This is a genomic window from Pseudonocardia halophobica (assembly GCF_027922425.1).
GTDB classification, from domain to species: domain Bacteria; phylum Actinomycetota; class Actinomycetes; order Mycobacteriales; family Pseudonocardiaceae; genus Pseudonocardia; species Pseudonocardia halophobica.
In genome coordinates this window covers 1-113,430 of sequence record NZ_BSFQ01000007.1, presented here as the reverse complement: position 1 = coordinate 113,430, position 113,430 = coordinate 1, and the positions used below count along the sequence as shown (strand labels likewise).

Sequence of the window (113,430 nt, the reverse complement as noted above, 5' to 3'; positions counted from 1 at the left end):
AGCCACGCGAGCGCGACGGCCAGCGGGGTGGCACCGAGCCGGTCGGCCACGGCGTCCAGGGCACCGGACTGCAGCGGGGAGAAGCCGCCGAGGGGGAAGTACGGCACGAACGCGATGCCCTGCTCCGCGGTGAGGTCGACGAGGGCGTCGTCCGCGCGGCGGGCCACGTTGTAGAGGTTCTGCACGCAGACGACGGGCGCGATCGCCTGTGCCTCGGCCAGCTGCGCGGCCGTCACCGTGCTGAGCCCGAGGTGCCGGATCAGCCCCTGCTGCTGCAGCTCGGCCAGCGCCTCGAACTGCTCGGCGATCGACCCGGGCTCCGGTGCCTCGACCCCGCCCATCCGCAGGTTGACGACGTCGAGCCGGTCGAGGCCGAGCCGGCGCAGGTTGTCGTGGACCTGGTCGCGCAGCTCGGCGGGGGTGCGGGCGTGCGGCCAGCCGCCCTGCTCGTCGCGCCGGGCGCCGACCTTGGTGACGATGTGCAGGTCCGCCGGGTACGGCGCCAGCGCCTCGCGGATCAGCTCGTTGGTGACGTGCGGGCCGTAGTAGTCGGCCGTGTCGATGTGGGTGATGCCGAGGTCGACGGCGGCGCGCAGCACCGCGATCGCCTCGTCCCGGTCCTTCGGCGGCCCGAAGACCCCGGGGCCCGCGAGCTGCATGGCCCCGTAGCCGACGCGGGTCAGATCCAGGTCGCCGGTGCGGTAGGTCCCGCCGGGCAGCGTGGGCAGTGGCATGACGTCCTTCCCGCCCGCCGGCCTGTTGCGGCGGGCGATCTCCACCGTGCCGCAGCCCGCCCACGCGCGGAACGCCCTGCTGTTCCTGGGAGTGGCGGGACCAGGCTCGGGTCCCTGACCCGGGCGTACGGTGATCGCGTGGCCCGACCGACCCCGCTGGGGGAGTACCTGCGGGCACGCCGCGAGCTCACCGACCCCGCCGACGCGGGGCTGCAGGTCGCCGGCGTGCGCCGGACCCCGGGCATGCGCCGCGAGGAGGTCGCGACGCTCGCCGGGATCAGCGCCGACTACTACCTGCGGCTCGAACAGGGGCGCGACCGCAACCCGTCGCCGCAGGTGCTCGAGGCGCTCGCCCGCGTGTTCGGGCTCGACGCGGCCGCCACGCGCTACCTGCTGGGCCTCGCCGGCCCGCAGCCGGTCCGGCGGTCCCGGCCGCGCCGCGAGGTCGTGCCGACCGGGATCCGGCAGCTGCTCGACGCGCTGAACCTGCCGGCCTTCGTCGAGAGCCGGATGTTCGACGTCCTCGCCGCCAACCGGCTCGCGACCGCGTTGTCCCCGAACATCCGCGCGGGTGAGAACCGGTTGCGGTCGGTCTTCCTCGACGAGGCGGAGCGGGACCTGCTGCCGGACTGGGAGCAGGCGATCGGCGGCATGGTCGCGGCCTTCCGCGCGTCGATCGGGACGGACGTCGACGATCCGCGGATCGTCCGGCTCGTCGGGGAGCTCTCCCTGGCGAGCGAGCCGTTCCGCCGGCTGTGGGCGCGCCACGACGTCACGGCGCTGGCCGGGGGCCCGGTGCGGATGCTCCACCCGCAGGTCGGGATGCTGGAGCTGCGCCGCGAGAAGCTGCCGATCGGTGACTCGGGCGGGCAGCTGCTCGTGATCCACCACGCCGAGCCGGGGTCGGAGACCGCCCGCTCGCTCGCACTCCTCGGGTCGCTGGCCGCGACGCCCGGCGCGGCCGCTCCCATCGAGGAGCAGGGCTGACGTTCCCGGGCCCGGCTCAGCCGGCCGGCGTGGCGAGGCGACCCGCCGCGCGCCCGAGCGCGAGGAACAGTTCGGTCGCCGCGTGCACCAGCTGGTCCCGGTCGACGGGGATCTCGCCGTCAATCCAGCGCGTGAGCAGCTCGCTGAACCCACCGACCAGGAACGCGGCGACGATCCGGTGCTCGGAGCGCGGCTCCTTCCCGGCCGCCTCCAGGGCGACCAGCCCGGCGATGTCCGACGACGACTCCCGCCGCCGGCGCTGCAGCCGCTCGTGGCCGCGGCCCTCGACGTACAGCACGCGGGCCCGGCGCCGGTCGGAGTCGACGAACTCGGCGGTGCTCGCCACCGTGGCCCGCACCCGGGCGACCGGATCGTCGCCGCCCGCCGCCACGGCCGCGTCGACCGTCGTGTGCAGCTCGGCGACGACCCGGTCGAACACGGCGACGACCAGGGCGCCGATGTCGTCGAAGCTCTCGTAGAAGTACCGCGCGTTCAGGCGCGCCCCCGCGCACACGCCGCGGACCGTGGTGGCTGCGAGCCCCTGGGTGCCCAGCAGTTCCAGCCCGGCGTCGAGCAGCAGGGAGCGCCGTTCGGCCACGCGATCGGCCGCCGGCACGCCCGCCCACCGCGGGGGTCTGGTCGTCTCGTCAAGTCTTGGCAACGCGCGTGACCATACCTTACGGTTCTGGTCACAACCGTTACCAGGAGGTGGCAGCGTGGCCACGGAACGCTCCGTCGACGTCGGCGGCGTCGCTCTGCACGTCGTGGAGGACGGCCCGCCGGACGGCCCCGTCGTCGTCCTGTCCCACGGGTTCCCCGAGCTCGCGTACTCCTGGCGGCACCAGATCCCGGCGCTCGCCGAGGCCGGGTACCGGGTGCTCGCCCCCGACCAGCGTGGCTACGGCCGCAGCTCCCGCCCCGGGGCGATCGCCGACTACGACATCGCGCACCTGACCGGCGACCTGATCGCCCTGCTGGACGACGCCGGCGTGGAGAAGGCGACGTTCGTGGGCCACGACTGGGGTTCGATGGTCGTCTGGCAGACGGCGCTGCTGCACCCCGAGCGGGTCGACGGCGTCTGCGGGATGAGCGTGCCCTTCGCGCCCCGCCCACCCGCGCCGCCGACGGCGTTGTGGCGCAAGGCCTTCGAGGGCCACTTCTTCTACATCCTCTACTTCCAGGAGCCCGGCCCGGCGGACGCGGAGCTCTCCGCGGACGCGACCACGACGATGCGCAGGCTGCTGTGCGGGGTCCGCAGCGAGGGCGGCGGGATGACCTCCGCGGACGACGGCCGCGGGTTCGTCGAGCGGTTCCCGGAGCCCGAGCGCCTCCCGGACTGGCTCAGCCAGGAGGAGCTCGACTTCTACGCTGCCGAGTTCACCCGCACCGGGTTCACCGGCGGCCTGAACTGGTACCGCAACTTCGACCGCAACTGGGAGCTCACGCCGCAGCTCGAGGGCTCGAAGGTCGAGGTCCCGAGCTACTTCGTCGGCGGGGCGCTCGACCCCGTGCTCACCATGAGCCCGCCCGACCGGCAGGACGCGTGGCTCTCCGACCACCGCGGCACCGTGATCGTGCCCGACGCCGGGCACTGGGTGCAGCAGGAGAAGCCGGCCGAGGTCAACGCCGCAGTGCTCGACTTCCTGGGGGGAATCCGTTGAAGCCCGTGAAGCCTCTGAACTTCGGGGTGTTCTACGCCCCGTTCCACCCGTTCGGCCAGGACCCGACGCTGGCCCTGGAGTACGACCTCGAGCGGATCGAGGCGCTCGACCGCTTCGGCTTCGACGAGGCCTGGGTCGGCGAGCACCACTCCGGCGGCTACGAGCTGATCGGCAGCCCGGAGATCTTCATCGCCGCCGCCGCGCAGCGCACCCGGAACATCAAGCTGGGCACCGGCGTCGTCTCGATGCCGTACCACCACCCGTGGCTGCTGGCGGACCGGATCGCGCTGCTGGACCACCTCACCCGCGGCCGGCTGATCTTCGGTACCGGGCCCGGCGCCCTGCCGACGGACGCCTACGTCATGGGCATCGACCCCGTCGACCAGCGGCGCCGCCACGAGGAGGCGCTCGAGGCCGTGCTCGCGCTGTTCCGCAGCGAGGACCCGGTGACCCGCGAGTCGGACTGGTTCACCATGCGCGAGGCGCGGCTCCAGGTGCGGCCCTACCAGTACCCGCACCCGGAGGTCGCGGTGGCGGCGATGGTGTCGCCGTCCGGGCCGCGGCTGGCCGGGCGCTACGGCGCCTCCCTGCTGTCGCTGTCGATGTCCGCCGCGGCCGAGGGCTTCGCCGCGATCGGCAACGCGTGGAGCGTCGTCGAGGAGCAGGCCGCGGCGGCAGGGCAGCCGGTGCCGGACCGCTCGACCTGGCGCGTGCTCGGCCAGCTGCACCTCGCCCCGACCCGCGAGCAGGCGATCGAGGACTGCACCTACGGGCTGCGGGACTTCGCCAACTACTTCGGCGGCGGCGGCGCGGGCTTCGTCCCGCTGTCCGACGGCGGCGACCCGGCCTCGATCACGGACCGGGACTTCGTGGAGCAGTACGCGGCGAGCGGGCGCGCCATGATCGGCACCCCGGACGACGCGATCGCCTACATCGAGAAGCTGCTCGACCAGTCCGGCGGCTTCGGCACCTTCCTCCAGCTCGGCCACGACTGGGCTTCGCCCACCGCGACGATCGAGTCCTACCGGCTGTTCGCGCGGCACGTGATCCCGCACTTCAAGGGCCGGCTGTCCGCGCCCAAGGCCTCCCACGACTGGGCCGTGGCCAAGAAGGAGGAGATCTTCGGCCGGGCGGGCGAGGCCGTGGTCAACGCGATCAAGACCCACGCCGCCGAGACCGGCGCGACCAAGCGGGGGGCCTGATGCGCGCCGGGGTGCTGAACGCCGGGAAGATCCACGTCCGCGACGACGTCCCGGACCCGGTCCCCGGTCCCGGCGAGGTCCTCGTCGAGGTCGCGGCCTGCGGGATCTGCGGGTCGGACCTGCACTTCGCCCAGCACGGCGCGGAGATGCTGGCGCTGGGCACGCAGATCGAGGGGATGGCCCGCCCGAGCCGCCGCGAGCTCGACCTGGACCGGGACGTCTACATGGGCCACGAGTTCGCAGGCCGAGTCCTGGAAGCCGGGCCGGACACGACGGCCCGGCCCGCGGGCACGCTCGTCACGGCGTTCCCAATCCTCCCGCGCGCCAACGGGGACATCGACACGATCGTCTACTCCAACACGATCCACGGCGGGTACGGCGAGAAGCTGCTGCTCGCCGCGCCGCTGCTGCTGGAGGTGCCCAACGGGCTGCCCGCCCACCACGCCGCGCTCACCGAGCCGATGGCCGTTGGGCTGCACGCGGTGGTCCGGTCCGGCATCGAGGCCGGTCAGCGGGCCGTCGTGGTCGGTTGCGGGCCCGTCGGGCTGGCGGTGATCGCCGCCCTGCGCGTCCGGGGCGTCGAGTCGATCGTGGCCGCCGACTTCTCGACGGCCCGGCGGACGCTCGCCGCGACGATGGGCGCCACCGAGGTCGTCGACCCGCGGCAGGAGACGGTGTGGGACCGGGCGGGCGCGGCCACGCCGCTGGTCGTCTTCGAGGCGGTCGGTGTCCCGGGCGTGCTCGACGACATCATGCGCTGCGCCCCGGCCCGCTCCCGAGTCGTCGTGGTCGGGGTGTGCATGGGCGCCGACACCGTCCACCCGTACTTCGGCATCTCCAAGGAGCTGTCGGTCGACTTCGTCCTCGGCTACACGCCGGAGGAGTTCGCCGCGTCCCTGCGGTCGATCGCCGAGGGCGAGATCGACGTGGCCCCGCTCGTCACCGCCCGGGTGGGGCTCGACCGCCTGTCCTGGGCGTTCGACGCGCTGGGCGACCCCGAGGAGCACTGCAAGATCGTCGTGGAGCCGTGAGATGACCGACTGGACCGCCGTCGCCGCGCAGCTGGCCGAGGAGTTCGCGCCGCGGGCCGCCGAGATCGACCGGGAGGGCCGCTTCCCGGTGGAGAACGTCGAGCGCATGAAGGAGGTCGGCTACCTCTCCTCGGTGGTGCCGACCGAGCTCGGCGGGGGAGGGGCGGACCTGGCGACGTTCGCCGCCTGCCAGAAGATCATCGCCGGGGCCTGCGCCTCCACCGCGCTCGCCACGAACATGCACCTGTTCGGCGTCGGCGCCGCGGCCGAGGGCTGGCACGGCGGCGAACGCGGTGCCGAGCCGATCTTCGGCATGGTCACGGCGGGCACGGTCGTCGGCGGCAGCCTCACCGACGCCGCCACCGGGCTCAATGTGCGCACCTCGTCGACTCCGGCCCGCCCGGTCCCGGGCGGCTACCGGGTGACCGGCCGCAAGTCGTTCTGCTCGCTGGCCCCGGTGCTCAACTTCTTCTGGGGCACCGCGGCCGACACCGAGACCGGGCGCCTGCTGCTGTTCGGGCTCCCGCGGGACACGCCCGGGCTGTCGTTCGTCGATACGTGGGACACGATGGCCATGCGCGGCACCGGCTCCTGGGACGTCGTGTTCGACGACGTGTTCGTGCCCGACACCGCGGTGCAGCGCGGGACCGACCCCGCGAGCCCGGCGGTGTGGGACGCCGCGCAGGAGCGGATCTTCGCCTGGTTCGCCGTCTCGGTCGCCTCGGTCTACCTCGGGATCGCCCGCGCCGCGGCCCGGTTCGCCTACGACTACGTCGGCGGCCGGACCGTCACCGGCGCCTCGCTGCCGATGGCACGCCAGCCCGCGCAGGTGACCAGCGCGGCCGAGATCGAGCTGGCGCTGCGGCCGGCGGAGGCGATGGTCAACGACGTGCTGACCCGCCGCGCCGACGGCGAGCTGCTGGCGCCCGCGGACATCCAGGCCCTCAAGCACACCTCGGTCACCGCCGCGGCCGCCGCCGTGGACCGCTGCGTGCGCATGGTCGGCGGCCACGGGATCTTCCGCAGGCTGCCGCTCGAGCGGTACTACCGGGACGTGCGGGCCGGGCAGTTCCACCCGCCGTCCACCGACGTCGCCCTCGAGACCATCGGCAAGGCGGCCCTGGGAATCGACCTGGCGGCGGAGCCGCGCTGGCCGTCCGACTGAACCGGCGCGAGTCTGCGTTTTCGGGGACCCCGTGACAGGGCCCGTTACGGACGAACTGTCATAACGTCGATTATCGGCTCAGATCGATGACCAAGTGCGGACTGCAGTCGGGCACGTGCGGCGTGGCGTGACATGACCGTTCAGGCGAAGAGTTCATTGCACGGGGCGAGCGAGTACACAGTCGAGTGAACGACAGTGGATCGGCTCACACTTAAGCTCATCTCCAGGTCGGGTGCTCGAAGAACGGCCGGCACCGGGTCATGAGGCATGGCAACTTCCGACTCTGGGAGAAGGCATCGTGAGCACTGCAGCCGACCGCGCCGCCCAACTGGATCTCGTGGCGAGGTTGAGGTCTTCCTATCCGGAGCTTCCCGATGCGCCGCCGCCGGATCTGCTCGACCACGACCGCTTCACTGCGTACATGAAGCCGGTGCACGACGTCGGCGGCGAGCCTGACGTGCCGATGAAATACGAGAACAAGGAATACGAGTATTGGGAGCACATGACGTACGTCATGTGCGAGGTACTGGCCTGGCGCGGGATCTGGTTGTCCGAGGAGCGGCGGCGTATCGGCAACGTCGACGTCGGCCGCGCGGTCTATCTCGGCTTTCCCTACTACGGCCGCTGGCTGCTGGCTGTGGCCCGCGTGCTGCTCGAGAAGCACCACATCGGTCTGACAGAGCTCGCCGAGCGGATGGCGGAGGTCCAGCGGCGTTTCGCCGGCGGGCTGAGCGGAAGAACCTTGACGGCGAAGCCCGCCTTCGAGGGCGACGGAACGCAGGTGAAGCGCAACAGCCACGTCGTGCATGCGCTGGGTAAGGGTGACCCTCAGGTGTACGCGGGCAGGGCCGGGGAGCCGAAATTCGCGGTCGGCGATCCGGTGCGGGTCCGGGAACTGCCGGTACTGTTCTACACGCGCACCCCGGAGTATGCGCGCGGCGCCACGGGCCGGATCGCCGCTCTTGCCTATGAGAGCCCCGCGCCGGAGGACGAGACCTGGGACCGACCGGGTGCCGAGCCCGAGTGGTTCTACGTCGTCAGCTTCACGATGGCCGAGTTGTGGCACGGCTACAACGGCACCGCGACCGACACGCTGCGCACCGAGATCCCTGAGCGCTGGCTCGAGCCCGTCGACTGACGACTCCGCCGGAGCGTCCCTCGCCACGAAACGGAAGACAATGGCCGACCACGACCACGACCACGACCACGACCGAACCGTCAAGCCGATGGTCGACGAGGTCACGGATTTCGAGGTGCTGGAGATCGCGTTGCGCGAACTGTGCATCGAGAAGGGCATCTTCACTGCGGAGGAGCATCGTCGCTTCACGGAGTTCGCCGAGCAGATCGGGCCCACGCCGGCTGCGCGCCTGGTGGCTCGGTCCTGGCTCGATCCGGAGTTCAGGGCTCTGGCGATCGCCGAACCGATGACGGCCAGCAAGGAGGTCGGCGTCGACTGGCTCGAGCCCACCGGCTTCGGCACGCCCAGCGACTTCACCGCCTTCGAGATCCTGGTCGACACCCCCACGGTGCACCACGTCATCGTCTGCGCCCTGTGTTCGTGTTATCCGCGGCCCATCCTCGGCAACTCGCCCGAGTGGTACCGCACGCCCAACTACCGCCGCCGCCTGGTCAGGTATCCGCGCCAGGTGCTGTCCGAGTTCGGCCTGTACCTGGGCGAGGACATCGAGATCCGGGTCCAGGATTCCAACCAGAAGCACCGCTTCATGGTGATGCCGATGCGCCCGGAGAACACGGATGGCTGGACCGAGGACCAGCTGACCGAGATCGTCACACGGGACTGCCTGATCGGCGTTGCGCTCCCCCGGGCCGGCGTCACGACCAATGTCGTCGTCGCCACCCGGCCGGCCGTGCATCCGGTCGGTGAGTGATGGCCGTCGAGGGCGGGGGCTCGCCGATGCCCGACACCGACGTCGCAGTGCTACGGGAGATCGTCGCACAGAACCAGGTGTGGCCGAGAATGGCGGCGAAGTACGGTGTGGACAACCCGATTCCGCCGTGGAAGACCAGCTTGGACGGGCTCTGCGACGCACTCGATCACTGTGCCTCCGACGCGGATGTCCCCGATTTCCGGGCTCGCCGAGAGGAAGAGGACGCGCTGTCGGCGACAATCTATTCCAGCTTGCCTCATCCGGAGAGCCAGTTGGTGTCGTTGGCGCACTCGTTGATCTCTCGCGGTGTCATCACGGAGTCCGAGTTGATCCAGCGGCTGTCGACGATCCGGGCACGCCTCGAGGGCTGACGGTCCTCCAACTACGAGCTGTTGCACGTGCTGGCCTGGCCTACCGTTACCACCGCGACTACCACCCGAGATGGCCGACGAGCTGTGAGGCGACCGCCCGCGATCCCGCTCCCCCGGGCCGTCGCCCGAGCTGATCACCCACAGAGCGGCGCATCCGCCCCGTCGGGCGTCCGTCAGGTGCTTGTCGCGGCCGCGAGCCAGCGGTCGGCCAGGACCGACACCCACCCGGCGGCGTCCTGCGGATTCGCGGGCGGGCCCTCGACGACCACGAGCTCGTCGACTCCGAGATCGGCGAGCCTCACGGCATCGTCGACCTCCGGACTGCGCAGCGCGACGGCGAGCCGCAGCTCGGCGATGTCGCGTCCCGCGTCCCGGCACGTCGCCCGCAGGAACTCGACGCGTTCGGCGACGTGTCCGACGTCGTCCAGGTAGAAGCCGTACCAGCCGTCGCCGACGGCGGCCACGCGGCGGAGCGCGGCGTCGCTGTTGCCGCCGAACACGATCGGGATCGTCCTGTCCCGGACCGGCTTGGGGTTGACCCGCACGGAGTCGAAGCGGACGAACTCGCCCGTGAACGAGGCCACGTCGTCGCGCCACACGGTGCGCATCGCGGCGACGTACTCGTCCGTGCGCGCGCCCCGCCGGGCGAACGGCACCCCGAGCGCGTCGAACTCCTCGCGCGACCAGCCGACGCCGACGCCGAGCGTCAGCCGGCCGCCGGAGAGCGAGTCGAGCGTCGCCGCCTGCTTGGCCACGAGCACCGGGTTGTGTTCCGGCAGGAGCAGCACGCCCGTCGCGACGCGGATCGTCGAGGTGGCCGCGGCCGCGAAGCTGAGGCCGATCAGGGGGTCGATCCAGTCGGCCGCGGCCGGCACGGCGATCCGCCCGTCGGCCGAGTACGGATAGCGCGACGCCCCGCGGTCGACCATGACGACGTGCTCCCCCGACCACAGCGTGGCGAAGCCGCAGGTCTCCGCGGCGACCGCGACCGCGTCGATGACGGACCGCTGGGCGCCGGTCCCGATCCCGAGGGCGTGCAGGCCGATCTGCATCGCGTCAGGCCCGGACGCCCCGCTGCCCGACCGCGCCACGGAGGCCGACGCAGCCGATGCACCCGACGCAGTCCACGCAGTCGACACACGCGATGCAGCCCACGCACCGGGTGCAGTTCACGCAGGCCAGCGTGGCCACGCACTTCCGGAGGCCGACGCCGACGACGGTGAGCAGGCTGGCCACGATGCCGAGGCTCCCGGCGGTGGCGGCGCTGCCGGCGACCGCGACGCTGCCGGCCGTGGCGGCGCTCCCTGCCACCGCGACACTCCCGGCCGTGGCCACGCTCCCGGCGACCGCGACACTGCCGGCCGTGGCCGCACTCTGGACCACGCCCACGCTGCCGACCGTCCCCACGCTGCCGGCCACCGCGACGCTGTGGGCGGTGTCCACGCTGCCCGCGACCGCGACGCTCTCGGAGGTCGCGGCGCTGCCGACCGAGGCGATCGCGCCGTCCGTGGACGGCGCGGTCGCGGAGTCCTGCTCCTCGTCGGTCATGACGGGGATGGTGCCCGATCTCGTCCCCGCGGTCCAGGGATCTCCCGCTCCGTCCTCTTCTGACGGTCCCGGCGGGCTCTGCCCTGGTCAGGCGCCCACGTACGCCGCGAGGTGCTCGCCGGTCAGCGTCGACCGGGCGGCGACGAGATCGGCGGGCGTGCCCTCGAAGACGACCCGGCCGCCGTCGTGGCCGGCCCCCGGGCCCAGGTCGATGATCCAGTCCGCGTGCGCCATGACCGCCTGGTGGTGCTCGATGACGATCACGGACTTCCCGGAGTCGACCAGGTGGTCGAGCAGCCCGAGCAGCTGCTCGACGTCCGCGAGGTGGAGACCGGTGGTCGGCTCGTCGAGCACGTAGACGCCGCCCTTGTCGCCCATGTGCGTCGCCAGCTTGAGCCGCTGGCGCTCGCCGCCGGACAGCGTGGTGAGCGGCTGCCCGATGGTGAGGTACCCGAGCCCGACGGCGGAGAGCCGCTCGAGGATCTTGTGCGCGGCCGCGACCTTGGCCGCCCCCGCACCGAAGAACTCGACCGCCTCGGCGACCGGCATCGCGAGCACCTCGCTGATGTCCTTGCCGCCCAGGTGGTACTCGAGCACCGACGCGTCGAAGCGCTTGCCCTCGCACAGCTCGCACGTGGTGGCGACCCCGGCCATGATCGCGAGGTCGGTGTAGATCACGCCGGCGCCGTTGCAGTTCGGGCAGGCACCCTCGGAGTTCGCGCTGAACAACGCCGGCTTCACGCCGTTGGCCTTGGCGAACGCCTTGCGGATGGGCTCGAGCAGGCCGGTGTAGGTGGCCGGGTTGCTGCGCCGAGAGCCCCGGATGGCGCCCTGGTCGACGGCCACCACTCCGTCCCGGCCGGCCACCGAACCGTGGATCAGCGAGCTCTTGCCCGAGCCCGCCACCCCGGTGACCACGCAGAGCACGCCGAGCGGGATGTCGACGTCCACGCCCTGCAGGTTGTGCGTGTCCGCGCCCCGGACCTCCAGCGCCCCGGAGGCCTGCCGCACGGACGGCTTGACCGACGCCCGGTCGTCCAGGTGCCGCCCGGTCAGCGTGCCGCTGGCCCGGAGCCCCTCGACGGTGCCCTCGAACACCACCTCACCGCCCGCGGCGCCGGCGTGCGGGCCGAGGTCGACGACGTGGTCGGCGATCGCGATCGCCTCCGGCTTGTGCTCCACGACGAGCACGGTGTTGCCCTTGTCCCGCAGCTGCCGGAGCAGGTCGTTCATCCGCTGGATGTCGTGCGGGTGCAGGCCGATCGTCGGCTCGTCGAAGACGTAGGTGACGTCGGTGAGCGAGGAGCCGAGGTGGCGGATCATCTTGGTGCGCTGCGCCTCCCCGCCCGAGAGAGTGCCGGAGGGGCGCTCGAGCGACAGGTAGCCCAGCCCGATCTCGACGAACGAGTCGAGCGTCTCCCCCAGCGACGTCAGCAGCGGCCGCATCGACGGCTCGTCGAGCTCGCGGACCCAGGTGGCGAGGTCGCTGATCTGCATCGCGCAGCAGTCGGCGATGCTGATGCCCTTGATCTTCGACGACCGGGCCGCCTCGGTCAGCCGCGTGCCCTCGCACTCCGGGCAGGTCGTGAAGGTGACCGCCCGCTCCACGAAGGCGCGGATGTGCGGCTGCAGCGCGTCGACGTCCTTGGACAGGTAGGACTTCTGGATCTGCGGGATCAGCCCGGAGTAGGTGAGGTTGATGCCCTCGACCTTGATCTTCGTGGGCTCGCGGTACAGGAGGTCGTGCAGCTCCTTCTGGGTGTACTTCGCGATCGGCTTGTCCGGGTCGAAGTACCCGCACCCGCGGAAGATGCGGCCGTACCAGCCCTCCATGGAGTAGCCCGGGATGGTGAGGGCGCCCTCGTTGAGCGACTTGCTGTCGTCGTACAGCCGGGTCAGGTCGATGTCGTTGACCGCGCCCCGGCCCTCGCAGCGCGGGCACATCCCGCCGGTGATGCTGAACTCCCGGCGCTCCTTCACCTTCTGCCCGGCCTTCTCGATGGTGACCGCGCCCGCGCCGCTGATCGAGGCCACGTTGAAGGAGAACGCCTGGGCCGAGCCGATGTGCGGCCGGCCCAGCCGGCTGAACAGGATCCGCAGCATCGCGTTGGCGTCCGTGACCGTGCCGACGGTGGACCGCGGGTTGGCGCCCATCCGCTCCTGGTCGACGATGATCGCGGTGGTCAGGCCGTCGAGGACGTCGACGTCCGGGCGCCCCAGCGTGGGCATGAAGCCCTGCACGAAGGTGCTGTAGGTCTCGTTGATCAGCCGCTGGGACTCCGCGGCGATCGTGCCGAACACCAGCGAGCTCTTGCCCGAGCCGGAGACCCCGGTGAACACCGTCAGCCGCCGCTTCGGCAGCTCGACGCTGATGTCCTTGAGGTTGTTCTCGCGCGCGCCGTGCACACGGATCAGGTCGTGGCTGTCGGCGGCGTGCAGTGACGGGGACTCCGTCTCCGTGGCCGTGCTCATCCCGTGTCTCCCCCTGTGGCGCGACGCGCCGTGTCGATGTCCCTGTCGATGTCCCTGTCGAGGTCCGCCACCCGGGGCTCAGCCGAGCTGCTTGATCCTGATCATGTTGCCCGCCGGGTCGCGGAAGGCACAGTCCCGCACGCCGTAGGGCTGGTCCATCGGTTCCTGGACGACCTCGGCGTCCGCGGCCTGGATCCGGTCGAAGGTCGCGTCCAGGTCCTTGGTGGCCAGATTGATCGCGGCGTAGGTGCCCTTGGCCATCATCTCGGAGATGACCCTGCGCTCCTCGTCGGTGATCCCCGGGTCCACCGCCGGGGGGTGCAGGACGATCGCGATCTCCGGCTGCCCGGGAGGGGCGACGGTGATCCAGTACATGTCGTTGTAGCCGACCTCGTTCTGCACCTCGAAGCCGAGGACGTCCCGGTAGAAGGCGATCGCCTCGTCCTTGCCGGTGTGCGGGAGGTAGCTCTGGCTGATGACGATGTCCGAACTCATGAGGGGGACGCTAGCGGCGCTCGGCCGGCCGGGGCTTCTCGATTCCTGACCGGTCTCGTCACCTGCTTGACCACGCACGACGGCATGTCCACCGTCGCCTCCTCGGCCGCCCGGCGGTAGGCGCCCGGCGGCATGCCGACGAGCTCGGCGAAGCGCGTGCTGAACGTCCCCAGCGAGGAGCAGCCCACCGCGAAGCAGACCTCGGTGACGCTCAGGTCCCCCCGTCGCAGCAGCGCCATCGCCCGCTCGATGCGGCGGGTCATCAGGTAGGAGTACGGCGACTCGCCGTAGGCCCGCCGGAACTCCCGGCTGAGGTGCCCCGCCGACATGTGCACACCGCGGGCCAACGCCTCGACGTCGAGCGGCTGGGCGTACTCCCGGTCGATCCGGTCCTTGACGCGGCGCAGCCGGGCCAGGTCGCTCAGGTTCGCGGCGGGTCTGCTGCTCACCCCGGTGATCGTGCCACGTCGCGCGTCCGAAATGCACCGTGCCCGGCCAGGACTGAGAGCGACCTCAGGGCGGCGCGGCTACGGTCGGTCCCGTGCGCGCTCCCCTGTTCACCAGCAAGGCGGTCCGGTGCGTCAACGCGGGCGTGGAGGCCCTCGCCCGTGCCCCGCGCGTGGGCCGTGTCGTGGGCCGCAGCATCGCGATGATCAGCTACGTCGGCCGCCGCTCCGGGCGGACCTTCCGGACCCCGGTGGCCTACCGGCGCTCCGGCGACGAGCTCGTGATCGGCGTGCAGTTCCCCGACGCGAAGAACTGGTGGCGCAACTTCCTCGGCGAGGGCGGCCCGATCACGGTCGAGCTCGACGGCGCCGACCGGACCGGGCACGCCGTCGCCACGCGGGACGGGCGCGGCCGGGTCGCGGTCCGGGTCCGGCTCGACCCGCTGCCGGGCAAGCCGGACTGACCGGCACCCGCCCCCGTCACTGCCCGCGGCCCGCAGCCGCCTGCAGCTCGTCGATGCGCTTCGACGCCTCCGCCTTGGTGAGGGCGCCGAGGTCCTCGGGCAGCTCCTGACCCGCCTGCTGCGCGAGCGTCTCGAGGTACGAGCGCTGCGGGCCGGTGATCGGCTCGTCGCCGGTGGTCCAGTCCTCCGGGTCCTTCGCGGCCGGCGTGCTCGTCTGGTCCTGGGTGTCGCGATCGGTCATGGTTCGAACATATCTTCGACCGCGCTCCCCCGCGACCCGAGCCGCGCCGACGCGCCCGTCATGACAGGTTCGCCGAGGGCCGACGGCCCGCGGCACCCTTGGCGATCGCCCGGATCCGGAACGCCCAGCCGATCAGGATCACGCCGCCGATCAGCGCGAACAGGCCGACGAGCCAGATGAGCGCGAGGATCCCGGTGGCCGGCCACACGAGCAGGGCGAGGCCGAACAGGACGTTCACGATGCCCGCGACGAGGGTCCAGCCCCAGGCGTGCGCCCCGGCCCGCCGCGCCGTGAACGCCTCGGCGATCTCCGCGACGCCCATGACGATCGCCCAGAACGCCACGACGAAGAGCAGCGCCAGCGCCGTGACCCCGGGCCAGGCCAGCGCGACGATGCCGGCGATCACCGACAGCACGCCCTGCACGACCGGCCATACCCAGTGCGCGGCGGTCTTCCGGGCGCGGACACCCATGACGACGGCGACGACGCCGTCGAGGATCGCGTAGAAGCCGAACAGGAACACCAGGGTCAGCAGCGCGATCCCCGGACTCACCAGCGCGATGATCCCGAACAGGGCGATCAGGACGCCGCGCAGCAGCACCATCCACCAGACGGCCCCGGCGAACTCGCGGACCGCGTCGACCGGGCGCTGCCCGGAGTCGCCAGCCCGGCCACCGGCACTCACGTTCTCGGTCATGACGTCCCCCTCGGTGTCCCGGGTGGACACCCCGCGATCTGTGTACTCCTCGCGCGGGGAACGCGGAATCAGCCGGGCGTGGGAGGCTGGTCGACCAGCTGGGCCAGGTAGAGCTGCTCGCCCAGGCGGTCCATCAGCTCGAGGTTCGTCTCGATGTAGTCGATGTGGTGCTCCTCGTCGGCGAGGATCTCCTCGAACAGGTTCGCCGTGGTGATGTCGCCCTTGGAACGGCACATCGCGATGCCGGGCCGCAGCCGCTGCACGACCTCGAGCTCGATGGCGAGGTCGGACTGCAGCATCTCGCGGACGTTGGTCCCGATGCGCAGCTGGAACAGGCGCTGGTAGTTCGGCAGGCCCTCCAGGAACAGGATGCGGTCGGTGATCTTCTCCGCGTGCCGCATCTCGTCGATCGACTCGCTGCGGGTGTAGGCGGCGAGCTTCGTCAGGCCCCAGTTCTGCTGCATCTTCGCGTGCAGGAAGTACTGGTTGATCGCGGTGAGCTCGCTGGTGAGCTGCTCGTTGAGCAGGGAGATGATCTCCGGGTCCCCACGCATGGCGTCGTCCTTCGTTCGCTGTGACGGGCGACACGAACGGTAGTGGGTCCGGTTCGCCCGGATCCACGAAGGACGGACTGTGCGACGGCTAGGCTTACCTGGGCGAATGCGGTGCCGGCGGGGCCCGTGGACGATCAGGCGGTGAGCGGCAGGTCCGATATCACGGACGGGGCGAGCTCCGCGGCGAGCAGGACGTCGACCGTGTCGAGGCAGGTTCCGCAGCCCGTGCCGGCACCGCACGCGTCGCCGACCTCCTCGACCGTGCGGGCGCCCCCGCCGATGCAGTCGCGGAGCTCGACGTCCGTCACGGCGAAACAGATGCAGGCGTACATGCAGCCCAGCCTCTCGTCAGGTAAGCCTATGCTTGCAGACGATCACGCCCGGTGACAAGCCCTGCACGGCGCTAGCCTGGCCACGTGCCGCTCGACGAGTACCGCCGCAAGCGCGACCGGGGGCGCACTCCGGAGCCCGTGCCGGACACCGACCCCGGGGCGGAGGGGCCGGGCGACCGGTTCGTGATCCAGGAGCACCACGCCCGCGCGCTGCACTGGGACCTGCGGCTGGAACGCGACGGCGTGCTCGCCTCCTGGGCGGTGCCGAAGGGCCTGCCGGTCGACACCGAGACGCTGCGGCTGGCCGTGCGGACCGAGGACCATCCCCTGGAGTACCTGGAGTTCTCCGGCGAGATCCCGCGCGGCGAGTACGGCGGCGGGACCATGACGATCTGGGACCACGGCCGCTACGAGACCGAGAAGTGGTCGGACCGCGAGGTGGCGTTCACCCTGCACGGGGAGCGCGCGCGAGGAAAGTACGTGCTGGTCAGGAGCAACCGGGAGCGCCGGGACGGCTGGCTGCTCAAGCGGTCGGACCGCACCGACCGCACTCCCCTCCCCCACGACACCGCCCCCATGCGCGGGGTGCCGGGCGAGCTGCCGGAGGACCCCGAGGGCTGGCTGCTGCAGGTCCGTTTCGGCGGCCGCAGGGTGATCGTCGAGCTCGACGGCGGGCGGACGCGGGTGACGGCCGACGGCGAGGAGGTCACCGCGAAGACCCTCGCCGAGCTGGGTCCCTCGGTCGGGGCCACCGCGCTGCTGCTCGACGCCGAGCTGACCCGGGGCGGCGAGCTCTGGATCTCCGACCTGCTGTTCCTCGACGGCCGGGACACGTGCGGGCTGGGCTTCGCCGACCGCCACGACCTGCTCACCGAGCTCCCGCTGTCCGGCCCGCACTGGCGGCTCGCCCCGGTCTACCCGGCGGACACGGGCGCCGCGGTGCTCGACGCCGTCCGCGGGCAGGGCCTGCCGGGCCTGGTCGCCAAGCGGGCGGACTCGCCGTACCGGCCCGGGACACGCTCCGACACCTGGCGGGAGGTGGGCGAGATCGTCGAGCCCGAGAAGCCGCGTGCGCGACGCACCGGTGCGAAGGCGGGGGTGGGCCGGGCGAAGCTGACGAACCCCGACAAGGTCCTCTACCCGCTCACCGGCACCACGAAGGCGGACGTGCTGGCGCACTACCGCGCCGTCGCGCCGGCGATGCTGCCGCACCTCGAGGGCCGGCCGGTCACGCTCGTCCGCTGGCCGGACGGCGTCGAGAAGCCCTCGTTCTTCGAGAAGGACGTGTCGCGGCACGCGCCGGACTGGATCCGCACCGAGCGGGTCGGGACGCCGGGCGGGCGCTCGGAGACCGCCGACTTCCCGCTGCTCGAGAGCGAGGAGGGGCTGGCCTGGGCGGCGAACCTGGCCGCGCTCGAACTGCACGTGCCGCAGTGGCGGGTCGGGCCGCGCGGCGGCCGGCACGAGCCGGACCTGGTCGTCTTCGACCTCGACCCCGGCGAGGGAACGACGGTCGTCGAGTGCTGCCGGGTCGCGCAGCGGATCGCCGAGGTGCTCGCCGAGGACGACCTCGTGGCGTACCCCCGGACATCGGGCGGCAAGGGGTTGCAGCTCTACCTGCCGGTCACGGTGAGCCGCGCCGAGCAGACGATCGAGTTCGCGAAGGCGCTGGCCGAGCGGCTGGCCGACGAGTCCCCGCACACCGTCACGTCGGTGATGGCCAAGGCGCGCCGGCGCGGGAAGGTCTTCGTCGACTGGAGCCAGAACAACACCGCCAAGACGACGATCGGCAGCTACTCGTTGCGCGGGCGCGCCCGACCGACCGTCGCCACCCCGGTGACCTGGGAGGAGGTCCGGGCCTGCCGCCGTCCGGACGACCTCGTCTTCACCCTCGACGACCTGCCCGCCCGCCTCGACGAGCACGGTGACCTGCTCGAACCCCTGCTGTTCACCGAGCGGCAACGCCTTCCGCGTCGCGCCTGATCGGGTCCGGATGAGAGGGTGCCGGGCGTGACGGACCGGCACCCGTACCTCGAGGGGCCCCATCCGCGCCGGTACGCGCACCGCGGCTGGCACATCGGCGAGCTCGCGGGCTGCGAGAACACCCTCGCCGGCTTCGAGCTCGCGGTGGCGAACGGCTTCTCCTACATCGAGATGGACGTGCACGCGTCGGCCGACGGCGTGCCGATGGTCCACCACGACCTGGCCCTCGACCGCACGACGGACGGCAGCGGCCTGCTCGCCCGCCTGCCCGCCGCGGTGATCGAGGACGCCCGGGTGGGCGGGCGGGAGCCGGTGCCGCGGCTGGAGTCCGTGCTGTCGGCGCTGCCCGAGACCCGGTTCACGATCGAGCTCAAGTCCGACGCCGTCGTCCTGCCGACCCTCGCCGTGCTCGAGCGGCTCGACGCCTGGGACCGGGTCTGCCTGGGCGCCTACCACGAGAGCCGGCTCCGGCGGGCCCGCGCGGCCGGTCCGCGGCTCTTCACGTCGATGGGCTTCGAGGCGGTCCTCGGCCTGCGGGCGCGGGCCTGGCTCGACGCGTCGCCGTCGGCCCTCCCCTACGTGGAGCCGGTCCTGCCCCGGGTCCGCGGCAGCCTCGCCCAGATCCCGCGGCGGTTCGGCCCCCTCACCGTGGTCGACGACCGGCTGCTCGCCCGGGCCCACGGCGCCGGCCTCGAGGTCCACGTCTGGACCGTCGACGAGCCGGCCGAGATGCGCGAGCTGCTCGCGATGGGGGTCGACGGGCTGCTCTCCGACCGACCGGACCTCCTCATCGCCCTGTGACGATCGTGCTGTGACCGTCGCGCCTCCTCCCTCCCGGCGCGCCCCGCGCTCTAGGCTGCCGCGGTGAGCAGCGAGGCCGCCCCCGCGGACCGGACCGGAGACGCTCGGGTTGCACGGCGGCAGGTACTCGCGTGGGCCTTCTGGGACTGGGGCTCCTCGGCCTACAACACGATCACGCTCACGTTCGTCTTCTCCGTCTACCTCACCGACACCGTCGGGCGGGACCTGCCGGGCTCGGTCGACGCCAACAGCTGGCTCGGCTACGCCATCGGCGCCGCCGGGCTCGTGATCGCGCTGCTGGCGCCGGTGGTCGGGCAGAGCGCCGACCGGGCCGGGCGGCGGTTGCGGTCCACCGCGATCTGGACCGCCGCGACGGTCGCGTCCATGGCGCTGCTGTTCCTCGTCCGGGACGACTGGCACTACCTCTGGCTCGGCCTGCTGCTGCTCGCCCTGGGCTCGATCTTCTTCGAGCTCGCCGAGGTCTCCTACAACGCCGTCCTGCGGCAGATCTCCACGCCCGCCACGATCGGCCGCGTCTCCGGCTTCGGCTGGTCCATGGGGTACTTCGGCGGGATCGTGCTGCTCCTGGGCGTGTACGTGCTGTTCATCGCCGGCGAGGGCGGCGCGCTCGGGGTGAGCACCGAGGGCGGGCTCAACGTCCGGGCGGTCGCGCTCGTCGCCGCCGTGTGGTTCGCGGTGGCCGCGGTCCCGCTGTTCCTCGTCGTGCCGGAGGCGCCCCCGGCCCTCGACCGGGCGCCGCGGCTGGGCGTGCGGGCGAGCTACCGGAAGCTGGTCGTCGACCTGCGGGACCTGCACCGCACGAGCCCGCACACCGTCTACTTCCTGGGGGCCAGCGCGCTGTTCCGGGACGGGCTGGCGGCGGTGTTCACGTTCGGCGCCGTGATCGCCGTCAGCGTGTACGGGCTGAGCCCGGGCGACGTGCTGGTCTTCGGCGTGGCCGCCAACGTCGTGTCCGCGCTCGGCGCACTCACCGGCGGCTGGCTCGACGACCGGATCGGCCCGAAGGCGGTCATCGTCGGCTCCCTCGTCGGGCTGCTCGTGTGCGGCGTGGTGCTCCTGTTCCTGTCCGGCCCGACGGCCTTCTGGGTGTTCGGGCTCGGGTTGTGCCTGTTCGTGGGGCCGGCGCAGTCGTCCTCGCGCACCTACCTGGCCCGGCTCACCCCGCCCGGCCAGGAGGGCCAGATGTTCGGGCTGTACGCCACCACGGGCCGGGCGGTGTCCTTCCTCGCCCCGACGCTCGTGGGCTTCTTCACGTACGCGTTCGGCTCGGACCGCGCCGGCACGGTCGGGATCCTCGTGGTGCTCGCGGCCGGGCTGCTCGCGCTGTGGCCCGTCCGCCGGCCGGAGGCACCGGCGGGGTGACTCCGGCCGGATGGTCTGTGCGGCCGGATCGTCGGACGCCCGACGGTTCGCGCTGCAAGCACTCCCACCTGCGCATATCCTGATGCATGACGATCGCGGGTAACGGGAAGCCACCCTCGTGTAAACACTCCGCGCCCGGCCGGTGAGGTAAGTCACAGAAGGCTGACACGTCACATTCGCGTGTGGCAAAGCGCCTGATGGGCCACACTCTGACGTCGGGACAAGAGCGGGTGACCGACGGTCGCGATGACCTCGGCATGCCCGCGCAATGCCTCCCCCGGGAATGCGCGGCTGCGCTGCAGACGTTACACCGGGTGGCGACGACGTGACCGTCGAGGGGTGCCCCCCTCGGCAGAAGACGGGAGGATGACGCATGGCCGACCGCGTGCTCCGTGGCAGCCGGCTCGGGGCTGTCAGCTACGAGACCGACCGGAATCACGACCTGGCGCCGCGGCAGCTGGTCCGCTACGTCTCCCCCTCGGGCCATGAGTTCGAGGTGCCCTTCGCGAACGACGCCGAGGCGCCCGCGACCTGGGAGTCGCCCCAGGGCGGCGTCGGGCGTCGGGTGGACGGCGTCGAGGCGGAGCAGAAGAAGACCAAGCCGCCGCGCACCCACTGGGACATGCTGCTGGAGCGCCGCTCGATCCCGGAGCTGGAGGAGCTGCTCAACGAGCGCCTCGACCTGCTCCGCGAGCGTCGCCAGGAGATCGCCTCGTGATCGCCTGACCCTCCCGAACGGGTCGGCGTCGCGACGGCGACGCCACGGCGGACGCGCCGCAGCACATCACGAAGCCGGGCCACCTCCCGTGGGGCCCGGCTTCGTCGCGTCCGAAGGCGGGCGGGCGATGATGACCGCATGTCCGCACGCACGATCAGGGACCTGGCCGACGCCCACGTCGCCGCGCACGCCGAGCTCGACCCGCTGCTCGCGACCTCGCTGGGCCTGCCCACCGGCCAGGACCGGCTCCCCGACCTCTCCCCCGCCGGCGAGGAGGCGCTCGACGTCCTCGACCGGGACACGCTCGCCCGCCTCGAGGCCGTCGGCGAGCCGGAGAACGACACCGAGCGCCGCTGCGCCCGGCTGCTCCGCGAGCGGCTCGCCGCCGCGCAGGCGACCCGCACCCTCGGCGAGCACCTGCGCAACGTCCAGATCCTGTTCGGGCCGGTCCAGAACCTGCGCACCACGCTCACGCTGATGCCCGCCGGCACCGCCGAGGAGCGCGCGAACCTCGCGGCCCGGCTCGCCGCCGTCCCCGCCGCGTTCGCGGGCTACGCCGAGAGCCTCAGCGCGGGCGCCGACCGCGGGCTGCTCGCCGCGCCCCGCCAGGTCGACGCCGTCGTCGCGCAGTTCGGCTCGTGGCTCGCCGCCGACTGGTTCGCCTCCTTCGCCGCCGACGCCGGCCTCCCCGCGGGCAGCGCCGACGCCGCCACCGCGGCCCTCGGCACGCTGCGGGAGTTCCTGGCCCGCGAGTACCGCCCGCGCACCGCGGGCGTCACGGACGCCGTCGGCGAGGAGCGCTACCGGGTGGCCGTCCGCCGCTGGACGGGCGCCGACCTCGACCCCCGTGAGGCCTACGACTGGGCCTGGTCGGAGTTCCACCGCATCCTCGCGGAGCAGCGCGCCGAGACCGCGCGGATCCTGCCCGGGGCCGCGCCGCGCGAGGCGATGGCGCACCTTGAGACGCACGGCGAGGTCGTCGTCGGGCTCGACGCGATCCGCGCCCGGCTGCAGGGGATCATGGACGACACGATCGCGGCCCTGCAGGGCACGCACGTCGACCTCGCACCCGAGCTGCTCCGCGTCGAGGCGATGATCGCCCCCGAGGGCAGCGCCGCCGCCCCGTACTACACGCAGCCCTCCCTGGACTTCTCCCGCCCCGGCCGGACCTGGCTGCCGACCCTCGGCCGCGACCGCTTCCCGATGTGGGACCTGGTGAGCACCTGGTACCACGAGGGCGTCCCGGGCCATCACCTGCAGCTCGGCCAGTGGGCGCTGTCCGCCGGCGAGCTCTCCACCTTCCAGGCCTCGGCCGGGATGATCAGCGGCAACCTCGAGGGCTGGGCGCTCTACGCCGAGCGGCTCATGGACGAGCTCGGCTTCCTCACCGACCCCGGCGAGCGGCTCGGCTACCTCGACGCCCAGATGATGCGGGCGATCCGGGTGATCATCGACATCGGGATGCACCTCGAGCTGACGGTCCCGGCCGACTCGCCGCTGCACGCCGGCCTGACCTGGACCCCCGAACTGGCCCGGGACTTCTTCGGCGCCCACTGCGGGCGGGACGCGGCCTTCCTCGACAGCGAGCTGCTGCGCTACCTGGGTGGGCCCGGGCAGGCCATCAGCTACAAGCTCGGCGAGCGCGCGTGGCTGGCGGGCCGGGACGCCGCGCGGCGGGCGCGGGGCGCGGACTTCGACCTCAAGGCCTGGCACATGGCCGCGCTGTCGCAGGGCTCGCTGGGCCTCGACGACCTGGAGCCGGAGCTGGCCGCACTCTGAGGTTCCGGAGCCCGGCTGCTCACGGCGCGGGCTCCCGGCGCGAGGACGACGGGCGCCGTCGTCGAGCACGGGCAGTCCTGCGCAGATCTCACGGCGGCGGGCGGTCTCCGTCCCGGGCCCGGCGCAGCAGGCCCCCCGCGGCGAGGACGTTGCGCTCCTCGTGGCTGAGCAGCAGTCGTAGTGGGATCGGCTCGCCGCGCTCCACCTCGGCGGTCAGCTCCTCGACACCGGAGCGGACCGCGTCGGCCAGGCCCTCGATGCGCCACCGGTCGCCGACCGACGCCCGCTCGCGGTCGCCGTCGCGGGCGAGGACCAGCGGCACGATGCCCTGCACGATGAGGTTGCGCCGATGGATGCGCGCGAAGCTTGCGGCGGCCACGACCCTGATACCCAGGTGCAACGGGGCCAGCGCGGCCTGCTCGCGCGAGGAGCCCTGGCCGTAGTTGTGCCCGCCGACGATGATCCCGGGGATCCCGCGCGCGGCCCACTCCCGCGCCCGGTCGGGGAACCGGGGGTCGAGGCGGCGGAACATGTAGCCGGCGCACGCCTCGACGTCCGACCACACGGACATGCCGATGGCGCCGTCCGGGGCCATGTCGCCGGTGGAGACGTCGTCACCGACGACGATCACCACCCGCCCGTCGAGCTCCGCCGGCGGCGGTTCCGGCACCGGAGGTGGGACGAGGCTCGGTCCACGGACGATCTCCACCCGCCGCGCCTCCTCGGCCGGCAGCGGCTCGGCGATCAGCCCCTCGACCACCGTCGGGTCGGTGTCCGGGGCGGCGGGCAGCGTGGGGAACGCGCCGAGGTCGCGAGGGTCCGTGATCCGTCCCGTCAGCGCGGTGGCCGCCGCCGTCGAGGGGGAGCAGAGGTAGACGCGGTCCTCGGCCGTGCCGCTGCGGCCCGGGAAGTTGCGGTTGAACGTCCGGACGGAGGCCTGCCCACGCGTCGGCGCCTGCCCGATCCCGATGCAGGGACCGCAGACCGGCTCCAGCATCCGGGCCCCGGCCGTGGCGAGGCCGCGGTACACCTCACCTCGGACGATCGTGTCGAGGATCTGCCGCGAGCCCGGTGTGACCGTGAGCGCGACGTCCGGGTGGACGGTACGGCCCGCCAGCACCGCGGCGACCGTCGCGAGGTCCTCGTAGGAGGAGTTGACCGAGGAGCCGACGCACACCTGCACGACCGGCGTGCCGGAGACCTCCCGCACCGGTACGACGTCGCCCGGGGACTGCGGCACGGCGATCAACGGCTCGAGCCGGGCGAGATCGATGTGCTCCTCGGCGTCGTAGGTCGCGCCGCACTCGGCCGTCAGTGCCGTCCAGTCCTGCTCGCGACGCTGGGCGCCCAGCCACTCCCGCACCCGCTCGTCGCCGGGGAACACGGCCCCGGTGGCACCGGTCTCCGTGATCATGTTGCAGATCGTGGCGCGCTGGGTGACCGACAGGCCGGCGACGCCCTCGCCGGTGAACTCGAACACCGCCCCCGCGCCGCCCCGTACCCCGTGGCGGCGCAGGAGTTCCAGGATCACGTCCTTCGCCTCGACCCACTCCGCGAGGGCGCCGGTGAGCTCGACCCGCACGACCCGTGGGCAGGCGAGGTCGAACTCGCGGCCGGCCATCGCCACGGCCACCTCGAGACCGCCCGCGCCCACGGCGAGCATCCCGACGGCGCCGGCCGTCGTCGAATGGGAGTCCGCGCCCACCAGCAGGCCACCCGGCCGGGCGAAACGCTCCAGGTGCACGTAGTGGGAGATCCCGTTGCCGGCGGGCGAGTACCGCACCCCGTAACGGCGGCAGAACGAGCGCAGGTAGTGGTGCTCGGCCATGTTGCGCTCGTCGATCTGCAGCACGTTGTGGTCGACGTAGAGCACCGTCGGGTCCACCATCACGCGCTCCGCGTCGAGCGCCTCGAACTGCATGCACGTCATCGACCCGGTGGCGTCCTCGATGAGCACCTGGTCGACCGCGAGCGTGACGTCCTCGCCGGGCTCGAGCGCCCCCTCGCGGCGGTGCCGGGCGAGGAGTGTGCGGGTGAGGTTCTCGGCCACCACGCCATCGTGCTCACCTTTGCCGCCGAGTGCAGGGAGGAGGGTGTAAGGCCCCGACGGGGCGGGTAGACCCGGTCCCTTCGCCGCCAGCACGAGGGGGTGCCATGGCCGAGGTGGAGACGCGGCGGACCCCGTGGTACGCGGGGCTGAACCGCAACCACCGTCGGGTCCTCTACGCGACGTTCGCGGGATGGGCCTTCGACGGCTACGAGACCCAGGCGCTCGTCGTGGTGGTGGCGCCCGCGCTGGCCCAGCTGCTGCCGGCGGACCAGCGGGGCAGCATCGGGTTCTACTCCGGGCTCGCGATCGGGTTGACCCTGCTCGGCTGGGGCATCGGGGGGCTCGTCGGAGGCGTGCTCGCCGACTACGTCGGCCGCAGGCGGGTCATGCTGTTCGCGATCGTCGGCTACGCGTTGTTCACCGGTCTTACGGCGCTGAGCACGTCGTTCGAGATGCTGATCGCCTTCCGGATCCTCACGGGCATCGCGATGGGCAGCGAGTGGGCCACCGGGACGGTCCTGCTGCAGGAGACCTGGCCGGACCGGGCGCGGGCCAAGGGCGCCGGGTTCATGCAGTCCGGGTTCGGTTTCGGCACGCTGCTGGCCGCCCTGATCTGGTTCCTCATCCAGGGATCGAGTCCGGGGGCGTGGCGCTGGATGTTCGTCATCGGGATCGCGCCCGCCTTCCTCGTCCTCTACATCCGGCGACGCCTGGAGGAGTCGCGACGCTGGCAGGACGCGGTCGCGGCGGAGAAGCAGGCGCACGAGAAGCGCACGTTCACCCTGCACAGGCTCTTCGCCGACCCGGTCAGCCGTCGGCGCGTCCTGGTGCTGCTCGTGCTGTCCCTCGGCACGATCATCGGCTGGTACGCGGTGTCGGCGTTCCTCCCGCAGTTCGCCGTCCCGCTGGCCCGCGCGAGCGGAGTCGCCCACCCGGAGAGCTGGGGTGCGCTGGCGGTCGTGTTCTACAACGTCGGGGCCATCCTGGGCTACATCGCGAGCGGGTTCGTCGCCGACGCCCTCGGCAGGCGGTGGCTCGTCGCGATCATCTTCGGCGGCTCCCTGGTGATGACGCCGATCACCTATCTCTGGTGGGGCGGCCCCGTGGCGTTCCAGGTGGTCGCGTTGGTGAACGGTGCCTTCACCCTCGGTGGCTTCGCCTGGTTCGCGATCTACCTGCCGGAGCTGTTCGGCTCGACGGTCCGCTCCACCGCGACCGGATTCGTCTTCAACGCCACCCGGCTCATCGCGTGGATCGGCCCGATCGTGTCCGGCTCGCTCATCGCGACCTTCGGCGGGGTCTCCCGCGCCGCGCTCTACATGGGGACGGCGTACCTGCTCGGGCTCGTCATGCTGCCCTTCCTGCACGAGACCAAGGACGAGCCGCTGCCGCCCTGAGGCCCCTTTAGGGAGCCTCAGGCGTCGAGCACCTCGGCCTGGACGACCGGGGGCAGCGTCGACCAGGGGAAGTTGATCCAGAGCGGGGTGTGCCGCCAGACGTACTCGCAGCGCACCTCGCTCTGCGGCTTCTCGTACACGACGGCGCACCGGACGTCCGCCACGTGCTCGCCGCAGAAGTCCCGCACCAGCTTCAGCGTGGCGCCGGTGTCGGCAACATCGTCCGCCACGAGGACCGTCGCCCCCGACAGGTCGACGACGTTGGGGACGGGCGGCAGCATGACCGGCAGCGGCAGCCGCTCCCCCACGCCGGTATAGAACTCGACGTTCATGACGTGCAGGTTCTTCACGCTGAGCGCGTAGCCGAGGGCGCCGGCCACGAACAGCCCGCCGCGCGCGACCGACAGGATGATGTCCGGCCGGTAGCCGCTGTCGGCGATCTGCTCGGCCAGCTCGCGGGAGGCCGTGCCGAACAGGTCCCAGGTCAGCGTCTCGCGCTCCGCACCGCTCATGGCCGGAGCCTAACGATCAGGCGCGGACGGAGCCTTCGCCAGCTGCGGTGTCCCGGGTGCCGCGGGCGGGGCGGAACCGGCGGAACCGGTGCTCGAAGCCCCACCGCGCGACGTTCACGAACGCCTCGAGCATCACGGCGCCGTCCATCTTCGACGAGCCGATCTGCCGCTCCGTGAAGGTGATCGGCACCTCGACCACGCGGAAGCCGGCCTGCAGCGCGCGCCACGCGAGGTCGATCTGGAAGCAGTAGCCCTGCGAGATCACCGAGTCGAGGTCGAGCTGCTCGAGCACCTGCCGCCGGTAGACGCGGTAGCCGGCGGTGATGTCGCGGACGTCCGCGCCCAGGGCCAGCCGCGCGTACAGGTTCGCGCCGCGGGAGAGCCACTCGCGGTGGGCGGGCCAGTTGACGACCTCGCCGCCGGGCACGTACCGGGAGCCGAGCACGAGGTCGGCGCCCGCGCCCTCCTCCAGCGCGGCCAGCAGGGCCGGCAGGTCCTCGGGGGCGTGCGAGCCGTCCGCGTCCATCTCGACGACGACCTGGTGCTCGCCGCTCAGGGCGTGCCGGAAACCGGCGAGGTAGGCGGCGCCGAGGCCGTTCTTGCCCTCGCGGTGCAGCACGCGCACCCGCGGGTCCTTCGCCGCCATCTCCTCGGCGAGCTCGCCCGTGCCGTCCGGGCTGGCGTCGTCGACGACCAGGATGTCCGCGTCGGGCACGGCCGCGTTGAGCCGCGCGACGACCCGGCCGAGGTTCTCCCGCTCCTCGTAGGTCGGGATGACCACCAGGACCGGTCCCGGGGGCTCAGCCATCGACGTCCTCTCCTGCCCGGGGGGCCTCCGTGGGCCCCCTGCGGGGCCCCGCCCCCTCCTGCGCGGCGGCCGCACCCCGGCGTGCCCGCCTTCCGGCCAGCAGCGCGGCGCCGATCGCCATGACTCCCACTGCGGTCAGCACCCACTCGGGCACGGATCGCAGCCGAGTGGCCAGCGTAGTCGTGTCCTCCAGCGACTCGACAGCGACCAGGGTTCCGGGCACGAACTGCCCGGTACTGCCGGTCACGGCGCCCTCCGGGGTGATCGTCGCGCTCACCCCCGAGGTGGTCGCGACCACGACGGGCCGGTCGTGCTCGACCGCCCGCACGCGGGACATAGCCAGCTGCTGGTACGTCATCTCCGACAGGCCGAACGTGGCGTTGTTGCTGGGGACGGCGAGCATCGTGGCACCCGCCGAGACGCTGTCCGCCACCAGGTCGTCGAACGCGATCTCCCAGCAGATCGCGATGCCGATCTCCGCGCCCCCGGCCTGCAGCACGCCGGGACCGGGACCGGGGACGAAGTTGCCGGCACGGTCGACGTAGCTGGAGAAGAGCCGGAAGAACGACCGCCACGGCATGTACTCGCCGAAGGGCTGGATCCGCCGCTTGTCGTTGCGCGCGACCGGGCCCAGCACCGGGTCCCACACCAGGATCGCGTTGCTGGCCGTCCGGTCGGAGTTGACCAGGACCGACCCGACCAGGATCGGCGCCCTGATCGCGGCGGCGGCCCGGGAGATCACGGCGGCGGCGTCGGCGTTGCGGAACGGGTCGATGTCGGAGGAGTTCTCCGGCCAGATCACGACGTCGGGCTGCGGCCGGCGGCCCGCCGCCACGTCGGTCGCGAGCTGCTCGGTGACTTCGACGTGGTTGTCCAGCACGGCGCGGCGCTGGGCGTTGAAGTCCAGACCCAGCCGCGGCACGTTGCCCTGGATCGCGGCGACGGTGATCGATTTCGACGGGCCGTTCACGGTCGCCGGGACGAGCCCGGCCACCGGGCCCGCCACCAGCGCGATCACCAGCAGGACGGCCGGTACCACCGCGGCGCGGACCTCCCGGCGCACCAGGCGCCGGACGAGCTCGCCGAGCGCGAGCCCGGCGAGCACGGTGACGAACGACAGCAGCGGCACCCCGCCGACCGACGCCGCGGGCAGGAAGAGGCCCTCGGGCTGGCCGAACCCCACCCTCCCCCAGGGCAGGCCGCCGAACGGGACCCGGCTGCGCAGCGCCTCGGCGGCGACCCACACGGCGGCGCCCCAGAGCGGCGCGGCGGGCAGCCGGGACGTCGCCGCCATCCCCGCACCGGCGAGGCCGAACGCGAGCGCCTCGAAGAGGCACAGGGCCAGCCACGGCAGCGCCCCGACGAAGCTCCCGGTCCAGCTCAGCAGCGGGACCAGGAAGCCGAGGCCGAACAGGAGACCGAGCAGGAACCCGCGCCGGGCGCGCACCCCGCGCAGCAGCACGCCGAGCACCGCGAACACCGGCGGCGCCAGCCACCACAGCCCGCGCGGCGGGAAGCTCAGGTAGAGCACCACTCCGGCGGCGATCGCCGGGAGCGCCCGGGCCAGCAGCTGCAGCGACCGGGTGGACCGCGGGACCCGGGGGGCGGACCCGGCCTGCGCGGGGTCGACGGTCGGAGCGGCCACGGGGAGAGCCTACGGCGCGCTCGTGCCGGAGCTGTCAGAGGAGGTCCAGGACGCCCGGGCGCGTCGCGGGACCGGTGCGGCGGAACCACTCGCGACCGTAGGCGGCGGCGAAGTCGTGCTCCGGGAGCGCGGCCGGGTCGACCTGGCTGGCGTGCGCGAGGATCGCGGCCCGCTTGACCGCGAGGTGGCGGGCGTCGCCGGCGACGGTCAGCGCGATCTCGGCGCCCTCGCGGCCGAAGGGCACCGACGCGGCGCGGGCGGCGCCGTGCACGAGGTGCCCGTCCGGGCCGAGGCCGTTGCGGTCGACCGTCGCGAGGTAGGAGTCGGCGCCGGTCAGCTCGGCGGCGATGGTGCCGACCACGCCGGCCATCCGGTGGTCGGGGTGGCCGTAGACGCCCAGCTCGTCGTCCGCGAGCAGGGTGCCGGCGCCCTCGTCGTCGACGATCTCGGCGAGCCGGCTGGCCAGGGCGAGCGGCTCCGCGCCGGCGAGCGCGCGGGCGTGGGTGCTGTCCGGGCCGCCGGGCAGGCCGGAGTCGCGGCGGCCGAGGAGCACGAGGCGGGCCACGCCGAGCAGCTCGGCGGCGTGCTCGAGCTCGGCGAGCCGGCGCTGCCGCACGGTCTCGCCGGGGCGCAGCGGGAGGCGGGAGCCGCCCAGCTCACCGCCGGTGGCCATGACGAGCACGACCCGGGCGCCGGCGTCGGCCAGGCGGCGCAGGGTGATGCCGGTGAAGATCGCCTCGTCGTCCGGGTGCGGGTGGAGGGCGACGACGGTGTGCCCGCGCAGGTCCGGCTCGGCGAGCGCCGGGGCGGCGGAGACGGCGGAGTTCAGGACAGGGGCCGCGGGAGCGGTCATGGAGGTGATCGCGATCTGTGCGGGCCGCGGAGGTGCGGCGGGCGGACGGTTCCGGGGGTGTCAGCGGCAACAGCGACAACACCCCGGACAGCAGCGACCCACGAGGGGGCGGCGGCCGGTCCGGTCGATCACGCGCAACAGGATGCCAGACCGATGCCCTCCGCCGGAAGCGGGGGCGCCCGACGTCACTCCTCGGGTCCGCCCCCGGTGCGGTGCAGGACCCGGCCCTCCCGCACCGTGCGCAGGCACTCCGTGCCGTCCCAGAGCGCGAAGGAGGCCGGGCCGCCGGTCACCGGAACGGGTGTGCCGGAGCCGCCCGCGGCGTGCCGGCCGCCGGCGGTGTGCGCGGCCAGGGCGGTGGCCTCGTCGACCGACGACGACGGGGTGCGGTGGGCGGTTGCGGCGCGGACCGCGGCCCAGGGGTCCGGCGGGGTGACCGGGGAGTCCGAGCCGAAGGCGAGCACGACGCCGGCCTCGTCCAGCGCGCGGAAGGGGTTCATGCCGCGGGCCCGCTCGGCCCCGAGCCGGGCGGTGTACATGCCGTCGGGGCCGCCCCAGAGGGCGTCGAAGAGCGGTTGGACGCTGGCCACGGCCCCGAGCGCCGCCAGCCGGGCCGCCTGGCCGGCGTCGACCATCTCCAGGTGCTCGAGGCGGTGCCGGACGGCGCGGACCGCGGCGGGCGAGGTCCGGCGGGCGGCCTCCTCCAGCGCGGCGACGGCGTCCTCGACCGCGGCCTCGCCGATCACGTGGAAGCCCGCCTGGATCCCCGCGCGGGTGCAGGCCGTGAGGTGCGCGGCCAGGGTCTCCGGCTCGACGTAGCGGTTGCCGGTGCAGCCGGGGGCGTCCCGGTACGGGGTGTGCAACGCCGCCGTGCGGGAGCCGAGCGAGCCGTCGACGAAGAGGTCGCCCGCCAGGCCGTGCGCGCCGGTCCCTGCACGGAGCGCGGCGGCGGCCTCCGGGCTGTCGACGGCCTCGCCCCAGTAGCCGACGACGTGCACGCCGTGCCCGCTCCCGAGCAGGTCTGCCAGGTCCGCGCGGCCGGAGATCTCCGGGCCGGCACACTCGTGCACCTCCGCCACCCCGTGGGCGGCGGCGTGGTCGAGGAAGGCGCGCTGGGCCGAGCGGCGCTGCGCGGGGTCGAGGGCGGCGAGCGCGGCGCGGCGGACGTGGTGGTGGGCGTCGGCGCTCAACGGGCCGGTCGGGCTCCACCCCGCGGCCCGGACGGCACCCGGGGCCCGGTCGACCAGGGCGGTGGACACCAGGGCCGAGTGGACGTCGATCCGGCTGAGGTAGACGGCCCGGCCCGCGGCGGCGCGATCCAGCTCCGCCCGGGTGGGCGGGGCGCCGGACCAGCGGTCCTCCTCCCAGCCGTGCCCCCACACGACGGCCGACGCCGGGGCGGCACCCGCGGCCGCGGCCACCGCGGCCAGGACCTCCTCCGCGGTCGCGCAGGGGGTGAGGTCCAGGCCGTCGAGCAGGAGGCCGGAGGCCGTCGCGTGGACGTGCGCGTCGACGAAGGGCGAGGTCAGCAGCACCCCGTCCAGGTCCTCGACGCGCGCACCGCTCCGGTCCCGGGCCTGCTCGGGTTCACCGGTCCAGGTGACGCGACCGGCCTCGGTCTCGATCGCGACGGGACCGGGCCGGTCGGGCAGCCGGAGGCCGGTGAGCAGGGTGCGGGACACGGTCCGGGTGTCTACCGCACCCCTGCCCGGTCGACCGCCACCGGGGCGATCACTGTCGGGTCGATCAGTAGGGGGCCTTCGGCATGATGATCCACAGCACGATGTAGATCACGAACTGCGGGCCCGGGAGCAGGCAGGACAGCAGGAAGATCAGCCGCACCACGAACGGGCTCAGGCCGAAGCGCTGCGCGAGGCCGGCGCAGACACCGGCGATCACGGCGCCGTTGCGCGGGCGGGTGAGGGTGGTTGCCATGGTTTCGTCGAGCTCCTCGTTCCGGTCGGCGGCGGTTCTCGCCGCCCTGCACCTCACGATGCCGTCTCGGCGGGGTGGGTGCCTCCGGACAACGCCCGGAGAAGGTCCGGGGTTCCCCCGAGGGGGCGACGGAGCACGCCCCACCGACAGTTCCGGCCGGCCGCACGCGGTTGTCCACAGCAGGACCCTCGGCCGGGCCCGTGGCCGCGGTTCCGCGTGCCCGGGACCGGGGTTGTCCACAGCGGAGCGACGACGACCCCACCGGCGGCGTCGGCGCTCCTAACGTCCGCCGCGTGCCGACCCACCTGCTCCCCGTGCCGCCCCGCCGTCGTTCGCTCCCGGTGGTCGTCCTGTTCACCGCGCTGGTCACGGTCGGGGCGGCCCCTCCGGCCTCGGCCGCCGGCGTGCCACCCGATCCACGGCCGACGGCGGTCGTCGCGCTGGGCGACAGCGCGGCCTCCGGCGAGGGCGCCGGCGACTACGAGGCGGGCACCCGCGGCGAGGGCGGGAACTGGTGCCACCGCTCCCCCGCGGCCTACGTGCACCGCAGCGCGCTGGCGGAGGTCGCCGTGAACCTCGCCTGCTCCGGCGCGGGTGCCGAGCACGTCGCCTTCGGCGCGGCGGTGCACCACACCGAGGGATCGCAGGCGCAGCGGCTGGTGGAGGTCGCGCGGCGGCACCAGGTGCGGGCGGTGACCCTGCAGGTGGGCGCGAACGACGAGCCGGACCTGTCCGGCGTCGCGGTCGCCTGCATCCGGGCCTTCCTCGATCTGCGGGAGCCGGGGTGCCGCACGACCGTCGGCCCGGGCTGGGCCGACCGGCTCGGGGCGGTGGCGCCACGGATCGAGGCGGCCGCCCGGGACGTCCGCGCGGCGATGTCCGAGGCGGGCTACCCGCCGGACGGCTACGCGTTCGTGCTGCTGTCCTACGCCGCGCCGGGCAGCGAGGCGATGCCGGCCTGGCACGCCGTCCAGGGCTGCCCGTACTCCCGGCCCGACGCCGGCTGGGCGCGCACCGACGCCTTCCCGCAGCTCGCCGCCACCATCGGTGCGGTGGCCGAGCGGGTGGGCGCGCGGTTCCTCGACCTCACGCGGCTCGCCGAGGGGCGCGAGGCGTGCACGGGCCCGCTGCGCGACGAGTGGCAGCGCCGGCTCACCGTCGATCCGCGGACGCTCGTCCAGGGCGCGCTCGACACGGCGGGCCGGCACCTGTTCCAGGAGTCGTTCCACCCGACCGCGGCGGCGCACACCGCGATCGCCGGGTGCCTCCGCGAGTTCGTCGGCGGCACCGCGGCGCGCACGGCGTGCGTACCCGGCCGGGACGGGACCGCGCACCCGGAGGTGGCGGCGTGATCAGGACCGCGCCCGCGGCCCCGGTCGACGGCGGTGAAGGGAATCGGCGGACTGCCCCCTCGTTCGAAGGGGCCTCGGCTTCGGGAGCCGATGGGTTCTCAGAGGACGACCAGGTTCCGCGGCCCGTTGTTCAGGCGCTCGGCGCCGGTCTCGGTCACGACCACGATGTCCTCGATCCGGGCGCCCCACTCGCCGTCGAGGTAGATGCCCGGCTCCACGCTGAAGGCCATGCCGGGCTCGAGGGTCAGCGCGTTGCCGCCCACGATGTAGGGCTCCTCGTGCACGTCGAGCCCGATGCCGTGGCCGGTGCGGTGCACGAACCGCGGGCCGAAGCCGGCCTCGGTGATCGGGGCGCGGGCGGCCTCGTCGACCGACTCGGCCGTCACGCCCGGGCGCACCGCCTGCACCGAGCGCTCCTGCGCCTCCTGCAGCACGGCGTAGGTCTCGCGGATCTGCGCCGACGGCTCCGCCCCGACCGCGTAGGTGCGGGTGCAGTCCGAGTTGTAGCCGCTGGCGAGCGGGCCGCCGATGTCGATGACCACGACGTCGCCGGGCTCGATGACCCGGTCGGACACGTCGTGGTGCGGGCTGGCGCCGTTGGGCCCGGAGCCGACGATCACGAACGCGGCCTCGGTGTGGCCCTCCGCCACGATCGCGGCCGCGATGTCCGCGCCGACCTGCGCCTCGGTCCGGCCGGGCTTGAGGATCTCGCCCATCCGCGCGTGCACGCGGTCGATGGCGGCGCCCGCCTCGCGGAGCTGGGCCACCTCCGCGGCGTCCTTGCGCATCCGCAGCTCGCGCAGGACCGGCCCGGCGAGCGCCTGGCGGACGTCCGGGAAGGCGTCCCGCAGGCCGAACACGTGCCGCGCCGGCATCCCGTCGGCCACCGCCATCCGGGTGGGGCCGCCCGCGAGGTCGGAGACGAGCAGGTAGGGGTCCTCGCCGTCCGTCCAGGTGAGGACCTCGACGCCGAGCGCCTCGAGGGTGGCGACGTCGAACCCGGGGGCCTCCAGCCGCGGCACGACCAGGGCCGGCGGGGCCCGGTGGCCCGCGGCCGGGAGCACGAGGCAGGTCAGCCGCTCGTGGGACTCGCCGGCGTGGTCGACCAGGTAGCGCAGGTCCGTGCCGGGGGTGATGAGGAGGACGTCGGCGCCCTGCTCGGCGGCGACCTCGCCGGCCCGGCGCAACCGGTCGGCGAGCAGCTCGGTGGGGACGGCGTGGCTCATGGGCCGAGCTTAGGGCGCTCACGCTGCGCGTCGTCCCCACCTGGCATGCTGGCTCACCGTGACGGCCCCCCGGAACCCGGCCCCGCAGGCCCCCGCCGGCTCGCTGATGCTGCTCGACGCCGCGAGCATGTACTTCCGCGCCTACTACGGCGTGCCCGAGTCGATCACGGCGCCCGACGGGACCCCGGTCAACGCGGTCCGCGGGTTCACCGACATGATCGCCCGGCTCGTCGCCGAGCACCGCCCCGCGCGCCTCGTCGCATGCCTGGACCTCGACTGGCGCCCGGCGTTCCGGGTGGAGGCGCTGCCCTCCTACAAGGCGCACCGGATCGAGGGCTCCACTCCCGGGAGCGGGCCGGACACCGCACCCGCGGGGATCCCCGAGGAGGTGCCGGACACCCTCGAGCCGCAGGTGCCGATCATCCTCGACGTCCTGGCCGCGGCGGGAATCGCCACGGGCGGCGCGGAGGGGCACGAGGCGGACGACGTGATCGGCACCCTGGCCCACCGCGAGGCCAGCGATCCGGTGCTCGGCGTGAGCGGCGACCGGGACCTCATGCAGATCGTGCGGGAGGAGCCCACGCCCGTGCGGCTGCTCTACGTCGGCCGCGGGCTGGCCAAGGCCGAGCTGCTCGGGCCGGCGGAGGTCGCCGAGAAGTACGGCGTGCCGCGGGACCGGGCCGGCGAGGCCTACGCCGAGATGGCGATGCTGCGCGGCGACCCCTCGGACGGGCTGCCCGGCGTCCCGGGGGTCGGGGCGAAGACGGCGGCCACGCTGGTCGGAAAGTTCGGCTCGTGGTCCGAGCTGGTCGCGGCCGTCGGCGACACCGCCGACACGCGGCTCGCCGCGAGCGTGCGGAGCAAGCTCGGCAAGGCGGCGGACTACCTGGCCGTCGTCGAGCCGGTCGTGCGCGTGGTGCAGGACGCGCCGGTGGAGCTGTCGCGGTCCGACGCGCTCCCCGACTCCCCCGCGGACGCCGGAGCGCTCGCGGCCCTGGCGGAGCGCTGGGGCCTGGGCGGGTCCGTGGACCGCCTGGTGGCGGCGCTCAAGGGCTGACCCCCCGGTCGCCCTCACCGGCGGTCCCCTGCCGAGTCAGAAGAACGTCCCGCACCACGGCACGCCGCTCATCGCCGGGGCCGCGAACAGCTGGTCCGCTCGGGGAACGGCGGCGCGGTCGTGCGCGGTCCACCAGCCGCTCGCGACCAGCTCGGAGGGCCGCCGGTCGCCGAGGTAGGCCATCGCGAGGCCCGTGACGTCGCACTCGAGGTCGGCCGGGCCGTCCTCGGCCGGCGCGGGGTCCGTGGGATACGCGCCGTTCGTGGCGGTCGGGTGGGCGCCGATCACGTGTACGCCGTCGTTGCCGGCGAAGAGGGCGTCGTGCACGCGGATCCGGAGCGGCTCACCCCCCGCCTCGCCCCACGTCCGGGCGGCGAGGGCGGCCGGTACGTCGAGCAGACGCAGCCAGGTCTCGTCGCCGATACCGGTGGTGCGGCAGGCCCGCGGGTCCTCGAGGTGGAGGTCCACGGGTTCGTCGAGCGGCCGCAGGTGCGCCGAGACGGCGCGGAGGAGGTCGATGCCCAGCAGGAAGCGCCACAGGCCGGCCGTGGCCTGCGGGGTGGCGGCGTGCAGGTCGCCGAGCTCGAGGACGTTCTCGCCGAAGTCCGTGCCCTCCTGGCGGACGGTCCAGGTGGCGAAGCCGTCGTCGCCGTCCGGGCCGGTGTGCACCGCGATACCCCGGGCGCCGTCGGCACTGCGCCGGGGGCGCAGGACGTGCGCCCACCAGCCCTCGTCGCGCACGATCGGGCCCGGGCGCGTCGTGGCGCCGAGGATGCGCGCGTAGAGCGACGGCAGGAGCGGAGCGGCCTCCTCGGGATGGAGCAGCCGGACCTCCCCGCCCGACGGGGTGTGGGGGCGGAAGCGCGCCCCCGCGGCCACGCGCAGGTTCCGCCCGCGGCTGGCGACGCCGTAGCCGAAGCGGCCGTAGATGCGCGCCTCGCTGGCCCGCAGGGTCGCGGCGACCTCGCCGCGGTCGGCGGCGTCGGTCAGCTGCTCGCGCATGAGCGCGGTGAGCAGGCCGCGGCGCGTCCGGTCGGCCCGGACGCCGACGCGGGTGACGGCTGCCATCGGGACCCGCGCCCCGCCGGGCACGGTGAGCGCGGATCCGAAGCTCATGGCGGTCCCGGCGAGGGTGCCCGCGGGCAGGTCCACGCCGAACGTGCGGCCCGGGGCGTAGGAGAGCCGGGTGAGGGCCCAGTGGTCGTCGTCGACGGGGCCGCCGGCGTGGAGGGCGGCGCCGAAGAGGGCGTGCGCCGCCCGGAACTCGCCGGGCTCCAGCAGCCGCACCTCGGCGGCGGGACGCGCCGCGCCGTCCGGCGACGGCGGCGTGTGCGGGGCGTCGGTCTCGGGCTCGCGGGATTCGGTACCGGTCGTGCTCACGAGAGCCGATCCTCCGGCCCCGGGCCGTCCGCTGTCACCCGAAATCCGGGCGCGCGGATCCCGGCGGCGCCGCGCGCTGCCGTCAGACGCGGCCGACCTGGTAGGTGCCCTGGTCGTCGAGGACCGTGACCGGGACCTCGACCGCCTCGCCGTCGACGTTCGCGGAGCAGGTGAAGGTCGCGCCGGCCTCGACCTTCTGCCCCTCGGGGCAGCTCACGCCGGTGGCCCCGAGGCCGTAGTCCTGGGTGAGGATCCGGGTCACCCCGGCCTGCAGCGCCTGCTGGTCGAACTCCTCGGTCACGAGGAAGCCCGGCTTCCAGAACGCGGTCACGGCCAGGACCGCCAGCACGACCACCAGCACCGCGGCGCCGGCGATCAGCTTCTTCCCGCCACCGCCGGACCGTCCGCGGCGGCGCGAGGCGCGGCTCTGCCCGCCGGGCAGAGCCGAGGTCGCGGACGCGGCACCGCCGATCCCGGCGCCCGCCGGGTCCCAGCCGCCGGGCGCGGGGTGCGCCGCCGTGCGGTCGTCGCTCTGGGGGTCCCACGACCCGCCGGACGGACCCCGGGGGCCCTCCGGGTCCCAGGCGGCCGTCCCGGCCGGATCCCAGCCCGGGCCCTCGCCCTGGGCGCCCGAGCTCCAGCCGGAGCCGCCGGCGGCGCTCCACTCGGACCCGCCGGTGTCGCCGCTCTCCGGCGCCCGGTCGTGGGACGGCGTGGCGTCGTGTCCGGCACCCGGCGTGCCGGTCGTGCCGGTGGTGTCGGTCGTGTCGCCGTGCTCGACGGCCGGCGAGCCGTAGGCCGGGGTGGGCGGGTCGGCCTCGGCGCTGCGGTTGAAGTCCCAACCGGAACGCCCGGTGTGCGGCACGGTCCTCGACGCGGAGTCGTCCGCCGCGTCGCCGCTCTCGTTCCCGGGTGTCCCGGTGCCGTAGGGGGCGCCGTAGGTGTCGCGGTCCGTCCCGGCGGACGGATCGGGTCCGGTCGCGTCGCCCTGGCCGCCGGCGGCCCGGTGGCCCCGGTCCGTCTCGCCGTACGGGTCCCGTGGGGTGCTCATCGCCGACCTTCCGTCCGTCCTGCGTTCCGTGCCTCTCGTGCGTCCGGCGCCCGTCGCGCCTCCGCACCGCGCTGCGCTGTCCGCGCACCGGGCAACGATCCAAGCACACCTCGGCGCGCTGCCGCGGCCGGTCGCCGCCCGCTCCACCCACTTCCACCCTGGGTGCGCGCGCTGCTACCAGCGGTGTGCATCCCGCTCGCCCATCCGGCCCCGCTGCTCCCCGTCCGACCGGCCGCATGATCGCCAGACGGGTCGCTCCCCGGCCACCTACGTCCGCCGTCGGTCCGGACCGACGATCACGGCCAGAGCCGGGTCACGCTGCCGAGGGCTCGGTGACCGTCCCCGGGACCAGCACGATCTTGGGCGCCCGCATTCACACCGCCACGAACCCCATCGTGATCGCGGACCGCCGATCACGCCGTCCTGCGCAGCGAACGCGGCCGCCGGAGCACAGACGACGAGGAAGCGCTCACCCCACCCCGGCCGCGACGACGCCGCGGCGGACCTCGCGGGCCGCCTTGTGGGCGTTGCGCCCCACGCCGGTGGTCCTCCCGGCCACGGAAGCGATCTGTTCGAGCAGGTCGAGGACCTGGCGGGCCCAGCGGACGAAGTCGCCCGCCGACAGCTCCTGCCCGTTGCGCTCGGCCGCCTCGAGGACCTGGGCCAGCGACTCGCCGCGGGCCCAGCGGTGCATCGGCCACGCGAAACCGAGGTCCGGCTCGCGCGTGCGGTCGATCTTGTGCCGGCGCTCGTCCTGTTCGAGCTCTGCCCAGATCCGCACGGTCTCGGCGAGGGCCTCGGTGACGGCGCCCTGCGGGACCCGCGGGACCGGGGCGTTGTCCCGGCGCGACTCGTAGACCAGGGCGGACACCACCGCGGCCAGCTCGGCCGGCTCGAGGTCCGCCCACAGGTCGTGGCGCAGGCACTCGGCGGCGAGCAGGTCCGACTCCCCCCAGAGCCGGGCGAGCCGGTACCCGTGGTCGGTGACGGTCTCGCCGTCGAGGTACCCGCGCTCGGTGAGCAGCGCGCGGATCCGGTCGAAGCCGCGGGCGAGCGAGTGCGTGGTCGCCCGCACCTTCTGGCGCAGCTGCTCGGTCTCCCGCTCCAGCCGCGCGTGCCGCTCGCCCCAGCGGGCGTGGGCCTCGCGGTCGTCGCAGCCGTGGCAGGGGTGGGACCGCAGCGCCCGACGCAGCGCCGCGAGCTCGGGATCGTCCGCGGCGCCGCCACCGCGCTTCCGCCGGTGCGGGGTGGGCGGCACGATGCCGGTGTTGCGCAGCGACGAGGCGAGGTCCCGCCGCACCCGCGGCGAGCGGTGGTCGACGCGCTTCGGCAGCCGCATCCGGCCGAGCGTGCTGACCGCGACGGGGAAGTCGGCGGTGGAGAGCCGGCCCGCCCAACGGTCCTCGGTGAGCACCAGCGGCCGCGGGTCCTCGTGGTCGCCCGGCGGGTCGAGGACGACCGCGAGCCCGGCCCGGCGGCCGCCCGGCACCGCGATGACGTCCCCCGGCCGCAGCGTGCGCAGCGACTCCGCGACCTCGTTGCGGCGCTCGGCCGAGCCCTGGCGGCGCAGCGACTTCTCCCGGTCGGACACCTGGCGGCGCAGCCGCGCGTACTCGGTGAAGTCCCCGAGGTGGCACTGCATGGACTCGGCGTAGCCGCGCAGCGCCTCGGTGTTGCGCTCGATCCGCCGCGCCAGCCCGACCACCGACCGGTCCGCCTGGAACTGCCCGAAGGACTGCTCCAGCAGCTCGCGGCCCTGCTCGATGCCGAGCCGCTCGACGAGGTTGATCGTCATGTTGTAGTCGGCGCGGAAGGAGCTGCGCAGCGGGTAGGTGCGGGTGGAGGCGAGACCGGCGACGTGCTCCGGGTCCACCCCGGGCTGCCAGATGACGACGGCGTGCCCCTCCACGTCGATCCCCCGCCGCCCGGCGCGCCCGGTGAGCTGCGTGTACTCGCCCGGGGTGAGGTCGACGTGGGCCTCGCCGTTGTACTTGACCAGCCGCTCGAGGACGACGGTCCGGGCCGGCATGTTGATGCCCAGCGCCAGGGTCTCGGTGGCGAAGACGCACCGCACGAGCCCCTCGACGAACAGCTCCTCGACCGTCTCCTTGAAGGCCGGCAGCATGCCCGCGTGGTGTGCCGCGATGCCGCGCTCGAGCGCCTCGCGCCACTCCCAGTAGCCCAGCACGCCCAGGTCGGCCTGCGGCAGGTCGCCGGTGTGCTTCTCGATGATCCGCCGGATCTCGGTGACCTCGGCCTCGGTGGTGAGCCGCAGCCCCGCCCGGACGCACTGGCCCACCGCGGCGTCGCAGCCCGCGCGACTGAAGACGAAGGTGATGGCCGGCAGCAGGGCCGCCCGGTCGAGCCGGTCGATCACCGTGACCCGCGAGGCCGGCCGGATGCCGCCGCGGGAGCGCGGCGGCCCGCCCCGCCCGGGGCCCGACGAGCGGCCGCGGCGGCCCTCGGTCACCCAGGTCGCCATGTTGTCCTGGCGGGACAGCTCGCGGGTCTGCCGCAGCAGCTCGGGATCGACGGACAGCTCGCCGCCCGTCTCGGCGAACAGGTCGTAGAGCCGGTTGCCGACCATCATGTGCTGCCACAGCGGCACCGGCCGCACCTCGTCGACGACGACGGCGGTGTCGCCGCGCACGGCGACCAGCCAGTCCCCGAACTCCTCGGCGTTGCTCACCGTGGCCGACAGGCTGACGAGCGCGACGTGCTCGGGCAGCTGGAGGATGACCTCCTCCCAGACCGCGCCGCGGAACCGGTCGGCGAGGTAGTGCACCTCGTCCATCACCACGTAGCCGAGCTGGTCGAGCGACCGCGAGCCCGCGTAGATCATGTTCCGCAGGACCTCGGTGGTCATCACGACCACCTGCGCGTCGCCGTTCACGCTGGTGTCGCCGGTGAGCAGCCCGACGGCCGCGGCCCCGTGCCGGTCGACCAGGTCCGCGTACTTCTGGTTCGACAGCGCCTTGATCGGCGTGGTGTAGAAGCACTTGAGGCCCTGCGCCAGGGCCAGGTGCACGGCGAACTCGCCGACGACGGTCTTCCCCGCGCCGGTCGGCGCGCAGACGAGCACGCCGTGCCCGTCCTCGAGCGCCTCGCACGCCTCCCGCTGGAAGGCGTCGAGACCGAAGGGGAGGGACCCGGCGAACTCGCTCAGCCGCGGATGCGCGGCGCGGGCCCGGGCCGCGGCGTACGCCTCGGCGGGGGCCGGTGTGCTGCTGGCCACCCGACCAGGCTGTCACACCAGACCGGCACTCCGCCGTCGGACGGGCCCGTTACCCCGCTCACGGACGGGCCGGGCTCAGGTGACGTCGTCGACGTTGCGGGCGCTCGGCTCCGCGCTGCTCACCGGCGCGGGCGGCGGCACGGCGCCCGGCTCCTCGATCCGGCTGGGCCCGTCCACCCGGCTGGGCGTGGTGTCGATCGGCGACGGGGCGTCGGGATCCCAGTCGTCCCAGCCCTCGGCCTTGCGCTGCTTGGCCTTGCGCCGGTCGTGCACCCGCGCGATCTGGATGGCGAGCTCGAACAGCAGCGTGAGCGCCGCCGCGAGCGCGGTCATCGAGATCGGGTCCTGCCCCGGCGTGGCGACCGCGGCGAACACGAACAGGCCGAAGATGATCCCGCGCCGCGACTTGCGCAGCCGCTCGTAACTCAGGATCCCGACCTGGTTGAGCATCACGACGAGCAGCGGGATCTCGAAGCTCACGCCGAAGATCAGCAGCAGCGCGATGACGAACCCGAAGTAGCTCTCGCCGGTCAGCGCGGTGGTCTGCACCTCGCTGCCGATCGTCAGCAGGAAGGCCAGGCCCTGCGAGACGACGAAGTACGCGAGCACCGCACCCGCGACGAACAGCACGGCCGCGGTGCTGACGAAGATCAGCGCGAACTTGCGCTCCTTCGGGTACAGCCCGGGAACGATGAAGGCCCAGATCTGGTACAGCCACACCGGGCAGGCCAGGACGATGCCCGCGACCGCGCCGACCTTCAGACGCAGCATGAACTGGTCGAACGGCCCGGTGCCGAGCAGGGTGCAGGACCCGTCGGCGGTGAACACCGCCCGCGACGAGGCGGGCAGCGAGCAGTACGGCTCCTTGAGCAGCGCGCCCAGGCTCGGCGCGCCGAAGAACCCGACCTCGAACCAGATGTAGCCGACGACCGTGGTGACCGCGATCGCCAGCAGCGAGATCCCGAGGCGGTTGCGCAGCTCGTAGAGGTGCTCGACGAGCGTCATCGTGCCGTCGGGGTTCTTCGGGGTCCGACGGAGGCTGAGCTTCACCACGTCGAGCGCGGCCCTACTGCTGGTGCTCGCGCTGCTCCGCCGGCTGCTCCGCGGGCCGCGCCGCCGGGGCCGACGAATCGGTGGCGGAGGTGCCCGTGCTGCCGGTGGTGCCCGTGGTGGTGCCCTGCGCCGGCGGGAGCGGGGCCGGACGCTCCTGCTTCGCGGGCTCCTCGGTCTTCCCGTCGTTCTTCATGCCCTTCATCTCGCCCTTGAAGATGCGGGCGGACTGCCCGACGGAGCGGGCCATGTCGGGCAGCTTCTTGGCTCCGAACAGCAGGAGCACCACCACCACGAGGATGACGATCTCCCACCCGCCGAGACTCGGCATGAGCAGTCCTTTCGACGGAACCGGTTCGCCCCGATACTACGCACCGGTACCCCGGGCAACGTCAGCGGCGGGCGCGCAGTTCCGCGGCCGCCGACCGCAGCGGGAGGACGGCCTGCTCGGTGCGCCGGCGCTCGTGCTGCGCGGCGTGCACGAACCGCCGCACGTGGGCCAGGCAGACCACCGCCACGGCCAGCAGCAGCACGATCCCCGCCGCCCCCAGCAGGACCGGCACCCAGTACAGCCCCATCAACGCTCCCCCGCTCCCGTGCCGTGCCCGCCGGGCACGTCGTCCGTGGTGGTCGCCGCGGCGAGCGCCTCGCGCGCCCGCTCGGCGACTGCGACCGCCAGCTCGGGCGGCTCCAACACCCGCGCCCCGCCGCCGAGGCCCAGCACCAGCCGGACCAGCCAGGCCGGGTCGGCGTACCGGAGCAGCACGCGCGCCGAGCCCGACCCGTCGAGGTGCTCCACGACCTCGTCGACCGGGTAGTACTCGGCGATCCAGCGGGCCTCGCGGGCCACCTCGAGGACCGCGGTGCGATGCTCCTCGCTGGGCGTGAACAGCCCGCGCGAGACGTCGTGCGGCTCCGCGTCGGACGGCGGCGCGCTCGGCTCGGCGAGCTCGGCGACCTCCTCGACCCGGTCCAGCCGGAACAGCCGCACGCCCTCCGCGCGCCGGCACCACGCCTCCAGGTACCCGCGGCCCTCGACGAGCAGCAGCCGCATCGGGTCGACGGTCCGGCGGGACACCGCGTCCCGCCCGGCGGTGTAGTAGACGATCTGCAGGGCCCGCCCGCGGTCCAGGGCGCCGCGCACGGTGGCCGCGGTGGCCTCCTCCTCGCGGGTGAGGTCCACGGCGACGGTGGCCACCCCGGCGTCGCCGACGGCCCGTTCGATCTTGGCGGTGGCCCTGCGCACGGCCGCGGTGTCGACGACCCCGGGTGCCTCGCCGAGGGTCCGCAGGGCCACCAGCAGCGCGGTCGCCTCCGCGGTGGTCAGCCGCAGCGGGCGGCGCATCCCGGCGTCCTCGGTCACGGTCACCGTGTCGCCGGAGAACGAGAGGTCGACGAGGTCCCCCGGCCCGTACCCGGGCAGCCCGCACATCCACAGCAGCTCGAGGTCGCGGCGCAGCTGCCGGGGGGTGATGTCGAAGTCCGCAGCGGCCTCGGCGATCGGGATGCCCGGCCGGGCCAGCAGGTACGGCACCAGCGACAGCAGCCGCGGCAGCCGGTCGGCGACCCCGCTCACCGGACGCGCTCCCCCGCGTGGGCGGCGAGCGCGCCCTCCCACAGCCGCCGCACGTGCGCGGCGAGCCCCGGCGGGTCGAGCACGACGACGTCCGGTCCCGCCCCGGCCAGCCAGCGTGCGACGGTCCGCTCGCTGCGCAGCTCGATCTCCAGCACGTCCCCCTGACGGCCGCCGAGTTCACGCGGCCCGACGACCGTGCCGAGCCGGCGCAGGCCGTGCGCGTGGCCCTCCGCGACCCACACGGTGGCGACCCCGACGACCGGCCCCTGGTCGACGGACCGGTGGATCGACGCCATCAGGTCGGTGCCCGGCGGCACGGTCACCTCACCGGGCTCGCCCACCGTCTTGACCGGCTCGAGGATGCGGGACAGCCGGAAGGACCGGACGTCCTCCCGGTCCCGGTCGTGGCCCACGAGGTACCAGCGGCCCCGCCACGACACCACGCCCCACGGCTCCACGGTGCGCCGGGCGATCTCGCCGGTCGGCCCGCCGCGACGGTGGTCGAAGGTGACGGCCTGACCGGCCTGCACGGCGGCGAGCAGCGGCGCGAACGCCGGCTCGGCGGCCCGGACCCGCGGCTGCACCGAACCCCGCGTCTCGTCGACCTCCACACCGGCGGCCCGCAGCTTGCGCAGGGCCCCGTGCGCGGCGCCGGACAGCTCGGGCGAGTCCCACAGCGAGCCGGCCAGCGCGACGGCGGCGGCCTCCTCGGCGTCGAGGTCGATCTCGCCGAGCTCGTAGTCGCCCCGGGCGATGCGGTAGCCCTCCACGGTGTCGAACGCCGAGGTGCGGCCGGTCTCCAGCGGCACGCCCAGCTCGCGCAGCTCGGTCTTGTCCCGCTCGAACATGCGGAAGAAGGCCTCGTCGCTGGTCGCGTCGGCATACCCGGGCACGGTCGCGCGGATCCGCTCCGCGGTCAGGAACTGCCGCGTCGACAGCAGGCAGAGCACCAGGTTGACCAGGCGCTCGGCACGGGCGGAGGACACGGGGGCAGCATACGACCAACCGTTCGAACGCCGCGGGCACCCGGAGAAACTCGGCACGTCGGACCGCGGTCGGGTGAACGCGCGCCCCTGCCGGGTCGGTGTCTCAGGAAGCGACACCGCGCGGCCTTGACCCGGCGATCACCGCGGCAGAGGCTTCCGGTGACGCACGGCACAGTACGAGGAGGCCCACCGCGATGACGCACGACGCCGGCCAGCCGGAGACCTTCAACCCGTGGAGCGTCGTGAACCTGGTGTTCCACCATCTCGCCGACCAGGGGCTGCACCCCGTGCTCGGCGAGACCGGCGACCCCAAGCAGGCCGCCGAGGCGCTCCTGCACGCGCTGGGCATCCAGCCCGCGCCCGACCACGCCGGGCCCGCCGCCAAGCCGATCCAGGACGACCTGCTCGCCCTGCGGAAGAAGATGATGCCCGGCATCGAGTAGCCCGGCACGGACGACGACGGCCCCGCCGCCCGGGAGGGCGACGGGGCCGTTCGCGTTCGGGGCCTACAGGGACTGGATCAGCCGGTCCACCCGCTCGTCGACCGAGCGGAACGGGTCCTTGCACAGCACGGTGCGCTGGGCCTGGTCGTTGAGCTTGAGGTGCACCCAGTCGACCGTGAAGTCCCGGCCTGCGGCCTGGGCGGCGGCGATGAAGTCGCCGCGCAGCTTGGCCCGGGTGCTCTGCGGCGGGGTGTCCTTGGCGACCTCGATCTCGCCGTCGTCCGTGACCCGCTCGACCAGGCCCTTGCGCTGCAGCATGTCGAACAGGCCGCGGCCGCGCCGGATGTCGTGGTAGGCGAGGTCGAGCTGCGCGATCCGCGCGCTGGACAGGTCCAGGTCGTGCTTGGCGCGGTACCGCTCGACCAGCCGGTACTTGATCGCCCAGTCGATCTCCCGGTCGATCAGGGAGAAGTTCTGGCTCTCGACGGCGTCGAGCGTGCGGCCCCAGAGCTCGACGACCCGCTCGAGCGTGCGGTCCTCGCTGCCGCGCTGGCGCAGGTGCTCGACGGCGCGGGCGTGGTACTCGCGCTGGATGTCCAGCGCGCTGGCCTCGCGCCCGCCCGCCAGCCGCACGGTGCGCCGGCCGGTGAGGTCGTGGCTGATCTCGCGGATCGCGCGGATCGGGTTGTCCAGGGTGAAGTCCCGGAACTGGACGCCGGCCTCGATCATCTCCAGCACCAGGTGCGTGGTGCCGACCTTGAGCAGCGTGGTGGTCTCGGCCATGTTGGAGTCGCCGACGATCACGTGCAGCCGGCGGTAGCGCTCGGCGTCGGCGTGCGGCTCGTCCCGGGTGTTGATGATCGGCCGGGAGCGGGTGGTGGCGCTGGAGACGCCCTCCCAGATGTGCTCGGCCCGCTGGGACAGGCAGTAGACCGCGCCGCGCGGGGTCTGCAGCACCTTGCCCGCGCCGCAGATCAGCTGGCGGGTGACGAGGAACGGCAGCAGCACGTCGGCGATCCGGGCGAACTCGCCCTGCCGCGCCACCAGATAGTTCTCGTGGCAGCCGTAGGAGTTGCCCGCGGAGTCGGTGTTGTTCTTGAACAGGTAGATGTCGCCGCCGATGCCCTCGTCGACGAGCCGGCGCTCGGCGTCGACCAGCAGGTCCTCGAGGATCCGCTCGCCCGCCTTGTCGTGGGCGACGAGCCCGGTCAGCGTGTCGCACTCGGCGGTGGCGTACTCGGGGTGCGAACCCACGTCGAGGTAGAGGCGGGCCCCGTTGCGCAGGAAGACGTTGGACGACCTGCCCCAGGACACGACGCGCCGGAACAGGTACCGCGCGACCTCGTCCGGCGACAGCCGGCGCTGGCCGTGGAAGGTGCACGTGACCCCGAACTCGGTCTCGACCCCGAAGATCCGACGCTGCATGTCTCACAGCGTAAGCGCAGGAACCCCCATAAGGTCACGCCTGTGACCGACTGGTTCCGGCGAGTCGCCCTGAAATCCCGCCGCCTCGATCGTGGGCTGGCGGCCGTCAACGACCTCGACCGGGCCGTGACGGCCGCCGTCTCGGCGCGCCCCCACACCCGGTTCGACCACGTCATGCGCCGGCTGTCTGCCGCGGCGAACCACAGCGCGCTCTGGGTGCTCGTCGCGGGGGTGCTCGCGGTGCGCCGCGGGGCCGGTCGGAAGGCGGCGGCGCGCGGCATGCTCGCGATCGCGCTGTCGTCCGCGACGGCCAACGGGATCCTCAAGCCGTTGCTGCCGCGCCGGCGCCCCGCGGCGGCCGAGCTGCCCGCGTACCGGACGCTCGCCAAGCCGCCGACCTCGTCGTCGTTCCCCTCGGGGCACGCGGCCTCGGCGGCCGCGTTCGCCACCGCGGTCACCCTGGACAACCCGAAGGTGGCGCCCGCGGTCGTGCCGCTGGCCGCGGCCGTGGCGTACTCGCGGGTGCACGTGGGTGTGCACTGGGCGTCCGACGTCGTGGTGGGGGCCGCCGTCGGGTCCGGCATCGCGCTCGGCACCCAGCGGTGGTGGCCGCCCCGGCGCACCGACGAGGCCCGCGCCCGGCCGGTGGACTCCGTGCCGGAGCTGCCACAGGGCGAGGGCCTGGTGATCGTGGTCAACCCCCACTCCGGCCCGCCGGACCAGGACCTCACCGAGGACGTCCGGCAGGCGCTGCCCGCCGCGCACCTGCTGCGCGTCGGCAAGGGCAAGGACGTCGGCGAGCAGTTCGACGAGGCCGTCGCCGAGCGGGGCGAGTGGGTGCAGGCCCTCGGCGTGGCGGGCGGCGACGGCACCGTGGCCGCGGCCGCCGCGGCGGCGGACCGCCACCACCTGCCCCTGGTCGTGGTCCCGGCGGGCACGCTCAACCACTTCGCCCGCGATGTCGGCGTCTACGACCTGCAGGAGGCGGTCGACGCCACGCAGGCCGGCGAGGCGGTGGCCGTCGACCTGGCGATGGTCGAGGCGCACCCCGGCGCGGGCGACGAGCCCGTGCACCCCGAGGTCATCCGCACCCGCTACTTCCTCAACACCGCGAGCGTGGGCTCCTACCCCGAGCTGGTCCGGCTGCGCGAGAAGTGGCAGCCGCGGTGGGGCAAGTGGCCGGCCTTCGCGGCCGCCCTGGTCACGGTGCTGCGCCGGTCGGAGAAGGTGCGGGTCAAGGTCGGCGACCGCTGGCACCTCGTGTGGTTCATCTTCGTCGGCAACGGGCCCTACCACCCGCGCGGCATGGTCCCGGCCTGGCGGCCGACCCTCGACTCGGGGCTGCTCGACGTCCGGTGGCTGCGCGCCGACGTCGCGTTCTCCCGGCTGCGGGTGGTCGGCGCCCTGATCTTCGGCGCGCTCGGGCACAGCCGCGTCTACACCCAGCTCGAGACCCCGGAGCTCGACGTCGAGCTGGCCGTGCCGAGCAGCCTCGCCACGGACGGCGAGGTGGTCGAGGAGGCCGGCCGGTACACCTTCCGGGTCGCCAAGAACCCGGTCCCGGTCTACCGGCGCGACGAGGAGCGCTGGACCGGCCGGGACCGGCCGTTCCAGGGCTGACGGCCCGTAATGCCCGGCCGATCCGGTCCGACCCACCCGGACACGCCCCGGGAGGACCGATGACGCTCGCGTTCGACGAGGAAGGCGCCCGCGAGATCGAGCGGGTCTACTCGACCCCCGACATCGTCCAGCAGCGGGCCGAGGTGCTGGGCCTGCTCGCGCCGCGGCCCGGGGAACTGATCCTCGACGTCGGCTCCGGCCCCGGCTTCCTGCTCGAGTCCCTCGCCGCCGCCGTCGGGCCGGAGGGGACCGTCCACGGCATCGACCCCAGCCCGGCGATGAACGCCCTGGCCACGCGCCGGGTGGGGGCCTTGCCGGGCGTGACCATCGCCCAGGGCTCCGCGGAGACCCTCCCCTACCCCGACGACTTCCTCGACGCCGTCGTCTCCACCCAGGTCTACGAGTACGTCGCCGACATCCCGCAGGCCTTCGCCGAGCTGCGCCGGGTCGTCCGCCCGGGCGGCCGGGTGCTGCTGCTCGACACCGACTGGGACTCGGTGGTCTGGCACGTCGCAGACCGGGCCCGGCACGCCCGCGTCATGACGGCCTGGGAGGAGCACCTGGTGCACCCGCACCTGCCCGCGACCTGGGCCCGCCACCTGCGGAACGCCGGGTTCCGGGTCACCGTGCAGGCGGCGATCCCGATCCTCAACCCGCGCCTCGACGAGGACACCTACAGCGCGCTGATCGCTCACACGATTGCGGGCTACGTCGCGGACCGGCAGGGCCTGACCGGCGAGGACGCCCGGGCGTGGCTCGCCGACGTCCGCGGCGGCGACTACTTCTTCAGCATGAACCGCTTCTGCGTGGCCGCCGTCCCGGAGTGAGGGCCCGGTCTCCGAGGTCCCGGTCCCACACGTTCAGGCCAGGCGGCGGACCCCCGGGCTCCGTAGGCTGGGACCCATGGGAAGGCTCACCGCACGGCGGCCGGTGCTGCGGCTCGCGGCGGACGGATCGCAGCGCCGCCGGCCGGACACGCTGGCCGTCGAGGAGCCGCTCGAGCTGCGCGTCGACGGGGCGCCGCTGACGGTGACCATGCGCACCCCGGGGCACGACGTCGAGCTCGCCCACGGCTTCCTGCTCACCGAGGGGGTCATCGGCGCGGCCACGGACCTCCTCACCGCCCGCTACTGCGACTCGGTCGACGCGGAGGGCCGCAACACCTACAACGTCCTCGACGTGGCCCTCGCGCCGGGCGTCGAGCCGCCGGACACCTCGGTGGAGCGGAACTTCTACACGACCTCCTCCTGCGGGGTCTGCGGGAAGGCCTCGCTCGACGCCGTGAAGCTCAAGTCCCGCTTCTCCCCCGCCCACGACCAGGTGCGGGTGCCGTGGGAGGTCGTCGGGACGCTGCCGGACCGGCTGCGCGAGGCCCAGAAGGTCTTCGACTCGACCGGCGGGCTGCACGCCGCGGGGCTGTTCGAACCGGACGGGTCGCTGTTGGTCACGCGCGAGGACGTCGGCCGGCACAACGCCGTCGACAAGGTCCTCGGGCACGCCCTGCTCGAGGGCCGGGTCCCGGCCGCCGGGACGGTGCTGCAGGTCTCCGGGCGGGCCTCGTTCGAGCTGGTCCAGAAGGCCGTGATGGCCGGGGTGCCGGTGCTGGCCGCGGTGTCCGCGCCGTCCTCCCTGGCGGTGGAGCTGGCCGACGAGGCCGGGCTCACCCTCGTCGGGTTCCTGCGCGGCGGCTCGGGCAACGTCTACACGCACCCGGAACGCATCGCCCTCTAGGCGGTCGTCGCCCTACGCTCGCGGCATGCGCGTCGACGGGCTGGACCACATCGTGCTGGTGACGGACGACCCGGAGCGGCTGATCGCCTGGTACCGGGAGACCCTGGGCCTGGCGACGGAGCGGCTCGACGAGTGGCGGCGCGGCGAGGTGCCGTTCGCCTCCCTACGGGTGTCCGAGGGGACGATCATCGACGTCCAGCGCGGCGAGCGGACCGGGACCAACGTGGGCCACTTCGCCCTGGTCCTGAGCGGGACGGACCTCGACGCCCTCGCCGCGGAGCACGGCGTGGCCGGCCCGAAGGACCTCTTCGGGGCGCGCGGCCAGGGCCGGGGCATCTACCTGACCGACCCGGACGGCAACGGCGTCGAGCTGCGCACGTACTCCTGAGAACGACCCCCGAGAACGACGCAGCCGGCCCACCGAGGTGGACCGGCGCGCCGGGGTCGGGGTCAGTTCGACGAGGGCAGGGCACCGCCCGCGGCCGGGGCGTCGTCGCCGCCGCGGACGTCCGGCTCCTCGGCGGCCTCGCCGCGGTTCGCGGCCGGCAGCAGGCTGCGCAGCACCGGGCCGCTGATCCGGCGGAAGGCCCGGCCGGGACGGGTGCGGTCCAGCACGGCCACCTCGAGTGCCTTCTCGCCGAGCACGCGCGCCTCGGTGCCGTTGCCGGGGCCGGACCCGGGGACCTGCAGGCCCTCCAGCGCGGTCGCCAGCGCCTCGCCGAGGTCGTGCCCGCCGTCGTAGACGTCCTTGAGCTTCGTCGAGATCGGCTCGGTGGTGCCGCCCATGACCACGTACTGCGGCTCGTCGGTGATCGAGCCGTCGTAGGTGATGCGGTACAGCTGGTCCCCGTCCGGCGTCTCGCCGACCTCGGCCAGGCAGATCTCCGCCTCGTACGGCTTCTGCTGCTCCACGAACGCGGCCCCGATGAACTGGGCGTAGGTGTTGGCCAGCCAGCGGCTGGTCACGTCCCGCCGGTCGTAGGAGAAGCCGCGGGAGTCGGCGAGCCGGATGCCGGCGGTGCGCAGGCCCTCGAACTCGTTGTACCGGCCGACGGCCGCGAAGCCGATCCGGTCGTAGATCTCGGAGACCTTGTTCAGGGCGCTGGAGTGGTTCTCGGCGACGAACAGGACACCGCCGGAGAAGGTCATGACCACGACGCTGCGGCCGCGGGAGATGCCCTTGCGGGCGAGCTCCGACCGGTCGCGGAGCAGCTGGTCGACGGAGGAGTAGAAGGGCATCGTCATCGGGGGACGCTCCTGGATCTCATCGTGCTGGCCGGGTGGGGCGGGCGCGCCCGGCGGACCGGGCGCGGCACGCTCAGCCGCCCGGGTTCTCCGCGCGGTCCGCCACGATCCGCTCGACGATCCCGGCGATCTCCTCCTCCGAGCGCCGCACGGCGCCCTCGGGACCGGTGATGCTGACGACGACCGGATAGATCTTCCGGACCAGGTCCGGCCCGCCGGTGGCGGTGTCGTCGTCCGCGGCGTCGTACAGCGCCTCGAGCGCGTTGCGCAGCGTGGTCTGCAGGTCCGCCGACGTGCGGTGCAGCTTCTTCATCGAGGACTTGGCGAACACCGAGCCGGAGCCGACGGCGTGGTAGCCGAGCCACTCGTCGTAGCGCCCGCCGGTGGGGTCGTAGGTGACGATGCGGCCGGCCTTCGCCGGGTCCGGCTCCTCGGTGTCGTAGCCCGCGAACAGCGGCACGACGACGAAGCCCTGCAGGGCCGCGCCGAGGTTGCCGCGGATCATCCCCGCGAGCCGGTTGGCCTTGCCGTCGAGGGACATGGCCACGCCCTCGATCTTCTCGTAGTGCTCCAGCTCGACCGAGTAGAGCCGGATCATCTCGATCGCGATGCCCGCCGAACCGGCGATGCCGACCGCGGAGTGCGAGTCCGTGATGAAGATCTTCTCGATGTCCCGCTGGGCGATGACGTTGCCCGCGGTGGCGCGCCGGTCACCGGCGATGACGACGCCCCCGGAGAACTGCAGCGCGACGATCGTGGTGCCGTGCGGCACGCCCAGCGCGTCGGGCGTCATGGGCCGGCCCTCCGGACCGCGGGGCGCGTCGAACATCCGGCCGGGGAGCAGGTGCGGCTGGGTGGCCGCGACGTAGTTGGCGAACGACGTCTCGCCCAGTGCCGCGAAGGCGGCGTGGTGGCCGAGCCCGGGCTGCCCGTCCCGGCGGCCGGCCGCGGGCTCGGGGGAACCGGGGAAGGGGCGGCCGATCGCAGCGGGCCCGGGGATGCCCTCGCGGAACTCCATGGTGTGGGGTGTGCCTCTCTCGCAAGTCGCTGTCGGGGTGTCGCTCACGGATGGGGCCGGGTACCAGGTACTAGCAGAGACGGGCCGGACCCCTTCCGGGGCCCGACCCGCCACCGGCTGTCAGGTGCGGCTACTGGCCGCCCTTCTGCACGTACGCGCGGACGAAGTCCTCGGCGTTCTCCTCGAGGACGTCGTCGATCTCGTCGAGGATCGTGTCGACGTCCTCGCCCAGCTTCTCCCGGCGCTCCTGGCCGGCGGCCGAGGCGTCGCCGCTCTCGTCGTCGTCGCCGCCGCCACCGCCCTGGCGCTTCGTCTGCTCCTGCGACATGACGTCTCCTCCTCGCGTCCGATCCCGGGCGACCCGCCACCGTCGTGGCAGGCAGACCCCGGGGTCCGATGCGTCCAGCCTACTTGCCGGGACCCGCCGTCGCCCACGGTTCGCGGGTTGCGAACTGATGTCCCGGCGGGGCGGCTCACCCGTTGGTGAGGGCCTTCACCAGCTCCTCGGCGGTCCGCGAGCCCTCGATCAGCTCCCCGACGTGCCGGCGCGTGCCGCGCAGCGGCTCCAGCGTGGGGATCCGGACCAGCGACTCGCGGCCCAGGTCGAAGATGACCGAGTCCCACGACGCCGCCGCGACCTCGGCCGGGTAGCGCTCGAGGCAGCGGCCGCGGAAGAAGGCGCGGGTGTCCTCCGGGGGGTTGCGGATCGCGCGCTCGACCTGCTCCTCGGTGACCAGCCGCTTCATCGACCCGCGGGTGACCAGCCGGTTGTAGAGGCCCTTGGCCATCCGGACGTCCGTGTACTGCAGGTCGACCAGACCGAGGCGGCCCGAGTTCCACTGCAGGTTGTCCCGCTCCCGGTAGCCGTTGAGCAGCCGCAGCTTGGCCGTCCAGTCGAGCCGGTCCGCCGTGCGCATCGGGTCCTCGGCGAGGTCCTCGAGGATCTCGCCCCAGAGCTGCAGCACCTCGGCCGTGTCCGGGTCGATGTCCGCGCCCTGCGAGTTCTCGACGTGCTTGACGGCCTTCTCGTGATAGGCCCACTGCAGCTCGACGGCGGTGAGCGAGCGCCCGTCGGTGAGCTCCACCTTCTGCTGCAGCGACGGGTCGTGGCTGATCTGGTGGACGGCGCGCACCGGCTCGGCCAGGCGCAGCTCGTCGAACCGGACGCCGTTCTCGATCATGTCGAGGACCAGCGCGGTGGTACCGACCTTGAGCAGCGTGGCGTACTCGCTCATGTTGGCGTCGCCGATGATGACGTGCAGCCGGCGGTACTTGTCGGCGTCGGCGTGCGGCTCGTCCCGGGTGTTGATGATGCCGCGCTTGAGCGTGGTCTCGAGGCCGACCTCGACCTCGATGTAGTCCGCACGCTGGGAGATCTGGTAGCCCTCCGCGTCCCCCTGGGCGCCGATGCCGACCCGGCCCGCGCCCGTGACGACCTGGCGGGAGACGAAGAACGGCGTGAGGCCGCCGACGATCGCCGGGAACGTGGTCTGGCGGGCCATCAGGTAGTTCTCGTGCGAGCCGTAGCTCGCGCCCTTGCCGTCGACGTTGTTCTTGTAGAGCTGGATCCGCGGCGCGCCGGGCACGGTGGCGGCCCGCACCGCGGCCTCCTCCATGATCCGCTCCCCCGCCTTGTCCCAGATCACGACGTCCCGCGGGGTCAGCACCTCGGGTGTGGAGAACTCCGGGTGCGCGTGGTCGACGTAGAGCCGGGCGCCGTTGGTGAGGATGACGTTCGCCGCGCCGAGGTCGTCGAGCTCCGAGTCGTTGTTCGAGCTGGAGAGCGTGGGCGCGGACAGGTCGAACCCGCGCGCGTCGCGCAGCGGCGACTCGACCTCGTAGTCCCAGCGGGCGCGGCGGTTGCGCGGGATGTCCTGCGCGGCCGCGTACGCCAGCACGATCTGCGTCGAGGTGATGACGGGGTTGGCGGTCGGGTCGCCGGGCACGGAGATGCCGTACTCGACCTCGGTGCCCATGATGCGGCGGGCGGTCACGAACGGACCTCGCGGGAGTGCATCCCCAGAGCCTAACCCGCCCGGCGGCCGGAACGGCGGTCGCCGGGCGGGTCGGACACCGTGGTGCGGAGCCTGCGGATCAGGCCGCCGGGATCATGCCGTGCGGGTCGATCACGTACTTGCGGGCCGCGCCCCGGTCGAACTCCTGGTACCCGCGCGGGGCGTCCTCGAGCGGGATGACCGTGGCGTTGACCGCGTCGGCGATGTGCGCCTTGTCGTTCAGGATCGACATCATCAGCTTGCGGTTGTAGCGCAGCACCGGGCACTGCCCCGTCACGAAGCTGTGGCTCTTGGCCCAGCCCAGGCCCAGACGGACCTTGAGCGTGCCCTCCTTGGCGTCCGGGTCCGCCGCACCCGGGTCACCGGTCACGTACAGACCCGGGATGCCGAGGCTCCCGCCGGCCCGGGTGATGCTCATGATGTCGTTGAGCACCTGGGCGGGCTTCTCCTCGCCGCCGCCGTGTCCGGTGGCCTCGAACCCCACGGCGTCGACGGCGCAGTCGACCTCGTTGGTCTTGAGGATCTGGTCGATCTGCTCCTCGAGGGTGGCCGTCTGCCCGACGTCCACGGTCTCGCACCCGAAGGACCGCGCCTGCTCGAGGCGCTCCTTGTTCAGGTCGCCGACGATCACCACGGCGGCGCCCAGCAGGTGCGCGGAGTAGGCGGCGGCCAGCCCCACCGGCCCTGCCCCGGCCACGTACACGGTCATGCCCGTCGTCACCCCGGCGGAGACGGCGCCGTGATAGCCCGTCGGGAAGATGTCCGAGAGCATCGTCAGGTCCCGGATCTTCGCCAGCGCCTGGTCCCGGTCCGGGAACTTCATCAGGTTGAAGTCGGCGAACGGCACCATGACGAAGTCCGCCTGGCCGCCCTCCCAGCCGCCCATGTCGACGTAGCCGTAGGCCGAGCCGGCGCGCGCGGGGTTGACGTTCAGGCAGACGCCCGTGGCGCCTTCGCGGCAGTTGCGACAACGCCCGCAGGCGATGTTGAACGGCACCGTGACGATGTCCCCGACGTCCAGGAACTGGACGTCGTTGCCCTTCTCGACGATCTCGCCGGTGATCTCGTGGCCCAGTGTCTGGCCGGCCGGCGCCGTGGTGCGGCCGCGGACCATGTGCTGGTCCGACCCGCAGATGTTGGTCGAGACGTTCTTGAGGATCACCGCGTGCGGCGCCTCGCGGCTCATGCCCTTGGCCTGCGCGACGTCGGCGGGGACCTCCAGCTTCGGCATGTCGTGGTCCTCGACCTCGACACGGCCGGGCTCCTTGTAGACGACGATCCTGTTTCCACCCATGAACCCTCCCTACTCCGACGTGTCCAAGGTCACAACGGGACCATGGCCCCATGACGAGCGGGAACGAGGTGATCGCCGTGTACGACGCGGCCGGGACGGTCGTCGGGGCCGCACCGCGCGCGGAGGTCTACGCCCGCTCGCTCTGGCACGGCAGCGCGGGCGTGATCCTGCGCAGCACGGACGGCAGGCGCGTGTACGTCCACCGCCGGGCGGACGACAAGCTCGTGATGCCCGGCCTGTGGGACTGCGTGGCCGGCGGGGTGGTCGATCCCGGCGAGACCCCGCTCGGGACGGCGACCCGCGAGCTGGCCGAGGAGCTCGACGTGCGCGGGGTGGTGTTGCGGCCGTTGCTGGCGGTGGCGTGGGAGTCGGGGCCGGGCGCCGGCCTCGGCGGGCCGGAGGGGTTGCGCTGCCACCTGTTCGGCTACGAGGCGTTCTCCGACGGCCCGGTGCACCACCAGGCGTCGGAGGTCGCGGAGGGCGGGTGGCGGACGAACGCCGAGCTGGCGGAGCTGCTGGCCGACCCGGCCCGCGGGTTCGCCCCCGACTCCCGCATCCTCGCCGAGCACTTCCTCCGCACCCTGTGAGTGGCGATAGTCGCTCTGGCGACTATCGCCACTCACGAGACTCGAACTGCGGAAACCGGTCAGAAGTTGATCATGTGGCCGGCAAGGCCGTGGATCGCCTCCTGCAGGGCCTCCGACAGCGTCGGGTGGGCGTGCACGTTGCGGGCGAGCTCGGTGGCGGTGAGGTCCCACTTCTGCGCCAGGGTGAGCTCGGGCAGCAGCTCGGTGACCTCCGGGCCGATGAGGTGGCCGCCGAGGAGCTCGCCGTAGGTCTCGTCCGCGATGAGCTTGACGAACCCGCCCGCGTCGGCGAGGCCCTGCGCCTTGCCGTTCGCGGTGAACGGGAACTGCGCGACCTTGACCTTCCAGCCCTTCTCCTCGGCGAGGTCCCGGGCCTGCTTCTCGGTGTAGCCGAAGCTCGCGACCTGCGGCTGGCAGAAGGTCGCCCGCGGCATCATCGTGTAGTCGAGCTCCTGGGTCTCGGCACCCGCGATCGTCTCCGCGGCCACCACGCCCTGCGCCTCGCCGACGTGGGCGAGCATCAGCTTGGCCGTGACGTCGCCGATCGCGTAGATGTGCGGCACCGAGGTGCGCATGAAGTCGTCGATCTGGATGGCGCCGCGCTCGGTCAGCTCGACGCCGGTCTTGTCGAGGCCGTAGCCCTCGACCCGCGGCTGGAAGCCGATCGCCTGGACGACCTTGTCGGCCTGCAGGTCCCGGGTGCCCTTGGCGTCGGAGACGGTGACGGTGACCTGGTCGCCCGAGTCGTCGATCTTCTCGACCTTCGTGCTGGTCAGGACCTCGACGCCGAGCTTCTTGTAGCGCTTGCCGAGCTCCTTCGACACGTCCGCGTCCTCGAGCGGGAGCAGCCGGTCGAGGAACTCGACGATCGTGACCTTGACGCCGTAGTTCGCCAGGACGTAGGCGAACTCGACACCGATCGCGCCGGCGCCGGCGATGATCACGCTGCCCGGCAGCTCACGGGTGGTGATCTGCTCCTCGTAGGTGACCACGCGGTCGGACAGCGAGGTGCCCGGCAGCAGCTTGGTGACGGCGCCGGTGGCGATGATGCAGTGGTCGAACTGCACGGTCTCCGAGCCGCCGTCGGACAGCGCGACCTCGATGGTGTTCGGGTCGGTGAAGGTGCCCCGGCCGTCGAACTCCGTGATCTTGTTCTTCTTCATCAGGAAGTGGACGCCCTTGACGCGGCCGTCCGCGACCTGCCGGCTGCGGTCGAACGCCGCGCCGTAGTCGAACGTGACGTCCCCGCTGATGCCGAAGGTCTTCTGCTCCTTCGTCACGATGTGCGCGAGCTCGGCGTTGCGCAGCAGCGCCTTCGACGGGATGCAGCCGACGTTCAGGCAGACGCCGCCCCAGTACTTCTCCTCGATGACGGCCACGCTCTTGCCGAGCTGCGCAGCGCGGATCGCTGCCACGTAACCACCGGGACCGGCACCGAGTACGACGACGTCGAAGCGAGACATGCCACCAGCCTAGGACGCCGCGGCCGTGCAGGCCGGGCCCGGTCCCGCCCGGCCCGACCGGTGCGATCCGGGGCACACCGGACAGCCGTCACCCGGCCTCCGGGCAGGCCTCCTCGCCGGCCCGCTCCGGGGTCGGGCACCCCGCGTCGTCGCCCGCGGGCCAGACGGGCCGGTCGGTCAGGTGGGCGACGAGCGTCTCGCTGACCTCGCGCAGCGCGGCGGCCTGCTCCGGGGTCAGGGCGTCGAACAGCAGCGACCGGACGGTCTCGACGTGCCCCGGGGCGGCGGCCTGCAGGGCGGCCAGCCCGGCGTCGGTCAGCCGGGCCCAGGCGCCCCGGCGGTCGGTCTCGCAGGCGGTGCGCTCGACCCAGCCCGCCTCCTCCAGGCGCGCGACCGCGTGGGAGAGCCGGCTCCGCGAGGACAGCGAGGTGTCGGCGAGCCTGCTCATGCGCAGCGTGCGGTCGGGCGCCTCGGACAGCCGGACCAGGATCTCGTAGTAGCCGTGCGGCATTCGTGCCTCGTTCTGCAGCTGGCGCTCGACGCGCTCGAACAGCAGGCGCTGGGCGGTGAGGAAGGCCCGCCAGGTGCGCTGCTCCTCGTCGTCGAGCCAGCGGGTGTGCGCCACGTCACTTCTCCTATGGTTGAACACTCAACTCAACAGCACTATGGTCGCTCTCAACACCTGAGAGTTCAACCAAATCTTCCTGGAGGGTCACCATGACCGCAGCCACCACCCAGATCCCCGGTTACGTCGTGGGCACGTGGGACATCGACCAGGTCCACTCGGACGTCTCCTTCTCCGTGCGCCACATGATGGTCAGCAAGGTCAAGGGTCGCATCGCCCGGTTCGGCGGCACCATCGAGACCGCCGAGCGGTTCGAGGACTCCACGGTCTCCGCGACGCTCGACGCCACGTCGATCGACACCAACAACGAGCAGCGCGACGGGCACATCAAGTCCGCCGACTTCTTCGAGACCGAGAAGTACCCGGAGTGGACCTTCGTCTCCACGGGTATCGAGGCCGACGGCGCCGACTACAAGCTCAACGGTGACCTCACCATCAAGGGCGTGACCAAGCCCGTCTCGCTTTACCTGGAGCTCGGCGGCTTCGGCCCGGACGCCTACGGCGGAACCCGCGCCGGCTTCACCGCCACCACCACCGTCAACCGCAACGACTTCGGCGTCGACATCTCGATGCCGATGGACGGCGGCGGCGTGGTCGTCGGCGAGAAGGTCCAGCTGACCCTCGAGATCGAGGCCGTGCTCCGCACCGCCTGATCCACGCGCTCCCCTGCGGAAGGCCCGCCCACCGACGAGGTGGACGGGCCTCCGGCGTTCTCGGGCCTTACGGGCGGATTCCGTCGGTGCGCGGCGGTAGCGTCGCCGCCGTGAGCTACCGGGAGCTGGCCCCGCCCGCGCCGCTGCGCGGGCTGGTCGAGTGCCTGTGGCGCACGGGGCCCACGGCACGCACGGGGCCCACCCGCGTGCTGCCCGACGGCTGCATGGACCTGCTGGTCGACGAGGCCGGCGGGCTCACGGTCGCCGGGCCGGACACCGCGGCGTTCGTCACGCGCGGCCGGCAGGGCGGGTGGACGGGCGGACTCCGCTTCCACCCCGGCGTGCTGCCCCGCCTGCTCGGCGTCCCGGCCGTGGAGCTGCGCGACACGCGCGTCGCACTGGCCGACGTCTCCCCCGCCGCCGCCCGCCTCGCCGGTCCCGCGGTCCCGTCCGACCCGGGCTCGCTGTTCCGGCTGGTCGCCGAGCTGGCCACGGCCGAGCCGGCGCGGGAGACCGCGCCCTGGAGCCTGCCCGCCCTGCGCCGGATCACCACGCGCCTCGGCGGCGGCGCGGCCGCCGGCGCGGTGGCCGCGGAGCTGGGCTGGTCCACCCGCTCGCTGACCCGGCACTGCACCGCGGTCTACGGCTATGGCCCCGCCGTCCTGCGCCGGGTGCTCCGCTTCCGCGCGGCGGCCACCCTGCTGCACGCGGGCGTCGCTCCCGCGGAGGTCGCGGCCCGCACGGGCTACGCCGACCAGCCCCACCTCTCCCGCGAGGTCCGTGCCCTCGCCGGCGTCCCCGCCACCGCCCTCCGCCCGACCTGATCGCGGCACGCACTCCGCCGATCACGGTTCCCGTGCAGCGACGGCGGCCACGAGCGTCTCCGGGCGATCGCTCCAGCGTAGGCCGGCAAGGTGCCCCGACACATCGCCGTTCATGTGCGCACAGGGCGGCACTCGGAAGCACGAGTGCACGCACTCGGCGATCATGGCGACCCTGGTGCCGGCAAGTGCCCCGACAGATCACCCCTCCCGTGCGCTCAGGGCTGCCCGAGCGACTTTGAGTGCACGCACTCGGTGATCACGACGATCCCAGCTTGATCATCAGGAGCTGAGGGCTCGATCTGCGCGCAGAAAGAACTCTCAGCTGCTGGTGATCACGTGCGCGGGCCGGGTCAGGTCTGCGGGAGGGCGGCGAAGAGGTCGACGTGGGTGCCGTCGGGGTCGCGGACGGTGGCGTAGCGCTGGCCCCAGAAGGCGTCGAAGGGCTCGCGCTCGGAGGGGGCGCCGGCGGAGGTGAGGGCGGCGTGGGCGGCGTCGACGTCGGCCGGCGTGTCGTAGCCGAAGGCGAGCGCGAGCCGGCCCTCCCCCGTCGGCGGGGTGTAGTCGGCGGTGAAGCTCGCGATCGTGGCCTCGGTGTCGAACGCGAGGCGGTTCCCGCCCGGTAGCGGCAGCTCGACGTGCGGCTGGTCGTCCGCCCCGTCGGGCACCTCCAGGCCGAGGGCCCGGTAGAAGGCCAGCGCCTTCGCCAGGTCGGCGGTCACGATCTCGATGACGGTGGAGCTCGGTCGCGGTCCCATGCCGCCACGCTACGAACCCCGCCCACCCGCCGTCGTGAACGAATCGGCCAGGCTCCGGGCCGGAGAACGGCGGAGGCCCCGCCCGGTGGACCGGGCGGGGCCTCCTCCGTGCTGCGCGTCTACAGGTACTGGCCGGTGTTCGACGCGGTGTCGATCGCGCGGCCGGTGGCCTCGTTCTTGCCGGTGACCAGCGTGCGGATGTAGACGATCCGCTCGCCCTTCTTGCCCGAGATGCGGGCCCAGTCGTCCGGGTTGGTGGTGTTGGGCAGGTCCTCGTTCTCGGCGAACTCGTCGACGATCGCGGACAGCAGGTGCGCGACCCGCACGCCGCGCTGCCCGGTCTCGAGAACCGACTTGATCGCGGACTTCTTCGCCCGGTCGACGATGTTCTGGATCATCGCGCCCGAGTTGAAGTCCTTGAAGTACAGGGTCTCCTTGTCACCGTTGGCGTAGGTGACCTCGAGGAACCGGTTCTCCTCGGACTCGTCGTACATCCGCTCGACGACGCGCTGGATCATCGCGTCGACGCAGGCCTTGCGGTTGCCGGCGAACTCCGCGAGGTCCTCCTCGTGAACCGGCAGCGTGTTGGTGATGTACTTCGAGAAGATGTCCTGCGCCGCCTCGGCGTCGGGCCGCTCGATCTTGATCTTCACGTCCAGGCGGCCGGGCCGCAGGATCGCGGGGTCGATCATGTCCTCGCGGTTCGACGCGCCGATGACGATGACGTTCTCGAGGCCCTCGACACCGTCGATCTCGGCCAGCAGCTGCGGCACGATCGTCGTCTCGACGTCCGACGACACGCCCGAGCCACGCGTGCGGAAGATCGAGTCCATCTCGTCGAAGAACACGATCACCGGGGTGCCGGCCGAGGCCTTCTCCCGCGCCCGCTGGAAGATCAGCCGGATGTGCCGCTCGGTCTCGCCGACGAACTTGTTGAGCAGCTCCGGGCCCTTGATGTTGAGGAAGAACGCCCGGCCCTCGTTCGGGTCGTCGCCGCGCTGGGCCGCGATCTTCTTGGCCAGCGAGTTGGCCACGGCCTTCGCGATCAGCGTCTTGCCGCAGCCGGGAGGGCCGTAGAGCAGCACGCCCTTGGGCGGGCGCAGCTCGTACTCGGTGAACAGCTCGGCGTGCAGGAACGGGAGCTCGACCGCGTCCCGGATCTGCTCGATCTGCCGGAACAGACCGCCGATGTCCTCGTAGCCGACGTCCGGGACCTCCTCCAGCACGAGGTCCTCGACCTCGGCCTTCGGGACCCGCTCGTAGGCGTAGCCCGCCTTGGTGTCGACCAGCAGCGAGTCGCCCGGCTTGAGCGCCACGAAGTCGGGGGAGGACTCGTCGAACAGCGGGGCGGCGAGCCACACGACCCGCTCCTCGTCCGCGTGCCCGACCACCAGGGCACGGCCGGCGAGGCCGTCCGTCGGCTCGGCGAGGACCTCGCGCAGGCCGCAGACCTCGCCGATCTTCTCCCAGTCGCCGGCCTCGACGACCGTGAGCGCCTCGTTCAGCCGCACGGACTGACCGCTGCGCAGGGTGTCGAGCTCCACCGCCGGGGAGACCGCGACGCGCATGCGCCGCCCGGAGGTGAAGACGTCGACGGTGTTGTCGTCGTAGGCGGTGAGGTACACGCCGTAGCCACTCGGGGGCTGGGCCAGGCGGTCGACCTCCTCGCGGAGGGCGACGAGCTGGCTGCGCGCCTCCTTGAGGGTCTCGGTGAGCTTCTCGTTGCGCGCGCTGAGCTGGGAGAGCCTGCTGGCGGACTCGGCGAGCCGCTGCTCGAGCAGTCGCGCGTGCCGGGGGGATTCGGTCAGCTTGCGCCGCAGCATCGCGACTTCTTCTTCGAGGTAGCGGATCTGGGCCGCCGCCTCCGCCGGGGACAGGGCCCCGCCGTCGCCTGGCTGGTGAGTGCCGGGACCGTCGTCGTAGGGGTTCACGGCATCCTCCCTCCGTGTTCCGTTTCCATACGGTACCCGTAGACGTCGCCCACGGCGGTGAGGCGATCTGGTGATCCGTCACTCACGCGGACGGCACCTTGACGCCACCGGGGTGTCTGGTTCCCGTAATCGAGCGGTTCTAACGGCTCGACCGAACGCCCTCAGCGACTGGTCGGTCTGCGCTGGGGGCGGGGCGGGACCACGCCCTCGGCCAGGCGGCGAGTCGTCACCAGGAACGCAGTGTGACCGATCATGCGGTGCTCGGGACGGACGGCGAGCCCGACCACGTGCCACGGCCTGATCAGCGATTCCCACGCCTGCGGCTCGGTCCAGCACTGCATTTCGCGGAGTTTCTCGACGAGCGTCGACAGCTGCGTGGTGGTCGCGACGTAGCCCACGAGGACACCGCCCGGGATCAGGGCGTCACGCACGGTCTCCAGGCACTCCCAGGGCGCGAGCATGTCCAGGATCGCGCGATCGACGGGTTCGGCGCGCCCGTCGTGGGTGGAGAGATCACCGAGGCGCAAGGTCCAGTTGGGTGGCGTGTCGCCGAAGAACCGTCGCACATTGCGTTCGGCGTGTTCGGCGTGGTCCGGGCGGATCTCGTAGGAGACCACCGAACCGGTGGGGCCGACGGCCTGGACGAGCGAACAGGTCAGCGCGCCCGATCCGGCGCCCGCCTCCAGCACGCGGGCGCCCGGGAAGATGTCGCCCCACACGAGGATCTGCGCCGCGTCCTTCGGATAGATGACGGCGGCGCCGCGCGGCATCGACAGCACGTAGTCGGCGAGCAGCGGCCGGAGCGCGAGGTACGGCGTGTTGGCCGCGGAGTGGACGACGGAGCCCTCGGGCTTCCCGATCAGGTCGTCGTGGGCGAGGGCGCCGCGGTGGGTGTGGTAGCTGCCGCCCGCCTCCAGCACGACGGTGTACTTCCGGCCCTTGGGGTCGGTGAGCTGCACCCGGTCCCCCTCGCGGAAGGGGCCGCCGCGGGCGCGGAACCCGGCCGGCTCCCCGGCGCCCAGCGCGATCCCGGCGTCGACGGGCTCCTCGCGGGCCGCCCCGTCGGCGTCGCCGGCGGGGTCCTGCGCGTCGAGGTCGCCGGCGGGGTCCTGCGCGTCGAGGTCGGCTGTGGGGCCGGTCCCGTCGGCGGCCCCGGGGTCGGCCCGGTCGTCGGCCCTGGGGTCGGCCCCGTCGGCGGCCACGGGGTCGGTGCGGAGATCGGAGTCGGGCACGGGGCGCAACGCTACTTCCCCGGCTCCGGGGCCCTCCGCGCGGCGCCGCGTTCCCGGCGGTCCGCCCGTCCGCGCCGACCGGGACTGTCGGTGGGCTCGCCTAGCCTGACGGGCGTGAGCGAGCAGGCGGGGATCCCCGCGACCGTCCCGGGCGCGGCACCGGCCGAGGAGGCGGCCGAGGAGCGCCGCCGCCCGGCGCTGTCCCCGTCGCGCGCCGCGGACTTCAAGCAGTGCCCGCTGCTCTACCGCTTCCGTGCCGTCGACCGGCTGCCCGAGGCGCCGAGCGCGGCGGCCCTGCGCGGCACCCTCGTCCACGCGGTGCTGGAGCGGCTGTTCGACCTGCCGGCCGCCGAGCGGGTGCCGGCGCGGGCGAAGGCGCTGGTCGGTGTGGTGTGGGCGGAGATCGCCGAGGAGGCGCCGGAGCTGGTGGCCGCCGTGCTCGCGGAGCTGCGGGAGCGCCGGGCGGCCGCCGACACCGACGGGTCCGACCAGGTGGAGCAGCCCGAGCAGCCCGAGCATCGTGCGGAGGCCGAGCAGCCCGGTGAGGCCGTCGCGGCCGAGCAGATCGCGGAGGCCGAGCAGCCCGTGCCGCCCCCGGAGCCCGCCGACCTCCTCCCGGGCTGGCTCGCCTCGGCGGAGTCCCTGCTCGACACCTACTTCGCCCTGGAGGACCCGCGCTCCTTCGAGCCGCAGTCCCGCGAGCTGCTCGTGGAGACGGAGCTGAGCTCGGGCGTACCGCTGCGCGGCTACCTCGACCGGCTCGACGTCGACACCGAGGGCGGCCTGCGGATCGTCGACTACAAGACGGGCGCGGCGCCGCGGGAGGCGTCGGAGGCGCGGGCGCTGTTCCAGATGAAGTTCTACGCGCTCGCCCTGCTCGAGCTGCGCGGGACAGTGCCCGAGCAGCTGCGGCTCGTCTACCTCGGCGAGGGCGGCGAGGAGCTGACCTACCGTCCGGAGGCCGGGGAGCTGCGGCGCTTCCAGCGGATCCTGGAGGCGATCTGGGCCGCGATCCGGGAGGCGGACCGCACCGGGGACTTCCGCCCGCGGCGCGGCCCGGGCTGCGACTGGTGCGCCCACCGCGCGCTGTGCCCCGCCTGGGACGGCACGCCGCCGCCCTACCCGGGCTGGCCCGAGCTGCGCGCCACGAACACCACCTCGGCCACCACCTCGGCCACCACCTCGTCCGGCACCGCACCCGACACCGCACCCGACACCGTGTCCGGCCCCGCACACGGGGGCGCACACGGCGGCGGGGCATCATCGGCCGCGTGAGCGAGGAGCCCTTCTACCGAATCGTCGACGAGAGCGCGGGCCGCTACCACGCGACGATGTCGACCGCCGGCCCGTGGTTCGCCGGTGCCCAGCACCTCGGGCCGCCGTCGGCGCTGCTGGTCCGCGCCTTCGAGCGCTGCGCCCCCAGCAGGCCCGACGCTCCCCCGCTGCAGCTCTCCCGCTACACCATCGAGATCCTCGGCGTGGTGCCCGTCGGCGATCTCGAGGTGCGCACGTGGGTCGAGCGACCGGGGCGGACGATCGAGATGCTGGCGGCGGAGATGACCGCGGGCGGCCGGGCCGTGCTGCGGGCCCGCGCCTGGCGGCTGGCGATCACGGACACCGCCGACGCCGCGGTCGGTGCGGCCGCGCCGCTGCCCGCTCCCGAGGTGGCGGCGCCGCAGGGCGAACGGCCGCACGGCTGGCTGCCCGGCTACCTCGACGCCGTCGAGTGGCGCTGGCTCGACGGGCAGTGGGACGACCTGGGCCCGGGCCGCGCCTGGGGCCGGCTGCGGGTGCCCGTGGTGGAGGGCGAGGAGCCCACGCCGCTGCAGTCCCTCGCGGCGATCGCCGACTCCGCGAACGGCGTGGCCGCGTCGCTGCCCATGAAGGACTGGCTCTTCGTGAACACCGAGCTGAGCGTGCACCTGCACCGCCCGCCGACGGGCGCGTGGACGGGGATCGACGCCACCACCGCGATCGGCCCGACGGGCACCGGGACCGTCACGGCCACGCTGTTCGACCTCGACGGGCACGCCGCGCACATCGCGCAGGAGCTGACCGTCCGGCACCGCTGACCAGGCCCGGGAATGCGACGGTCCCGGCGGCAGGAGCCGCCGGGACCGTCGTCCGGGACCTCTCGGTCAGTGCGGTCAGTACTGCCCGCCGTCGACCGCGCGGCAGGACCGGATCTCCGAGGTCAGGATGGCCTTCGCCCCGAGGGCGGCGAGCTCGTCCATGACCCGGTTCGACGCCTGCTTGCGCACCATCGACCGCACGGCCACCCAGTCCGGGTCCGCCAGCGGGGCGATGGTCGGCGCCTGCAGGCCGGGGGTGATCTCCTTGGCCGCGTCGAGCTTCGTCTTGGGGCAGTCGTAGTCGAGCATCAGGTACTGCCGGGCGTAGACGACGCCGCGGATCCGCTCGGTGAACACCCGCTTGAAGGCCTTGATCTCGTCGGGCTCGACGCGGTCCATCCGCGGCTCGCGCTCGATGAGCATGGCCTCGGACTCGGCGATCGGGTCGCCGATGACCTTGAGGCCGTGCTGGCGCAGCGTGCGGCCGGAGGACACCACGTCGGCGATCGCGTCGGCCAGCCCGAGCTGCACGGAGATCTCCACCGCGCCGTCGAGCTTGATGATGGTGGCGCCGATCCGCTTGCCGGACAGGTGCGAGCGGACGAGCCGCGGGTACGAGGTCGCGATCGTGCGGCCGTCGAGGTCCTCGAGCTTCCAGTCCTTGTCCTCGGGCGCGGCGAAGCGGAACTTCGAGGCGCCGAAGCCCAGTTTCAGGACCTGCTGGACCTGGCTGCCGGACTCCTCCATGAGGTCGTGCCCGGTGATGCCGAGGTGCAGGTCGCCGGAGCCGACGTAGGTCGCGATGTCCTTCGGCCGCAGGTAGAAGAACTCGATGCCGTTCTCCTCGTCGACCATCGACAGGTCGCGCGAGTCGCTGCGCTGCCGGTAGCCGGCCTCGCGCATCATCGTCGCGGCGGGCTCGGCGAGCGTGCCCTTGTTCGGGAGAGCGACGCGGAGCATGGGTGTGGCTTCCTTCGGGTGGGTGCGGCGGGTTCCGGACGGGGCGGGGGCGGTCGTCACGGTCGGCTCCTACAGGTACTTGTAGACGTCCTGCAGGCTCAGCCCGCGCCCGAGCATGATCACCTGGGCGCGGTAGAGCAGCTGCGAGATCTCCTCGGCCAGCGCAGCGTCGTCCTCGTGCTCGGCGGCGATCCAGACCTCGCCGGCCTCCTCGAGGAGCTTCTTGCCCTGGGCATGGACGCCGGCGTCGAGCGCCTCGACGGTGGCCGACCCGGCGGGCCGGGTGGCGGCCTTCTCGCGGAGCTCCTCGAAGAGCTCGTCGAATGTCTTCACGTCCCTGCCGATCCCTCTCCAGCCGACTCCTGCGCACCCAGTGTCGGGGGCGCTCCGCGCGGTCACGAACCGGATCGACCGCGGTGAGGCCGCCGGACCACGGGCTGCGCCGGGCGGCGACGCCGCCGGGCCGATCACCCGGACGGAGGCGCCGCTCGTCGTGCGTCCGACACGCCCGACGGTACCCCCCGGGACCAGGGCACCGGGCCGGCCGGGCGGATCAGGCGGCCTGGCGCTCCCGCACCTCGCGGTGGGCCGCGGTCAGGTCCGCTGCCGTGATCCCCTCCAGCGTGGGCCACACGACCCGGCCCGGCCCGGGCGGGATCGGCACCTCGCACGGCACGGCGAGCACCGCGGCCCCGGAGGCCTCGGCCGCCGCGATCCCGGTCGGCGAGTCCTCCACGGCCACGCAGTCCTCCGCCGCGAGCCCCAGCAGCGAGGCCGCGCGCAGGTACGGGTCCGGGGCGGGCTTGCCGCGGGGCACCTCGTCCCCGCAGACCGTGACGTCGAAGTGCTCCGCCCCGATCCCGAACAGGGCCTTGTCGGTGAGGTAGCGGCCGGTGTTGGTGACCAACGCCGTGGCGAAGCCGGCCTCGCGCACCGTCCGCAGCGCGGTGAGGGCCCCGGGCCGCCACGGCAACCCGCCCTCGAACAGCTCCGCGGTCCGGTCGACGAGCCTGCCCGCGGCCTGCTCGCTCAGCTCCGGCGTCTGCACCACGCCGGCCTCGCGGAACACGATCGCGAGGCTGCTGCGGAGGTTGCCGCCGAGGGTCTCCCGGCGCGCCTCCGGCGAGAGGTCGGTGCCGCCCAGCCACCGCAGCACCTCCACGAGCGAGCGGTCCCACACCTTCTCGGAGTCGATCAGCGTGCCGTCCATGTCGAACAGGACGGCACGGGGACCAGGCTCAGCCGGCATTGAAGTACTTCGCCTCCGGGTGGTGCGCGATCAACGCGTCGGTGGACTGCTCGGGGTGCAGCTGCAGCTCCTCGGACAGTTCGACGCCGATCCGGCCCGGCTCCAGCAGGCCGACGATCTTCGCACGGTCCTCGAGGTTCGGGCAGGCGCCGTAGCCCAGCGAGTACCGGGCGCCGCGGTAGCCCAGCGAGAAGAACTCAGTGACGTCCTCCGGGTCCTCCTCCGCGACGGAGCGGCCGGTGGACCAGGTGAGCTCCTCGCGGATCCGCTTGTGCCAGTACTCGGCGAGCGCCTCCGTGAGCTGCACGCCGAGCCCGTGGACCTCCAGGTAGTCCCGGTAGGCGTCCTTGGCGAACAGCGCGTTGGCGTAGTCCGCGATGGGCCGGCCCATCGTGACCAGGTGCAGCGGCAGGACGTCGATCTCGCCGCGGGCCAGCGCGACCTCGCGCGGCCGCCAGAAGTCCGCCAGGCACAGGTGCCGGTCGCGGCGCTGGCGCGGGAAGACGAACCGGTACCGCTCCGGGCTGTCCGCCTGCGGCTCGGTGAGCACCAGCAGGGAGTCCTTCTCGGCGACGGCCGGGAAGTAGCCGTAGACCAGCGAGGCGTGGGCGAGCACGCCCTCGGCGGTGAGCCGCTCCAGCCAGTACCGCAGCCGCGGCCGGCCCTCGGTCTCGACGAGCTCCTCGTACGAGGGGCCCGAGCCGCCCTTGGCGCCGCGCAGGCCCCACTGGCCCAGGAACAGCGCACGCTCGTCGATCATCCCGCTGTACTCGGCCAGCGCGACGCCCTTGACCACCCGGGTGCCCCAGAACGGCGGCGTGGGCACCGGGTTGTCCAGCGCCACGTCGGACCGCTCGGGCAGCGGGCCCGCGGACTCGGCCTCGGCGGCGCGGCGCTTCGCGGCGATCCGCTTCGACCGCTCGTGCCGCTCCTTGCGCTCGGCGGCCTTGCGCTCCTCCTCCGGGTCGACGGCGGGCGCCAGACCGCGCTTGCGGGCCATCGTGGCGTCCATCAGCCGCAGGCCCTCGAAGGCGTCTCGCGCGTAGGAGACGCGGCCGTCGTACACCTCGGACAGGTCGTTCTCGACGTAGGAGCGGGTCAGCGCGGCGCCGCCGAGCAGCACGGGCAGGCGGTCGGACACCCCGCGGGAGTTCATCTCCTGCAGGTTCTCCTTCATCACCACCGTGGACTTGACCAGCAGCCCGGACATCCCGACGGCGTCGGCGCGGTTCTCCTCGGCGGCCTGCAGGATGGTGGCGATGGGCTGCTTGATGCCCAGGTTGACGACCGTGTAGCCGTTGTTGCTCAGGATGATGTCGACGAGGTTCTTGCCGATGTCGTGGACGTCGCCCTTGACCGTGGCCAGGACGATCGTGCCCTTGCCCTCGTCGTCCGTCTTCTCCATGTGCGGCTCGAGGTGGGCCACCGCGGTCTTCATGACCTCGGCGGAGGCGAGCACGAACGGCAGCTGCATCTGGCCGGAGCCGAACAGCTCGCCGACGGTCTTCATGCCGGCCAGCAACGTGTCGTTGACGATCTCCAGCGGCGGCCGGGACCGCATGGCCTCGTCGAGGTCGTCCTCGAGCCCGTTGCGCTCGCCGTCGACGATGCGCCGCTCGAGCCGCTCGAACAGCGGGAGCGCCGCCAGCTCCTCGGCCCGCCCGGCCCTGGCCGACGAGGCGGTCACGCCCTCGAACAGCTCCATGAAGCGGTTGAGCGGGTCGTAGCCCTCGCGGCGGCGGTCGTAGACCAGGTCGAGGGCGACGGAGCGCTGCTCGTCCGGGATCTTCGACATCGGCAGGATCTTCGCGGCGGACACGATCGCGGTGTCCAGCCCGGCGTTGACGGCCTCGTTGAGGAAGACCGAGTTGAGCACCTGGCGGGCCGCGGCGTTGAGCCCGAAGGACACGTTCGACACGCCGAGGGTGGTCTGCACGTCCGGGAAGCGGCGCTTGATCTCCCGGATCGCCTCGATCGTCTCGAGGGCGTCCCGGCGGACCTCCTCCTGCCCCGTGGTGATCGGGAAGGTGAGTGTGTCGACGACGATGTCGGAGACCCGCATGCCGTGGTTCGTGGTGAGGTCGGTGATGAGCCGGTCGGCCACGCGGACCTTCCAGTCCCGCGTGCGGGCCTGTCCCTCCTCGTCGATGCACAGCGCGACCACCGCGCAGCCGTGCTCGCGGACCAGCTCCATGGTCCGCTGGAACCGCGAGCCGGGGCCGTCGCCGTCCTCGTAGTTGACCGAGTTGACGATCGACCGGCCGCCGAGCAGCTCCAGCCCGGCGCGCAGCACCTCGGGCTCGGTCGAGTCGAGCATCACCGGCAGGGTCGACGCCGTGGCCAGCCGGGAGGCCAGCTCGGTCATGTCCGCGGCGCCGTCCCGCCCGACGTAGTCGATGCAGAGGTCGATCATGTGGGCGCCCTCGCGGGTCTGCTCGCGGGCGATCGCGACGCAGTCCTCCCAGCGCTCCTCGAGCATGGCCTCGCGGAACTTCTTGGACCCGTTGGCGTTGGTCCGCTCCCCCACCATCAGCACGGAGGTGTCCTGGCGGAACGGCACCGGGGCGTAGAGCGACGACACGCCCGGCTCGGGGCGCGGCTTCCGGGCGGCCGGGGTGACCTGTGCGACGGCGTCGGCGACGGCCCGCACGTGCGCGGGCGTGGTGCCGCAGCAGCCGCCGACGAGCCGCAGGCCGTAGTCGCGGACGAAGGTGGAGAGCGCCTCGGCCAGCTCCTCGGCGGAGAGCGGGTACTCGGCGCCGTTCGGGCCGAGGACCGGCAGGCCGGCGTTGGGCATCACGGAGAGCGGGACGCGGGCCTGCTTGGAGAGCGTGCGCAGGTGCTCGCTCATCTCGGCGGGGCCGGTGGCGCAGTTCAGGCCGATGAGGTCGATGCCCAGCGGCTCGAGCGCGGTGAGCGCGGCGCCGATCTCGGAGCCCAGCAGCATGGTGCCGGTGGTCTCGACGGTGACGCTGGTGATGATCGGGATGCGCCGGCCGTCGGCCGCCATCGCGCGCTGCACGCCGTGCACCGCCGCCTTGACCTGCAGCAGGTCCTGGCAGGTCTCGATCAGGAACGCGTCCGCCCCGCCCGCCAGCAGGCCGCGGCCGGTCTCGGTGTAGGCGTCCCGCAGCTTGGCGAAGGTCTCGTGGCCCAGCGTCGGCAGCTTGGTGCCCGGGCCGATGGAGCCCAGCACGTAGCGCTCGCCGCCCACCTCGTCCGCGGCCTCCCGGGCCAGCCGGGCACCCCGCTCCGACAGCTCGCGGATCCGGTCCGCGATGCCGTAGTCCGCGAGGTTCGGCAGGTTGGCGCCGAAGGTGTTCGTCTCGACGGCGTCGGCCCCGGCCTCGAAGTAGGCGCGGTGGATGCCCCGCACGACGTCCGGCCGGGTCGCGTTGAGGATCTCGTTGCAGCCCTCGAGCCCCGCGAAGTCGTCGAGGGTGAGGTCCACACCTTGGAGCATGGTGCCCATGGCACCGTCGGCGATCACCACGCGCTGGTCCAGCGTCCCCAGGAGCGTGGTGTCGTAGCTGTGATCTGACGCGGCTGCGTTCACGGCTGACACCCCCTCAGGCTACCGGCGTCGCCCACCGGGCCCGTCGTGTTACCCGCGCGCGCCGTAGGGTGGACGGATGAGCGAGCGAGAGCAGCGGGCGGGGGTGCCCTCGGATCTCCCGGATCTGGTCGACCCGGTCATGATCACGGCGTTCGAGGGTTGGAACGACGCCGGTGAGGCCGCCAGCTCCGCGCTGGAGCATCTCGAGCTGAGCTGGGACGCCGAGCCGCTCGGCTCGATCGACCCCGAGGAGTACTACGACTTCCAGGTCACGCGGCCGCTGGTCCGGCTCGCGGGCGGCGTCACGCGGCGCATCGAGTGGCAGACCACCCGGCTCTCCACGGCCAAGCTCCCGGGCAGCGGCCGGCACGTCGTCCTCGTCAACGGCATCGAGCCGAACCTGCGCTGGCGCTCGTTCTGCGCCGAGCTGCTCGAGTACGTCGACCGGCTCGGGGTGACGAAGGTCATCAACCTCGGCGCCATGCTCACCGACGTCCCGCACACCCGGCCCACGCCGGTCCGCGGGACCGGCTACGACACCGCGTCGGCGAAGAAGATGGGCGTCGAGCCGTCGACCTACCAGGGTCCGACCGGCATCGTCGGGGTGTTCCACAGCCTCTGCATCGAGGCCGGCGTGCCCGCGCTGTCGTACTGGGCCGAGGTGCCGCACTACGTCTCGCAGGCCCGGGTGCCCAAGGCCGCCATCGCGCTGCTGCTGCGCGTCGAGGAGGCGCTCGACGTCGAGGTCCCGCTGGGCGGGCTGCCCGAGCAGGCCGAGGAGTGGGAGCGCACGGTCAACGAGATGGCCGACGCGGACGACGAGGTGCGCGAGTACGTGCGCCAGCTCGAGCAGCAGGCCACCGAGGACGACGAGGAGAAGCCGGTCGACCTGGCCGAGGCCAGCGGCGACGAGATCGCGGCCGACTTCGAGCGCTACCTGCGCCGGCGCGGCGGCCCCGGCGGCGGGAGCTGACCGAGGAGGCGTTTCGCGGCGTGTCGCTCCGGCGGGCCGGGCTCTACCTCGGCGGCTTCCTCGGGCCGTTCGGGGGCGGGGTCACCACGGCCATGCTGCCCGAGCTGGGGACGAGCTACGGCGTGTCCCCCGGGACGGCGTCGGCCTCGCTCACGGCGTTCCTGCTGCCCTTCGCCGCGGCGATGCTGGTCTCCGGCACGTTCGGCGAGCGCTGGGGGCGCAGCCGGACCGTCCGCGCCGCGTACGTCCTCTACACGCTCTCCTCCCTGGCGTGCGTGCTCGCGCCGACCTGGACGCTGTTCCTCGGGGCGCGGGCGCTGCAGGGCGTGGCCAACGCCTTCACCACCCCGCTGCTGATGGCCGCGCTGGCCGCGTCGGTCGCGCCGGAGGCCCTCGGCCGGGCGCTCGGCTGGTACGGCTCGCTGCAGGCCGCGGGCCAGACGTCGGCACCGCTGGTGGGCGGGCTCGCGGCGGAGGTGGACTGGCACTACGCCTTCTACGGCGTCGCCGCGGTGGCGCTCGCGCTCGCCGTGGTCGGCATCCCCGCCGACGAGCGCGGAGTGGCCCGGGCGCGGGTGCCGCTGCGCAGCGCGTGGACCCCTGGCGTGCTGCGGCTCGGGCTGATCGCCGCGCTGGGCTGGGGCTGCCTGGCGAGCCTCGGCTTCCTGGTCGCACTCCGCCTGGTCGACGTCTTCACCCTCGACGCCGGCCCGCGCGGGCTCGCCCTCACCGGGCTCGGCGCGATGGGGATCGTCACGGCCCGGCTGGTGGGTGCGGGCGTCGACCGGCTCGGGGCGCGGCGGTGCGTGCTGGCCGGCGCGATCTCCGGAGGGGTGCTGCTCGCCGGCGTCGGGCTCGCCCCGGTGCTGTGGCTGCTCGTGGCGTGCTGGGCGCTCGCCGGGATCTCCAGCCAGCTCATCCTCGTCGGGGTGAACGCGCTGGTCCTGACCCGGGAGGGCGGCAACCGGGGCGGGGCGGTGTCGGTGGTGCAGTCGATCCGCTTCTTCGGCGCGGCCGCCTCCCCCGCGGCGTTGCCGCCGGTCTACCACGCCGACCCGCTGGCGGGGTTCCTCGTCCCGGCGGGTGTGCTCGCCCTCGTCACCCCGCTGGCCCTCCCACGCCCCGGCGTCGACGACCGCACGCCCTGACCGGACCGCGCAGGCCCTCGACCGGGAGCACGAGGTCGTTCGGCCCCCTCGCGGGACACCCCGGCCCGTGAGACCGGCCGGGCGGACCCTGGAGGGGCTATGGACCCGATCGTGAAGACGCGGCACGGAGAGCTGCGGGGCGCATCGAGGACGGCGTGGCGGTGTTCCGGGGCATCCCGTTCGCCACGCCGCCCTTCGGCCTCTGGTCGCCCGAGGCGGGAGCGCGCTGATCGGCCCCGCACCTCGCTGACCAGCGCACTCGCCGTCGGGCCCCGTTTCGCCGACGACGGGACCGGGTACGGCCGGGACGTGGAACGAGAGGTCCGCGTGCGCGAGGTCGAGGAGGTGTCCGGCCGGTCGGGGACCACGCGCTACGTGCTGCGGGACGACGAGGGCAACGAGTACACGACCTTCCGCCCGCGTGTCGGGGAGGAGGCGCGGCGCTACGAGGGCCGCCGCGCCCTGGTCACCTTCCACGAGGAGGACCGGCGCGGCTTCCACAACGTCTACCTCGACGGGATCGCCGCTCCCGCCACGCCCGACGACGGGACCGACGGCGGGCGCGAGGAGCAGCGGCACGCGGACGAGTCGGCCTGGAACACGGCGCTGGAGGCGGCGCCGTGGATCGTCGGGACGCCGGAGCCTCAGGAGGCGGTGGAGCCGGAGGAGCTCTACGAGCGGCTGCACCCGTTCAAGGAGCTCGTCGCCGAGGACATCCGCCGGTCGTCCGACCCGCCCGGGGAGGACCGGGGTCGCTGACCCCGGCGGCCCGTCCCGCCCGGTGAAGGACGATCATCGACGCTCTGGCGTCAGAGGTCGATCCCGAGCAGGGCGTCGATCGCGGTGCGGGCCAGCGCCGGCGCGCCGGTGTCCGTGCCCCGCCGCTCCAGCGCCTCGCTCGCCCAGGCGTCGACGGCGGCGAGGGCGCGCGGGGTGTCCAGGTCGTCCGCGAGGTGCTCGCGCAGGCTCGCGACCAGCCCGGTCGCGTCGGGCGCCGCGTCGAGCGAGACGGCCTCGCGCCACCGCGCGAGCCGGGCCTCGGCCTCGGCCAGCAGCTCGTCCGTCCAGGGCCGGTCCTCGCGGTAGTGCCCGGAGATCAGCGCGGCGCGGACAGCATTGGGGTCGACGCCCTTCGACCGCAGCTTCGACACGAACACCAGGTTGCCGCGGGACTTCGACATCTTCTCGCCGTCGAGCCCGATCATGCCGCTGTGCACGTAGTGCCGGGCGAAGGGGTGGTCCCCGGTCAGTGCCTCGGCGTGCGCCGCCCCGCACTCGTGGTGCGGGAAGATCAGGTCCGAGCCGCCGCCGTTGAGGTCGATCTGTGTGCCGAGCCGGTTGAGCGCGATCGCCGCGCACTCCACGTGCCAGCCCGGACGGCCGCGGCCCAGGTCGGAGTCCCACGCCGGCTCGCCGGGGCGCTCCATCCGCCACAGCAGGGCGTCGACCGGGTTGCGCTTGCCGGGCCGGTCCGGGTCGCCGCCGCGCTCGCGGGACAGCCGGACCATCGTCTCCTCGTCGTAGGTCGACTCGTAGCCGAAGTGCCCCGTGGCGGCGGAGTCGAAGTAGACGTCCGGGTACTCGGGGTCGTCGATGCGGTACGCCGCGCCGTTGACCAGCAGTTTCTCCACCAGCTCGGCGATCTCCGGGATGGCCTCGACGGCGCCGATGTAGTCCCGCGGCGGGAGCACCCGCAGGGCCTCCATGTCCTCGCGGAACAGCGCCGTCTCGCGCATGCCGAGGACCACCCAGTCGTCCTGGTCCCGCTCGGCGCGCTCGAGCAGCGGCTCGTCGATGTCGGTCACGTTCTGGACGTAGTGCACCTCGTGCCCGAGGTCCCGCCACAGCCGGTTGACCAGGTCGAACGCCAGGTAGGTGGCCGCGTGGCCGAGATGGGTGGCGTCGTACGGGGTGATCCCGCAGACGTACATGGTCGCGGTGGCGCCGGGCGCGGTCGGCCGGACCCGCGCGGTCGAGGTGTCGTACAGGCGGAGCGGCGGTCCGCTCCCCTCGAGCACGGGGAGGTCGACGGGAGCCCAGGTCTGCATGACGTCCACACTAAATGCTCACGAGGGGTGTTCCGGGCCGTCGCCCGTCACGGTCACACCGTCCGGGCGTGCGCGACGAACGTGAACCGGTCCCCGCGGTACACCGACCGCGTCCACTCGACGGGCCGGTCGTCGGCCGTGTGGCTCAGCCGCCGGACGAGCAGCACCGGGTGCCCCGTGTCGACCGCGAGCAGCTCGGCCTCGCGCGGATCGGCCAGCCGGCTCTGCACGGCGTCCTGGACCCGGTCGACCCCGCGGCCGTAGGCCTCGCGCAAGGTGGCGTAGAGCGAGCCGCGCGCCTCCAGCTCGGCCGCGAGCCCGGGCAGGTCGCCGGCGAGCCGGGCGGTCTCCAGGGCGAGCGGCACGCCGTCGACGAGCCGGACCCGCTCCACGACCTGCACCGGGTGCCCGGCCGCGAGGCCCAGCCTGCCGGCGGTCTCGGCGTCGGCGGGCTCGGTGCGGACGTCGAGGATCCGGTTGGCCACGCGCTCGGGCCCCAGGTCGTCGGTGAACGACGTGAGCTGCTGGACCTCGACGAGCAGCGGCTCGGCGATGTAGGTGCCGCTCCCCTGCGTGCGGTCCAGCCGCCCCTCGGTGACCAGCTCCGCGATGGCCTGCCGGACGGTGGTCCGGGACGTGGCGAACCGCTCCGCGAGCTCCCGCTCGGTCGGCAGCGCGGTGCCCGGCGTGCCGGCGTCGACGAGGCCCAGCAGCGCCTGCTTGACCGTCCAGTACCGCGGCACCCGCACACCGACCCCCTTGACGCCCGAATTGGTCTATGCCAACCTACCAGCCATCGCTTTGGTATAGACCAATCAGAGGGGCTATACGACCGTGGGATTCATCGGGGAACTGCGCGGCTCGTCGAGGCTGGGACTCCTCGTCGCCGCGTCCGCCGCGACCGTCGGCGTCATCTACGGCTACGACCAGTCGAACATCGCCGGCGCGCTGCTGTTCATGACCGACGAGTTCGGGCTGAGCACGCGCCAGCAGGAGCTGGTGACCACGGCCGTCGTCGTGGGCCAGATCGTCGGCGCGCTGGGCGGCGGCGCGCTGGCCAACCGCGTCGGCCGCAAGCCCGCCATGATCGGCGTCGCGGCGACCTTCGGTTTGTTCTCGCTGCTCTCGGCGCTGTCGGTGAGCGTGCCGATGCTGCTCGTGTCGCGGGTGCTGCTGGGCCTCACCATCGGCGTGTCGATCGTGGTCGCGCCGGTGTTCGTGGCCGAGTCCTCCCCCGCCCGGGTCCGCGGCGGGCTGCTCGTGCTCTACCAGGTCGCCACGGTCGTCGGGATCATCGCCGGCTACCTGGTGGCCTGGGCGCTGGCCGGCACCGGGAGCTGGCGCTGGATGCTCGGCCTCGCGGCCGTGCCCGCCGCGCTGGTCACGCTGATGATCGTGCGGCTGCCGGACACCGCCCGCTGGTACGCGATGCGCGGCCGGCTCGCCGAGGCCCGCGCGGTCCTGGAACGGCTCGACCCGGGTGCGGACGCGGACGCGGCGCTCGCGGACATCACCGCCGAGTCCGGCGGGACGCGGCGCAAGGGCGTCTGGCGCGAGATGCTGCGCAAGCCCTACCTGCGGGCCACGCTGTTCGTCGTCGGGCTGGGCTTCTTCATCCAGATCACCGGCATCAACGCGATCGTCTACTACTCCCCACGGATCTTCGAGGCGATGGGCTTCAGCGGCGACGCGGCGCTGCTCGGGCTGCCCGCGCTCGTGCAGGTGGCCGGCCTGGTCGCCGTCGTCGGGTCGCTGGTGACGGTGGACCGGATGGGCCGCCGGCCCGTGCTGCTCGGCGGGATCGGGATCATGGTCCTGGCGAACGTGCTGCTCATCGCGGTGTTCGCGACCGGAGGCGGCACGGTGCTCGGGTTCGTCGGGCTGGTGCTGTTCACCGTGGGCTTCACGTTCGGGTTCGGCTCGCTGGTGTGGGTCTACGCCGGGGAGGCCTTCCCGGCCCGGCTGCGCTCGCTCGGCGCCAGCACCATGCTGACCGCCGACCTCGTGGCCAACGCCGTGGTCGCGGCCGTGTTCCTCACCCTGCTCAACGGGCTCGGCGGCGTCGGGACGTTCGTGGTGTTCGGGGTACTCGCCCTGCTGGCCATGGTGTTCGTGCACCGGTACGCGCCGGAGACCCGCGGCCGGGAGCTGGAGGAGATCCGCCTGTACTGGGAGAACGACGGCCGCTGGCCGGCGGCCCCGAACCACACGGAGCGGGAGACCGCGCGATGAGCGACCTCCTCGCGCTGGACATCGGCGGCTCGACGACGCGGACGTTGCGCTGCACGGACGGGCGCCGCCGCTCCTCGGAGACCGGCTCGGCCAACCTCGCCTCCGTCGGCGACGCCGAGGCCGGGCGCCGGCTCGACGCGGCGTTCGCCGGGCTCGGCGACCTCACCGGCGTCGAGGCGGTGTGCGCCGGGGCGGCGGGCGCGGACTCCCCCGCCACCGTCGCCCGCCTGACCGCGCTGCTGGCCGAGCGTGTCCCGCACGCCCGGGTCCTCGTCGTGCACGACACCCAGCTCATGCTGGCGGCCGCCGGGCTCGACGCGGGCGTCGTCCTGATCTCCGGCACCGGCTCGGTCGCGTGGGGCCGCCGGCCCGACGGCGGGCACTTCCGCGCCGGCGGCTGGGGCTACCTGCTCGGCGACGAGGGCAGTGGGTGGTGGGTGGCCCGCGAGGCCGTGCGGCACGCGCTCGCCCGACACGACCGCGGCCTGCCGCACGACGCCGTGACCGCCGCCCTGCTCACCGGCTGCGGGCTCGAGGGCTGCGACCAGCTGCTCGACCACGTCTACGGGCGGCCCGACCGCCGCTACTGGGCCGCGCGGGCCGACGCCGTCGCCGGGCTCGCACCGGGGGACCCGGCGGCCTCCGCGATCCTCGGTCGCGCCGCCGACGCCCTCGCCGACCTGGCCCGCTGCGTGCTCGACCGGCTCGACCTGCCCGGTCCGGTCGTGCTGGGCGGCGGGTTCGCCGTGCACCGCCCGCTGCTGCAGCGCCTGCTCCGCGACCGCCTGCCCGGCGTCGACCTGCAGGTCCTGCGCACCGATCCCGTCCTCGGCGCGCTGCACCTGGCGCGCGCCCTGGTGAGCGCCCCGGAGACCCCGGCCGGCGCCGTCCCCGTCCTGGAGGAGACCCCGTGACCACGACCCTTGGCGGCCCCGGTGCGCTGATGGCCTCGGAGACCGCCGAACAGCCCGCGGTGTGGCGACGGCTGCTGGCCGATTCCGGCCCGTCGGGCGCCTCCGGGGTCGACGCCGCGGCCGCGCTGGTGCGGCGCCGGTCCCCGCGGTTCGTGCTGCTGGTCGCCCGCGGCACCAGCGACCACGCCGCGCTCCACGCGAAGTACCTGGTCGAGATCACGCTCGGACTGCCCGCCGGCCTGGTCTCGCCGTCGACCTTCACCGCCTACGGCGCCCGGCCGGACCTGCGTGACGTGCTGATGATCGCGGTCAGCCAGTCCGGCGGCTCGCCCGACCTGCTGCGCACACTGGAGGTCGCGAAGGCCGGCGGCGCGCTCACGGTCTCGGTGACCAACAACGCCGGGTCCGCGCTGGCCACGACCGCCGATGCACACGTCGACGTCCTCGCCGGTCCGGAGCGGGCCGTGGCCGCCACCAAGTCCTACACGGCGCAGCTGCTGGCGCTGTACCTGCTGCTCGGCGGTGCGCCCTCCGCGGCCGCGCCGCTGCCGGACCTGGGGGCGGGCGTGCTGGACCGGGACGCGGAGATCGCCGCACTGGCGACCCGGTACCGCTTCGCCGAGCGGATGATCACGACCGGGCGCGGCTACTCGTACCCGACCGCCCGCGAGGCGGCGCTGAAGCTGATGGAGACCGCCTACGTCTCGGCGCAGGCCTTCTCCGGCGCCGACCTGCTGCACGGCCCGCTCGCGCTGGTGGAGCCGCGGGTCCCGGTGCTGGCCGTGGTTTCCGCCGGGCCGGGTGGCGAGGCCTTCCGCCCGGTGCTCGACGCCCTCGCCGAGCGCCACGCCGACGTGCTGACGGTGGGGAGCGCCGCTGTGTCGACGGCCGGCGGCGCCGGCGCGGAGATCCGGCTCCCGGAGACCCCCGACGCCCTCGCCCCCCTCCTGGAGATCCTGCCCTTCCAGCTGCTGGCCCGGCACGTCGCCGTCGACCGCGGCGGCGACCCCGACGCACCCCGGGGCCTGCGGAAGGTGACGGAGACCCTGTGACCCCCGACCCCGTGAGCGGCGACTGCCCCTCTAGCGGCACTCGCCACTCACGACCCCTGGTGAGCAGCGACGTCGCCGTCCTGGCCGCCGACACCGTCGTCCTGCCCGGGTCGTGCGGGCCGGGGTGGATCGGCATCGCGGGCGAGCGGATCGTGGCGACCGGCATTGGTCGCCCGCCGCGGCACGCGGACCGGGAGCTGGGCGCGACCGTCGTCGTGCCCGGGTTCGTGGACCTGCACGTCCACGGCGGCGGCGGGGCCGCCTACATGACCGGGGACCCGGAGGAGGCCGCCCGCGCGGTGGCCTTCCACCGCGCCCACGGCACCACGACCACGCTCGCCTCGCTGGTCACGGCCACGCCGAGGACGCTGCGCCGGGCGGTCGCGGCCCTCGCCGGGCTGGTGCAGGACGGCGAGATCGCGGGCGTGCACCTCGAGGGGCCGTGGCTCGCCGAGGGCCGCTGCGGTGCCCACGACCCGGCCCTGCTGCGCGACCCCGATCCCGCCGAGCTCGACGCCCTGCTGGGCACCGGCGTGATCCGGATGGTCACCCTCGCACCGGAGCGGGAGGGCGGGCTCGACGCCGTCCGGCGGGTCGCGGGCTCGGGCGCCCTCGCCGCCGTCGGCCACACCGACGCGGGATACGCGCTGGTCCGGGCCGCGATCGAAGCCGGGGCGCGGGTCGGCACGCACCTGTTCAACGCGATGGCCCCGCTGCACCACCGCGAGCCCGGCCCCGCCGCCGCCCTGCTCGGCGACCCGCGGGTGACGGTCGAGCTGGTCACCGACGGGCTGCACGTGCACCCCGCGCTGTGGGAGCTGGTGCTGGCCTCGGCCGGCCCGTCGCGGGTCGCGGCGGTGAGCGACGCGATGGTCGCCGCGGGCATGCCCGACGGCCGCTACCGGCTCGGCGAGCTCGACGTCCGGGTCGACGGCGGGGTCGCCCGGCTGACCGGGCGCGGCTCGATCGCGGGCAGCACGGCCACCGGCGACGCCCTGTTCCGCCGCATCGTCGAGAACGCACCCGACCGGACGTCTGGCCTGGTCAGGGCGGTGGCGATGACGGCGTCGACGCCCGCGGCGACCCTCGGGCTCCCGGTCGGCGTGCTGGAACCGGGCCGCCGGGCGGACGTCGTCGTGCTGTCGCCCGAGCTGGAGGTGCGGGAGGTCTACCGGCGCGGGGCGCGTCTGGCGCCGCCCGCGTAGGGCGATGCCGGCCGGACCGGACGGGCGGACCGTGCGGCCCCATGACCGCACTGGTGCGCCGGCACCGCCTCGTCGCGTTCTTCCTGCTCACCTTCGTACTGTCGTGGTGGTCGTGGCCGCTCCAGGCGGTCGGCCTCGCCCCGGTGGCCCACTGGAGCTGCGGTCCGCTGCTCGCGGCGCTGATCGTGGCCGGGGTCGCCGACGGCCGGGCGGGGTACCGGGACCTGGGCGCGCGGCTCGTCCGGTGGCGGGTCGGCGTCGGGCCCTGGGCCTTCGCGATTCTCGTCCCGCTGCTCGTGCTCGCGGTGGCCGTGGCGCTGAACGCGGCCGTCTGGGGTGCACCCGCGCCCGACCTCGCCCGGATCGCCTGGGGCGACCTGGCCCTCGTCGCCGCCGTCCGGCTCGTCAACCCGCTCGACGGGCCGATGGGCGAGGAGCCGGGCTTCCGCGGCTACGCCCTGCCGTGGCTGCAGGTCAGGCGGACGCCGCTCACGGCGGCGCTGGTCCTCGGGCCGATCGTGGCACTGTGGCACCTGCCGCTGGTCGTCACCGGGCAGCTGGCCCCGGTCGGGCTGCCGGTGACCGTGGTGATCACGGTCGTCTACGTGTGGCTGTTCGACCGGGCGCGCGGCAGCGTGCTGCTCACCCTGGTCTTCCACGTCCTGCAGGGGACCGTCGGCTACGCCGTGCTCGGCCTCACCGGCGCCGACGCCGCACGGATGGACCTGCTCACCGGTGCGCTCTGGACCGTGCTCGCCGTGGGCCTCGCACTCGACCCGCGGATGCGCCGAGCGGCCCCGGAGGAGGCGACGGTGACCCGGCTCGCGGCGCGCACCGCCTGACGGCCGTCACCACCACTCCCGCGGCAGCCGCGCCTCGATGTCCCGGACATGTTCTCGGGCGCAGGCCGGGCAGAGCGCGCTCTCCCGCCCGTCGGGTTCCCGCTCGACGCTCCAGGCCAGGCGCGCGGGATCGCCGGGCTCGACCGCCGCCCCGCAGCGCTCGCAGGTCCACATGCCGCTCCCCTCCCCCGCGAGCCGGCACTCTCGCGTCACGAACCACGCATTCCCGTTCCCCGGGATTCGACTCGCAGGATCAGGCGGGGACGGGCGCGGCGGCCGGCTCGTCTGCGTGCCGGGCCAGCCGGCCGGCGATCGCGGCGCAGGCCATCAGCTGGATCTGGTGGAACAGCATCAGCGGCAGCACGAGCAGCCCGACCTGCGGGCCCGCGAACAGCACGCCCGCCATCGGCAGCCCGCTGGCCAGGCTCTTCTTCGAGCCGCAGAACAGGATCGTGATCCGGTCGGCGCGCGGGAACCGACGCGGGACGAACCAGGTGATCGCCAGGACGACGCCGAGCAGCACCACGCACGTCGCGAAGAGGGCACCCAGCGCCGCCGGGGAGAGCCGCCCCCAGATCCCCTCGACCATGCCCTCGCTGAACGCCGCGTAGACGACCAGCAGGATCGAGCCGCGGTCGACGACCTGCAGGTACTTCTTGTTCCGCGTGACCCAGCCACCGATCCAGCGGCGCAGCAGCTGGCCGAGCACGAACGGCGCGAGCAGCTGCAGGGCGACGTCGACGATGGCGCCCCCGGAGATCCCGCCTTGCGAGGAGAGCAGCAGGCCGGTGAGCAGCGGGGTGATCACGATGCCGAGCAGGTTGGACAGCGAGGCCGCGCAGATCGCCGCCGGCACGTTGCCGCGGGCCACGGACGTGAACGCGATCGACGACTGCACCGTCGACGGCAGGCAGCACAGGAACAGCACGCCCAGCTTCAGCTCGGTGGGCAGCACCGCGGACGGGACGAGCTGGATCGCCAGCCCGAGCAGCGGGAACAGCACGAAGGTCGCCAGCACGACCGTGCCGTGCAGCCGCCAGTGCTTGAGCCCCTCGATCGCTTCGCGGGTGGACAGGCGCGCGCCGTAGAGGAAGAACAGCAGGCCGATGGCCACGGTCGTCGCGTGCCCGACGCCGGTCGCGACGGCCCCGCGCGCGGGCAGCAGCGCCGCGATCCCCACCGTGAGGAGGATCAGCGCCAGGAACGTGTCGATCCGGACCCGGTCCCGGAGACGCTTCAACCGCTGCAGCACGGATTCTATCGTCCGCCACCGACGCTCATTCGGAAACACGGACACCGCTCTGTCTGTCATCACGTCCTACGATGAGCGAATGCTGGACCCGGTGCTCCTGCGCTCGTTCGTGGCGGTCGCGCGCACGTTGAGCTTCACCCGCGCCGCGGACCGCCTCGCCGTCCGACAGTCGACGGTGAGCCAGCACGTCCGCAAGCTCGAGGCCGAGGTGGGCCGCACCCTGCTCGCCCGCGACACCCACACCGTCGCCCTCACCCCGGACGGCGAGGCGATGCTGGAGTTCGCCACCACGATCCTCGACACCGGCGAGCGGGCCCTGGCGCACTTCCGCGGCGCGCGGGTGCGGGGGCGGCTGCGGTTCGGCGTCTCCGAGGACCTCGTGCTCACCCGGCTGCCGACGATCCTGGCCGGGTTCCGCCGCCGCCATCCCGAGGTGGACCTGGAGCTGACCGTCGGGCTCAGCGAGACGCTGGAGGCCGAGCTCGACCGCGGCGAGCTCGACCTGCTCTTCGCCAAGCGCTCCCCCGGCCGGACGGGCGGCACGCCGGTCTGGCACGACCGGTTCGTCTGGGTGGCCGCCCCCGGTTACCGGCCCGACGACGGCGCGATCCCCCTGGTCAGCTACCCGCCGCCCAGCCTGTCCCGGGCCGCGGCGATCGCGGCGCTGGAGGCCGCGGGCCGGCCGTGGCGCATGGCCTGCACCAGCGGCTCGCTCTCCGGGCTGCGGGCGGCCGCGCTGGCCGGGCTCGGGGTCGTCGCGCACGCGGAGACGCTGCTCCCCAGCGGGCTCGCTCCGGTCCCCGGGCTGCCGCGGCTCGGCGAGTTCGACTTCACGCTGCAGACCGGCCGCCGCGCCCTGACCGCCCCGGCCGAGGCCCTGGCCGGGGCGATCCTGGACAGCGCGGGAAGCCTCCGCGTCCTGTGAGTGGCAATAGTCGCCATAGCGACTATTGCCACTCACGGGGGTCAGGAGCGGCGCTTCAGGTAGTCCGCCACCACCTCGGCGCCGAGGCCGTCGAGGGTCGGGTTGACCACGCGTCCGCCGACCCGCTTCGCGACGTCGTCCATGAACACCGCCAGGCGCGGGTCGTCGCCCAGCACGAAGAACGTGAACGCCGCCTTGAGCGAGGCCAGCTTGTCGAGCTCCCCGATCGTCGCCCGCAGGGTGTACGGGCTGGGTGGGTAGTCGAAGTAGGCCTCGCCGTCGGGCTCCAGGTGGGCCGTCGGCTCGCCGTCCGTGACCACGAGGACCACCGGGGTCGCGTCGGAGTTCTTGCGGAGATGCTGCCCTGCCAGCAGGAGGGCGTGGTGCAGGTTGGTGCCCTGCGCGTACGCCCCCTCCAGGCCCACCAGCTCCCCCAGCTCGACGGACTGCGCGTGCCGCCCGAAGGTCACGAGCTGCAGCGCGTCCCCGCGGAACCGGGTGGAGATCAGCTGGTGCAGGGCCAGCGCGGTGCGCTTCATCGGCACCCACCGGCCCTCGGCGACCATCGACCAGCTCGTGTCGACCAGCAGGGCGACCGCCGCGCGGGTGCGCTGCTCGGTCTCGACGATCTCCACGTCGCTGACGTCGAGCGCCCGCGGGTCGCCGGCGGCCCGCCGCAGCTGGGCGTTGAGCAACGTCCGCGGCACCGACCAGGCCTCGGTGTCGCCGAAGGCCCACGGCCGGGTCGCCCCGGTCGCGTCCCCCGCCGCACCGGCCCGGTGGGTGTCCCGCTGCCCGCTCCTCCCGCTGAGCTGCTCGGCGACGTCCCGAAGGATCGACTGCCCCAGCCGGCGCAACGCCTTGGGGGACAGCAGGAGCGACCCGTCGGCGGCCCGCTCGAACAGGCCCTGCCGCTGCAGCTCGCGCTCCAGCTGGGACAGCGTCCGGGCGTCGACGCCGGCCTGCTCGCCGAGCATCTCGGTGAGCGCGTCGAGGTCGATGTCGTCGAGCCGGGCGCCCGGGTAGCTCTGCGAGAGCTGCTCGGCCAGCGAGTCGAGCTGCCCCAGCTCCTCGAGCGCGCGGGTGGCCTTGCCCATGCCCATCGGGTTCTCCCCGCGGAACCGGCCGGAGCCCTCCCAGTCCTCGCCGGGCCGCATGGCCTGCAGCATCGAGTCGAGCCGGGCCATCTGCTGGGCCAGCCGCGGGTCGCCGAAGGCCTGCTGGGCCAGCTCCATCAGCTCCGCGCGCTGCTCGGCGGACATCGAGTTGAGCATCCGCTGCGCCGCCGCGGCCCGCTGCGCCAGCAGGTCCGCCAGCTCGTCCGTGTTCTGCGGGTTCTCGGGGAAGAAGTCCCCGTGCTTCTGCATGAACTCACGGAACTCGTCCGTGGTGTCCTGGCCGGCCGCGTGGTGCTCGAGCAGGTCGTTGAGATCCGACATCATCTCGTGGATCCGCTCGACGTCCTCGGGCGTCGCGTTCTCCATCGCCTGCTTCATGCCCTGGAAGCGCTGGTCGAGCATCTCCCGGCCGAGCAGGTCGCGGATGTCCTCGTACGCCTGCCGGGCCTCCGCGGACCGCCAGTCGTACTCGTTGAGCTCGCGGACCGCGCCGCCGGTGTCGTTCGGCAGCGCGTCGAGCTGCATCTCGCGGAACCGGGCGTCGTCGGAGTTCTCGTTGCCCAGCGACTGCCGCTCGGCGTCGAGGGCGCGCTGCAGCAGCTCGCGGACCTCCTGCAACGTGCCGTCGAGCCGGTTATCCCGCTGCAGGGTGCGGCGGCGCTCCCAGACCTGGCGGGTCAGGTCGTCGAGCCCGCGGCGGCCGTCGAGCCCCCTCCGGAGCAGCTCCTGCAGCGCCTGGCGCGGCGAGGAGCCCTCCATGACGTCCCGGCCGATCTGGTCCATCGCCGACCGGATGTCGAACGGCGGGGCGAGCGGGTCCGGCCCGCCGGCGTACGGGCCGTAGGCGTAGCGGAGTCTCCTGCGGCGCGGATCAGCCATATTCCACCGTGTCGCCGTCGTCGGTCTCGTCCTTGGCGAGCTTGCGGGTGAGGAACAGGTACTCCAGCGCCAGCTCCGCGGCGCTCGCCATCGGGCCCGGGTCCTCGGTGCCCTCGGCGCCGAGCCGCGTCGCGACCTGGGTCAGCGAGTCGACGGTCGGCAGCTTGGCGACGACCTCGGCCGCCGGCACCCGCTCGCCGGTGCGGACCGGGCGGGTGGCCACCTCGTCGGCCAGCTCGGAGAGGTCGACCCCGCGCAGCGCGAACCGGGCGGTGTCGGCGATGGCCCGGCGCAGCAGGTGCTCGAGGATCTCCTCCTCGCGGCCCTCCTCGCCGGACTCGAACTCGATCTTGCCGCGGAGCACGGCGGGCACGGCCTCGAGGTCGACGGGCCGGGCGTAGGCGCGTGCCTCCCCCGTCAACGCCGCGCGGCGCAGGGCGGCGGCGGCGACCGTCTCGGCGGCCGCCACGGCGAACCGGGCGGACACGCCGGAGCCCTGGTCGACCGCGCTCGACTCGCGCAGGTGCCGGGTGAACCGGGCGACGACCTCGATCAGGTGCCGCGGCACCTCCGCGGCCAGGTGGGCCTCCTGGACCACGAGGTCGACCTCGTCGGACACCTCGAGCGGGTAATGCGTGCGCACCTCCGCGCCGAAGCGGTCCTTGAGCGGCGTGATGATCCGGCCGCGGTTGGTGTAGTCCTCGGGGTTCGCGCTCGCCACGAGGAGCACGTCGAGCGGCAGGCGCAGCGTGTAGCCGCGGACCTGGATGTCCCGCTCCTCCATGACGTTGAGCAGCGCGACCTGGATGCGCTCGGCGAGGTCGGGCAGCTCGTTGATCGCCACGACACCGCGGTGCGCCCGCGGGACGAGGCCGAAGTGGATCGTCTCGGGGTCGCCCAGCGAGCGGCCCTCGGCGACCTTCACGGGATCGACGTCGCCGATCAGGTCGGCGACGGCGGTGTCCGGGGTGGCGAGCTTCTCGGTGTACCGCTCGGAACGGTGCACCCAGCCGACGGGCAGGTCGTCGCCCAGCTCGGCCGCGCGCCGCACGGTCTCGGGCGCGATGGGCTCGTACGGGTGCTCGCCGAGCTCGGAGCCCTCGACCACGGGGGTCCACTCGTCGAGCAGGTTGGCGAGGGAACGGAGCAGGCGGGTCTTGCCCTGGCCGCGCTCGCCGAGCAGCACGACGTCGTGGCCGGCGATCAGGGCGCGCTCCAGCTGCGGGAGCACGGTGGACTCGAAGCCGACGATGCCCGGCCAGGGGTCGCGGCCCTCGCGGAGGGCGGCGAGGAGGTTGTCGCGGATCTCGGTCTTGACGCCCTTGAGCTCGTGCCCGGAGGCACGGAGGGCGCCGAGGGTGCGGGGAAGATCGGAAGGTGCGGTGAACGGCACGTCCTCCACGCTACGCCCGCGTCATGATTACCGCGCAACGTTTCCGTGTTCGTGCAGGTCAACGGGCTATTGGCCGCTCGCGGATCCGGCCGGGGTCAGATCGGCATCGCGCTCGGGAAGCGGGTGCGGAAGTCGAGGATGCGCACCTGCTCGGGTGTGACCGCGATGCGCCACATCTCGACCTCGGGCGGGAACCGGCTCACCCACGCCGTACCTTGCTCCGGGCCGAAATAGCGTTCGGCTGCCTTCGCGTACTCGACGCAGACACCGGTGACCTTCGAGAGGTGCGCCCGCCCCCTGACCGAGAGGACCTTGTAGGGCCACTCCTCGGAGTCGATGGTGATGGCGACCGGTACGCCCTCGTCGAGTGCCTTCAGCTTGGGCGCACCCGGCGGCGTCGCCATCACGATCTCTGCGCCGTCCCAGTGGAACCAGATCGGCACCACCCGCGGGCTCCCGTCCCGCCAGGAGTAGGCCAGCCGGGCCGGGATCCTGGACGACAACAACTCACGGGCCACCGGATCGTCGAGGTCCGCGCGAGCCCTCCTGCTGTGGACGGCAGGGTCCGACGACATGTTCATGCACCTACCCGACTACCACCGCGGCAGCTGACTCTCGACCACGGCAGAGGGCAAGGCTCGCCGCGCTCGAACGCCGACGCAATACGGAGGAGTACGTACGGGGTCGTGAGTGCCGAGTGCCCCTCTAGGGGCAGCCAGCACTCACAGGAGGAGCAGCACCGTCGGGACCGCCACCAGTGCGAGTGCGCCGAGGCGGACGGCCACGCGGGAGTACCAGGGCAGCGGGCAGGGGTGGGCGGTGATGCGCTCGATGCGGGCGTCGAGGGCGTCGGTGAAGGAGCTGAGCGCCGCGGCGGGGGCGGAGCCGCCGACCGTCTTGAGCGCCCCGACGAGCTCGTGCGGCTCGGAGCGGCAGGCCGCCACGTCGTCCGCCCGCATCTCGATGAGCTCGGCCACCGCCACCTGGGCGCACACCATCCCGCGCACGAACGGGGCCGTGGCGCCCCAGGCGACGAAGGGCAGGACCACCAGGTCGTGCCGCTCCCGCAGGTGCGACTTCTCGTGGGCGAGGACCGCCCACACCTCCTCCGGCGACAGGGCCTCCAGGACCCCGGCCGAGACCACGAGCCGGGAGCTGCGGCCGGGCAGGCAGTAGGCGACGGGCTGGGGATGGTCGAGCACGCGGGTACCGGGCGAGTCCGGCCAGGGCGTGGCCAGCACGTCGAGCAGGTCCCGGTGCCGCCGGCGGGCGCGGACGGTGCGCAGGTACATCGTGCCCAGCACCCACACCAGACGCGCGCCCACGCCGAGCGCCGCGAGCATCGCGATCAGGTGGACGGCGTCGAACCGGTCCGGCCAGTGCCCCTCATTCCACTCCGTGAACAGCGTGCCGATGGCCGACGGGAGGGAGTCGCCGAGCGGGGACAGCCCGTAGACGACCCCCGAGCCGACCAGCGAGAGCCCGCCGGCCAGGCCGATCGCCTGCCACACGAGCAGCCCGCCCACGGGGTCGCGCCGCGTCCAGCGCGCCCGGGCGAAGGCACGGCTGACCGGCTCGGCGAGGAGCACACCGAGCAGGAGGAGGCCGAGCGCCGCGAGCGCCATCGGCCCATTGTCCGGGAGGCCGGGCGGGACTAGTCGAGCAGGTCCCGCAACTTGCGCCGCTCCTCGTCCGGGATGGAGCCGAGGAAGCGGGCGAGGGCGGCCCCGCGGTCCGGTGCGCCGTCGAGCGCGTCGTTCATCAGCTCGGCGACGTGGTCCTCGCGGCTCGCCGTGGCGCGGTAGTGGTGCGCCCGCCCGTCGCGCGTGCGGACGACGAGCTGTTTGCGCTCGAGGCGGCCCAGCACCGTGAGCACGGTCGTGGTGGCGAGCTCGCGGTCGGCGAGCGCCTCCTGCACGTCGCGGGCGGTCAGCGCGCCCCGTCCTTCGTGGGCTGCGGCCCAGAGGACCTCCATGACCGCACGTTCCAACTCACCCAGGCTCGGCACGGGATCGATTCTACTCGACGTAGAAGCCGACCGGCGCCAGAACTTAGGGTGTCCTTCACGTGACCTGTACCTCGTCGCCGACCTGGAGGTGGGTGAAGAAGGCCTTCGCGTCGGCCTCGAGGAGCTTCACGCAGCCGGCCGACGGCGTGTCCTGCCGGCCCTGGTGGAAGGCGATGCCGCCGGGGGCGAAGAAGACCGAGTACGGCATCTGCACCAGGTACTCGCGGCTCGTGTACTGCTCGGCCTTCCACTGCACGGAGAAGGTGCCGAGCGGGGTCGGGTCCTCCTGGTCACCGGTCTGCACCTGCACCGGTCCGCGGACGACCGTGCCGCCGTCCATCAGCCACGCCTTGCGGCCGGCCACGTCGACGCAGGCCCGGGCCGTCGCGGTGCACGGGGTGCCGGCGACTCCGTTCGGGTAGGTCGCGGGGGCCTCGCCGCGGGCGGCGGACGAGCCCGACGACGCGGCCGGGGCCGCCGCACCGAGCCGGGTCGGCGCACCGGTGCCGGTGCCCTCGGCCTCGTCGGTGTCGTCGGTGCTCGGCGCGGGGTCCGGCTCCGTGGTCGCGTCCTCGTGCGTGCCCTCGGCCGGCTCGCTCTCCTCGGCGTCCGACGCGGGCGACGGGTCGAGCAGGCCGCCCAGCGAGGGCACCACCGGGCGGGCGTCCGGCTGGGCCGCCGCGGGACCGAAGCCGACGAGTCCGACGACGAGGGCGACCACCCCCGCCACCACGGCTCCGCTGACCGCCGCGGGTCGTGCCCGCCCGGCCGCCCGCCGTCCGTCCTGCCGGACCATCCTCACCTCACCTGCCGCACGTCCTTCCCGGCTCAACGACCGGCCGCCGGGGCGGGTGACGGCCGCGGCCGCGCCGAGGTGACGATCCGTCGACATCGAGACCTTCGGGTGAGACGGAGGTTTCACCCTCACGACCACCTGGCTGATTCAGCTACCCGGAGTGGTCGAGCAGGACCGAACGGAGCAGTGCTGGTGTCGGACGGGCCGCCGTCAGCGGCCCTCGTAGGCCGGCACGCGCTTCTCGGAGCGCGCCGTCCGGCCCTCCTCGAGATCCGCGCTGCGCCAGCAGCCCTCGAAGGCGTCGGCGAGGACGGGGTCCTCCTCCCCCAGCTCGACACGGTCGAGCACCAGCTTGTTGTAGGCCAGGGTGAGCGGCGCGAGGCCGGCGAGCTCCGCGGCGAGGGCGCGCGCGTCCTCGAGCGTGCCGAGGCGGTCGACGAGGCCGCGGTTCAGGGCCAGCTCGGCGCCGACGGTGTCGCAGGCGAGCAGCAGCGCGCGGGCCGTGGCGCCGCCCGCGACCTGCGCGAGCCGGCGGATCGTCCACGGGTTCACGGCCAGCCCGAGCCGGGCCGTGGGCAGCGCGAAGACCGCGCCCTCCGCGGCGACACGCAGGTCGCAGGCGATGGCGAGCTGTGTGCCGGCCCCGATCGCCGGGCCGTTGACGGCGGCGACCACGGGCACCGGCAGGGAGTGCACGGCCCCGAGGGCGGCGTGCAGGGCGTCCCGGAACCCCTCGCCGTAGACCTCGCCGAAGTCGGCGCCGGAGCAGAAGCTGGTGCCGGTCCCGGTGACCACGACCGCCCGGACCGCGGCCGCCCGCAGCTCCTCGGCGGCGGCCACGATCCGCCCGCAGGTCTCGACGTTGAGCGCGTTGCGCCGCTCCGGCCGGTCCAGCTCGATCACGCCGACCCGGTCCACCCCGACCGTCACGTTGACCGCCACGTCCACACTCCCCCTCGCCCGCCGACCGACCGGCCGAGATTACGAGGTGCGGGTGCCGGTCCCGGGCTAGGGTCCGGCGCATGGCGGAGCAGGGGCTGCGGATGGGGACTCCGGCCGGGCGCTGGGTGTTGCTGACGACCGTGCTCGGCTCCAGCCTCGCGTTGCTGGACGGCACGGTGGTCAACGTGGCCCTCGCGCACATCGGCGAGGACCTCGACGCGGGCTTCACCGGGCTGCAGTGGACCGTCAACGCCTACACCCTCAGCCTGGCCTCGCTGATCCTGCTCGGCGGGTCGCTCGGGGACCGCTACGGGCGGCGGCGGATCTTCGTGATCGGTGTCATCTGGTTCGCGCTGGCCTCGCTGGCCTGCGGGCTCGCCCCGAACATCGAGACCCTGGTGGCGGCCCGGGCGTTGCAGGGAGTCGGCGGGGCGCTGCTCACCCCGGGCAGCCTCGCGATCATCTCCGCGTCGTTCCACGGCAGGGACCGGGCGGCCGCGGTGGGGGCGTGGTCCGGGCTCGGCGGCATCGCGGGCGCCGTCGGGCCGTTCCTCGGCGGCTGGCTCGTGGAGTGGACCTGGCGCGCGGTGTTCCTGCTCAACCTGCCGCTGGCGGTCGTCGTCGTGGCGGTCGCGCTGCGGCACGTGCCGGAGAGCCGGGACGTGGCGGCGGCCCGCGGGCTGGACCTGTCCGGCACGGCCCTGGCGGTGGCCGGGCTCGCGGGCCTGACCTGGTCGCTCACCGAACTGGGTGCCGGCGTGCGCTCGGGCGCGGTGTGGGCCGCGCTAGCCGTCGGGATCGGGGCGCTGCTGGTGTTCGTGGTGGTCGAGCGGCGCTCCCGGCACCCACTCGTGCCGCCGGTGCTGTTCAAGGACCGGGTCTTCACCGCCGCCAACGTCGTGACCCTGCTCGTGTACGCCGCCCTCGGGGCCCTCTTCCTGCTGCTGGTGCTGCAGCTACAGATCGTGGCGGGGTTCCCCCCGGTCCTGGCGGGCGCCGGACTGCTGCCCGTCACCGTCGTCATGCTGCTGTTCTCCTCGCGGTCCGGGGCGCTCGCCGAGCGGATCGGGCCGCGGATCCCGATGACCGTCGGGCCCATCCTCGCCGCCTGCGGGCTGCTGCTCATGATGCGCATCGGGCCGGCGGCGTCGTGGCTGTTCGACGTGCTGCCCGCGGTCCTGGTCTTCGCCGCGGGCCTCACCCTCACCGTCGCCCCGCTCACCGCGACCGTGCTCGACGCCGCGCCCGACCGCTATGCCGGGGCCGCCTCCGGCGTGAACAACGCGGTGGCCCGCGCCGCCGGGCTGCTCGCCGTCGCCGTGATCCCCGGGGTGGCCGGGATCGGCAACGCCGACTACTCCGACCCCGTGGCCTTCAACGCCGGGTTCCGTACGGCACTGCTGATCGGGGCCGCCCTGCTGGTGCTGGGTGGGCTGGTGTCCGCGCTGACGATCCGCAGCCGGCTGCGCGCGGAACCCGAGCCGCAGGCCGAGCCCGTCGGGCCGCCCTTGGAGCGGATCCCGCTCGAGCGCTGTGCGCACTGCGGGATCTCGGGCCCGCAGGTCTACCCGCGCGACTCCGCGGGTTCCTGAGCCCGCGCCCGCCCGCCCGCCAGGTCCCCCGCGAACCCGACGACGACCTGGTCGATCCGCCGCAAGGGCCGGACCGCCGCGAGCAGGTCCCGGCGCAGCCCGGGGTCGTCGCAGCGCGAGGCCCACGCCTCGGCGGCGTCGACGAGGTCCTCGGCCGACACGATCCCGTCCCTCGCGGCCGGCCCGCCGGGCCGCAGCAGGTCGCCGAGGCCGGCGATGTTGGCCCGGATCCGTTCGACGGCGGGGTCGAGTGTCGGCGCCCACCCCGGGACGACGATCCGGTCCGACAGCCGCGCGAGCGCGCGGGTGTAGTGGTCCACGGCCGTCAGCACCCGGAGGGCGCGCTGGTAGCTGCCCCGCCCGTGACGCCGAGGCAGCGGGTTGTCCAGTGGCTTCGCCCGCTGCCGCAGCGTGCCGAGCTTCTCGTCGGCGGCGCGGGCGAGCTCGACCGGCAGGCCGGTGGGTGGGCGCCCGGTCAGCCGGTCGACCGTGGCCTCCAGGGCCTCGTCGAGGGCGAGCACGGTGTCGTCGAGCGCCTCGCGGAAGGCGGCCCGGGTGTGCTTGGGCAGGATGACGAGCGCGGCCAGGGCGCCGAGCGCGCCGCCGGCTGCCGTCTCGATCACGCGCAGCACGAGCGTCTCGACCGAGAACTGCCCGATCAGGCCGTAGAGCAGGGCGAGCACCGCGGTGATCCAGAAGGCGAGCAGCCCGACGGAGATCCGGAACAGGTAGAGCGCGAGGAACACGCACGCCGCCAGCAGGATCAGCGTCGGGACCGCCCGGCCGCCGACGGCGAAGGCCAGCAGCATCCCCGCCACGACCCCGCCGACGGTCCCGATCAGCCGCTGCCACCCGCGGGCGAGGACGTCGCCGCGGCTCGCCGTGCCCGCGAAGACCACGAACGCCGCGATCACCGCCCAGTACCAGCGGGACGGGGAGATCAGCTCGCCGGCCACGATCGCGAGGCTGGTCGCGACCCCGACCTGCACGGCCTGGCGCGTGGACAGCGCGATCCGGTCGACCGGCCGGCCCGGGACCTCCTCCTCGTCCTCGGGGTCCTCGCTCTGCTGGGCCAGCGTGATCGGGGCCGGGACGGCGCTCTCGCCGCCCTCGAGCGCGTCGGCCAGCCGGATGACCGCGAACGCCACCCGCTGCTCGCGGGGCCGCGCACCGCTGTGTTCCTCGGCGAGCTCCTCGACGCTGCGCCGCGCCCCGGCGAGGACCGCCCCGCGCATGGCCTCCGGCGCGCCGGTCGCGGTGGCCGAGGCGAGCCCGCGCACGCCGTCGAGCAGCGCCTCCCGCACCTCGGGCTCGAGCGCGCCCGGCCGCTCGGGGTCGTCGGCCAGCCGCCGGGTCGAGACCGCGAGCCGCTCGGCCGCCAGCTCCAGGTCGGCGACGGCGAGGGACAGCGCGCGCCGCGGGTCGTCCTCGCCGGCCTCCTCGTCCGGGTTCTCCCGCTCGTCGCGCAGCTGCTCGATCCGGTCGACGACCAGCAGCATCGTGTCGTTCAGCCGGGTGCGGCGGCGGTGCAGGTCCCGCAGTGCGGCGTCGACGTCCTTCTCGTCGTCCGCCGGCGCCTCGAGGACGTCGATGACGGCCAGCGCGAGGGCGTGCACGTGCGCCCGGACCGCACGGAGCAGGTCGTCGAGCACCTTCTCCGGCTTCTCGGCGAACACGAAGCCGCGCAGCAGCAGCGTCGACCCGAAGCCGACGGCCACGGCCGCCAGCAGGGTGGGCAGCTGTCCCGGCTTCGCCTGCAGGAACTGGGTGAAGAAGTAGGGCATGAACATCGCCATGCCCAGCGCCATCCCGCGCGGCCCGTACCGGCGGATCCACACCGCCGCGATCATGACCAGCACGAACACGACGTCCGAGACGAGCCGGTGCTCGGCCAGCAGGGTGCCGAGGACCGTCGCCGCGGCGGCGGGCAGCACCATCAGCGCGGTGGTGACGCGGCTCCGGTGGAGGTCCGGCTCGTTCACCGACAGGTTGCTGACCATCGCCAGCACCGCCGCGAACACCACGACGGTGACGGGCTGCCCGGTGACCGCGCGGACGACGGACATGAGGGCGACGGCGAGCACCATGGCCGCCGTCGCCACCCCGGCGAGCCGCAGCCGGCCCAGTCCGGGGTCCACGCCCGTCACCCAGGTGCGCAGCTCCCCGATCCACGCCCGCCCGCGCACGGCTCGGAGTCTCCCACCGCGGTGATCGGCCCGCTCACGTCAGGCTCGGCTCAGGCCCAGCTCCGTGGCGAGCGCGCGCAGGGCCGCGCGGTACTCGTCGTCGGGCGTGCCGGACGCGGTGAGGATCTGGGCGCAGATGTGGTCGGCGCCCGCCTCGAGGTGGGCGTTCAGCCCGGCGGCGACGGCGGCCGCGTCGCCGTGCAGGACCAGCGCGTCGATCGTGCGGTCGCTCGCGGTGTCGAGGTCCTCCTCGGTGAACCCGGTGCGCAGCAGGTTGCGTCGGTAGTTCGACAGCCGCAGGTACGGGTCGCGGACCTTCGGCCGGCCGACCGTGCGGGCGTACTCCGGGTCGGTGGAGAGGACGACCTTGTGCTCCGGGGCGAGCAGCGGGCCGTCGCCGAGGATCTCGCGGGCCTCGGCGGTGTGCCGCGGGGTGGTCAGGTACGGGGCGGCCCCGGCGGTCCGCTCACCGGACAGGCGCAGCACCTTTGGGCCCAGCGCGGCCAGGGCGCGGGCCTCGACCGGGACCCCGGCGGCGTCGAGCTCGTCGAGGTAGCCGACGATCGTCTCGTACGGCGAGCGGTACTCCCGGACGGCCTCGGGGTGCCCGATCCCGACACCGAGCAGGAAGCGGCCGGGGTGGGCCTTCTCGATGCGGTGGTAGGACTCCGCGACCTCGGGTGCCGGCGCCTGCCAGATGTTGACGATGCCGGTCGCGATCGCGATCCGGTTGGTCGCCGCCAGCAGCTCCTCGGGCAGCGCCAGGTCGGCGGGCGGGGAGCCGCCGATCCAGATCGCGCCGTAGCCGAGCGCCTCGATCTCCGTCGCGAGCCCGGGGGTGAGCTGGTCGCGGCGCAGCCAGATCCCGTAGCGGTCCAGGTCCACCGACATGCGTTCCTCCTCGCGTGCGTCGTTGCGGGGGTGTTCCCCTTCCCCGGCAACCGGCCCTCACACGCCGCGCATTCCTGTCGGTGCCCGTCCGTAGGCTCCCGGGTGTGAATCATCGGGGCGTGAGTCGCACCCTCCCGTGGCGTCGCCGGCCTCAGGTCCTCGTCCCCGCCCGGCCGGACCGGCCCCGCCGGGTGCGGCCCGGCACGCGCGCGGTCGTGGTCGGCGGCGGGATCGCGGGCGTGAGCGCGGCGGTGGTGCTCGCCGAGCGCGGGGTGGCGGTCACGCTGCTGGAGGCCGCGCCCACCCTGGGCGGGCGGCTCGGCGCCTGGCCGCACACCCTGCCGGACGGGTCGGAGCAGGTCGTCGAGCACGGGTTCCACGCCTTCTTCCGGCACTACGACACCTGGCGCTCGATCCTGCGGCGGATCGACCCGGGGCTCGGGTTCCTGCGCCCGGTCGAGGGCTACCCGGTGATCTCCCGTCGCTGGCCGGCCGAGGACCTGGGGAACCTGCCGGCCGCGCCGCCGTTCAACCTGCTCGCGTTGTTCGCCCGCTCCCCCAGCCTGCGGCTGCGGGAGATCGCGGGGGCCGACGCGGCGCTCGGGTTCGCCCTGCTGGCACACGACCCGTCCGCGACCGCCGCGCGGTTCGACGAGCTGAGCGCGGGCGAGTTCCTCGCGCGGCTCGGGGTGTCGGAGCGGGCCCGGCAGATGCTGTTCGAGGCGTTCGCGCGGTCCTTCTTCTGCGACCAGGACGGGCTGTCCGCCGCCGAGCTGGTGGCGATGTTCCACTACTACTTCCTGGGCAACCCGGCGGGCATCGGCTTCGACGCGCCCGCCGAGGACCACCTCACGGCGATCTGGGTGCCGCTGGCCGCCCACCTGCGCGGTCTCGGGGCCGAGATCCGGACCGGGGCGCGCGTCACCTCGCTCGAGCACGCGGGGCGGGCGTGGCGGGTACACGGCGTGGCGGGGCCGGTGGAGGCCGAGCACGTGGTGCTGGCCCTCGACCCCGGGGCGTTGCGGACGCTGCTGGCCGAGTCCCCGATCGCCCCGGACCTCGCACAGCGGGCGGCGGCGCTGACGGTCGCCCCGCCCTTCGCCGTCACGCGGCTGTGGCTGGACCGGGACGTGCGGCCGGAGCGGGCGGTGTTCAGCGCGGTCTCGGGCGAGGCCACGCTCGACTCCGTCACCGTGTACTCGCGGCTGGAGGGTGAGTCGGCGCGCTGGGCCGCGCGCACCGGCGGGTCCGTCGTGGAGCTGCACTCCTACGCCTGCCGGGCTCCGGACGTCACGAGCGCCACCGCGCGAATGCGCGCGGAGCTGGCGGCGCTGTGGCCGGAGACCGCTGCCGCCGGGGTCGTCCATCTGCAGGAACGGCTCGAGGCCACCGCACCCGCGTTCCCGCCCGGCACCGCGGGCACCCGCCCGGGCGTCGTCACGGACGCGCCGGGGGTGCGGGTCGCCGGCGACTTCGTGGAGTGCCCCTACCCCTCGGGGCTGATGGAGCGGGCCGCGATGACCGGGGTGCTCGCCGCCAACGACGTCCTCGCCGCCGTCGGGGCCGGGCCCGAGGAGATCCGCGGGATCGCCGCGCGTGGGCTGCTGGCGGGGATGCCCGTGCACCGGCTCGGCAGGTTCGGGCGGGGCGGTCCGGTGGTGCCGCTCCCGGACCCGGCGCTGCGGTGAGCGTCTCGGGTCGCGTGGCCGCCGCTCGCCCACCCGGCGATGCGGTGAGCACGTCGGGTCGCCTGGGCGCTGCGTCCGTCGAGGTGGCCGCGCGGGCCGCCCGGCTCGCGGTGCACGTCGACGCCGAGCGCGGCGTGGCGTTGGTGCACCCGCTCGACGCGGCGGGCGAACCCGTCGCCGCCGTCCGTCCCGTGCCGCTGCCGGAGCTGGACCTCGGCGGTCAGCGGGCGGTGTGGCGCAACGCCCGCACGTACCGGACCCTGCTGGCCGCGGGCGTGCGGGCGGAGCGGGCGCACGACGTCGAGTTGGTCGAGGGCCTGCTCGTCGGCGCCGACGGGGCCTTCGGCGCGCCACACGGCCTGGCCGCCGCGGCGGCCCGACTGGCCGGTGAGCCCGTCCCGCCGGACGAGGGGCCCGAGGAGTCGGCCGACGAGCCGCCGGCCCTCTTCCGCCGCTCCGAGCCGGACCCGGTCGGGACCCTGGCCGCGGTCGTCGCGGTGCACGGCGCCCAGCAGCGGCGGCTCGCCGCCGATCCCCGGCTCCGGACGCTCGCCGCGGCGGAGTCGGCCGCCGGGATCGTCGCCGAGGAGATGCGCGCCGAGGGCCTGCCGTGGCGCGCCGACGTGCACGACGCCCTGCTCACCGAGGCGCTCGGACCCCGCCCGGCCGGGCACGGCCGGGCCCCGCGGCTCGCGGCGCTCGCGGCCGAGGTCGAGGAGGCGTTCGGGCGGCCGGTGAACCCCGACTCCCCCGCCGAGCTGCTGCGGGCCTTCGCCCGGGCCGGCATCGAGCTGCCCAGCACCCGGTCGTGGGTGATCAAGCGGGTCGACCATCCGGCCGTCGCGCCGCTGCTGGCGTACAAGGACCTCGCGCGGCTGCACGCCGCGCACGGTTGGAACTGGCTGCGGACCTGGGTGCACGAGGGGCGGTTCCGGCCCGAGTACGTCGTCGGCGGGGTGGTGTCGGGGCGCTGGGCCACCCGCGGCGGCGGGGCGCTGCAGATCCCGAAGGCCGTGCGGGCGGCGGTGCGCGCCGACGCGGGGTGCCGGCTCGTGGTGGCCGACGCCGCGCAGCTGGAACCGCGGATCCTCGCCGCGATCGCCGGCGACGCCGCACTGGCCCGCGCCGGCGGCACCGAGCGGGACTCAGATCTCTACGCCGGTCTCGCCGCCGAGCTGTTCGGGGCGGGTGTGCCGGACGGGCGGGCGAGGGCCAAGCTGGCGGTGCTGTCGGCGATCTACGGGCAGACGTCGGGCGACGCCGGCGCTCACCTCGCGCTGCTCCGCCGCCGCTTCCCGGCCGCGGTCGCGGTGGTCGAGGAGGCGGCGCGGGCCGGCGAGGAGGGGCGGCTGGTCCGGTCGTGGCTGGGCCGCACGTGCCCGCCGGCGCGGCCGGGCGACGAGGTGCCGTCCCGGGCGCGTGCGCGCGGGCGGTTCACCCGCAACTTCGTCGTGCAGGCCACTGCGGCGGAGTGGGCGCTGGTGCTGCTCGCGGAGCTGCGGACGATGCTGCACCGGGCCGGGAACCCGTCCCGCCTGGTGTTCTTCCAGCACGACGAGGTGCTGCTGCACGGCCCCGCCGCGGCCGCGCCGGAGGCCGCCGAGCTGGTCCAGGCCGCCGCGGACTCCGCCACCCGCACGCTCTTCGGCGCCACACCTGTCCGCGTCCCGATGCCCGCCCGCGTGGTGGAGTCCTACGCCGAGAAATAGCAGCGCATTATGGTTCCACAACGCGCGATTTCTGCTCGCCAAACCGCATTATGGTTCCATCACGCGTCATAGTTCGCCCCTCAATCGCGTTGTGCTTCCGTACTGCGAGTTTGGGCCGGGCCGCCGCGGCCGTCGCCGGCGATCTTGCGGGAGTCGTGGGTCTGGGGGTACGAGACCGGCTCCACCCGGATCAGCACCCGGCGGGGGCTGTCGAGGAGCCGCAGCATCCGGTCGGGGTCGCGGGGCTGGAGGCGCCGGGCGAGGAGCGGGAGCACGGCGTCGAGCGTCGCCCGGTCCCGGTGTACCGTCGCCCGCCCGCGGATCCGCACCATCCGCCGGCCCGGCAGGTCCGTACCGAGGTTGCTGATCACCAGCCCGACGCGCGGGTCCCGCTCGGCCGCGGCCGCGTGCGCGCGCCCGGTGACCGCCGTCAGCCAGAACACGCCGTCGTGGAACAGGTGGCTCATCGTGACCCCAGCGGGCCAGCCCTCCTCGTCGGTGAAGAGGAACGTGCACTCCCGGGCCGCTTCGACCAGCTCGGCCCGGTCGGCCGCGGCCAGCCGGGCCTGGTCCATGCCTTCGAGGTCCCGGTCGCCGACGCGCGTCACGAGCCGAGCGTAGGCCGTCGGACGGCCGTTTGGTAGGGCTCCTACGCGGCCGCCGGTATGGGCGCGCCGAGCGCCGCGAGGACCGCGGCCCCCATGGCCTCCATGCCCTGTGCGTTGGGGTGCACCGGTGCCGCCGGCGAGGTCGGCAACAGGCCCTCGATCCACTTCACGCCTGGCAGCCGGCACATGTCGTGCCCGATCGTCGGCGTGTAGGTGTCGACGTACGTCGCCCCGCTCGCGCTCGCCTGGGCACCGAGCATCGCGTTGAGGTCCTTCTCGATCCCGCGCAGCCACGCGACGTCACCCGGGCTGAACGGCACCACCGGGAAGCAGCCCGGCCCCTCGTCGGGCAGCAGCGCCGGGTACCCGACGACGGCGACGCGCGCCCCCGGCGAACGGGTGCCGATCGCCCCGAGCGCGGCAACGATCTTCGGCGCCGTCTCCGCGATCCGCTGGTTCAGCTGGTCGCCGTAGAAGTCCCGGCAGGCGGCGCCGAGCGGCTGCTGCGGCGACCGGAGCGCACACTCCTGGATGATCTCGCCGAACCCGATGTCGTTGCCGCCGATGGTGAAGGTGACGAGGTCCTCGGTCCCGGTCAGCGCGTCGAACTGGGCCGGGTTCTCGCCGAAGGTGACCTTCTGCGGTGCCGTGAAGTCCGCGGTGGTGGCGCCGCTGCAGCTCACGTCGACGAAGTCCGTGGCGCCCGTCCCCTCGGCCACCACGGACGGGAAGTTGGAACCCGACCGCAGGCACCCCGCGGGTTGCCCGGTCTGCGGCGGGACAAGCGGGCCCGCGCTGTAGGAGTCGCCGAGGGCGACGTACCGGCCGGCCTGCTCGGTGTCGTCGGCCAGGGCCGTCCCCGCGGTGCCGACGGTGCCGACCAGCGCGAGCACCACGCCGACGAGCACGGCCAGGGACCGACGAGTGGCCGGAAATCGACACGGGACACGGCGCACGGGCGGCCTCCGGGGAGCGGGCGGGGCGGGGAGCGCCCGCCGGGGAGGCGGGCGGACGGCACCGGGCCCGGCACCACCGGGACACTAACGAGATGATCGCGCGGCGGGATCGATCTCCATCCCAGTGAGTGAACGCCGCAGGCGCAGCGGGGGGACGAGTGCGGCCCGCAGCGAGGCGGCGTCGAGCGTGTGGGGCGCGTAGCCCAGCCCGTCGAGACAGGCGGCGACCAGCTCGGCGGGGTCCTCGGGGGGCGCGTCGGGCAGCCCGCAGACGAACGCCCACTCGTGCTCGGGGCTGCCGACGTAGACGCGGTGCGGGAACACCGCACCGAACCGCTCCCACGCCGCGCGGAGGGTGGCGTCACGCCACTGCGCCGGGCTCCCGGCCTGGCTCACGACGACGCCTCCCGGCCGCAGCCGCGCCGCGCAGCGGGTCAGGAAGTCGCCGGTGTAGAGCCGGTTGAGCTGGGCGCCGGGCTCGTCGGGGCGCTCGTCGGGCAGGTCGACGACGATCACGTCCCAGGTGCCGTCGGTCGTGTCGACGAAGGCGAGCCCGTCGTCGTAGTGCATCCGGACCGGCCCCTCGTGCGCCTCGGCCGCGGCGAGCGCGGCGGGCGTGTAGCCGTACGGCAGGTGCTCGGCGCAGAGCCGCACGCAGTCCCGGTCCAGGTCCACGTGGTCGACGCGCACCGCGCCGCACGCCACCGCGAGCTCGCTCACCACGCCCTCGCTCGACCCGATCACCAGCACGCGTTCGCGGCGCTCGGCGAGCAGCGCGGCCGGCACGAACAGCGCCTCGTGGTAGGTCAGCTGGGTGTGCTCGGCGCTCTGCCGCTCACCGTCGCAGAACAGCGTGACGCCGTGCGCGGTGTCCGCGATCAGCACCTCCTGCAGCGCGGTGCGGGTGCGCACCCGGACCGCGTCGAGCTGCCAGTGCCTGGTCAGCCCCGGCGAGATCGGCTCGTCGACACGTCCCGCGCCGCCGCGGTCCACGACCTCGATGGCGGCGTCGTCGGCGCCGAGGGTGAGCGCCAGCCGTCGCACGGCGTACACGGGGTCGGCGCCGTCGCCGCAGGTGAAGGCGTCGACGAACGCCGACCCGAGCTCGGGCCAGGTGTGGATCGACGCGTGCGACTCGGCCAGCAGCGCGACGACCGTGACCCCCTGCGGCTCGAACGGCTCCGCGACGACCTGCCGCACGTCCGCGCCCGCGGCCAGCAGCGACGTGCGCAGCGCGTGCCGGAGGCCGTCGGCGTCGTCGAGCAGGGCCGGATCGATGCCGCGCAGCTCGCCGAGGACGTGCCGGCCGACGGGATGGGACGTCTGCACAGTGCAGAACCCTAGGTTGCGTTCAGGACGTGCACGGGCAGCGGGCCGAACCCGTTGAACCCGACCGAGGCGTAGCTCGCGGTGTACGCGCCGGCGTGCAGGAGGTCGACGGCGTCGCCGGCGGCGAGGTCGAGGGGCAGAGCGTAGGGCTTGCGGCGGTAGAGGACGTCGTCGCCGTCGCAGGTGGGGCCGGCCAGGACGACCGGGCCGGGCGGGCCGCTGCGGCCGGGCGCTCGCACCGGGTAGTCGATCGCCTCCCCCTCCGCCTCGGCGAGCCCCTGGTAGCGGCCCGCGTCGAGGTAGACCCAGCGGCGGTGGTCGATGCCGGGCCGCCGGGAGACCCGCAGGGCGGTCGTCCGCAGCACCCCCGCCTCGGCGACGAGGACGCGGCCGGGTTCGAGGATCAGCCGGACGCCGTCGACGTCACCGGCCGTGACCGCGGCGGCGACGGCTCCGTGGATCGCCTCGGCGTACGCGTCGAGCGGCGGGACCTCGGCGCGGTACCGGACGGGCAGCCCACCGCCGACGTCGAGCACCGGCCGCGCGATGCCCGCCGCGTGCGCCACCCGCAGCGCGACCCGGACCCCCTCGGCGAACGCCGCGGACCTGAGCTGCTGCGATCCCGCGTGGAACGCGACCCCGGCGGTCCCGCGGGCGAGCCGGGCGGCCTCGGCCGGGGTCGCCCCGAACTTGCCGAGGAACGGGGTCGCGGCGCCGTCGTCGGCGACGAGGACGCGCACGAGCACCTCGGCGCCGGCCGGCAGGCCCGCGAGATCCTCCGCACTGTCCGTGACGAACCGGCGGACGCCCTGCGCAGCGACGGCCGCCGCGGCGCCCGGGCCCCGGACGGGGTTGCCGTGGCACAGTCGGGCCGGGTCGGCCCCCGCGTCGAGGCACAGGGCGATCTCCTCGGCGCCGGCCACGTCGAAGCCGCTGCCGAGCGCGGCGAGCGTGCGCAGCACCTCGGGCTCGGGGCACGCCTTCACCGCGTAGAGGATCTCCGCACCGGGGAAGGCGGCCGCGAGCTCGGTGTACCGCTGTGCCACCAGCCCCGTGTCGAGCACCAGGAACGGCGTCGGTCGCGGCTCGGCGAGGAATGCCTCCAGGGCGCGGGTGGGCACGGATCGATCCTCCCCGACGACCCCGAACCCTCGTGAGCGGCAATCACTGCTATAGCGACTATTGCCACTCACAGGGGCAGCACGCGGCCCGCCGTCCCGTCGACGACCACCTGCTCGCCGGTCCTGATCCGCGCGACCGCGCCGGGCACCCCGACCACGGCCGGGATCCCGTACTCGCGCGCGACGACCGCCCCGTGCGAGTTCGCCCCGCCCATCTCCATGACCAGCCCGGCGGCGGTGAGGAACAGCGGCGTCCAGCCGGGGTCGGTCGAGGGGCAGACGAGGATCTCCCCCGGCTCGAGGCGGGCGTCGGCGGGATCGAGCACCACCCGCGCGGGTCCCTCGGCCACACCGGCCGACGCGGGGGTGCCGCGCAGCTCCCCCGGCACCGCCGGCGGCGCGGCGGGATCCGGCAGCGCCTCGGGCTCGGTCCCGTCCGAGAGCAGGATGCGCGGGACGTGCCGGCGCCGCCGTTCGCGGTCGTGCACCGCACGCCGGGTGGCCACCAGCGCCCGCAGGTCGGCCCCGGCGAGGCCCGCCCGGCAGTCGTCCGCGGTGAGGTGGACGACGTCGCCGGCCGCGGCGATCCGGCCCTCCGCGGCGAGTGCCTCCCCGACGGCCAGGAGATCGGCGCGGGCCGCGTCGAGCACGGTGACCAGGGTGAACTTCGGCAGCTCGCGCAGCCCGGCGAGCGCCCGGGCCCGGCCCAGCAGCAACCGCACCACCCGGCCGCGCAGGCCGCCCACCCGGGCCGCGAGGGCCGCGGCCGTCTGCTCCGCCTCGGTCGCCGCGGCGGCGAAGACCCGGTCCGGTGAGCGCGCCGGGTCGACCCGCAGGTACCCCGCCAGGACCCCGAGCAGGTACGACGGGTCCTCGCGCCATCGCGGCACCCCGAGGTCGATCTCGGCGATTCCGCGGTGCCCGTAGCGCCCGAGGAACTCGCGCAGCCCGTCGGCCAGGACCGCGGGCGCCGTGCCGGCCGCGAGAGCTGCCCGCGCCGCCTCGACCGGGCCGCCGACCAGTGCACGCGAGGGCGGGTCAGCGGCGATTCGGCCGGCCAGTGCCCACAGCGCGAGGTCCATCTCGGTGGTGACGTTGTGCGGCAGCCCGCGCAGGACCGTCGACAGCTCGCCGGGCCGGGCCCGGCCGCGCAGCAACGCGGCGGCCAGCCCGAACGCCACGAACCCCGCCGCGGCCACCGGGAAGGCCCGCCCCGCCACGGCCGGCATCTCCTGCGCGAGCGTCGCCTCCAGCCGGTCGAGGCGCGCCCTCGGGGGCAGCGGGCCGCGGTCGTCGAGCCGGTCGCGCAGGTCGCCGACCGCCGCGACGACCGCCCGGCGGGCCCGGTCCGGCGCCAGCAGCGCCAGCACCAGCCGCGGCGGCACCCGGAACCGGCGGAACACCCGGGCCAGCGCGCGGGCGAAGCGGAACCGCCGCCCCGGCAGCACCGCGAACGCAGGGTCGGCGACGACCCGGCGCAGGACGGCGGCGGAGCGCGCCTCCATGACGTCGAACAGGCGCGGGATCACGATCCGACCGACCGGGTGCCGCAGCGCCCCGGTCACGTCGACCAGCAGCCGCTCCCCCGCCACCGTCAGCACCGGTGCGCCCGCGCGGACGTCGGGCACCGGAACCCCGAACAGCCGGGCGATCGAGCCGGTCAGGACCCGGAAGGCGCCCTGCCCGGCGGTGGTGAGCGGGCCGAGCACCCCCTGCGCGACGTTGACGTTGAGATAGATCCGCAGGCCTGGCGCCCGCGGCTCGGGGAGCGGGTAGAGCGTGGTGACCGGCCGCGCCTGCACCAGCCAGACCCGGTCCGTGCCGTCGACGGCCCACTCGAGGTCCTGCGGCCCGCCGTGCTGCTCCGCGACCCGCCGGCCGAGCGCGGCGAGCTCGCGGGCGCGGTCGTCGGACAGGCAGGGCCCCACGCCGCCGGCCCGCCGCTCGACGACCCGGCCGCCCGCGTCGAGCACGAGGTGCTCGGGATCGACCGTGCCCGAGACCACGGCCTCCCCCAGCCCCGGCGCCGCGTCGATCACCGTCTCGCCCCGCCGGCCGGTGACCGGGTTCGCGGTGAACAGCACGCCCGCGGCCGCGGCCGGCACCATCCGCTGCACGACGACGGCGAGGGCGACCGTGCGGTCGTCGATCCCGTTGGCCGCCCGGTAGGCGACGGCGCGGTCGGTCCAGAGCGAGGCCCAGCAGCGGCGGACCGCGTCGAGCAGGGCGTCGGGGCCCTCGACGTCGAGGAACGTGTCCTGCTGGCCGGCGAAGCTGCCGTCGGGCAGGTCCTCGGCCGTGGCCGACGACCGCACCGCGACCGGGCCGTCGGCGAGCGCCCGGATCGCCGCGGCCAGCACCGCGGGTACCGGGGCGGACCGGACGGCCGCGCGCAGGTCGGCGGGCGCGGCGCCGGCGTCGAGCAGGGGCCGCGCGACCGGGTCGGCCACGGCCCGGTAGGCCACGGTGGTGACGCAGCTGCCGGGCGGGACCGGGAATCCCGCGCGGATCAGCCGGCCGAGGGAGGCGGCCTTCCCGCCGACCAGCGCCGGATCCGCGGCCGCGGCCAGGTCGAGGGTCCGTGGGCCGTCCGTGAGCGGCAGCGTGTGCGTCATGGCGCACCTCCTCGTGCGTGGCAGGAGCGTAGCCCCGGTTCGCCCTTTTTTCAACGACCGTTGAATGAGGTGGTTCGCGAGCGGGGAACGCCGCGCTCCCGTGGGCCCGGCGCGGCTCCTACCGTCCGGGGACCATGCGACGCAGCACGGAGCGGATCCTCACCACCCACGTCGGCAGCCTGGCCCGACCCCACGACCTGCTCGAGGTCATGCGGGAGAAGGAGCACGGCCGGCCCTACGACGCCGACGCGTACGCCAAGCAGATCGCCGCCGCCGTCGCCGACCGCGTCCGCGAGCAGGCCGCCGACGGCATCGACGTGGTGACCGACGGCGAGATGAGCAAGGTCAGCTTCCTGACCTACGTCAAGGACCGGCTCACCGGGTTCTCCGGAAGCACCGGCGAGAAGCTCATGCCGCCCTCGTGGCAGGCGGAGATCGACGCGTTCCCGGAGTACTACGCCGGCTACCTCGGCAAGTACAAGGACACCGTCTCCCCCATGACCACCATGGTCTGCACCGGGCCGGTCGGCTACGCCGGGCACGACCAGCTGCGCGCGGACGTCGAGAACCTCCGCGCGGCGCTCGACGGGCAGGACGCCGCCGAGGCCTTCCTGCCGAGCACCAGCCCGAGCGGCTTCGGCCGCAACGAGTACTACTCCTCCTACGCCGACTACCTCGGCGCGGTCGCCGAGGCCCTGCGCGAGGAGTACCTGGCGATCGTCGACGCCGGGTTCCTCCTGCAGGTCGACGACCCGTGGCTGATCGAGTACCTCAGCCACGACGACCGTGCCGAGGGCCGCCGCCTCGCGGAGCAGCACGTCGAGATCCTCAACCACGCGCTGCGCGGAATCCCGGAGGAGAGGATCCGGCTGCACACCTGCTACGGGCTCAACCACGGCCCGCGGATCCACGACCTGCCCTTCGCCGACATCGCGCCCGTGATGCTGCGGATCCACGCCGGAGCCTATTCCTTCGAGGTCGCCAACCCCCGCCACCAGCACGAGTGGCGGGTCTGGGAGGACCTCGCCCTGCCCGAGGGGAAGGTGCTGATCCCCGGCCTGCTCGGGCACGCCAGCAACTACGTGGAGCACCCGCAGCTGATCGCCGACCAGCTCGTGACCTACGCGGGCCTGGTCGGCCGGGAGAACCTGCTCGCGGGCGCGGACTGCGGCTTCTCCTCCCGCGCGACCTTCCATCCCGAGGTGCACCCGACCGTCGTCCGGGAGAAGTTCCGGGCGCTCGCCGAGGGTGCCCGGCTGGCCACCGCGCGTCTCTACCGATCGGTAATGTCCGGGCCATGACCGCACCCAAGACCCAGCGCCGGGGCCGGGCCATCGCCATGACCGACGACGAGCGGGACGCCTTCCTCGCCGAGGAGCGGACCGTCCGCGTGGCCACCAACGGCACGCACGGCCCGCACGCCACCCCGCTCTGGTTCCACTGGGACGGGTCCGCGATGTGGCTGACCTCGCTCGTCCGCGCGCAGCGCTGGGCCGACCTGGAGAAGGACCCGCGGATCGGGGCGGTGGTCGACGCCGGGCACGACTACGACCAGCTCCGAGGCGTCGAGATCCGCGGGCGGGTGGAGCCGGTGGGCGAGATCCCCCGTACCGGCGAGCCGAACCCCGAGCTGGAGCGGGTCGAGCAGGCCTTCGCGGACAAGTACACCGGCGGGCACGTCGTGATCGACGGCCGGCACGCGTGGCTCCGGCTCACCCCGGAGAAGATCAGCAGCTGGGACTTCCGCAAGCTGCCGGGCGCGCGGCAGCAGCCCGGGACCTGACCCGCCGCTCCCTGCCGGCCGGCATCCCCGCGCGGGGATGCCGGCCGCACCCCTCAGGGCGTGCCGGTGAGCAACGGCCAGAGACCGTCGGCGCCGGCCTCGAGCGCGCGGGCGCCGACCCGGTCGTTCCAGTAGGCCTCCGAGCCGTCCTCGTCCCGCCAGGCCCACAGCCGGGTGGTGACCAGCCGCAGGTCGTGCTCGCGGGTGAACCCGATGGCGCCGTGCACCTGGTGGGTGATCCGGGCGACCTGTCCGGCCGCCTCCCCCGCGCGCGCCTTGGCCGCGGCGATCGCGAACGACGCTTCGGCGAACCCGTGCTTGTCGACCTCCCGTGCCGCGGCCTCGGTCGCCGCCGCCGCGGCGGCCACCTCCGCACCGGCCAGCGCGAGGGACTGCTGGATGGCCTGCAGCTTCGCGATCGGGCGGCCGAACTGCACCCGCTCGGTGGCGTACCGCACCGCCATCGCCACCGCCCCGCGGGCAGCACCGGCCAGCAGGAGCGCCCGGCCCAGCGCCGCACGCAGCGGGAACTCGACCAGTGCGACCGACGGCACGTCGGCCACGTGCCGCACGGTCAGCTCGTTGAGCACCAGGTCGTCCCGGGGCTCCTCGGCGAGGTTGGCCCCCTCCTCGACCCCGGCACCGGTGGTGTCGATCAGCAGGACCTGCTCGCCCGCCAGCACCGCGACCGCGCCGACCGCACGGCCCCACGGCACCCGGCGCAGCGTGCCGGACACGTCCGCGCCGGCCCCGCCGGCCGCCGGCTGGATCGACAGGTTCCCCGCGACCGTCGCCGACAACGGGCCGGACGGCACCTCCAGCCCGGCCGCGTGCAGCAGCCAGGCCGCCAGCAGGTCGGTCTCCACCAGCGGCACCCGCGCCGCGAACTGCCCGGCCGCGGTCAGCACCGCCGCCGCGTCGGACACCGTGCCGCCGCTGCCCCCGGCCTCCTCGGGCAGGGTCAGCCGGGCCAGCCCGGTCTGCTCGACGGTCTTCCACAGCTCGGCGTCGAACGCGTCCGTGGAGTTGTCCCAGGCGTCGCCGAAGACCGACTCCGCCATCTCCCGCAGTTCGGCACTCATCAGCGCAGCCCCAATCCGCGGGCGACGATCCCGCGCAGGATCTCGTTCGTCCCGCCCCGCAGCGTGAAGCCCGGGGCGTGCAGCACCGCGTCGGCCAGCAGCCGCGCGTACCCGCCCTCGGCGGCGCCCCGGTCCGGCGGGATCGACACCAGCAGCCGGGCCGCGTCGATCACCTCGTTCTCGAACCGGGTACCCAGGTCCTTCACCACGGCCGCGGCCAGCTCGGGCGCCTTGCCCGCCTCCAGTGCACCGGCGATGGCCAGCGACATCCGCCGCAGCGTCCAGTACCGCGAGACCAGCCCGCCGAGGTCCCGGCGCCGCCCGGCGTCCAGGTCGCTGCCGGCGATCTCCCCCAGCAGCGCCACCACCAGCGGGAAGGTCGACAGGTACCGCTCCGGGCCGGAGCGCTCGAAGGCCAGCTCCGAAGTGACCTGGTGCCAGCCCTGCCCGATCTCGCCGAGCACCATCGAGTCCGGGATGAAGACCCTGTCGAACACCACCTCGTTGAAGTGGTGCGCCCCGGTCAGCAGCGGGATCGGCCGGATCGTCACCCCCGGCGCCTTCAGGTCCACGATCAGCTGCGACAGTCCGGCGTGCCGGTTGGTGTCGTCCTTCGGCGAGGTCCGGACCAGCGCGAAGAAGGCGTGCGCGTGGTGCGCCCCGGATGTCCAGACCTTCGTGCCGGTCAGCTCCCAGCCGCCGTCGACGCGGTCCGCCTTCGACCGCACCGACGCCAGGTCCGAGCCCGAGTCCGGCTCCGACATCCCGATCCCGAAGTACACCTCCCCCGCGGCGATCCCGGGCAAGAACTTCTGCCGCTGCTCCTCGGTGCCGAAGCGCATGAGCGACGGGCCGATCTGCCGGTCCGCCACCCAGTGCGCGGCGACCGGCGCGCCGGCCGCCAACAGCTCCTCGGTCACCACGTACCGGTCCAGCGCGCCGCGCCCGTGCCCGCCGTACTCGGTCGGGATCGTCATCCCCAGCCAGCCGCGCCGGGCCAGCTCCTTGGTGAACCGCTCGTCCCACCCCGAGAGCCAGGTGTCCGCGCGCGGACGCCAGGCCCCGGCGGCGCGTTCCTCCGCGAGGAACGCACGCACCTCGGACCGCAGCGCCGCGACGCGCTCCGGCAGCTCCACCGGCGGGGGCACGAGATCCGGCAGTGTCGCCATCGTGTCCGTCACCCGTCCTTCCTAGCCCACGGATCGGGCCCGTGCATCAAGGTGTGGCGGGATGGGAACATCCGGGACATGACGAACCCCGATCTCGAAAGGAAGGTCCTCGAGGCCGTCCCCACCGGGCTGCTCATCGGCGGCGAGTGGCGGCAGGCGGCGTCGGGGGCGACGACGAAGGTCGAGGACCCGTCGACCGGCGAGGTCCTCGCCGAGGTCGCCGACGCGGGCCGGGAGGACGGGCTCGCGGCGCTCACCGCCGCACACGAGGCGCAGGCCGGCTTCGCGGCCATGGCCCCGCGCGAGCGCGGGGAGATCCTGCGCCGCGCGTACGAGACGATGATCGCGCGGGTCGAGGACCTCGCCCTCCTGATGACCCTGGAGATGGGCAAGCCGCTGGCCGAGTCGCGCGGCGAGGTCACCTACGCCGCCGAGTTCTTCCGCTGGTTCAGCGAGGAGGCCGTGCGGATCGACGGCGGCTACGCGACCGCGCCCGCGGGCGGCAGCCGGTTCCTCGTGATGAAGCAGCCGGTCGGGCCGTGCGTGTTCATCACGCCGTGGAACTTCCCGCTGGCCATGGGTACCCGCAAGATCGGCCCGGCGATCGCGGCGGGCTGCACCGTCGTGATCAAGCCCGCCCACCAGACCCCGCTGTCCATGCTGGCCCTGGGCCAGATCCTGCTCGACGCCGGGCTGCCGGCCGGCGTGCTCAACGTCATCACGGCCACGGACGCGGGCGGCGTGATGGAGCCGATCATCAAGGACGGCCGGGCGCGCAAGCTCTCGTTCACGGGTTCGACCGGCGTCGGCAAGATCCTGCTGGAGCAGTGCGCCGCCAAGGTGCTGCGGACGTCGATGGAGCTGGGCGGCAACGCGTCCTTCCTCGTGTTCGACGACGCCGACCTCGACAAGGCCGTCGACGGCGCGATGCTGGCGAAGATGCGGAACATGGGCGAGGCGTGCACCGCGGCCAACCGCTTCTACGTCCAGCGCGGCGTCGCGGAGGAGTTCGCGGCCAAGCTCGCCGAGCGGATGGGCGCGCTCAAGGTGGGCCGCGGCACCGAGGACGGCGTGCAGGTCGGCCCGCTGGTCGACGCCAAGGGCCGGGACAAGGTCGTCGACCTGGTCGGCGACGCGATCGCCAACGGCGCCCAGGTCAAGGTCGGCGGCGAGGCCGCGGAGGGCCCCGGCTACTTCTACCCGCCGACGGTGCTCACGGACGTGCCGCAGGACTCGCGGCTCAACCACGAGGAGATCTTCGGCCCGGTCGCGCCGATCTCGGTGTTCGACACCGAGGACGAGGCCATGGCCGCGGCCAACGCCACCGAGTTCGGCCTGGTCAACTACGTGTTCACGGAGAACCTGAACCGGGCGCTGCGGGTGTCGGAGAAGCTCGAGAGCGGGATGGTCGGGCTCAACACCGGGCTGGTGTCCAACCCGGCGGCCCCGTTCGGCGGGACCAAGGAGTCCGGGCTGGGCCGCGAGGGCGGCACGGTCGGGATCGAGGAGTTCCTCGAGCTCAAGTACGTCGCCATCGGCGGACTGGGCTGAGCCGCATTATGGAACCATAACGCTCGCTTTCCACCCGGATTCGGGCGTTATGGAACCATAACGCTCGTTTTTCGCCCGAATGAGAGCGTTATGGTTCCATAACCCATCAGTTGGTCGCGACGTTGCGGCGGCGCAGCCGCGGCCACACGATCACCGCGACCGCACACACCAGCTGCGAGATCGCGTAGCCCACCGCCACCGGCATCAGCTGCTCGACGGGGTGCGCGCCCGAGGCGTCGGCCGGCCCGATCGGGATGAACAGCACCACGACGATCACGAAGGCCGTGCTGATCAGCTGCAGCCGGGCGAAGCCGACGCCGTCGTGCCGCGCCTGCCGCACGCCGAGCTCGTGCGAGATCACCAGCCGGGCGATCATGCCGATCAGCAGCACGCGGAGCACGTCGTCCGCCTGGGCGTAGCCCGGCCCGAAGAACTCCAGCCCGAACCGGGCCAGCAGCACGCCGACCACGATCATCGGCAGGAAGATCAGGTAGAGCCGCTTGCGGGAGGCCCGGATGTGCGCCGCGGAGTTCTCCGGGTCCCGGGCCAGTTGCGCCGACAACGACTGCATGAACCGCTGCGCCGCGATGTCGATCACCATGACCGCCTGCCACGCGATGAAGAACGCGGCACCGGTCGTCGCGCCGAAGCGCTGGGTCACGATCACCGTGACCTGGTTGAACAGCAGCACCGTGCCCCAGTGGGCCAGGGTCGTGGGGCCGAGGAAGGACACGGCCTCGCGGCGCGTCGGCAGCCACTCCTTGTCCGAGAGCTGCGCGAACTTGCGGGTGTAGATGCCGCCGATCACCGCGCTGCCGAGCGTCCACAGCGCGATCGGCACCACCCAGGACAGCACGACGCCGAACGGCCCGAGGCTCGCGCCCACGGCGACCAGCATGCCGATCCGGGCGAGGGCGAAGGCGATGTTGCGCCACGACGCCCACCAGGTCTTGCCGACCGCGATGAGGCTGAAGTCGTGCACGCCCCACAGGCCCCAGCCGATGGCGGCGGCGAGGAACAGCAGGCCGCCCGCCCAGACCGGCAGGACGTCGCCGGCGCCCGTCGTGGCCATGAGCGGCTCGAGCACGACGTAGGCCAGCCCGACCAGCGCGCACGACGGGATGATCACCAGGTGGCTGCGCCAGAACAGGGTCGACGCCTTGCGGCCCGACCGCGGCATCCACAGCATCATCGCGGAGTCGAGGTTCAGCTGCGCCACGCCGGCGACCAGCAGGAACGCCGACACGAACGCCGAGGCGTAGCCGACCGCCTCCTGCGGCATGATCCGCGCCGCGATCAGCCAGCTGACGAACCCGGCCAGCGAGCCGACGGCGCCGCTGATCGAGAGGGACAGGCCGTCGGAGAGGGCCCGCTTGCCGGAGCCGCCCGACGACGACCCGAGGTCCTTCCCGGCCTCGGCCGGCGGTTCGTCCTCGGCCGACGCGTCGCTGCGCACGGCCACCGCACCGGGCGCGAGCTCGACGGTCGGGGGGTCGTGGGGCCGGGGCGGGCTGTCGAACCAACCGGCCGGTCTCGCCGCCGGGGATCCCGCGGACTGGCCCGGGCGGCCCGCCGCGGATCCCCCGGGGCGGCCCGCCGCGGATCCCCCGGGGCGGCCCGCCGCGGATCCCCCGGGGCGGCCCGCCGCGGATCCCCCGG

At 73.9% G+C, this 113,430-nt stretch carries 105 protein-coding genes (1 of these 105 only partly in view); 42 read left to right on the top strand and 63 right to left on the bottom strand.

Going from position 1 to position 113,430, the window contains the following annotated elements:
* Positions 1–734: the 5' portion of an aldo/keto reductase family oxidoreductase gene (locus PKE99_RS11170; protein ID WP_037038938.1), read on the bottom strand. 154 nt of this gene lie to the left of the window's left edge; only the first 734 of its 888 coding nucleotides appear in the window; it begins with the start codon at positions 732–734; its stop codon lies off the left edge, out of view.
* A 138-nt stretch (positions 735–872) separates the two neighbouring features.
* Here PKE99_RS11170 and PKE99_RS11165 point away from each other — a divergent pair, with 138 nt between their 5' ends.
* Positions 873–1,721: a helix-turn-helix domain-containing protein gene (locus PKE99_RS11165; RefSeq protein ID WP_037038937.1), complete on the top strand. Its 849-nt coding sequence runs from the start codon at positions 873–875 to the stop codon at positions 1,719–1,721.
* Between the two features lie 16 nt (positions 1,722–1,737).
* Here PKE99_RS11165 and PKE99_RS11160 read toward each other — a convergent pair whose 3' ends face one another.
* On the bottom strand, positions 1,738–2,337 hold the full coding sequence (locus PKE99_RS11160) for a TetR/AcrR family transcriptional regulator (protein ID WP_271214871.1): 600 nt from the start codon (positions 2,335–2,337) through the stop codon (positions 1,738–1,740).
* Between the two features lie 100 nt (positions 2,338–2,437).
* On the opposite strand from PKE99_RS11160, the gene PKE99_RS11155 reads away from it, so the two are divergent.
* From PKE99_RS11155 to PKE99_RS11125, 7 genes are all read left to right on the top strand, one after another.
* Positions 2,438–3,382 (top strand): alpha/beta fold hydrolase, encoded by a 945-nt coding sequence (locus PKE99_RS11155; RefSeq protein WP_037038935.1) that lies wholly within the window; start codon positions 2,438–2,440, stop codon positions 3,380–3,382.
* 5 nt (positions 3,383–3,387) lie between these two features.
* The gene (locus PKE99_RS11150; RefSeq protein WP_037038934.1) at positions 3,388–4,584 is read left to right on the top strand and encodes an LLM class flavin-dependent oxidoreductase; all 1,197 of its coding nucleotides are present in this window, start codon (positions 3,388–3,390) and stop codon (positions 4,582–4,584) included.
* Entirely contained in the window at positions 4,584–5,615 is a 1,032-nt protein-coding gene (locus tag PKE99_RS11145) for a zinc-binding dehydrogenase (RefSeq protein WP_037038932.1), read from the top strand. The genes PKE99_RS11150 and PKE99_RS11145 overlap by 1 nt, the downstream gene beginning before the upstream one ends.
* 1 nt (position 5,616) lies before the next feature.
* The gene (locus tag PKE99_RS11140; protein ID WP_037038931.1) at positions 5,617–6,780 is read left to right on the top strand and encodes an acyl-CoA dehydrogenase family protein; all 1,164 of its coding nucleotides are present in this window, start codon (positions 5,617–5,619) and stop codon (positions 6,778–6,780) included.
* Between the two features lie 298 nt (positions 6,781–7,078).
* Positions 7,079–7,918, top strand: a complete 840-nt coding sequence (locus PKE99_RS11135; RefSeq protein WP_037038930.1) for a nitrile hydratase subunit beta — start codon at positions 7,079–7,081, stop codon at positions 7,916–7,918.
* Positions 7,919–8,006: 88 nt separating this feature from the next.
* Positions 8,007–8,669 (top strand): thiocyanate hydrolase subunit gamma, encoded by a 663-nt coding sequence (gene scnC / locus PKE99_RS11130; RefSeq protein ID WP_231497995.1) that lies wholly within the window; start codon positions 8,007–8,009, stop codon positions 8,667–8,669.
* Complete coding sequence (locus tag PKE99_RS11125) at positions 8,666–9,040, top strand: hypothetical protein (RefSeq protein WP_197040386.1); 375 nt, start codon at positions 8,666–8,668, stop codon at positions 9,038–9,040. The genes scnC and PKE99_RS11125 overlap by 4 nt, the downstream gene beginning before the upstream one ends.
* Positions 9,041–9,213: 173 nt before the next feature.
* Here PKE99_RS11125 and PKE99_RS11120 read toward each other — a convergent pair whose 3' ends face one another.
* From PKE99_RS11120 to PKE99_RS11100, 5 genes are all read right to left on the bottom strand, one after another.
* Positions 9,214–10,092 (bottom strand): LLM class F420-dependent oxidoreductase, encoded by an 879-nt coding sequence (locus tag PKE99_RS11120; RefSeq protein ID WP_037039419.1) that lies wholly within the window; start codon positions 10,090–10,092, stop codon positions 9,214–9,216.
* A gap of 4 nt (positions 10,093–10,096) precedes the next feature.
* Positions 10,097–10,588 carry a hypothetical protein gene (locus PKE99_RS11115; RefSeq protein ID WP_231497994.1) on the bottom strand — a complete coding sequence of 164 codons (492 nt, stop codon included), beginning with the start codon at positions 10,586–10,588 and terminating at the stop codon, positions 10,097–10,099.
* Positions 10,589–10,675: 87 nt separating this feature from the next.
* Positions 10,676–13,060, bottom strand: coding sequence for an ATP-binding cassette domain-containing protein (locus tag PKE99_RS11110; RefSeq protein ID WP_037038927.1), 2,385 nt, complete (start codon positions 13,058–13,060; stop codon positions 10,676–10,678).
* Positions 13,061–13,138: 78 nt separating this feature from the next.
* Complete coding sequence (locus PKE99_RS11105) at positions 13,139–13,555, bottom strand: VOC family protein (RefSeq protein ID WP_037038926.1); 417 nt, start codon at positions 13,553–13,555, stop codon at positions 13,139–13,141.
* On the bottom strand, positions 13,552–14,004 hold the full coding sequence (locus PKE99_RS11100) for a helix-turn-helix transcriptional regulator (protein ID WP_037038924.1): 453 nt from the start codon (positions 14,002–14,004) through the stop codon (positions 13,552–13,554). The genes PKE99_RS11105 and PKE99_RS11100 overlap by 4 nt, the downstream gene beginning before the upstream one ends.
* 92 nt (positions 14,005–14,096) lie before the next feature.
* Between PKE99_RS11100 and PKE99_RS11095 the strand changes: the two genes are divergently transcribed.
* A complete protein-coding gene (locus PKE99_RS11095; RefSeq protein WP_037038923.1) occupies positions 14,097–14,465 on the top strand; it encodes a nitroreductase/quinone reductase family protein in 369 nt (122 codons plus the stop codon).
* A 16-nt stretch (positions 14,466–14,481) separates the two neighbouring features.
* On the opposite strand, the gene PKE99_RS11090 is transcribed toward PKE99_RS11095, so the two are convergent.
* From PKE99_RS11090 to PKE99_RS11075, 4 genes are all read right to left on the bottom strand, one after another.
* On the bottom strand, positions 14,482–14,706 hold the full coding sequence (locus tag PKE99_RS11090) for a DUF3072 domain-containing protein (protein WP_037038921.1): 225 nt from the start codon (positions 14,704–14,706) through the stop codon (positions 14,482–14,484).
* Positions 14,707–14,764: 58 nt separating this feature from the next.
* Positions 14,765–15,403, bottom strand: coding sequence for an HdeD family acid-resistance protein (locus PKE99_RS11085; RefSeq protein ID WP_156066930.1), 639 nt, complete (start codon positions 15,401–15,403; stop codon positions 14,765–14,767).
* A 68-nt stretch (positions 15,404–15,471) separates the two neighbouring features.
* Positions 15,472–15,957, bottom strand: coding sequence for a bacterioferritin (gene bfr, locus PKE99_RS11080; RefSeq protein ID WP_037038919.1), 486 nt, complete (start codon positions 15,955–15,957; stop codon positions 15,472–15,474).
* 134 nt (positions 15,958–16,091) lie between these two features.
* Positions 16,092–16,289, bottom strand: a complete 198-nt coding sequence (locus PKE99_RS11075) for a (2Fe-2S)-binding protein (protein ID WP_037038916.1) — start codon at positions 16,287–16,289, stop codon at positions 16,092–16,094.
* An 84-nt stretch (positions 16,290–16,373) separates the two neighbouring features.
* Here PKE99_RS11075 and ligD point away from each other — a divergent pair, with 84 nt between their 5' ends.
* From ligD to PKE99_RS11045, 5 genes are all read left to right on the top strand, one after another.
* Positions 16,374–18,272 (top strand): non-homologous end-joining DNA ligase, encoded by a 1,899-nt coding sequence (gene ligD, locus PKE99_RS38835; RefSeq protein WP_197040385.1) that lies wholly within the window; start codon positions 16,374–16,376, stop codon positions 18,270–18,272.
* 27 nt (positions 18,273–18,299) lie between these two features.
* Positions 18,300–19,073 (top strand): glycerophosphodiester phosphodiesterase family protein, encoded by a 774-nt coding sequence (locus PKE99_RS11060; protein WP_037039404.1) that lies wholly within the window; start codon positions 18,300–18,302, stop codon positions 19,071–19,073.
* A 63-nt stretch (positions 19,074–19,136) separates the two neighbouring features.
* Positions 19,137–20,456: an MFS transporter gene (locus PKE99_RS11055; RefSeq protein WP_037038913.1), complete on the top strand. Its 1,320-nt coding sequence runs from the start codon at positions 19,137–19,139 to the stop codon at positions 20,454–20,456.
* A 373-nt stretch (positions 20,457–20,829) separates the two neighbouring features.
* The gene (locus PKE99_RS11050; RefSeq protein WP_037038911.1) at positions 20,830–21,174 is read left to right on the top strand and encodes an RNA polymerase-binding protein RbpA; all 345 of its coding nucleotides are present in this window, start codon (positions 20,830–20,832) and stop codon (positions 21,172–21,174) included.
* 138 nt (positions 21,175–21,312) lie between these two features.
* The gene (locus PKE99_RS11045) at positions 21,313–22,953 is read left to right on the top strand and encodes a DUF885 domain-containing protein (protein WP_037038909.1); all 1,641 of its coding nucleotides are present in this window, start codon (positions 21,313–21,315) and stop codon (positions 22,951–22,953) included.
* 88 nt (positions 22,954–23,041) lie between these two features.
* Here the strand turns inward: PKE99_RS11045 and PKE99_RS11040 are convergent, their stop codons facing one another.
* Positions 23,042–25,003 carry an aconitate hydratase gene (locus PKE99_RS11040; protein WP_037038907.1) on the bottom strand — a complete coding sequence of 654 codons (1,962 nt, stop codon included), beginning with the start codon at positions 25,001–25,003 and terminating at the stop codon, positions 23,042–23,044.
* A gap of 104 nt (positions 25,004–25,107) precedes the next feature.
* On the opposite strand from PKE99_RS11040, the gene PKE99_RS11035 reads away from it, so the two are divergent.
* Complete coding sequence (locus PKE99_RS11035; RefSeq protein ID WP_037038905.1) at positions 25,108–26,400, top strand: MFS transporter; 1,293 nt, start codon at positions 25,108–25,110, stop codon at positions 26,398–26,400.
* 17 nt (positions 26,401–26,417) lie between these two features.
* Here PKE99_RS11035 and PKE99_RS11030 read toward each other — a convergent pair whose 3' ends face one another.
* The 6 genes from PKE99_RS11030 to PKE99_RS11005 all read right to left on the bottom strand — a co-directional run bounded on the left by PKE99_RS11030 (position 26,418) and on the right by PKE99_RS11005 (position 32,153).
* Positions 26,418–26,912 (bottom strand): phosphoribosyltransferase, encoded by a 495-nt coding sequence (locus PKE99_RS11030; RefSeq protein WP_037038903.1) that lies wholly within the window; start codon positions 26,910–26,912, stop codon positions 26,418–26,420.
* Between the two features lie 16 nt (positions 26,913–26,928).
* The gene (locus PKE99_RS11025; RefSeq protein ID WP_051736529.1) at positions 26,929–27,720 is read right to left on the bottom strand and encodes a polyprenol monophosphomannose synthase; all 792 of its coding nucleotides are present in this window, start codon (positions 27,718–27,720) and stop codon (positions 26,929–26,931) included.
* Positions 27,713–29,365, bottom strand: a complete 1,653-nt coding sequence (gene lnt / locus PKE99_RS11020) for an apolipoprotein N-acyltransferase (protein ID WP_063739600.1) — start codon at positions 29,363–29,365, stop codon at positions 27,713–27,715. The genes PKE99_RS11025 and lnt overlap by 8 nt, the downstream gene beginning before the upstream one ends.
* 34 nt (positions 29,366–29,399) lie before the next feature.
* Positions 29,400–30,218, bottom strand: a complete 819-nt coding sequence (locus PKE99_RS11015) for a PIG-L deacetylase family protein (protein ID WP_051736528.1) — start codon at positions 30,216–30,218, stop codon at positions 29,400–29,402.
* A gap of 185 nt (positions 30,219–30,403) precedes the next feature.
* Positions 30,404–31,900 (bottom strand): amidohydrolase, encoded by a 1,497-nt coding sequence (locus PKE99_RS11010; protein ID WP_156066927.1) that lies wholly within the window; start codon positions 31,898–31,900, stop codon positions 30,404–30,406.
* 64 nt (positions 31,901–31,964) lie between these two features.
* The gene (locus PKE99_RS11005) at positions 31,965–32,153 is read right to left on the bottom strand and encodes a PspC domain-containing protein (RefSeq protein ID WP_037038901.1); all 189 of its coding nucleotides are present in this window, start codon (positions 32,151–32,153) and stop codon (positions 31,965–31,967) included.
* Positions 32,154–32,446: 293 nt separating this feature from the next.
* Here PKE99_RS11005 and PKE99_RS11000 point away from each other — a divergent pair, with 293 nt between their 5' ends.
* Positions 32,447–33,505, top strand: a complete 1,059-nt coding sequence (locus PKE99_RS11000) for a GDSL-type esterase/lipase family protein (protein ID WP_231497993.1) — start codon at positions 32,447–32,449, stop codon at positions 33,503–33,505.
* A 98-nt stretch (positions 33,506–33,603) separates the two neighbouring features.
* On the opposite strand, the gene PKE99_RS10995 is transcribed toward PKE99_RS11000, so the two are convergent.
* Complete coding sequence (locus PKE99_RS10995) at positions 33,604–34,731, bottom strand: M24 family metallopeptidase (RefSeq protein WP_037038899.1); 1,128 nt, start codon at positions 34,729–34,731, stop codon at positions 33,604–33,606.
* 106 nt (positions 34,732–34,837) lie between these two features.
* Here PKE99_RS10995 and PKE99_RS10990 point away from each other — a divergent pair, with 106 nt between their 5' ends.
* Positions 34,838–35,788 carry a 5'-3' exonuclease gene (locus PKE99_RS10990; protein WP_051736575.1) on the top strand — a complete coding sequence of 317 codons (951 nt, stop codon included), beginning with the start codon at positions 34,838–34,840 and terminating at the stop codon, positions 35,786–35,788.
* Positions 35,789–35,824: 36 nt separating this feature from the next.
* Here the strand turns inward: PKE99_RS10990 and PKE99_RS10985 are convergent, their stop codons facing one another.
* The 8 genes from PKE99_RS10985 to PKE99_RS10950 all read right to left on the bottom strand — a co-directional run bounded on the left by PKE99_RS10985 (position 35,825) and on the right by PKE99_RS10950 (position 45,066).
* Positions 35,825–37,168, bottom strand: coding sequence for a GNAT family N-acetyltransferase (locus PKE99_RS10985; RefSeq protein ID WP_197040384.1), 1,344 nt, complete (start codon positions 37,166–37,168; stop codon positions 35,825–35,827).
* 82 nt (positions 37,169–37,250) lie between these two features.
* Positions 37,251–38,219 carry a DUF4333 domain-containing protein gene (locus tag PKE99_RS10980; RefSeq protein WP_051736527.1) on the bottom strand — a complete coding sequence of 323 codons (969 nt, stop codon included), beginning with the start codon at positions 38,217–38,219 and terminating at the stop codon, positions 37,251–37,253.
* A gap of 469 nt (positions 38,220–38,688) precedes the next feature.
* The gene (locus PKE99_RS10975) at positions 38,689–41,454 is read right to left on the bottom strand and encodes a DEAD/DEAH box helicase (RefSeq protein ID WP_037038896.1); all 2,766 of its coding nucleotides are present in this window, start codon (positions 41,452–41,454) and stop codon (positions 38,689–38,691) included.
* Between the two features lie 75 nt (positions 41,455–41,529).
* Positions 41,530–42,459, bottom strand: a complete 930-nt coding sequence (gene tatC, locus PKE99_RS10970) for a twin-arginine translocase subunit TatC (RefSeq protein WP_081923644.1) — start codon at positions 42,457–42,459, stop codon at positions 41,530–41,532.
* A 61-nt stretch (positions 42,460–42,520) separates the two neighbouring features.
* Positions 42,521–42,835, bottom strand: a complete 315-nt coding sequence (gene tatA, locus PKE99_RS10965; RefSeq protein ID WP_037038892.1) for a Sec-independent protein translocase subunit TatA — start codon at positions 42,833–42,835, stop codon at positions 42,521–42,523.
* Between the two features lie 61 nt (positions 42,836–42,896).
* Complete coding sequence (locus tag PKE99_RS10960) at positions 42,897–43,082, bottom strand: hypothetical protein (RefSeq protein WP_037038890.1); 186 nt, start codon at positions 43,080–43,082, stop codon at positions 42,897–42,899.
* Positions 43,082–44,080 (bottom strand): helix-turn-helix transcriptional regulator, encoded by a 999-nt coding sequence (locus PKE99_RS10955; RefSeq protein WP_037038888.1) that lies wholly within the window; start codon positions 44,078–44,080, stop codon positions 43,082–43,084. Before PKE99_RS10955 ends, PKE99_RS10960 begins: the two co-directional genes overlap by 1 nt.
* On the bottom strand, positions 44,077–45,066 hold the full coding sequence (locus tag PKE99_RS10950) for a helix-turn-helix transcriptional regulator (RefSeq protein WP_037038887.1): 990 nt from the start codon (positions 45,064–45,066) through the stop codon (positions 44,077–44,079). Before PKE99_RS10950 ends, PKE99_RS10955 begins: the two co-directional genes overlap by 4 nt.
* A gap of 194 nt (positions 45,067–45,260) precedes the next feature.
* Here PKE99_RS10950 and PKE99_RS10945 point away from each other — a divergent pair, with 194 nt between their 5' ends.
* On the top strand, positions 45,261–45,509 hold the full coding sequence (locus PKE99_RS10945; RefSeq protein WP_037038885.1) for a hypothetical protein: 249 nt from the start codon (positions 45,261–45,263) through the stop codon (positions 45,507–45,509).
* A gap of 63 nt (positions 45,510–45,572) precedes the next feature.
* On the opposite strand, the gene pafA is transcribed toward PKE99_RS10945, so the two are convergent.
* Complete coding sequence (pafA, locus tag PKE99_RS10940; RefSeq protein ID WP_037038883.1) at positions 45,573–46,934, bottom strand: Pup--protein ligase; 1,362 nt, start codon at positions 46,932–46,934, stop codon at positions 45,573–45,575.
* A 42-nt stretch (positions 46,935–46,976) separates the two neighbouring features.
* Between pafA and PKE99_RS10935 the strand changes: the two genes are divergently transcribed.
* The 4 genes from PKE99_RS10935 to PKE99_RS10920 all read left to right on the top strand — a co-directional run bounded on the left by PKE99_RS10935 (position 46,977) and on the right by PKE99_RS10920 (position 50,673).
* Positions 46,977–48,554 (top strand): bifunctional phosphatase PAP2/diacylglycerol kinase family protein, encoded by a 1,578-nt coding sequence (locus PKE99_RS10935; RefSeq protein WP_306470736.1) that lies wholly within the window; start codon positions 46,977–46,979, stop codon positions 48,552–48,554.
* Between the two features lie 59 nt (positions 48,555–48,613).
* A complete protein-coding gene (locus PKE99_RS10930; protein ID WP_037038881.1) occupies positions 48,614–49,381 on the top strand; it encodes a methyltransferase domain-containing protein in 768 nt (255 codons plus the stop codon).
* Positions 49,382–49,457: 76 nt separating this feature from the next.
* Positions 49,458–50,285 carry a formate dehydrogenase accessory sulfurtransferase FdhD gene (fdhD, locus tag PKE99_RS10925; protein WP_037038879.1) on the top strand — a complete coding sequence of 276 codons (828 nt, stop codon included), beginning with the start codon at positions 49,458–49,460 and terminating at the stop codon, positions 50,283–50,285.
* 25 nt (positions 50,286–50,310) lie between these two features.
* Positions 50,311–50,673, top strand: a complete 363-nt coding sequence (locus PKE99_RS10920) for a VOC family protein (RefSeq protein WP_037038877.1) — start codon at positions 50,311–50,313, stop codon at positions 50,671–50,673.
* A gap of 62 nt (positions 50,674–50,735) precedes the next feature.
* Here the strand turns inward: PKE99_RS10920 and prcA are convergent, their stop codons facing one another.
* The 5 genes from prcA to fdhA all read right to left on the bottom strand — a co-directional run bounded on the left by prcA (position 50,736) and on the right by fdhA (position 55,857).
* Positions 50,736–51,530, bottom strand: coding sequence for a proteasome subunit alpha (prcA, locus tag PKE99_RS10915; protein ID WP_037038875.1), 795 nt, complete (start codon positions 51,528–51,530; stop codon positions 50,736–50,738).
* A gap of 73 nt (positions 51,531–51,603) precedes the next feature.
* Entirely contained in the window at positions 51,604–52,548 is a 945-nt protein-coding gene (prcB, locus tag PKE99_RS10910; protein WP_081923623.1) for a proteasome subunit beta, read from the bottom strand.
* Positions 52,549–52,678: 130 nt separating this feature from the next.
* Positions 52,679–52,876: a ubiquitin-like protein Pup gene (locus PKE99_RS10905; RefSeq protein ID WP_037038873.1), complete on the bottom strand. Its 198-nt coding sequence runs from the start codon at positions 52,874–52,876 to the stop codon at positions 52,679–52,681.
* A 145-nt stretch (positions 52,877–53,021) separates the two neighbouring features.
* A complete protein-coding gene (gene dop, locus PKE99_RS10900) occupies positions 53,022–54,524 on the bottom strand; it encodes a depupylase/deamidase Dop (protein WP_037039379.1) in 1,503 nt (500 codons plus the stop codon).
* 118 nt (positions 54,525–54,642) lie between these two features.
* Positions 54,643–55,857: a formaldehyde dehydrogenase, glutathione-independent gene (gene fdhA / locus PKE99_RS10895; protein WP_037038871.1), complete on the bottom strand. Its 1,215-nt coding sequence runs from the start codon at positions 55,855–55,857 to the stop codon at positions 54,643–54,645.
* Between the two features lie 50 nt (positions 55,858–55,907).
* On the opposite strand from fdhA, the gene PKE99_RS10890 reads away from it, so the two are divergent.
* The gene (locus tag PKE99_RS10890; protein ID WP_037038868.1) at positions 55,908–56,444 is read left to right on the top strand and encodes an NUDIX domain-containing protein; all 537 of its coding nucleotides are present in this window, start codon (positions 55,908–55,910) and stop codon (positions 56,442–56,444) included.
* A gap of 59 nt (positions 56,445–56,503) precedes the next feature.
* On the opposite strand, the gene lpdA is transcribed toward PKE99_RS10890, so the two are convergent.
* Together lpdA and PKE99_RS10880 are read right to left on the bottom strand one after the other, a co-directional pair.
* A complete protein-coding gene (lpdA, locus tag PKE99_RS10885) occupies positions 56,504–57,907 on the bottom strand; it encodes a dihydrolipoyl dehydrogenase (protein WP_037038865.1) in 1,404 nt (467 codons plus the stop codon).
* 88 nt (positions 57,908–57,995) lie between these two features.
* Positions 57,996–58,532 (bottom strand): MarR family winged helix-turn-helix transcriptional regulator, encoded by a 537-nt coding sequence (locus PKE99_RS10880; RefSeq protein ID WP_037038863.1) that lies wholly within the window; start codon positions 58,530–58,532, stop codon positions 57,996–57,998.
* 92 nt (positions 58,533–58,624) lie between these two features.
* Between PKE99_RS10880 and PKE99_RS10875 the strand changes: the two genes are divergently transcribed.
* Together PKE99_RS10875 and PKE99_RS10870 are read left to right on the top strand one after the other, a co-directional pair.
* Entirely contained in the window at positions 58,625–59,185 is a 561-nt protein-coding gene (locus PKE99_RS10875; protein ID WP_037038860.1) for a YceI family protein, read from the top strand.
* Between the two features lie 110 nt (positions 59,186–59,295).
* Positions 59,296–60,009 (top strand): AraC family transcriptional regulator, encoded by a 714-nt coding sequence (locus tag PKE99_RS10870; protein ID WP_037039376.1) that lies wholly within the window; start codon positions 59,296–59,298, stop codon positions 60,007–60,009.
* A gap of 350 nt (positions 60,010–60,359) precedes the next feature.
* Here PKE99_RS10870 and PKE99_RS10865 read toward each other — a convergent pair whose 3' ends face one another.
* From PKE99_RS10865 to PKE99_RS10855, 3 genes are all read right to left on the bottom strand, one after another.
* Positions 60,360–60,764, bottom strand: coding sequence for a VOC family protein (locus PKE99_RS10865; protein WP_037038857.1), 405 nt, complete (start codon positions 60,762–60,764; stop codon positions 60,360–60,362).
* 119 nt (positions 60,765–60,883) lie between these two features.
* On the bottom strand, positions 60,884–62,641 hold the full coding sequence (gene arc, locus PKE99_RS10860) for a proteasome ATPase (protein WP_231498005.1): 1,758 nt from the start codon (positions 62,639–62,641) through the stop codon (positions 60,884–60,886).
* A gap of 215 nt (positions 62,642–62,856) precedes the next feature.
* Positions 62,857–63,717: a tRNA (adenine-N1)-methyltransferase gene (locus PKE99_RS10855; RefSeq protein WP_051736573.1), complete on the bottom strand. Its 861-nt coding sequence runs from the start codon at positions 63,715–63,717 to the stop codon at positions 62,857–62,859.
* Between the two features lie 342 nt (positions 63,718–64,059).
* On the opposite strand from PKE99_RS10855, the gene PKE99_RS10850 reads away from it, so the two are divergent.
* The gene (locus PKE99_RS10850) at positions 64,060–65,202 is read left to right on the top strand and encodes a RecB family exonuclease (protein WP_231498004.1); all 1,143 of its coding nucleotides are present in this window, start codon (positions 64,060–64,062) and stop codon (positions 65,200–65,202) included.
* 56 nt (positions 65,203–65,258) lie between these two features.
* Positions 65,259–65,999, top strand: a complete 741-nt coding sequence (locus tag PKE99_RS10845) for a thioesterase family protein (protein WP_051736572.1) — start codon at positions 65,259–65,261, stop codon at positions 65,997–65,999.
* Positions 66,000–66,074: 75 nt separating this feature from the next.
* On the opposite strand, the gene hisG is transcribed toward PKE99_RS10845, so the two are convergent.
* The 4 genes from hisG to metH form a co-directional block, all read right to left on the bottom strand.
* A complete protein-coding gene (gene hisG, locus PKE99_RS10840; protein WP_037038850.1) occupies positions 66,075–66,959 on the bottom strand; it encodes an ATP phosphoribosyltransferase in 885 nt (294 codons plus the stop codon).
* Between the two features lie 69 nt (positions 66,960–67,028).
* On the bottom strand, positions 67,029–67,292 hold the full coding sequence (locus PKE99_RS10835; RefSeq protein ID WP_037038848.1) for a phosphoribosyl-ATP diphosphatase: 264 nt from the start codon (positions 67,290–67,292) through the stop codon (positions 67,029–67,031).
* A 220-nt stretch (positions 67,293–67,512) separates the two neighbouring features.
* Complete coding sequence (locus PKE99_RS10830; RefSeq protein ID WP_051736526.1) at positions 67,513–68,208, bottom strand: HAD family hydrolase; 696 nt, start codon at positions 68,206–68,208, stop codon at positions 67,513–67,515.
* Positions 68,198–71,764: a methionine synthase gene (gene metH, locus PKE99_RS10825; protein WP_081923622.1), complete on the bottom strand. Its 3,567-nt coding sequence runs from the start codon at positions 71,762–71,764 to the stop codon at positions 68,198–68,200. The genes PKE99_RS10830 and metH overlap by 11 nt, the downstream gene beginning before the upstream one ends.
* A 76-nt stretch (positions 71,765–71,840) precedes the next feature.
* On the opposite strand from metH, the gene PKE99_RS10820 reads away from it, so the two are divergent.
* The 3 genes from PKE99_RS10820 to PKE99_RS10810 all read left to right on the top strand — a co-directional run bounded on the left by PKE99_RS10820 (position 71,841) and on the right by PKE99_RS10810 (position 74,644).
* Positions 71,841–72,737 (top strand): PAC2 family protein, encoded by an 897-nt coding sequence (locus tag PKE99_RS10820; RefSeq protein WP_037038846.1) that lies wholly within the window; start codon positions 71,841–71,843, stop codon positions 72,735–72,737.
* A gap of 20 nt (positions 72,738–72,757) precedes the next feature.
* The gene (locus PKE99_RS10815) at positions 72,758–73,885 is read left to right on the top strand and encodes an MFS transporter (RefSeq protein ID WP_197040383.1); all 1,128 of its coding nucleotides are present in this window, start codon (positions 72,758–72,760) and stop codon (positions 73,883–73,885) included.
* Between the two features lie 309 nt (positions 73,886–74,194).
* Positions 74,195–74,644, top strand: a complete 450-nt coding sequence (locus tag PKE99_RS10810) for a hypothetical protein (RefSeq protein ID WP_156066918.1) — start codon at positions 74,195–74,197, stop codon at positions 74,642–74,644.
* Positions 74,645–74,694: 50 nt separating this feature from the next.
* Here the strand turns inward: PKE99_RS10810 and mshC are convergent, their stop codons facing one another.
* Both mshC and PKE99_RS10800 read right to left on the bottom strand, forming a co-directional pair.
* The gene (gene mshC / locus PKE99_RS10805) at positions 74,695–75,933 is read right to left on the bottom strand and encodes a cysteine--1-D-myo-inosityl 2-amino-2-deoxy-alpha-D-glucopyranoside ligase (protein WP_037038844.1); all 1,239 of its coding nucleotides are present in this window, start codon (positions 75,931–75,933) and stop codon (positions 74,695–74,697) included.
* A 53-nt stretch (positions 75,934–75,986) separates the two neighbouring features.
* Positions 75,987–76,682, bottom strand: a complete 696-nt coding sequence (locus PKE99_RS10800; RefSeq protein ID WP_037038843.1) for a GntR family transcriptional regulator — start codon at positions 76,680–76,682, stop codon at positions 75,987–75,989.
* An 85-nt stretch (positions 76,683–76,767) separates the two neighbouring features.
* Between PKE99_RS10800 and PKE99_RS10795 the strand changes: the two genes are divergently transcribed.
* The 5 genes from PKE99_RS10795 to PKE99_RS10775 are packed head-to-tail and all read left to right on the top strand — an operon-like array spanning position 76,768 to position 82,178.
* Positions 76,768–78,165, top strand: a complete 1,398-nt coding sequence (locus PKE99_RS10795; RefSeq protein WP_051736525.1) for a sugar porter family MFS transporter — start codon at positions 76,768–76,770, stop codon at positions 78,163–78,165.
* A complete protein-coding gene (locus tag PKE99_RS10790) occupies positions 78,162–79,079 on the top strand; it encodes an N-acetylglucosamine kinase (RefSeq protein ID WP_037038841.1) in 918 nt (305 codons plus the stop codon). The genes PKE99_RS10795 and PKE99_RS10790 overlap by 4 nt, the downstream gene beginning before the upstream one ends.
* 29 nt (positions 79,080–79,108) lie before the next feature.
* Positions 79,109–80,131, top strand: a complete 1,023-nt coding sequence (locus PKE99_RS10785; protein WP_051736571.1) for an SIS domain-containing protein — start codon at positions 79,109–79,111, stop codon at positions 80,129–80,131.
* A gap of 59 nt (positions 80,132–80,190) precedes the next feature.
* Positions 80,191–81,336: an N-acetylglucosamine-6-phosphate deacetylase gene (locus PKE99_RS10780; RefSeq protein ID WP_051736524.1), complete on the top strand. Its 1,146-nt coding sequence runs from the start codon at positions 80,191–80,193 to the stop codon at positions 81,334–81,336.
* A gap of 41 nt (positions 81,337–81,377) precedes the next feature.
* Complete coding sequence (locus tag PKE99_RS10775; RefSeq protein ID WP_037038836.1) at positions 81,378–82,178, top strand: CPBP family glutamic-type intramembrane protease; 801 nt, start codon at positions 81,378–81,380, stop codon at positions 82,176–82,178.
* A 6-nt stretch (positions 82,179–82,184) separates the two neighbouring features.
* Here PKE99_RS10775 and PKE99_RS10770 read toward each other — a convergent pair whose 3' ends face one another.
* Positions 82,185–82,352, bottom strand: coding sequence for a hypothetical protein (locus tag PKE99_RS10770; RefSeq protein WP_197040382.1), 168 nt, complete (start codon positions 82,350–82,352; stop codon positions 82,185–82,187).
* A 79-nt stretch (positions 82,353–82,431) separates the two neighbouring features.
* Positions 82,432–83,427, bottom strand: a complete 996-nt coding sequence (locus tag PKE99_RS10765; protein ID WP_425566503.1) for a bile acid:sodium symporter family protein — start codon at positions 83,425–83,427, stop codon at positions 82,432–82,434.
* 82 nt (positions 83,428–83,509) lie between these two features.
* Between PKE99_RS10765 and PKE99_RS10760 the strand changes: the two genes are divergently transcribed.
* Positions 83,510–84,355: a LysR family transcriptional regulator gene (locus tag PKE99_RS10760; RefSeq protein WP_037038830.1), complete on the top strand. Its 846-nt coding sequence runs from the start codon at positions 83,510–83,512 to the stop codon at positions 84,353–84,355.
* A 41-nt stretch (positions 84,356–84,396) separates the two neighbouring features.
* Here the strand turns inward: PKE99_RS10760 and PKE99_RS10755 are convergent, their stop codons facing one another.
* The 7 genes from PKE99_RS10755 to PKE99_RS10725 all read right to left on the bottom strand — a co-directional run bounded on the left by PKE99_RS10755 (position 84,397) and on the right by PKE99_RS10725 (position 91,491).
* Positions 84,397–86,352, bottom strand: a complete 1,956-nt coding sequence (locus PKE99_RS10755) for a vWA domain-containing protein (protein WP_037038828.1) — start codon at positions 86,350–86,352, stop codon at positions 84,397–84,399.
* Positions 86,345–87,745 (bottom strand): ATP-binding protein, encoded by a 1,401-nt coding sequence (locus tag PKE99_RS10750; protein WP_037039360.1) that lies wholly within the window; start codon positions 87,743–87,745, stop codon positions 86,345–86,347. Before PKE99_RS10750 ends, PKE99_RS10755 begins: the two co-directional genes overlap by 8 nt.
* A gap of 95 nt (positions 87,746–87,840) precedes the next feature.
* Positions 87,841–88,320 carry a pyridoxamine 5'-phosphate oxidase family protein gene (locus PKE99_RS10745; RefSeq protein ID WP_037039358.1) on the bottom strand — a complete coding sequence of 160 codons (480 nt, stop codon included), beginning with the start codon at positions 88,318–88,320 and terminating at the stop codon, positions 87,841–87,843.
* Between the two features lie 147 nt (positions 88,321–88,467).
* Entirely contained in the window at positions 88,468–89,370 is a 903-nt protein-coding gene (locus tag PKE99_RS10740; protein ID WP_037038826.1) for a M56 family metallopeptidase, read from the bottom strand.
* A gap of 29 nt (positions 89,371–89,399) precedes the next feature.
* Entirely contained in the window at positions 89,400–89,753 is a 354-nt protein-coding gene (locus tag PKE99_RS10735) for a BlaI/MecI/CopY family transcriptional regulator (protein ID WP_037038825.1), read from the bottom strand.
* A 55-nt stretch (positions 89,754–89,808) separates the two neighbouring features.
* Positions 89,809–90,549, bottom strand: coding sequence for a L,D-transpeptidase (locus tag PKE99_RS10730; protein ID WP_081923620.1), 741 nt, complete (start codon positions 90,547–90,549; stop codon positions 89,809–89,811).
* Between the two features lie 210 nt (positions 90,550–90,759).
* On the bottom strand, positions 90,760–91,491 hold the full coding sequence (locus PKE99_RS10725; protein WP_231497990.1) for an enoyl-CoA hydratase: 732 nt from the start codon (positions 91,489–91,491) through the stop codon (positions 90,760–90,762).
* A gap of 80 nt (positions 91,492–91,571) precedes the next feature.
* Here PKE99_RS10725 and PKE99_RS10720 point away from each other — a divergent pair, with 80 nt between their 5' ends.
* On the top strand, positions 91,572–93,083 hold the full coding sequence (locus tag PKE99_RS10720; protein ID WP_037038823.1) for an MFS transporter: 1,512 nt from the start codon (positions 91,572–91,574) through the stop codon (positions 93,081–93,083).
* On the opposite strand, the gene PKE99_RS10715 is transcribed toward PKE99_RS10720, so the two are convergent.
* Entirely contained in the window at positions 93,056–95,269 is a 2,214-nt protein-coding gene (locus PKE99_RS10715; protein ID WP_051736522.1) for an FUSC family protein, read from the bottom strand. The two genes, PKE99_RS10720 and PKE99_RS10715, sit on opposite strands and share 28 nt — an antisense overlap.
* A 39-nt stretch (positions 95,270–95,308) precedes the next feature.
* Entirely contained in the window at positions 95,309–96,160 is an 852-nt protein-coding gene (locus tag PKE99_RS10710) for an LLM class F420-dependent oxidoreductase (RefSeq protein WP_037038821.1), read from the bottom strand.
* Positions 96,161–96,279: 119 nt separating this feature from the next.
* Here PKE99_RS10710 and PKE99_RS10705 point away from each other — a divergent pair, with 119 nt between their 5' ends.
* Together PKE99_RS10705 and PKE99_RS10700 are read left to right on the top strand one after the other, a co-directional pair.
* On the top strand, positions 96,280–97,848 hold the full coding sequence (locus PKE99_RS10705) for an FAD-dependent oxidoreductase (protein ID WP_231497989.1): 1,569 nt from the start codon (positions 96,280–96,282) through the stop codon (positions 97,846–97,848).
* Positions 97,849–97,892: 44 nt separating this feature from the next.
* Positions 97,893–99,557, top strand: coding sequence for a bifunctional 3'-5' exonuclease/DNA polymerase (locus PKE99_RS10700; protein ID WP_231497988.1), 1,665 nt, complete (start codon positions 97,893–97,895; stop codon positions 99,555–99,557).
* 80 nt (positions 99,558–99,637) lie between these two features.
* On the opposite strand, the gene PKE99_RS10695 is transcribed toward PKE99_RS10700, so the two are convergent.
* The 5 genes from PKE99_RS10695 to PKE99_RS10670 form a co-directional block, all read right to left on the bottom strand.
* Entirely contained in the window at positions 99,638–100,165 is a 528-nt protein-coding gene (locus tag PKE99_RS10695; RefSeq protein ID WP_051736520.1) for a pyridoxamine 5'-phosphate oxidase family protein, read from the bottom strand.
* A gap of 41 nt (positions 100,166–100,206) precedes the next feature.
* Positions 100,207–101,073, bottom strand: coding sequence for an SGNH/GDSL hydrolase family protein (locus PKE99_RS10690; protein WP_231497987.1), 867 nt, complete (start codon positions 101,071–101,073; stop codon positions 100,207–100,209).
* A 132-nt stretch (positions 101,074–101,205) separates the two neighbouring features.
* Positions 101,206–102,450 carry an adenosylmethionine decarboxylase gene (speD, locus tag PKE99_RS10685; protein ID WP_051736519.1) on the bottom strand — a complete coding sequence of 415 codons (1,245 nt, stop codon included), beginning with the start codon at positions 102,448–102,450 and terminating at the stop codon, positions 101,206–101,208.
* 11 nt (positions 102,451–102,461) lie between these two features.
* A complete protein-coding gene (locus tag PKE99_RS10675; protein ID WP_037038818.1) occupies positions 102,462–103,571 on the bottom strand; it encodes a type III PLP-dependent enzyme in 1,110 nt (369 codons plus the stop codon).
* 68 nt (positions 103,572–103,639) lie between these two features.
* Complete coding sequence (locus PKE99_RS10670) at positions 103,640–106,186, bottom strand: PEP/pyruvate-binding domain-containing protein (RefSeq protein ID WP_037038816.1); 2,547 nt, start codon at positions 106,184–106,186, stop codon at positions 103,640–103,642.
* A 134-nt stretch (positions 106,187–106,320) separates the two neighbouring features.
* Here PKE99_RS10670 and PKE99_RS10665 point away from each other — a divergent pair, with 134 nt between their 5' ends.
* Both PKE99_RS10665 and PKE99_RS10660 read left to right on the top strand, forming a co-directional pair.
* Positions 106,321–107,487, top strand: coding sequence for a cobalamin-independent methionine synthase II family protein (locus tag PKE99_RS10665; protein ID WP_037038814.1), 1,167 nt, complete (start codon positions 106,321–106,323; stop codon positions 107,485–107,487).
* A complete protein-coding gene (locus PKE99_RS10660; protein ID WP_037038813.1) occupies positions 107,484–107,969 on the top strand; it encodes a pyridoxamine 5'-phosphate oxidase family protein in 486 nt (161 codons plus the stop codon). The genes PKE99_RS10665 and PKE99_RS10660 overlap by 4 nt, the downstream gene beginning before the upstream one ends.
* Positions 107,970–108,022: 53 nt before the next feature.
* On the opposite strand, the gene PKE99_RS10655 is transcribed toward PKE99_RS10660, so the two are convergent.
* A complete protein-coding gene (locus tag PKE99_RS10655) occupies positions 108,023–109,051 on the bottom strand; it encodes an acyl-CoA dehydrogenase family protein (RefSeq protein WP_037038810.1) in 1,029 nt (342 codons plus the stop codon).
* Positions 109,051–110,232 (bottom strand): acyl-CoA dehydrogenase family protein, encoded by a 1,182-nt coding sequence (locus tag PKE99_RS10650; protein WP_306470735.1) that lies wholly within the window; start codon positions 110,230–110,232, stop codon positions 109,051–109,053. Before PKE99_RS10650 ends, PKE99_RS10655 begins: the two co-directional genes overlap by 1 nt.
* Before the next feature lie 66 nt (positions 110,233–110,298).
* On the opposite strand from PKE99_RS10650, the gene PKE99_RS10645 reads away from it, so the two are divergent.
* A complete protein-coding gene (locus PKE99_RS10645; protein ID WP_037038808.1) occupies positions 110,299–111,771 on the top strand; it encodes an NAD-dependent succinate-semialdehyde dehydrogenase in 1,473 nt (490 codons plus the stop codon).
* 106 nt (positions 111,772–111,877) lie between these two features.
* Here PKE99_RS10645 and PKE99_RS10640 read toward each other — a convergent pair whose 3' ends face one another.
* Positions 111,878–113,227: a lipopolysaccharide biosynthesis protein gene (locus PKE99_RS10640; protein WP_156066909.1), complete on the bottom strand. Its 1,350-nt coding sequence runs from the start codon at positions 113,225–113,227 to the stop codon at positions 111,878–111,880.
* Positions 113,228–113,430: the final 203 nt, after the last annotated feature.

What these genes read in the sequence shown, in the direction of transcription:
- PKE99_RS11145 (WP_037038932.1), top strand. Translation starts at nt 4,584, where the DNA reads ATGCGCGCCGGGGTGCTGAACGCCGGGAAGATCCACGTCCGCGACGAC.
- PKE99_RS11140 (WP_037038931.1), top strand. Translation starts at nt 5,617, where the DNA reads ATGACCGACTGGACCGCCGTCGCCGCGCAGCTGGCCGAGGAGTTCGCG.
- scnC (WP_231497995.1), top strand. Translation starts at nt 8,007, where the DNA reads ATGGTCGACGAGGTCACGGATTTCGAGGTGCTGGAGATCGCGTTGCGC.
- PKE99_RS11120 (WP_037039419.1), bottom strand. Translation starts at nt 10,092, where the DNA reads ATGCAGATCGGCCTGCACGCCCTCGGGATCGGGACCGGCGCCCAGCGG.
- PKE99_RS11115 (WP_231497994.1), bottom strand. Translation starts at nt 10,588, where the DNA reads ATGACCGACGAGGAGCAGGACTCCGCGACCGCGCCGTCCACGGACGGC.
- PKE99_RS11110 (WP_037038927.1), bottom strand. Translation starts at nt 13,060, where the DNA reads ATGAGCACGGCCACGGAGACGGAGTCCCCGTCACTGCACGCCGCCGAC.
- PKE99_RS11105 (WP_037038926.1), bottom strand. Translation starts at nt 13,555, where the DNA reads ATGAGTTCGGACATCGTCATCAGCCAGAGCTACCTCCCGCACACCGGC.
- PKE99_RS11090 (WP_037038921.1), bottom strand. Translation starts at nt 14,706, where the DNA reads ATGACCGATCGCGACACCCAGGACCAGACGAGCACGCCGGCCGCGAAG.
- PKE99_RS11085 (WP_156066930.1), bottom strand. Translation starts at nt 15,403, where the DNA reads ATGACCGAGAACGTGAGTGCCGGTGGCCGGGCTGGCGACTCCGGGCAG.
- bfr (WP_037038919.1), bottom strand. Translation starts at nt 15,957, where the DNA reads ATGCGTGGGGACCCGGAGATCATCTCCCTGCTCAACGAGCAGCTCACC.
- PKE99_RS11075 (WP_037038916.1), bottom strand. Translation starts at nt 16,289, where the DNA reads ATGTACGCCTGCATCTGTTTCGCCGTGACGGACGTCGAGCTCCGCGAC.
- PKE99_RS11050 (WP_037038911.1), top strand. Translation starts at nt 20,830, where the DNA reads ATGGCCGACCGCGTGCTCCGTGGCAGCCGGCTCGGGGCTGTCAGCTAC.
- PKE99_RS11045 (WP_037038909.1), top strand. Translation starts at nt 21,313, where the DNA reads ATGTCCGCACGCACGATCAGGGACCTGGCCGACGCCCACGTCGCCGCG.
- PKE99_RS11035 (WP_037038905.1), top strand. Translation starts at nt 25,108, where the DNA reads ATGGCCGAGGTGGAGACGCGGCGGACCCCGTGGTACGCGGGGCTGAAC.
- PKE99_RS11030 (WP_037038903.1), bottom strand. Translation starts at nt 26,912, where the DNA reads ATGAGCGGTGCGGAGCGCGAGACGCTGACCTGGGACCTGTTCGGCACG.
- PKE99_RS11025 (WP_051736529.1), bottom strand. Translation starts at nt 27,720, where the DNA reads ATGGCTGAGCCCCCGGGACCGGTCCTGGTGGTCATCCCGACCTACGAG.
- PKE99_RS11015 (WP_051736528.1), bottom strand. Translation starts at nt 30,218, where the DNA reads ATGACCGCTCCCGCGGCCCCTGTCCTGAACTCCGCCGTCTCCGCCGCC.
- PKE99_RS11005 (WP_037038901.1), bottom strand. Translation starts at nt 32,153, where the DNA reads ATGGCAACCACCCTCACCCGCCCGCGCAACGGCGCCGTGATCGCCGGT.
- PKE99_RS10995 (WP_037038899.1), bottom strand. Translation starts at nt 34,731, where the DNA reads ATGAGCCACGCCGTCCCCACCGAGCTGCTCGCCGACCGGTTGCGCCGG.
- PKE99_RS10990 (WP_051736575.1), top strand. Translation starts at nt 34,838, where the DNA reads ATGCTGCTCGACGCCGCGAGCATGTACTTCCGCGCCTACTACGGCGTG.
- PKE99_RS10980 (WP_051736527.1), bottom strand. Translation starts at nt 38,219, where the DNA reads ATGAGCACCCCACGGGACCCGTACGGCGAGACGGACCGGGGCCACCGG.
- tatC (WP_081923644.1), bottom strand. Translation starts at nt 42,459, where the DNA reads ATGACGCTCGTCGAGCACCTCTACGAGCTGCGCAACCGCCTCGGGATC.
- tatA (WP_037038892.1), bottom strand. Translation starts at nt 42,835, where the DNA reads ATGCCGAGTCTCGGCGGGTGGGAGATCGTCATCCTCGTGGTGGTGGTG.
- PKE99_RS10960 (WP_037038890.1), bottom strand. Translation starts at nt 43,082, where the DNA reads ATGGGGCTGTACTGGGTGCCGGTCCTGCTGGGGGCGGCGGGGATCGTG.
- PKE99_RS10945 (WP_037038885.1), top strand. Translation starts at nt 45,261, where the DNA reads ATGACGCACGACGCCGGCCAGCCGGAGACCTTCAACCCGTGGAGCGTC.
- pafA (WP_037038883.1), bottom strand. Translation starts at nt 46,934, where the DNA reads ATGCAGCGTCGGATCTTCGGGGTCGAGACCGAGTTCGGGGTCACGTGC.
- PKE99_RS10930 (WP_037038881.1), top strand. Translation starts at nt 48,614, where the DNA reads ATGACGCTCGCGTTCGACGAGGAAGGCGCCCGCGAGATCGAGCGGGTC.
- fdhD (WP_037038879.1), top strand. Translation starts at nt 49,458, where the DNA reads ATGGGAAGGCTCACCGCACGGCGGCCGGTGCTGCGGCTCGCGGCGGAC.
- PKE99_RS10920 (WP_037038877.1), top strand. Translation starts at nt 50,311, where the DNA reads ATGCGCGTCGACGGGCTGGACCACATCGTGCTGGTGACGGACGACCCG.
- prcA (WP_037038875.1), bottom strand. Translation starts at nt 51,530, where the DNA reads ATGACGATGCCCTTCTACTCCTCCGTCGACCAGCTGCTCCGCGACCGG.
- prcB (WP_081923623.1), bottom strand. Translation starts at nt 52,548, where the DNA reads ATGGAGTTCCGCGAGGGCATCCCCGGGCCCGCTGCGATCGGCCGCCCC.
- PKE99_RS10905 (WP_037038873.1), bottom strand. Translation starts at nt 52,876, where the DNA reads ATGTCGCAGGAGCAGACGAAGCGCCAGGGCGGTGGCGGCGGCGACGAC.
- dop (WP_037039379.1), bottom strand. Translation starts at nt 54,524, where the DNA reads ATGGGCACCGAGGTCGAGTACGGCATCTCCGTGCCCGGCGACCCGACC.
- fdhA (WP_037038871.1), bottom strand. Translation starts at nt 55,857, where the DNA reads ATGGGTGGAAACAGGATCGTCGTCTACAAGGAGCCCGGCCGTGTCGAG.
- PKE99_RS10890 (WP_037038868.1), top strand. Translation starts at nt 55,908, where the DNA reads ATGACGAGCGGGAACGAGGTGATCGCCGTGTACGACGCGGCCGGGACG.
- lpdA (WP_037038865.1), bottom strand. Translation starts at nt 57,907, where the DNA reads ATGTCTCGCTTCGACGTCGTCGTACTCGGTGCCGGTCCCGGTGGTTAC.
- PKE99_RS10875 (WP_037038860.1), top strand. Translation starts at nt 58,625, where the DNA reads ATGACCGCAGCCACCACCCAGATCCCCGGTTACGTCGTGGGCACGTGG.
- PKE99_RS10865 (WP_037038857.1), bottom strand. Translation starts at nt 60,764, where the DNA reads ATGGGACCGCGACCGAGCTCCACCGTCATCGAGATCGTGACCGCCGAC.
- PKE99_RS10845 (WP_051736572.1), top strand. Translation starts at nt 65,259, where the DNA reads ATGTCGACCGCCGGCCCGTGGTTCGCCGGTGCCCAGCACCTCGGGCCG.
- hisG (WP_037038850.1), bottom strand. Translation starts at nt 66,959, where the DNA reads ATGCTCCGCGTCGCTCTCCCGAACAAGGGCACGCTCGCCGAGCCCGCC.
- PKE99_RS10830 (WP_051736526.1), bottom strand. Translation starts at nt 68,208, where the DNA reads ATGCCGGCTGAGCCTGGTCCCCGTGCCGTCCTGTTCGACATGGACGGC.
- PKE99_RS10820 (WP_037038846.1), top strand. Translation starts at nt 71,841, where the DNA reads ATGAGCGAGCGAGAGCAGCGGGCGGGGGTGCCCTCGGATCTCCCGGAT.
- mshC (WP_037038844.1), bottom strand. Translation starts at nt 75,933, where the DNA reads ATGCAGACCTGGGCTCCCGTCGACCTCCCCGTGCTCGAGGGGAGCGGA.
- PKE99_RS10790 (WP_037038841.1), top strand. Translation starts at nt 78,162, where the DNA reads ATGAGCGACCTCCTCGCGCTGGACATCGGCGGCTCGACGACGCGGACG.
- PKE99_RS10785 (WP_051736571.1), top strand. Translation starts at nt 79,109, where the DNA reads ATGGCCTCGGAGACCGCCGAACAGCCCGCGGTGTGGCGACGGCTGCTG.
- PKE99_RS10775 (WP_037038836.1), top strand. Translation starts at nt 81,378, where the DNA reads ATGACCGCACTGGTGCGCCGGCACCGCCTCGTCGCGTTCTTCCTGCTC.
- PKE99_RS10770 (WP_197040382.1), bottom strand. Translation starts at nt 82,352, where the DNA reads ATGTGGACCTGCGAGCGCTGCGGGGCGGCGGTCGAGCCCGGCGATCCC.
- PKE99_RS10760 (WP_037038830.1), top strand. Translation starts at nt 83,510, where the DNA reads ATGCTGGACCCGGTGCTCCTGCGCTCGTTCGTGGCGGTCGCGCGCACG.
- PKE99_RS10755 (WP_037038828.1), bottom strand. Translation starts at nt 86,352, where the DNA reads ATGGCTGATCCGCGCCGCAGGAGACTCCGCTACGCCTACGGCCCGTAC.
- PKE99_RS10745 (WP_037039358.1), bottom strand. Translation starts at nt 88,320, where the DNA reads ATGTCGTCGGACCCTGCCGTCCACAGCAGGAGGGCTCGCGCGGACCTC.
- PKE99_RS10740 (WP_037038826.1), bottom strand. Translation starts at nt 89,370, where the DNA reads ATGGCGCTCGCGGCGCTCGGCCTCCTCCTGCTCGGTGTGCTCCTCGCC.
- PKE99_RS10730 (WP_081923620.1), bottom strand. Translation starts at nt 90,549, where the DNA reads ATGGTCCGGCAGGACGGACGGCGGGCGGCCGGGCGGGCACGACCCGCG.
- PKE99_RS10720 (WP_037038823.1), top strand. Translation starts at nt 91,572, where the DNA reads ATGGCGGAGCAGGGGCTGCGGATGGGGACTCCGGCCGGGCGCTGGGTG.
- PKE99_RS10710 (WP_037038821.1), bottom strand. Translation starts at nt 96,160, where the DNA reads ATGTCGGTGGACCTGGACCGCTACGGGATCTGGCTGCGCCGCGACCAG.
- PKE99_RS10670 (WP_037038816.1), bottom strand. Translation starts at nt 106,186, where the DNA reads ATGACGCACACGCTGCCGCTCACGGACGGCCCACGGACCCTCGACCTG.
- PKE99_RS10665 (WP_037038814.1), top strand. Translation starts at nt 106,321, where the DNA reads ATGCGACGCAGCACGGAGCGGATCCTCACCACCCACGTCGGCAGCCTG.
- PKE99_RS10660 (WP_037038813.1), top strand. Translation starts at nt 107,484, where the DNA reads ATGACCGCACCCAAGACCCAGCGCCGGGGCCGGGCCATCGCCATGACC.
- PKE99_RS10655 (WP_037038810.1), bottom strand. Translation starts at nt 109,051, where the DNA reads ATGAGTGCCGAACTGCGGGAGATGGCGGAGTCGGTCTTCGGCGACGCC.
- PKE99_RS10645 (WP_037038808.1), top strand. Translation starts at nt 110,299, where the DNA reads ATGACGAACCCCGATCTCGAAAGGAAGGTCCTCGAGGCCGTCCCCACC.